This is a genomic window from Rothia uropygialis (assembly GCF_004137765.1).
GTDB lineage: Bacteria > Actinomycetota > Actinomycetes > Actinomycetales > Micrococcaceae > Rothia.
The window spans coordinates 230686-346028 of record NZ_NOIS01000003.1 but is presented as its reverse complement, the minus strand read 5'-3'; the positions used below and the strand labels follow the sequence as shown (position 1 = coordinate 346028).

Annotated in this window: 101 protein-coding genes, 1 tRNA gene and 1 riboswitch (2 of these 103 only partly in view); of the genes, 58 read left to right on the top strand and 44 right to left on the bottom strand. The window is 60.6% G+C overall.

What is annotated here, in order from left to right; all coding sequences use genetic code 11:
- From EWV35_RS08295 to EWV35_RS08270, 6 genes are all read left to right on the top strand, one after another.
- On the top strand, positions 1 to 990 hold the 3' portion of the coding sequence (locus tag EWV35_RS08295; RefSeq protein WP_129660444.1) for a copper resistance protein CopC. The gene continues 723 nt to the left of window position 1, outside the view; the window shows 990 of its 1713 coding nt (coding positions 724–1713); its start codon lies off the left edge, out of view; the stop codon is at positions 988 to 990.
- Between the two features lie 597 nt (positions 991 to 1587).
- Entirely contained in the window at positions 1588 to 2265 is a 678-nt protein-coding gene (locus tag EWV35_RS08290) for a FadR/GntR family transcriptional regulator (RefSeq protein ID WP_129660441.1), read from the top strand.
- 78 nt (positions 2266 to 2343) lie between these two features.
- Positions 2344 to 3132 (top strand): creatininase family protein, encoded by a 789-nt coding sequence (locus tag EWV35_RS08285; protein WP_238654304.1) that lies wholly within the window; start codon positions 2344 to 2346, stop codon positions 3130 to 3132.
- A gap of 3 nt (positions 3133 to 3135) precedes the next feature.
- Positions 3136 to 4674 carry an AbgT family transporter gene (locus EWV35_RS08280; RefSeq protein ID WP_129660435.1) on the top strand — a complete coding sequence of 513 codons (1539 nt, stop codon included), beginning with the start codon at positions 3136 to 3138 and terminating at the stop codon, positions 4672 to 4674.
- A 107-nt stretch (positions 4675 to 4781) separates the two neighbouring features.
- Positions 4782 to 6713 carry an alpha/beta hydrolase family protein gene (locus EWV35_RS08275; protein WP_129660432.1) on the top strand — a complete coding sequence of 644 codons (1932 nt, stop codon included), beginning with the start codon at positions 4782 to 4784 and terminating at the stop codon, positions 6711 to 6713.
- Between the two features lie 102 nt (positions 6714 to 6815).
- Positions 6816 to 7199, top strand: a complete 384-nt coding sequence (locus EWV35_RS08270) for a hypothetical protein (protein WP_129660430.1) — start codon at positions 6816 to 6818, stop codon at positions 7197 to 7199.
- A gap of 137 nt (positions 7200 to 7336) precedes the next feature.
- Here the strand turns inward: EWV35_RS08270 and EWV35_RS08265 are convergent, their stop codons facing one another.
- The 6 genes from EWV35_RS08265 to hutC form a co-directional block, all read right to left on the bottom strand.
- Positions 7337 to 9622 carry a S8 family serine peptidase gene (locus tag EWV35_RS08265; protein WP_129660427.1) on the bottom strand — a complete coding sequence of 762 codons (2286 nt, stop codon included), beginning with the start codon at positions 9620 to 9622 and terminating at the stop codon, positions 7337 to 7339.
- Between the two features lie 246 nt (positions 9623 to 9868).
- Positions 9869 to 10864: a glycosyltransferase family 2 protein gene (locus EWV35_RS08260; protein WP_238654302.1), complete on the bottom strand. Its 996-nt coding sequence runs from the start codon at positions 10862 to 10864 to the stop codon at positions 9869 to 9871.
- 97 nt (positions 10865 to 10961) lie between these two features.
- Complete coding sequence (locus EWV35_RS08255) at positions 10962 to 11837, bottom strand: PRD domain-containing protein (protein ID WP_129660424.1); 876 nt, start codon at positions 11835 to 11837, stop codon at positions 10962 to 10964.
- Between the two features lie 88 nt (positions 11838 to 11925).
- Positions 11926 to 12513 carry a hypothetical protein gene (locus EWV35_RS08250; RefSeq protein WP_129660421.1) on the bottom strand — a complete coding sequence of 196 codons (588 nt, stop codon included), beginning with the start codon at positions 12511 to 12513 and terminating at the stop codon, positions 11926 to 11928.
- Positions 12514 to 13080: 567 nt separating this feature from the next.
- Entirely contained in the window at positions 13081 to 13524 is a 444-nt protein-coding gene (locus EWV35_RS08245; protein ID WP_165168456.1) for a hypothetical protein, read from the bottom strand.
- A 493-nt stretch (positions 13525 to 14017) separates the two neighbouring features.
- Complete coding sequence (gene hutC / locus EWV35_RS08240; protein WP_238654300.1) at positions 14018 to 14767, bottom strand: histidine utilization repressor; 750 nt, start codon at positions 14765 to 14767, stop codon at positions 14018 to 14020.
- A 167-nt stretch (positions 14768 to 14934) separates the two neighbouring features.
- Here hutC and hutU point away from each other — a divergent pair, with 167 nt between their 5' ends.
- The 4 genes from hutU to hutH are packed head-to-tail and all read left to right on the top strand — an operon-like array spanning position 14935 to position 20372.
- Positions 14935 to 16617 carry a urocanate hydratase gene (gene hutU, locus EWV35_RS08235; RefSeq protein WP_129660415.1) on the top strand — a complete coding sequence of 561 codons (1683 nt, stop codon included), beginning with the start codon at positions 14935 to 14937 and terminating at the stop codon, positions 16615 to 16617.
- The gene (gene hutI, locus EWV35_RS08230) at positions 16614 to 17807 is read left to right on the top strand and encodes an imidazolonepropionase (protein WP_129660412.1); all 1194 of its coding nucleotides are present in this window, start codon (positions 16614 to 16616) and stop codon (positions 17805 to 17807) included. Before hutU ends, hutI begins: the two co-directional genes overlap by 4 nt.
- Complete coding sequence (hutG, locus tag EWV35_RS08225) at positions 17800 to 18801, top strand: formimidoylglutamase (RefSeq protein ID WP_129660409.1); 1002 nt, start codon at positions 17800 to 17802, stop codon at positions 18799 to 18801. Before hutI ends, hutG begins: the two co-directional genes overlap by 8 nt.
- Entirely contained in the window at positions 18798 to 20372 is a 1575-nt protein-coding gene (gene hutH / locus EWV35_RS08220; protein WP_129660406.1) for a histidine ammonia-lyase, read from the top strand. Before hutG ends, hutH begins: the two co-directional genes overlap by 4 nt.
- Positions 20373 to 20483: 111 nt before the next feature.
- Here the strand turns inward: hutH and EWV35_RS08215 are convergent, their stop codons facing one another.
- From EWV35_RS08215 to EWV35_RS08205, 3 genes are read right to left on the bottom strand one after another with little or no spacing between them, the layout of a single operon-like run.
- Entirely contained in the window at positions 20484 to 20885 is a 402-nt protein-coding gene (locus tag EWV35_RS08215; protein WP_129660403.1) for a hypothetical protein, read from the bottom strand.
- Positions 20878 to 21429: an Asp23/Gls24 family envelope stress response protein gene (locus tag EWV35_RS08210; protein ID WP_129660400.1), complete on the bottom strand. Its 552-nt coding sequence runs from the start codon at positions 21427 to 21429 to the stop codon at positions 20878 to 20880. The genes EWV35_RS08215 and EWV35_RS08210 overlap by 8 nt, the downstream gene beginning before the upstream one ends.
- Positions 21426 to 22007 (bottom strand): RNA polymerase sigma factor, encoded by a 582-nt coding sequence (locus EWV35_RS08205; protein WP_129660397.1) that lies wholly within the window; start codon positions 22005 to 22007, stop codon positions 21426 to 21428. The genes EWV35_RS08210 and EWV35_RS08205 overlap by 4 nt, the downstream gene beginning before the upstream one ends.
- A gap of 177 nt (positions 22008 to 22184) precedes the next feature.
- On the opposite strand from EWV35_RS08205, the gene EWV35_RS08200 reads away from it, so the two are divergent.
- The 6 genes from EWV35_RS08200 (at position 22185) to EWV35_RS08175 (ending at position 25228) form a co-directional block, all read left to right on the top strand.
- Positions 22185 to 22649, top strand: a complete 465-nt coding sequence (locus EWV35_RS08200) for an Asp23/Gls24 family envelope stress response protein (RefSeq protein ID WP_129660394.1) — start codon at positions 22185 to 22187, stop codon at positions 22647 to 22649.
- A 64-nt stretch (positions 22650 to 22713) separates the two neighbouring features.
- Positions 22714 to 22896 carry a hypothetical protein gene (locus tag EWV35_RS08195; protein ID WP_129660391.1) on the top strand — a complete coding sequence of 61 codons (183 nt, stop codon included), beginning with the start codon at positions 22714 to 22716 and terminating at the stop codon, positions 22894 to 22896.
- Between the two features lie 2 nt (positions 22897 to 22898).
- Positions 22899 to 23327 carry an Asp23/Gls24 family envelope stress response protein gene (locus tag EWV35_RS08190; protein WP_238654298.1) on the top strand — a complete coding sequence of 143 codons (429 nt, stop codon included), beginning with the start codon at positions 22899 to 22901 and terminating at the stop codon, positions 23325 to 23327.
- Positions 23324 to 23887: a DUF6286 domain-containing protein gene (locus EWV35_RS08185; RefSeq protein ID WP_129660388.1), complete on the top strand. Its 564-nt coding sequence runs from the start codon at positions 23324 to 23326 to the stop codon at positions 23885 to 23887. The genes EWV35_RS08190 and EWV35_RS08185 overlap by 4 nt, the downstream gene beginning before the upstream one ends.
- Positions 23884 to 24480 carry an alkaline shock response membrane anchor protein AmaP gene (gene amaP, locus EWV35_RS08180; RefSeq protein ID WP_129660386.1) on the top strand — a complete coding sequence of 199 codons (597 nt, stop codon included), beginning with the start codon at positions 23884 to 23886 and terminating at the stop codon, positions 24478 to 24480. The genes EWV35_RS08185 and amaP overlap by 4 nt, the downstream gene beginning before the upstream one ends.
- A 475-nt stretch (positions 24481 to 24955) precedes the next feature.
- Complete coding sequence (locus tag EWV35_RS08175) at positions 24956 to 25228, top strand: GlsB/YeaQ/YmgE family stress response membrane protein (RefSeq protein WP_129358373.1); 273 nt, start codon at positions 24956 to 24958, stop codon at positions 25226 to 25228.
- A 421-nt stretch (positions 25229 to 25649) separates the two neighbouring features.
- Here the strand turns inward: EWV35_RS08175 and EWV35_RS08170 are convergent, their stop codons facing one another.
- A complete protein-coding gene (locus EWV35_RS08170) occupies positions 25650 to 26711 on the bottom strand; it encodes a hypothetical protein (protein WP_129660383.1) in 1062 nt (353 codons plus the stop codon).
- 443 nt (positions 26712 to 27154) lie between these two features.
- On the opposite strand from EWV35_RS08170, the gene EWV35_RS08165 reads away from it, so the two are divergent.
- Positions 27155 to 27670, top strand: a complete 516-nt coding sequence (locus tag EWV35_RS08165; RefSeq protein ID WP_129661015.1) for a mycothiol transferase — start codon at positions 27155 to 27157, stop codon at positions 27668 to 27670.
- Here EWV35_RS08165 and EWV35_RS08160 read toward each other — a convergent pair.
- The gene (locus EWV35_RS08160) at positions 27639 to 29177 is read right to left on the bottom strand and encodes a sensor histidine kinase (RefSeq protein WP_129660380.1); all 1539 of its coding nucleotides are present in this window, start codon (positions 29175 to 29177) and stop codon (positions 27639 to 27641) included. The two genes, EWV35_RS08165 and EWV35_RS08160, sit on opposite strands and share 32 nt — an antisense overlap.
- Positions 29174 to 29935 carry a response regulator transcription factor gene (locus EWV35_RS08155; RefSeq protein WP_129660377.1) on the bottom strand — a complete coding sequence of 254 codons (762 nt, stop codon included), beginning with the start codon at positions 29933 to 29935 and terminating at the stop codon, positions 29174 to 29176. The genes EWV35_RS08160 and EWV35_RS08155 overlap by 4 nt, the downstream gene beginning before the upstream one ends.
- A 199-nt stretch (positions 29936 to 30134) precedes the next feature.
- On the opposite strand from EWV35_RS08155, the gene EWV35_RS08150 reads away from it, so the two are divergent.
- Positions 30135 to 30479 carry a hypothetical protein gene (locus EWV35_RS08150; RefSeq protein WP_129660373.1) on the top strand — a complete coding sequence of 115 codons (345 nt, stop codon included), beginning with the start codon at positions 30135 to 30137 and terminating at the stop codon, positions 30477 to 30479.
- A 442-nt stretch (positions 30480 to 30921) separates the two neighbouring features.
- On the opposite strand, the gene EWV35_RS08145 is transcribed toward EWV35_RS08150, so the two are convergent.
- The 5 genes from EWV35_RS08145 to EWV35_RS08125 all read right to left on the bottom strand — a co-directional run bounded on the left by EWV35_RS08145 (position 30922) and on the right by EWV35_RS08125 (position 36222).
- On the bottom strand, positions 30922 to 31518 hold the full coding sequence (locus EWV35_RS08145) for a TetR/AcrR family transcriptional regulator (protein WP_129660370.1): 597 nt from the start codon (positions 31516 to 31518) through the stop codon (positions 30922 to 30924).
- 104 nt (positions 31519 to 31622) lie between these two features.
- Positions 31623 to 32894 carry an acetylornithine deacetylase gene (gene argE / locus EWV35_RS08140; RefSeq protein WP_129660367.1) on the bottom strand — a complete coding sequence of 424 codons (1272 nt, stop codon included), beginning with the start codon at positions 32892 to 32894 and terminating at the stop codon, positions 31623 to 31625.
- Between the two features lie 315 nt (positions 32895 to 33209).
- Positions 33210 to 33731 carry a flavin reductase family protein gene (locus EWV35_RS08135; RefSeq protein WP_129660363.1) on the bottom strand — a complete coding sequence of 174 codons (522 nt, stop codon included), beginning with the start codon at positions 33729 to 33731 and terminating at the stop codon, positions 33210 to 33212.
- 175 nt (positions 33732 to 33906) lie between these two features.
- Positions 33907 to 35295: a UDP-glucose dehydrogenase family protein gene (locus EWV35_RS08130; protein WP_129660360.1), complete on the bottom strand. Its 1389-nt coding sequence runs from the start codon at positions 35293 to 35295 to the stop codon at positions 33907 to 33909.
- A gap of 168 nt (positions 35296 to 35463) precedes the next feature.
- Positions 35464 to 36222 carry a LysE/ArgO family amino acid transporter gene (locus tag EWV35_RS08125; RefSeq protein WP_129660357.1) on the bottom strand — a complete coding sequence of 253 codons (759 nt, stop codon included), beginning with the start codon at positions 36220 to 36222 and terminating at the stop codon, positions 35464 to 35466.
- Positions 36223 to 36301: 79 nt separating this feature from the next.
- Here EWV35_RS08125 and EWV35_RS08120 point away from each other — a divergent pair, with 79 nt between their 5' ends.
- The gene (locus tag EWV35_RS08120; protein WP_129660354.1) at positions 36302 to 37219 is read left to right on the top strand and encodes an ArgP/LysG family DNA-binding transcriptional regulator; all 918 of its coding nucleotides are present in this window, start codon (positions 36302 to 36304) and stop codon (positions 37217 to 37219) included.
- Positions 37220 to 37231: 12 nt separating this feature from the next.
- On the opposite strand, the gene EWV35_RS08115 is transcribed toward EWV35_RS08120, so the two are convergent.
- Positions 37232 to 38671, bottom strand: a complete 1440-nt coding sequence (locus EWV35_RS08115; protein ID WP_129660351.1) for an aminotransferase-like domain-containing protein — start codon at positions 38669 to 38671, stop codon at positions 37232 to 37234.
- Between EWV35_RS08115 and EWV35_RS08110 the strand changes: the two genes are divergently transcribed.
- Positions 38670 to 39572 carry a DMT family transporter gene (locus EWV35_RS08110; RefSeq protein ID WP_129660348.1) on the top strand — a complete coding sequence of 301 codons (903 nt, stop codon included), beginning with the start codon at positions 38670 to 38672 and terminating at the stop codon, positions 39570 to 39572. The genes EWV35_RS08115 and EWV35_RS08110 overlap by 2 nt on opposite strands.
- Positions 39573 to 39600: 28 nt before the next feature.
- On the opposite strand, the gene EWV35_RS08105 is transcribed toward EWV35_RS08110, so the two are convergent.
- Positions 39601 to 41214: an FAD-dependent oxidoreductase gene (locus EWV35_RS08105; protein ID WP_129660345.1), complete on the bottom strand. Its 1614-nt coding sequence runs from the start codon at positions 41212 to 41214 to the stop codon at positions 39601 to 39603.
- A 280-nt stretch (positions 41215 to 41494) separates the two neighbouring features.
- Between EWV35_RS08105 and EWV35_RS08100 the strand changes: the two genes are divergently transcribed.
- Both EWV35_RS08100 and EWV35_RS08095 read left to right on the top strand, forming a co-directional pair.
- Positions 41495 to 42034 carry a YceI family protein gene (locus EWV35_RS08100; RefSeq protein WP_129660342.1) on the top strand — a complete coding sequence of 180 codons (540 nt, stop codon included), beginning with the start codon at positions 41495 to 41497 and terminating at the stop codon, positions 42032 to 42034.
- Between the two features lie 151 nt (positions 42035 to 42185).
- The gene (locus tag EWV35_RS08095; RefSeq protein ID WP_129660339.1) at positions 42186 to 42935 is read left to right on the top strand and encodes a hypothetical protein; all 750 of its coding nucleotides are present in this window, start codon (positions 42186 to 42188) and stop codon (positions 42933 to 42935) included.
- A 56-nt stretch (positions 42936 to 42991) separates the two neighbouring features.
- Here the strand turns inward: EWV35_RS08095 and EWV35_RS08090 are convergent, their stop codons facing one another.
- Together EWV35_RS08090 and EWV35_RS08085 are read right to left on the bottom strand one after the other, a co-directional pair.
- Positions 42992 to 43237 (bottom strand): hypothetical protein, encoded by a 246-nt coding sequence (locus EWV35_RS08090; RefSeq protein ID WP_129660336.1) that lies wholly within the window; start codon positions 43235 to 43237, stop codon positions 42992 to 42994.
- Positions 43238 to 43729, bottom strand: a complete 492-nt coding sequence (locus EWV35_RS08085) for a cell division protein CrgA (protein ID WP_129660333.1) — start codon at positions 43727 to 43729, stop codon at positions 43238 to 43240.
- A gap of 261 nt (positions 43730 to 43990) precedes the next feature.
- Between EWV35_RS08085 and EWV35_RS08080 the strand changes: the two genes are divergently transcribed.
- The 3 genes from EWV35_RS08080 to EWV35_RS08075 are packed head-to-tail and all read left to right on the top strand — an operon-like array spanning position 43991 to position 45496.
- The gene (locus tag EWV35_RS08080) at positions 43991 to 44680 is read left to right on the top strand and encodes a class E sortase (protein WP_342210829.1); all 690 of its coding nucleotides are present in this window, start codon (positions 43991 to 43993) and stop codon (positions 44678 to 44680) included.
- 6 nt (positions 44681 to 44686) lie between these two features.
- The gene (locus tag EWV35_RS13185; RefSeq protein ID WP_165168454.1) at positions 44687 to 44848 is read left to right on the top strand and encodes a hypothetical protein; all 162 of its coding nucleotides are present in this window, start codon (positions 44687 to 44689) and stop codon (positions 44846 to 44848) included.
- A gap of 9 nt (positions 44849 to 44857) precedes the next feature.
- Positions 44858 to 45496 (top strand): anthranilate synthase component II, encoded by a 639-nt coding sequence (locus EWV35_RS08075; protein ID WP_129660327.1) that lies wholly within the window; start codon positions 44858 to 44860, stop codon positions 45494 to 45496.
- A gap of 74 nt (positions 45497 to 45570) precedes the next feature.
- On the opposite strand, the gene pknB is transcribed toward EWV35_RS08075, so the two are convergent.
- Genes pknB through EWV35_RS13270 form a run of 7 tightly spaced genes read right to left on the bottom strand, consistent with a single transcriptional unit; the run spans position 45571 to position 56042 of the window.
- A complete protein-coding gene (gene pknB / locus EWV35_RS08070) occupies positions 45571 to 47784 on the bottom strand; it encodes a Stk1 family PASTA domain-containing Ser/Thr kinase (protein WP_129660324.1) in 2214 nt (737 codons plus the stop codon).
- A 10-nt stretch (positions 47785 to 47794) separates the two neighbouring features.
- Positions 47795 to 49627, bottom strand: a complete 1833-nt coding sequence (locus tag EWV35_RS08065) for a protein kinase domain-containing protein (protein ID WP_129660321.1) — start codon at positions 49625 to 49627, stop codon at positions 47795 to 47797.
- The gene (locus tag EWV35_RS08060) at positions 49624 to 51066 is read right to left on the bottom strand and encodes a peptidoglycan D,D-transpeptidase FtsI family protein (protein WP_129660318.1); all 1443 of its coding nucleotides are present in this window, start codon (positions 51064 to 51066) and stop codon (positions 49624 to 49626) included. The genes EWV35_RS08065 and EWV35_RS08060 overlap by 4 nt, the downstream gene beginning before the upstream one ends.
- Positions 51063 to 52562 (bottom strand): FtsW/RodA/SpoVE family cell cycle protein, encoded by a 1500-nt coding sequence (locus EWV35_RS08055; protein ID WP_193554093.1) that lies wholly within the window; start codon positions 52560 to 52562, stop codon positions 51063 to 51065. The genes EWV35_RS08060 and EWV35_RS08055 overlap by 4 nt, the downstream gene beginning before the upstream one ends.
- The gene (locus EWV35_RS08050) at positions 52559 to 54457 is read right to left on the bottom strand and encodes a PP2C family protein-serine/threonine phosphatase (RefSeq protein ID WP_129660315.1); all 1899 of its coding nucleotides are present in this window, start codon (positions 54455 to 54457) and stop codon (positions 52559 to 52561) included. The genes EWV35_RS08055 and EWV35_RS08050 overlap by 4 nt, the downstream gene beginning before the upstream one ends.
- Positions 54458 to 54462: 5 nt before the next feature.
- Entirely contained in the window at positions 54463 to 54966 is a 504-nt protein-coding gene (locus tag EWV35_RS08045; RefSeq protein ID WP_129660312.1) for an FHA domain-containing protein FhaB/FipA, read from the bottom strand.
- On the bottom strand, positions 54966 to 56042 hold the full coding sequence (locus tag EWV35_RS13270; protein ID WP_238654296.1) for an FhaA domain-containing protein: 1077 nt from the start codon (positions 56040 to 56042) through the stop codon (positions 54966 to 54968). Before EWV35_RS13270 ends, EWV35_RS08045 begins: the two co-directional genes overlap by 1 nt.
- Positions 56043 to 56373: 331 nt before the next feature.
- On the opposite strand from EWV35_RS13270, the gene EWV35_RS08030 reads away from it, so the two are divergent.
- A tRNA-Leu gene (locus EWV35_RS08030) sits at positions 56374 to 56460 on the top strand.
- A 161-nt stretch (positions 56461 to 56621) separates the two neighbouring features.
- Here EWV35_RS08030 and EWV35_RS08025 read toward each other — a convergent pair.
- Positions 56622 to 58244, bottom strand: a complete 1623-nt coding sequence (locus EWV35_RS08025) for a thiamine pyrophosphate-dependent enzyme (RefSeq protein WP_129660309.1) — start codon at positions 58242 to 58244, stop codon at positions 56622 to 56624.
- A gap of 730 nt (positions 58245 to 58974) precedes the next feature.
- Here EWV35_RS08025 and betT point away from each other — a divergent pair.
- The 6 genes from betT (at position 58975) to EWV35_RS13530 (ending at position 65297) form a co-directional block, all read left to right on the top strand.
- On the top strand, positions 58975 to 61164 hold the full coding sequence (betT, locus tag EWV35_RS08020) for a choline BCCT transporter BetT (protein ID WP_129660306.1): 2190 nt from the start codon (positions 58975 to 58977) through the stop codon (positions 61162 to 61164).
- Positions 61165 to 61445: 281 nt separating this feature from the next.
- Positions 61446 to 62489: an acyl-CoA dehydrogenase family protein gene (locus tag EWV35_RS08015; RefSeq protein ID WP_129660303.1), complete on the top strand. Its 1044-nt coding sequence runs from the start codon at positions 61446 to 61448 to the stop codon at positions 62487 to 62489.
- Positions 62486 to 63850 carry a bifunctional PIG-L family deacetylase/class I SAM-dependent methyltransferase gene (locus EWV35_RS08010; RefSeq protein ID WP_129660299.1) on the top strand — a complete coding sequence of 455 codons (1365 nt, stop codon included), beginning with the start codon at positions 62486 to 62488 and terminating at the stop codon, positions 63848 to 63850. The genes EWV35_RS08015 and EWV35_RS08010 overlap by 4 nt, the downstream gene beginning before the upstream one ends.
- Positions 63847 to 64563, top strand: a complete 717-nt coding sequence (locus tag EWV35_RS08005) for a glycosyltransferase (RefSeq protein ID WP_165168452.1) — start codon at positions 63847 to 63849, stop codon at positions 64561 to 64563. Before EWV35_RS08010 ends, EWV35_RS08005 begins: the two co-directional genes overlap by 4 nt.
- Before the next feature lie 259 nt (positions 64564 to 64822).
- Positions 64823 to 65182, top strand: coding sequence for a hypothetical protein (locus EWV35_RS08000; RefSeq protein WP_129660293.1), 360 nt, complete (start codon positions 64823 to 64825; stop codon positions 65180 to 65182).
- On the top strand, positions 65175 to 65297 hold the full coding sequence (locus EWV35_RS13530; RefSeq protein ID WP_274542952.1) for a hypothetical protein: 123 nt from the start codon (positions 65175 to 65177) through the stop codon (positions 65295 to 65297). Before EWV35_RS08000 ends, EWV35_RS13530 begins: the two co-directional genes overlap by 8 nt.
- A gap of 121 nt (positions 65298 to 65418) precedes the next feature.
- Here EWV35_RS13530 and EWV35_RS07995 read toward each other — a convergent pair whose 3' ends face one another.
- The 3 genes from EWV35_RS07995 to EWV35_RS07985 all read right to left on the bottom strand — a co-directional run bounded on the left by EWV35_RS07995 (position 65419) and on the right by EWV35_RS07985 (position 67494).
- Positions 65419 to 65934, bottom strand: a complete 516-nt coding sequence (locus EWV35_RS07995) for a ferritin (protein WP_129660290.1) — start codon at positions 65932 to 65934, stop codon at positions 65419 to 65421.
- Between the two features lie 203 nt (positions 65935 to 66137).
- Positions 66138 to 66341: a cold-shock protein gene (locus EWV35_RS07990; RefSeq protein ID WP_129358403.1), complete on the bottom strand. Its 204-nt coding sequence runs from the start codon at positions 66339 to 66341 to the stop codon at positions 66138 to 66140.
- A gap of 382 nt (positions 66342 to 66723) precedes the next feature.
- A complete protein-coding gene (locus EWV35_RS07985) occupies positions 66724 to 67494 on the bottom strand; it encodes an SDR family oxidoreductase (RefSeq protein ID WP_129660287.1) in 771 nt (256 codons plus the stop codon).
- A 717-nt stretch (positions 67495 to 68211) separates the two neighbouring features.
- On the opposite strand from EWV35_RS07985, the gene EWV35_RS07980 reads away from it, so the two are divergent.
- The 7 genes from EWV35_RS07980 to EWV35_RS07950 all read left to right on the top strand — a co-directional run bounded on the left by EWV35_RS07980 (position 68212) and on the right by EWV35_RS07950 (position 75560).
- Complete coding sequence (locus EWV35_RS07980) at positions 68212 to 69444, top strand: glycosyltransferase family 4 protein (protein ID WP_129660284.1); 1233 nt, start codon at positions 68212 to 68214, stop codon at positions 69442 to 69444.
- Positions 69445 to 69492: 48 nt separating this feature from the next.
- A complete protein-coding gene (locus EWV35_RS07975; RefSeq protein ID WP_238654350.1) occupies positions 69493 to 71208 on the top strand; it encodes a glycosyltransferase family 4 protein in 1716 nt (571 codons plus the stop codon).
- Entirely contained in the window at positions 71205 to 72137 is a 933-nt protein-coding gene (locus EWV35_RS07970; protein WP_129660278.1) for an ABC transporter permease, read from the top strand. The genes EWV35_RS07975 and EWV35_RS07970 overlap by 4 nt, the downstream gene beginning before the upstream one ends.
- Positions 72124 to 72927, top strand: a complete 804-nt coding sequence (locus EWV35_RS07965; RefSeq protein ID WP_129660275.1) for an ABC transporter ATP-binding protein — start codon at positions 72124 to 72126, stop codon at positions 72925 to 72927. The genes EWV35_RS07970 and EWV35_RS07965 overlap by 14 nt, the downstream gene beginning before the upstream one ends.
- 49 nt (positions 72928 to 72976) lie before the next feature.
- Positions 72977 to 74128: a non-hydrolyzing UDP-N-acetylglucosamine 2-epimerase gene (gene wecB, locus EWV35_RS07960; RefSeq protein ID WP_129660272.1), complete on the top strand. Its 1152-nt coding sequence runs from the start codon at positions 72977 to 72979 to the stop codon at positions 74126 to 74128.
- An 11-nt stretch (positions 74129 to 74139) separates the two neighbouring features.
- A complete protein-coding gene (locus EWV35_RS07955) occupies positions 74140 to 74541 on the top strand; it encodes a hypothetical protein (protein WP_129660269.1) in 402 nt (133 codons plus the stop codon).
- Between the two features lie 176 nt (positions 74542 to 74717).
- Positions 74718 to 75560: a hypothetical protein gene (locus EWV35_RS07950; protein ID WP_129660266.1), complete on the top strand. Its 843-nt coding sequence runs from the start codon at positions 74718 to 74720 to the stop codon at positions 75558 to 75560.
- A 10-nt stretch (positions 75561 to 75570) separates the two neighbouring features.
- Here EWV35_RS07950 and EWV35_RS07945 read toward each other — a convergent pair whose 3' ends face one another.
- From EWV35_RS07945 to EWV35_RS07930, 4 genes are all read right to left on the bottom strand, one after another.
- Entirely contained in the window at positions 75571 to 78456 is a 2886-nt protein-coding gene (locus tag EWV35_RS07945) for a heparinase II/III domain-containing protein (protein ID WP_129660264.1), read from the bottom strand.
- 30 nt (positions 78457 to 78486) lie between these two features.
- Positions 78487 to 80478, bottom strand: coding sequence for a glycosyltransferase family 4 protein (locus EWV35_RS07940; protein WP_165168448.1), 1992 nt, complete (start codon positions 80476 to 80478; stop codon positions 78487 to 78489).
- 83 nt (positions 80479 to 80561) lie between these two features.
- Positions 80562 to 81815 (bottom strand): UDP-N-acetyl-D-mannosamine dehydrogenase, encoded by a 1254-nt coding sequence (gene wecC, locus EWV35_RS07935; RefSeq protein WP_129660258.1) that lies wholly within the window; start codon positions 81813 to 81815, stop codon positions 80562 to 80564.
- Between the two features lie 194 nt (positions 81816 to 82009).
- A complete protein-coding gene (locus EWV35_RS07930; protein ID WP_129660255.1) occupies positions 82010 to 83992 on the bottom strand; it encodes a glycosyltransferase family protein in 1983 nt (660 codons plus the stop codon).
- Positions 83993 to 84090: 98 nt separating this feature from the next.
- Between EWV35_RS07930 and EWV35_RS07925 the strand changes: the two genes are divergently transcribed.
- The 3 genes from EWV35_RS07925 to EWV35_RS07915 all read left to right on the top strand — a co-directional run bounded on the left by EWV35_RS07925 (position 84091) and on the right by EWV35_RS07915 (position 87636).
- Positions 84091 to 84849 (top strand): DUF6270 domain-containing protein, encoded by a 759-nt coding sequence (locus tag EWV35_RS07925; RefSeq protein WP_129660252.1) that lies wholly within the window; start codon positions 84091 to 84093, stop codon positions 84847 to 84849.
- A gap of 965 nt (positions 84850 to 85814) precedes the next feature.
- A complete protein-coding gene (locus EWV35_RS07920) occupies positions 85815 to 86732 on the top strand; it encodes a type IV toxin-antitoxin system AbiEi family antitoxin domain-containing protein (RefSeq protein WP_129660250.1) in 918 nt (305 codons plus the stop codon).
- 505 nt (positions 86733 to 87237) lie between these two features.
- Entirely contained in the window at positions 87238 to 87636 is a 399-nt protein-coding gene (locus tag EWV35_RS07915; protein WP_129660247.1) for an RNA-binding S4 domain-containing protein, read from the top strand.
- A 156-nt stretch (positions 87637 to 87792) separates the two neighbouring features.
- Here the strand turns inward: EWV35_RS07915 and EWV35_RS07910 are convergent, their stop codons facing one another.
- Positions 87793 to 88311 (bottom strand): hypothetical protein, encoded by a 519-nt coding sequence (locus EWV35_RS07910; protein WP_129660244.1) that lies wholly within the window; start codon positions 88309 to 88311, stop codon positions 87793 to 87795.
- Positions 88308 to 90692, bottom strand: a complete 2385-nt coding sequence (locus tag EWV35_RS07905; protein ID WP_129660241.1) for an ATP-binding cassette domain-containing protein — start codon at positions 90690 to 90692, stop codon at positions 88308 to 88310. Before EWV35_RS07905 ends, EWV35_RS07910 begins: the two co-directional genes overlap by 4 nt.
- Positions 90693 to 90793: 101 nt before the next feature.
- Here EWV35_RS07905 and EWV35_RS07900 point away from each other — a divergent pair, with 101 nt between their 5' ends.
- From EWV35_RS07900 to EWV35_RS07855, 11 genes are all read left to right on the top strand, one after another.
- Positions 90794 to 92221 carry an MATE family efflux transporter gene (locus tag EWV35_RS07900; protein WP_129660238.1) on the top strand — a complete coding sequence of 476 codons (1428 nt, stop codon included), beginning with the start codon at positions 90794 to 90796 and terminating at the stop codon, positions 92219 to 92221.
- A gap of 153 nt (positions 92222 to 92374) precedes the next feature.
- A complete protein-coding gene (gene efeU / locus EWV35_RS07895) occupies positions 92375 to 93235 on the top strand; it encodes an iron uptake transporter permease EfeU (protein ID WP_129660236.1) in 861 nt (286 codons plus the stop codon).
- A gap of 65 nt (positions 93236 to 93300) precedes the next feature.
- Positions 93301 to 94626, top strand: a complete 1326-nt coding sequence (efeO, locus tag EWV35_RS07890; RefSeq protein WP_129660233.1) for an iron uptake system protein EfeO — start codon at positions 93301 to 93303, stop codon at positions 94624 to 94626.
- Positions 94627 to 94641: 15 nt separating this feature from the next.
- The gene (gene efeB, locus EWV35_RS07885; RefSeq protein ID WP_129660230.1) at positions 94642 to 96063 is read left to right on the top strand and encodes an iron uptake transporter deferrochelatase/peroxidase subunit; all 1422 of its coding nucleotides are present in this window, start codon (positions 94642 to 94644) and stop codon (positions 96061 to 96063) included.
- A gap of 15 nt (positions 96064 to 96078) precedes the next feature.
- A riboswitch (TPP riboswitch) is annotated at positions 96079 to 96175 on the top strand.
- Positions 96176 to 96251: 76 nt separating this feature from the next.
- Positions 96252 to 97046, top strand: a complete 795-nt coding sequence (locus tag EWV35_RS07880; protein ID WP_129660227.1) for a 3-oxoacyl-ACP reductase — start codon at positions 96252 to 96254, stop codon at positions 97044 to 97046.
- An 8-nt stretch (positions 97047 to 97054) separates the two neighbouring features.
- Positions 97055 to 98347 carry an LLM class flavin-dependent oxidoreductase gene (locus tag EWV35_RS07875; protein WP_394342446.1) on the top strand — a complete coding sequence of 431 codons (1293 nt, stop codon included), beginning with the start codon at positions 97055 to 97057 and terminating at the stop codon, positions 98345 to 98347.
- A 177-nt stretch (positions 98348 to 98524) separates the two neighbouring features.
- Entirely contained in the window at positions 98525 to 98905 is a 381-nt protein-coding gene (locus EWV35_RS13630; RefSeq protein ID WP_366150674.1) for a peptidase inhibitor family I36 protein, read from the top strand.
- Positions 98906 to 98964: 59 nt separating this feature from the next.
- Positions 98965 to 99843, top strand: a complete 879-nt coding sequence (locus tag EWV35_RS07870; protein ID WP_129660221.1) for a hypothetical protein — start codon at positions 98965 to 98967, stop codon at positions 99841 to 99843.
- A gap of 14 nt (positions 99844 to 99857) precedes the next feature.
- On the top strand, positions 99858 to 101039 hold the full coding sequence (locus EWV35_RS07865) for an efflux RND transporter periplasmic adaptor subunit (protein WP_129660218.1): 1182 nt from the start codon (positions 99858 to 99860) through the stop codon (positions 101037 to 101039).
- Positions 101040 to 101068: 29 nt separating this feature from the next.
- The gene (locus EWV35_RS07860) at positions 101069 to 103087 is read left to right on the top strand and encodes an ABC transporter ATP-binding protein/permease (protein WP_129660215.1); all 2019 of its coding nucleotides are present in this window, start codon (positions 101069 to 101071) and stop codon (positions 103085 to 103087) included.
- A 136-nt stretch (positions 103088 to 103223) separates the two neighbouring features.
- A complete protein-coding gene (locus EWV35_RS07855) occupies positions 103224 to 103679 on the top strand; it encodes an HD domain-containing protein (RefSeq protein WP_129660212.1) in 456 nt (151 codons plus the stop codon).
- Between the two features lie 57 nt (positions 103680 to 103736).
- Here EWV35_RS07855 and EWV35_RS07850 read toward each other — a convergent pair whose 3' ends face one another.
- Positions 103737 to 106160 carry an FdhF/YdeP family oxidoreductase gene (locus EWV35_RS07850; RefSeq protein ID WP_129660209.1) on the bottom strand — a complete coding sequence of 808 codons (2424 nt, stop codon included), beginning with the start codon at positions 106158 to 106160 and terminating at the stop codon, positions 103737 to 103739.
- 389 nt (positions 106161 to 106549) lie between these two features.
- On the opposite strand from EWV35_RS07850, the gene EWV35_RS07845 reads away from it, so the two are divergent.
- The gene (locus EWV35_RS07845) at positions 106550 to 107623 is read left to right on the top strand and encodes a 2,3-butanediol dehydrogenase (RefSeq protein ID WP_129660206.1); all 1074 of its coding nucleotides are present in this window, start codon (positions 106550 to 106552) and stop codon (positions 107621 to 107623) included.
- Here EWV35_RS07845 and pdxT read toward each other — a convergent pair.
- The 4 genes from pdxT to EWV35_RS07825 all read right to left on the bottom strand — a co-directional run bounded on the left by pdxT (position 107620) and on the right by EWV35_RS07825 (position 109954).
- Positions 107620 to 108201, bottom strand: a complete 582-nt coding sequence (gene pdxT, locus EWV35_RS07840) for a pyridoxal 5'-phosphate synthase glutaminase subunit PdxT (protein ID WP_129660203.1) — start codon at positions 108199 to 108201, stop codon at positions 107620 to 107622. The two genes, EWV35_RS07845 and pdxT, sit on opposite strands and share 4 nt — an antisense overlap.
- 7 nt (positions 108202 to 108208) lie before the next feature.
- Positions 108209 to 109126, bottom strand: coding sequence for a pyridoxal 5'-phosphate synthase lyase subunit PdxS (gene pdxS / locus EWV35_RS07835; protein ID WP_129660199.1), 918 nt, complete (start codon positions 109124 to 109126; stop codon positions 108209 to 108211).
- A gap of 148 nt (positions 109127 to 109274) precedes the next feature.
- Positions 109275 to 109481 carry a helix-turn-helix transcriptional regulator gene (locus tag EWV35_RS07830; RefSeq protein WP_129660196.1) on the bottom strand — a complete coding sequence of 69 codons (207 nt, stop codon included), beginning with the start codon at positions 109479 to 109481 and terminating at the stop codon, positions 109275 to 109277.
- A 2-nt stretch (positions 109482 to 109483) separates the two neighbouring features.
- On the bottom strand, positions 109484 to 109954 hold the full coding sequence (locus tag EWV35_RS07825; protein ID WP_129660193.1) for a hypothetical protein: 471 nt from the start codon (positions 109952 to 109954) through the stop codon (positions 109484 to 109486).
- Between the two features lie 127 nt (positions 109955 to 110081).
- Between EWV35_RS07825 and pdxR the strand changes: the two genes are divergently transcribed.
- From pdxR to EWV35_RS07810, 3 genes are all read left to right on the top strand, one after another.
- Positions 110082 to 111587 (top strand): MocR-like pyridoxine biosynthesis transcription factor PdxR, encoded by a 1506-nt coding sequence (gene pdxR, locus EWV35_RS07820; protein WP_129660191.1) that lies wholly within the window; start codon positions 110082 to 110084, stop codon positions 111585 to 111587.
- A 108-nt stretch (positions 111588 to 111695) separates the two neighbouring features.
- Positions 111696 to 112295 (top strand): DUF308 domain-containing protein, encoded by a 600-nt coding sequence (locus EWV35_RS07815; protein ID WP_129660188.1) that lies wholly within the window; start codon positions 111696 to 111698, stop codon positions 112293 to 112295.
- A gap of 95 nt (positions 112296 to 112390) precedes the next feature.
- A complete protein-coding gene (locus EWV35_RS07810) occupies positions 112391 to 112819 on the top strand; it encodes a hypothetical protein (protein ID WP_129660186.1) in 429 nt (142 codons plus the stop codon).
- Here the strand turns inward: EWV35_RS07810 and EWV35_RS07805 are convergent.
- Positions 112816 to 114207: an amino acid permease gene (locus tag EWV35_RS07805; RefSeq protein WP_129660183.1), complete on the bottom strand. Its 1392-nt coding sequence runs from the start codon at positions 114205 to 114207 to the stop codon at positions 112816 to 112818. The two genes, EWV35_RS07810 and EWV35_RS07805, sit on opposite strands and share 4 nt — an antisense overlap.
- Before the next feature lie 372 nt (positions 114208 to 114579).
- Here EWV35_RS07805 and EWV35_RS07800 point away from each other — a divergent pair, with 372 nt between their 5' ends.
- Positions 114580 to 115343, top strand: partial view of a DUF418 domain-containing protein gene (locus EWV35_RS07800; protein ID WP_129660181.1) — the 5' portion only. The gene runs 274 nt beyond the window's last position; 764 of the gene's 1038 nt are visible here — the first part of the coding sequence; the start codon lies at positions 114580 to 114582; the stop codon falls past the right edge of the window.

Genomic DNA, 115343 nt, shown 5'->3' with positions numbered 1-115343 from the left:
CCGATGCTCTTAGCGATCGTCGCGTTACTGGCCGGGTCCTTGGCGCTGCTTCTGTTCTGCCGGCGAAGACGCTCAAAAGTATCGCAACGTGCAGCTGTCATTGCCGCAGCTGTCACAGTCGCCTCGCCGGTGCTCGTCGGACACTCCCAGACGATGGAACCGGTCTGGCTCATGAGTGTCGCCGACATCGGGCATCTGCTTGCCGGATCCTTCTGGATCGGCGGGGTTCTCGGATTGGTCCTGACACTCAGGTCTATGAGTCCGTACCGACGAGGTGCCACAGGCGACGTTGATGCAGCGCTTGCGGTAGTGGAGCGCTTCTCCCGATTTGCGCTATACAGCGTGGTTCTATTGGCCGCGAGTGGAACGCTCATGGCTCTCCTCATTTTTAGCGAGCCCAACGACATCATTACCACAGGCTACGGACGCACTCTGCTGATCAAACTCATCATTGTGGCAGTGACCATCGCCGTGGCGGCGTGGAACCGCAAACGTATCCTCCCATCCATCGCTGCCGAACCACGATCGCATGAGCGATGGCGGCACTTGCGTCAAACACTCAGCTACGAAGCCGCTCTGCTAGTTGCGGTGATCGCTGTCACCGGGTTCCTCTCCAACTCCAGCCCGGGTCAACAACATCAAGACCAGACTCGGCACGAAGTAGCGGCCGGCGAAGCACATGTCCATACCGAATCCCAGGGGCTTATCGTCGACGGGAAGATAGAACCGAGTGTCTCAGGAACAAACACCTTCACATTCCAACTCACTTATAAAGGCGATGTGATCTCAGGCGAGGGCGTCGAGGTCTCTGCTCGGCTGCCTAAACATCAACTCGGTCCGTTGCTCACAAAGCCCACGCTCGATTCCGGGACAGGCAAATACACGGCGCAGATGACTCTGCCGACGAGTGGTGATTGGGAGGTCCAGGTCAGTGCCCGAGTATCGGAATTCGAGCAGCCGATCGTCCTCGTGCCCGTCCATATCAGCTGACCACGTCCCTGGGTTAGCGGCTCAGACGCTTAAACTTCGGTATTTGGCCGAGCTTAAGCCTCCGGTGCTTCCGTGACGATCCAATTATTCGTCCAGGATCAGGAGAACATCCATCTAGAGAAAGCGGCAAACATCCCGGCCTCAGACAGAGAGAAACCGTATTGGTGCTTAGTCAGTGCCGGATTCCTCCGAGCCGGGGCAGCTGTTGTTCTCGTCCATACCCTGTAGCGGGGTAGGGGTGCTGGTGTGGTTGCCGTGGACTTCCACCGAAGAACCGGTCAGATCAATGCAGAGCATCCCATCTTCGGTGAGTGGTTCGGACACCATCGTGACCCAGGAGGCTCGAGTTGGGTGAGGTTGACTCCAGAAAACTGCCAGCACCGAACGCAACTCGTCACGGAGCACTGCTCGGGGCCTGGCTGGCTTCCCATAGCTCGGAGGACACCCGGGGCGCCTATCGTCGGGACGCGATCGCCAGCCTCGCCTCGCCGCCAGCCCGGACTGGTGGCATGGAGTTTTGCGTGCGTCCCCTAAGGGCTCGCCGGATCGAGCTGTGAGTGACTTGACCCACACTCAGACAAGTGATTTATTGACTAAATGACTCAAAATACCTTGTCCCTGTCGGAGAAGATCGCTGACGGGATCGTCGAGATGATCACACGAGAAGGCAAATGTCGAGGCGACTCGATCCCTTCGGCCCGCGCACTGGCCGAACATTTCGAGGTCACCACACCGACCGTCCGTGAAGCCCTTCGACGTCTGGAGGCCATCGGCGTCATTATTTTTCGCCATGGTGCGGGAACATTCGTTGGCCCGGGGTTCGGCCGCGGCCTCGTCGCCAATCCCCACGTCGTCGCATCCGCGAGCTCGGTTCTGGACCTGATCGAAGCGCGTTTGGTCATCGAGCCCAATATTGCGGCCGCGGCGGCCTCATACCGCACTGAGGAAGATCTCAAGGCGCTGCGCGCCGCGTGTAACAACGCCAAGGAGCCCCACGTCGTTGAAGACGTCTTCTCCCATTTCCACGCAACCATGGCTCGGGCCACGGGAAACCCTGTACTGACTGACACCATCGAGGCGATGCTGGTTTTCACCAGGCGTCAGCGCCAGGAACTCCGGCAGGCCTTCATCGTTCCAGAGCACGACCACGCCGAACACCTGGGGTTGGTCGAGGCCATCGAGGCCCAGGACCCCGAAACCGCCCGGTTCCTGGCCGAAGCACACCTGCGTTCGTTGCGCGACGCAGTGCGCCAGCAACTCCGCCCGAACGCCTGACCCCTGGTCGGCAACTGCTTCACGAGATCGAGCGCTAGCTCGACCACTCTTCACTGCACCCTTCGAAGGAGCCTTATCGTGCCCTCACAGCACCGCGTCCACCTTTGCGACATGACCAGTCGTGAAACCGCCGAAATCGACAAGTCCCGCGCGGTCGTACTCATACCCGTTGGAGCCTTCGAGCAGCACGGGCCGGCCATGCCCATGGCGACCGACCAGATCCGTGCCCGTGCCCTGTGCCACCTAGTCGCCGAACGACTCGGCGGCTCCGCGTTCGTCGGTCCCGAGCTCCCGGTGGGCATTTCGGTGCATCACACCACCTTTGCCGGGACCATGACACTAAAACCCGAAACCTTCATCCAGGTCGTCGCCGAATATGCGGTGAGTCTGCACCGTAATGGGTGGCAACGGGTCCTGGTGGTCACCGGTCACGGGGGCAACAACTCGGCTCTGGGCGTCGTTGCCCAGCGTCTGCTGGACGAAGCACCGGATCTCGAGTTCGCGTGGACCCCGATTACCGGCCTCGCTGCTGAGCGAATCCGAGCGTTCGGAACTGCGGAGGTCACTGGACACTGCGGCGAGGCCGAAACCGCCCAGATGCTGCACGTTGCCCCCGATTTAGTACGCGAGGACTTGCTCCAGCCCGGAACGACACAGCTGGAGCAGATGCAGCCCTTACCACGGCTTTCCCGCCAGGCCCGGCCTGGCCTTGTCGTGACGTGGGACCGGCTGAGCGCCAACGGAGTGCTCGGTGACCCCACGCGGGCAACCGCCGAACTCGGATCGGAGATCATCGAGATCGCAACGGAGGTTATCTGCGACTACATCCGGACCTGGATCGGGTCTGATCACGGAATCGATGGGTGAACCATGAGCTCAACAACCGCACCTGAGAAGACCGAACGCCTGCCGTGGATGATCCGAGTCCTCTCGGTCGTCGAACGGGTAGGCAACGCTCTGCCGCATCCCTTCTGGCTGTTCTGGATCCTCGCTGGCATCCTCGCGGTGATCAGCGCGATCCTCGACGGGGCCGATACGGCCGTCGTCTCCCCGAAGTCGGGCAAGGAAGTCCACGTCCAGAACCTGCTCTCGGGAGAGGGCGTCGCGATGGCGATGTCCACGATGGTCAAGAACTTCGCATCGTTTCCGCCGATGGCCACGATCGTCGTCGTCATCATGGGTGTCGCCGTCGCGGAACGGACCGGGTTCCTGTCAGCGGTCATGCGGGTCTCGATCTCGCGCGTTCCCGCTGGTCTCGTGGTGTTCTCCGTGGCCTTCGCCGGAACCGTGTCTCACCTGGCCTCCGCCGCCGCCTACGCGATCCTCGTGCCACTGGGCGGAATGGCGTTCAAGGCCGTCGGCAGGTCACCGATCCTCGGTATCGTGGTCGCCTACACCTCGATCGCGTCCGGTTACGACGCCAGTCCCATCCCGACGCCGAACGACACGATCTTCGCCGGCATCACCACGGCCGCGGCCCACATCGTCGACGAGAACGCCTCCGTCAGCCCCGTCAGCAACTGGTACTTCAACATTGCCTCCTCACTGTTGCTGGCCTTGGTGATCACGCTCGTAACCAACACGATCCTGGCCAGACGGGACGATGTCGAGGAGGATGACGCCACCTCCGGAGATCACTCATCACTGCACGTGAACCGTTTGGAAGCGCGCGGTCTGGCTCTCGCTTCGGGGGTCGTCGTGGTTCTTCTGGCCGTGGTGATCGCCGCTGTCATTCCCGCCGGCTCGCCGCTGCGAGGGGACGGCGGGTCGCTGGCCGACTCGCCCTTTCTGGACGGCATCGCCGCGCTGGTGGGTTTCCTGTTCATGGTCGGCGGCATGGTCTACGGGCGGGTCCTGGGGATGATCAAAGCCCCAAAGGACGTGCCGCCGATGATGGCCGAGGGGATCCGGCAGTTCGCGCCGACCCTGGTCATGTTCTTCGCGATAGCCCAATTCCTCCAATACTTCGAGTGGACACACATCGGGGACGTGGTCGCCGTGGGTGCCTCGCAGCTGCTGGACCAGAGCAACATTCCCGTCAGTCTGATCTTCTTGCTCGTCTTCGCCCTGCTATCTGTGGTCAACGTGATCATCACCAGCGGCTCAGCCATGTGGTCGATCATGGCGCCGGTACTGGTGCCCATGCTGATGCTGCTCAATGTTCCCGCAGACACCACGCAGGCGATCTTCCGCATCGCCGATTCCGGATCGACGTCGATCTCACCCATGAGCCCGTACTTCGTCATGGCTCTAGGGTTTTTGCAGCAGTACCGGAAGAAGGCAGGCATCGGGACGCTGGCGGCCTACACGCTGCCGCTGGCGATCTGCATGACCTTCGCCTGGGTCGTCTTGTTCTTCCTGTGGTGGTGGCTCGGTATTCCGCTGGGTCCCGGGGCCCCGGTCAAGTAGCCGGGCCCGCCGGGAACGGCGTCGCCCTTTCCTGGGGTGGGCGAGGCCGGCTCCTGTACATAGCATCACTCATCAATTGCGATCATCCAGAAGGGATCAACCGAACCATGCCCCATTCATCGATACACGCCGCACCGGCGCCGTCCCCCCGACGCGACGTCGTCAAATTCCTCATCTGCCTCGCAATGGTGCTTGTCGGAGGGCTGGGCTCCTACATCGTGCAGACCAATGCCGGAACGCTCCAGGTCCAGACCCTCAAGATCCCCGGACCCAACGGCCAAGAGATCTCGGCCGATCTGTACAAACCGGTCAACGCGACCCAGAGCCACAAGGTACCGATGGTTGTGGTGACCCCGGGATTCCAACGCACCAAGGAGACCCAGGTCAGCAACTCCCTGGAACTCGCCCGACGCGGCATGGCCACACTCGTGGTGGACCCCTACAACCAGGGTGAGTCGACATCGCAGGCCCCCGGATCGAAGGAATCCGCGTTGATCCCGGCGATCGACTACCTCACCAAAACCTCGACCTTCAACTACGTCGATCAGGACAAGATCGGCATCACGGGGCATTCAGCCGGCGGCAGCCAGGTCCGAAGCGCGGCCGCCCACTACGGCAAACTGGAAAAGAACGCCTTGAAAAAGGCCGCTGACCCAGATTCACCCGGCGGCACCGCTGTTACCGCCGAGGAACGCTCTCACGCCGCGTCCCTCAACAAGATCCGCTCGGCGTACATCTCCGGGTGGTTACGCAATTTCGACGACAAGTCTTTCAAGAACATCCATTCGAATTTGGGCCTCGGCTACGCCCGTTACGACGAGGGCGGGTACCGAAACGTCAACGGCGACGGCGACCTGAGCGAGGCGCCGGAGGCCATATCCTTCGTCAACTCCGGCCTGCCCAAGGACCAGAAGGTATCCTCCGTCAAGACCGAATCCGCCTACGGCGATCCCTCGGACCGCACCTACCGCATCGCCAACAACGACCGAACCATCCACCCATTCCAGCCTATGTCCCCCGGCGCCGTCGGCGGACTCATGGACTTCTTCACGACCACATTGGACTGGCACACCGATGTCTCCAGCGGCAACCAGACATGGTTCCTGAAGGAAGTGTTCAACCTGGTCTCCCTGGTCGGTGGCCTGGTGATGCTCCTGCCTCTGAGTCGCTTGCTGCTGCGTATCCCGGCGCTCCGCTCCGCCGCCCAACCGGTCCCCGCTCCTCAGCCCCGGCAGACCGGTGTGGGAAAGGCGATTTTCTGGGGCACCCTCCTGGTCAGCGCCGCGGTCGCCTGCGTGACCTTCATACCCTTGTCCAACGCCACCAAATACGTCTTCCCTGACGCGACCAACTCGGTCAACACATGGTTCTTCCCGGCCCGCATGGTCAATGGCGTGTTGCTGTGGTCCTTGTTCAACGGTCTGTTCGGACTCGCGCTGTTCTTCGGCACGCACTGGTTCCATGGGCGACGCCGGGGCGCATCCTCGCACGCCTGGGGCCTCAGGATCCGCGGCAAGGACTTCGGCAAGACGATGTTGCTCGGATTCCTGCTGGTCACCTGCTTCTACCTGATTCTGTCGGTGACCTACGGACTGTTCCACTCCGACTTCCGCTTCCTGGTGGTCGCGGCCCGCCCTCTCTCGGCCCGGTGGTTCTGGGTCTCTCTGATGTACATCGTGCTGCTGTTTATTTTCTTCTTCAGCAATTCTTTGCGGGTCAACGGGTCGATGCGCATTGAAGGCCAGAAAAAGTGGATCGGCTACCTGCTCGCGGCCCTGGCGAACTCGGTCGGACTGGCCGCGATCTTCGTCATTCAGTACATCACGTTCTTCACCACCGGGACGGTTTTTTGGACCGATGACTGGTTGTACGTGAACATGCTCCAGTCCGTGTTGCCGATGATGGTGATCCTGCCGCTGTTCAACAGAGCGTTCTTCACGATCACCGGGCGTGTATGGCTCGGTCCTATCGTCACCGTCTCAATCTTCGCGCTCATGGCCCTGGGAGGAAGCGTCATCTACGTGCCACTGTCACACTAGAACCAGGCGATGGATGGGGCATCTACGGTTGGATAGCGGCTGGCCGGCGTCGGAACCGCTCAGGAACGCACTGCAACACCGGGGCCTCGGGCCGACTCAGCTGTGCGGGATGTCGCAGACACCTTCAACGCGTTCTACAACACGGTGGATGTCCACATCAACGGCGATGCCGAACCGGAGAAGCCGGATACCGAAGCCCCTTCCGCCCCATCTGGACTCATCGCGAACAACGTGACCTCCACGGGCGTCCAACTCACGTGGAAGGAGTCCATGGATAACGTCGGCATTTATCACTACGAGATCCAGCGCGCCATCAGCGGGGGAGAATTTGCGGCGATCGAGAAGCTCTTCGACTTCGATGCTCACGCCGATATGTTCGAAGAGTTCATTCAGAAGGTCGAGGCCAACGACGCTATCGGAGCCGAACTCGTCGTGGAGCTGATCCATCTTCTTCAAGCAAACAAAGAAGGCTCTGTTTCTTCCTAAAACCTCCCGGGTAAGGGATGTGAGAACCGGAACCGGTGAAGAACCGTCGGGATGAAGCACGTCGCCCGGCCACACCTCAAGGTATGGCCGGGCGACGTGCTTCAGAGGTCGAAGTGTTGGGGCGGACTAGGAGACCCTTACCGAAGCACCCGGATTCCTTCTGTGGCCGTCCACGTCACTTCGACCCCCTTGCTGAACTTCTGGTGGACCTTGCCATCCGAACCGCGGAACTCATCCGTTGTGGGTACGCCCCAGCCGGATTCCCGGCCGTTCTGAGACCACACATTTCCGATCGCACCGGACTCGATGATGGTATGTGCTCCCGATGACGGGGTCCACATGTAGAGCTTCACCACGGCCCCGCGTCTGAAGGTCTGGTAGGCAAAGTTGTTCTGTGCCGACGTCACCTCGTCGCCGACCGGAAAGCCAGAACCTTGCTCTCGGCCATCTGCGATCCATTTCTGGCCGATGGCGTTGTTCTCCACGATGGCGTTCGCTCCGGTTTGCGGCGTCCACATCATCAGGGTCGATCGTCCCGAGGCCGTCTTGAACCATTGGTATGCATAACCGTTGGCACTGAACTCGTCCGAGCTGGGGAATCCGGCGCCTCGTTCGCGTCCGCTCGCGATCCATTTCTGGCCGATGGCGTTGTTCTCCACGATAGCTTTTGCTCCGGTTTGCGGCGTCCACATCATCAGGGTCGATCGTCCCGAGGCCGTCTTAAACCATTGGTATGCATAACCGTTGGCACTGATTTCCTCCGAACTCGGGTACCCATAGGCATTTTCATATCCGGCTGCCTTGAACTTGGCACCGATTGCTCCCGAGAAATTCACGGAATGAGTACCGGTAAAGGGCGTCCAATAGATCGTGTAGTTCTTGCTGAACTCTTGGAAAACGCCGCCGTTGACCAGACCTCCACTTTCATTATTCCGAGGGGTGCCGAACTTGGCGGCTCCGCCCTGGGAATCGTAAAGATTCTTGATCCCGTTGACCACGACCGGCCCGTTGTTGACCGGGGCGACCGCAGCGACCGCTGCGCGAGCGTCGATGCGGGAGTAACCGTTCACATTGACGCCGGTGCTCACCAGAATATTTCGGATCCGCTCAATGCTGATCTGCGGGTTCCGTTGCTTCATGAGCGCGATGACGCCCGCTACGTGAGGTGCCGCCATTGAGGTCCCGTTGAGCGGACCGTAGGTGGCCTGGGCCGGAGACTCGTACCCGGTGTTGTACGTCGAGTAGATGTCCGCTCCGGTTGTTCCGCCGGGAGCCAGGACGTCCAGCATCGGGCCGTAATTCGAGTATCCGGTCATAACATCGGAAGAGGCCGACGCCCCAACGACCATCGCACCGAGGCAATTGGCAGGGGTCACGTTGTTGGCATTGACACCCGAATTGCCCGCGGCAACAACCACGGGCACATTCCGGGAATATGCGCCGTCGATCGCCGACTTGAGGGTCGCCGAACACTGGTCGTTCCACGCAGCAGAGAAATTGATGACCGTTGAAGGCCGGGGATTCGCGGGGGCTCCGGCTACCTGACCGCCTGAAGCCCAGGTTATTGCGTCGGCAAAGTCCGATACGTACCCGGAGGCCCCGATGCCGAAGGCGCGGACGGGCTCGATGGTGGCATCCGGGGCGGCCCCGGCGACACCAATCCCGTTATTGGTTGACGCCGCCGCTATGCCCGCAACATGCGTTCCATGCCAATTCTCCGAAGGGTTGAGCACCCCCGGGTCGGTAGGGTCGGAATCGCGTCCTGGCGTGCCGTCTCTGTCATAGCCGGGGGAGACGAAGTCGTACCCGCCGGTGACCTTGGAACTGAGATCCGGATGGTTTGTGATTCCGGTGTCGACGACGCCGATGGTCTGACCGGCGCCCGTGGCGTATTGCCAGGCTCCGGACGCGTTGATGGTTCGCATGTTCCACTGTCTGCTCGAGTACAGGGAATCATTGGGTGTGGTCGGGTAGGCCGCCGTCGCATTCTTGACGATCTTGTCAGCCTCCGCATATTCCACGGAGGGGTCGGCCTCGAGCTGCTTCACGACCTCCGACTGTTCGGCGTTATTCAGTTTTTTCGATGTCTGAACGACATCCGAATCGTTGTTCGTGGACTTCAGGATTTTGGACTCGTTGGAGGGGGCAGTGGTGTCGGCTTTCTGAAGAACCTGAGATTTGGTCTCTGCAGGGGTGCTTTCCTTGAACTTCACCACTAGGCGGTCGGTCGCCGGTTCGACGGAGGCTGGCGTTTCCGGGGCTTGCCCCGTGGCCTCGGCGAGTGAAGAGTCACCGGACGCCTTGCTCTGCGACTGCTGCTGGCCGGTCGGCCCGCTCGGAGGAGCGGCAACGGCCGGGGGTGTTGCCGATATAACGGTCCCGGCCACGAGACAGATTCCGATGAGGGTACGAGATATACGCATGGGTAACCTTAACTAAAGGTGCGAGAAAGTGAGCGGTGATTGGAGCCTGGGTGGCGCTGTTCACCTTCAAAACATGAACAGTGTCTCTCGCGAAATCTTCTTCTAGGTCACCCTGTTTGTCAAGAATATTTCGAATGAACTATTTTCCGCTCGTGATGTTTCACGATGAAACCGCTGTGGGTGCGGTTTCGTATCCTGGGCCCGCGCAACGGCGTGGATAATTTCCTTCGGAATTCAGGGTCAGGCCTAGATCCCGTACATCTGCCGGATGTACATTCCGTACAGGCGGCGGTAAAACGCCGGCGACGCTTTCAGGAGGACCCCGGCCATGCCGAATACGGGCTTGATCCGAAGCGCAGTAATAATTTGGTTCCACGAAATTCTGCGCCGGCACTGGGAAATGATTTCTCGACCGCGCTCATTGTCAAGACCGATGGCTTGCTGGGCGTTGTTCAGATAGGTCAAGATGCACGAGATCTTGAACGCCCGTAGGCCTTCGGGCGTATCGAGCAAGGAGCCAGCTTCCTGGCTCATATGCTCCAGGAGCCGATCACTTTCTTCGACCGAAACGACCTTCCCCCACGTCGCGGAATTTGCGTCAACGGTGTATTCGTACAACGAGGGGTCGATCACGGCGACTCGCCTGGACCCCGTATAGGCCCCCAGGCAGAAGACTGCATCCTCGGCCCGGTGAATGTCCATCGGGAATCGGACCTCCCCAACGGCTCCCATGGAGATCAGTTTGTCCCAAACATAAGGGGTGAGGTTGTCCGTCAAGAGTTCGAGGCCCGCCTCTTTTCCGGATCGGCCCCCGGGCGCGCCAATGGAACGGTCCCGATGTGAACCGTCCGTGCTCACTAGCGTGTGGCTGCAGACGACCAAGTCGGCTTTCTGGGAGGCCGCAAAAGAATGCATCGTCGAGAGAAAATTGGGTCGATACCTATCATCCGAATCGATGAAAGAGACCCAACGTCCTTTCGCCTCGTCCAGCCCTTGGTTGCGTACCCCGGACACCCCGACGTTGGTTGGGTTGTCGAAGACCCGCACGCGTTCGTCCGGATGGCTCCGCAAGAACTCATGGATAACGCGGGATGAGTCGTCGGGCGAAGCGTCGATCATGACCAACAATTCGAAATCCGGATCAGTCTGCTCCAAGACGGATCGGATCGACGAGACAACACGCTCTGCCGTGTTGTAGACCGGCATGATGATTGATGTTCGGGGGCCCTGGCTAAGAGTCACGGTCTTCTTTCGTTGTGGAAACAATACATATCCGAAGTTGCCATCATATTGAATGTTTCCTAGTGGCGCCCGGATGGATTGCCGCCTTGACAAGCATTCACTGAATCGCAGACACCGTTGAGCTCTCGCCCCACAGATCCGTCGCGAGCCGGGCGATGTGCATCGTCAGGTACGTGTGTTCGTCTTCTGACATGTCCTGGTGCAAATGCATTTGCAGGAGCAGCACGACCTTGTACGCGCAATCGTAGGCGCGGGGGTAACTGGCCCGGACCGCGTCGTGAATTGCCGGAAAGGCCGGGTCCTGGCTCCTCGGGTTCTTGCCTTGCTCCGCACGAACGAAGAGATACCGGAGATGGGTCACGAACCGTGCCACGGACATGTTGGATTGGTTGATTTCCTGCCCGTAGGCTGAGGAAATGACGTCGAAGATCTGCGAGAAGACCTCGGTCATTTTGAAGGTTTTGACGAGGTCCTCGGTGGCAAATTGCGAGTTGACGAGGTGCAGCGCGAGAGGTGTCGCCTCGTCTTCGGGCAGATCCGCGTCAAAACGCTCATTGATCAGCAATATCGCCCGACGGCCGAAGGCAACCTCCTTGGGATACAACTGGCCGACCTCGATGCTGAGGGGATATTCGATTCGGAGCTTCTCCTGGGCGCGGATCAACGCGTAATTGATGTGATCCGCAAGGGGAACAATGAAGGAATGCGAGATGTTGGCGCCCATTTCGTCACGGGCTATGGTCTCCAGCTCTGTCGCGAGGGCCAAAACCTCCGCTGGTATCTCGGACAACATGGCAGTGAGCTGTTCTTCGCCCTGGCTTTCCGGTACGAAGGTTTGTTCCACCTTGCCGGGATCGAGCTGCTGGCCCTTCTTCTTGCCGAAGGCGAGCCCTCGGCCGATCATGACCATTTGCTCACCGGATTCACCGGATGCGAGCACCACATTGTTATTGAAGATACGGAGGATGCGCATGTCTGCTTGTCCTTCCTCCCGGCAACGTGGTGGACGGTGAGGTAACCCCGCCATCTCTTGGGAACATCTTACGGCGGGCCCAGATGATCTAGAGCTCGAGTATCGGGAAGCCGATCAGGGCCACCAAGACCGTAATGAGCAGTGCACACCCGATTACGATCAGTCCGGTCAACACGATCTTATTGCCCAGACTTCCGGGATATTTGGGACGCTCGGGCCGCGTCTTTGGGCTCGGACTTGGCGTCTTGGGAGTGGTTTTGCGGGCCTCGGCCCCGGCGTGTTCGGTTTCTTCGGCAGCCGTGGCCGCAGCGTTCGGAGACGTCCCAGGGCCTTTGGGCCCTGGGGGTCGAGTCTGCGACGGTCGCTGACTGGACCCTCCTCCCGGAGAGGCAGGTTCTCCCTTGGCCGGGCGAGTACCGGCGTCCGAGGAAGGAGGCCCCGTTGAGGGGCCGGGACTATGCGGACTTTTATTGGTCGTCGTGTCGCCAGCTTTGGTCTGCTCCTTGGCCGTCCGGGGCGGGCGGCCCAGGCCGGACTGCTGAGGCTTGTCCTCGCCGTCGGAACCGGGATTCGCGGAACTCTGAGGACCAGGCGAGGTCGGACGCTGCTGATTCGTCTGATCAGCCTTGGTCGTGGACTTCTTCTTTTTCTTGTTCGGCTCGCGGAAATTGACCATGGCTCTCCTTCCAGAAGTGTGCTCCACACTACACATTCGAACCACCCTGAAGACACTTTTCCCCTGCCATGGCGCGCCTCGTCAGGGGGAAGTTTGGGTGTCTTGAGCAAGATGTACGGGTCGCCGAAAGCCATTCGAATCGGACGGAACGGTACCGTCCGGCCTGAAACATGGTGGATACCAAACGTTTACCCGGCTGTAGCCACGAGCGATCTCGAGTCGTCCAGAGTTGTTCTCAGACCGTTGACAGGCGGTCAAAGCGATAAGAACGAAAGAGGAAAACACATGCTGTCCCACACCGTAGAATTCCTGCTCGACTCCGTTTCGGGTATCACAGGCCCGATCCTCGACCTATTGACTGCGCTGGGCCTTTAGTCCACTGGCCGTTGTGAGAGTTTGATGATCTATTCTTGATCATTTTTCACGGCGACGACCACGGGTTCTGCCGGCGACGGTGCGCTCATGTGCCGGACTTCTTTTCGACGTGATGTCCTCCGCCCCCGCAAGGCCCGTGGTCGGTCGCGTTAATCCGAATGCAGCGGCTTAATACCGGCCCTTTTGCGGTGCCTATTTCTCGTAGATAACGCTGGCCGATATGCCGTCGTCCATGGCTGATACGGCGGAAACATGACCTGGTTTCTTTGCATCCAGCTTCGCCTCGGCGACGACCCTGCCCGTGTCATCCGTGACCCGCAGGTTCTGGCCCGGCGCAAGTTCCGAGGACTCCGCTTTGTACGTCCGTTCCGCACCGCCAACCTTTGCCCGGTCTGTGAATGAACCGTCGGCGTTGGTGATCGGAGTCGCGTCCGATTCGGGATACGGGAGTGAAACCAAGTCTTCGATCTTGTCGTGGTCATTGTCCGTAACGTTGCTCAGAATGATGGTCTCCTTGGAAGCTCCTTCAGCGGGTTTCATCTTCACGTATACCGTCGATTTCAGATCCATGGCCTGGTACATGAGGTGCGGTCTGCCATGAACGTCTATTTCCTCTGCTCTGTTCTGATGAGTCAAGGTCGAAATTGCAGTTCTCGCTGATTCCTGTCGAGCGTGCATAGCCTGTTTGTCCCAAACAAGAGCCGCCGTGGCCAAGGCAACAACAATTATGGAAAACAGCACAGTCGGAATGACTAATTTTTTCATGGAGCTCTCTGTCTCGATTCCCGGTGGTTTTGAAGTCCGAGCAAAATTTTGTCATGGGCCGAGAATCGGACCGATAGAACTGAGTGTATTTCTCGGTACAGCCACCTCTACCGTGAACGGTGCAGATGCAGATGGGGAACGGAGTCACCCTCCCCGGCCGGTGGTCGGCGGCCGGCCCTGACGCCTCTGCCCTTTGCCTGTTTCTTCATTCCGGAGGAAAAGGGTGTGGAGCTCGAGGAAGCGGGTGCGATGACGATCCCATGATTAGAAGGCCCCTGCCCCCAGACTGTAGCGTCTATGGGCCTTTCGTAGCCTTGGGCCTGGCGCACGGGAGCGAGGAGCTGTCGGTGACATGGCCGGGGGCCTAAGGCTGCCCGAATTCGCCTTCCAGGCGTCCCCGGGACCCGGGTTGGATGAGTCGGGCAAGGCTCACTAGGCCGTTTTGCGACCACGTGTGTCGTCGTACGAGCAGGCATGGTTCGGTGGTTTGAATGCCCAGCAGATGACATTCCTCGTCGGTTGCCAGGATTGCCTCCACGACGTGTTTTCCGCGGGTCAGTGGGGCGACGCGGGTCAGGTAGTCATTGGGCGTCGTCCTCGTGAAATCCTGGCCCAGATAATCAGGCGCTTCGCTGGGCGCGACGTAACGGTCTTCGAGCTGGAAGGGGACATCGTTGTCATAATGAACCACCAGCGAATGGAAGATTTGACCGGTCAGGCCTTCTGCGGTGAGCCAGCGAGCATTTTCGTCCACCGTCTCCTCGCGTGCGAAAAGCACCTTCGTCCGGTGCGAGTGGCCGCGTTCATGGATTTCGTCGGCGATGTTGCGGATTTCGACCAGGGATGTCGGCATCTTGAAGTCGGCGATGAAAGTTCCGACTCCGCGAACGCGTTTCAACACCCCTTCAGTGGCGAGTTCGCGGTAGGCGCGATTGATGGTCATGCGGGAGAGACCGAGACCCTCGACAAGCTCGTTTTCTGAGGGGATCTGCTCGCCCGCTGTCCACTCGCCGGATTCGATTCCTGACAGGATGGCCCGCATGATTCGCCGGTAGGCGGGGCCACTATGGACGGCTTGAGTGAGGTACGACCTCGTGAGCTGTTGCGTGTCCACAGATCTCCTCGACTGTTTGACATCAGGTTGTATATACAGGATTATACGACGTATCGGACTTTGTGATCCACATTGCTTTTACAAGGCTTGCGAGAACACTTCGATCACTGGCATTCGGGGCGCACGGGCCCGGAATGCTCCATCCTAGCCATGAAGGAGAGAACGAAATGCACGAGGTTTCTTCACCGGGGCATCAGCCGCGTCCGGTTTCCGCACCACGAGGAACCGAACTCAACACCTTGGGTTGGCAGCAGGAGGGTGCTCTGCGCATGCTCATGAACAACCTTGACCCCGAGGTCGCCGAGCACCCGGATGCACTCGTGGTGTACGGAGGGACGGGACAGGCCGCCCGGAACTGGGAAGCCTTCGATGCCATCGTTCGCACCTTGAAGACCTTGAAGTCGGACGAGACGATGTTGGTCCAGTCAGGCAAGCCCGTCGGGGTTTTCCGGACCAACGAGTGGGCGCCTCGCGTCCTGATCGCCAATTCCAACCTCGTGGGTGACTGGGCCAATTGGGAGGATTTCCGCAAACTCGAGGCAGAAGGCCTCATGATGTACGGCCAGATGACGGCCGGATCATGGATCTACATCGGCACACAGGGCATTCTCCAGGGAACCTTCGAGACCTTCGGCGCCGTGGCCCGCAAGCGCTACGGCGGAACCCTGGCCGGAACCATCACCCTGACCGCTGGGTTGGGCGGAATGGGCGGCGCGCAGCCCTTGGCCGTAACCATGAACGAAGGCGTGGCAATTTGCGTGGATTGCGACGTCACCCGAATCGATCGACGCATCGAGCACAGGTACTTGGACGTCAAGGCCGACAACCTGGAACACGCTCTGGAATTGGCGGTCGAGGCCCGAGACGCCAAGAAGCCCCTGTCGATCGGTCTTGAGGGCAACGCGGCGGAGATCTTCCCCGAGATGCTCCGGCGTGACGCCCCCATCGACATCGTGACCGATCAGACCTCCGCCCACGATCCCCTGGCGTACCTGCCCGTGGAGGTGCCCTTCGCGGAAATGAAGCAGGAAGCTCAGCGCGACCCCGAGTTGTTCACCAAGAAGTCTCGCGAATCCATGGCCGCCCAGGTCCAGGCCATGGTCGAGTTCAAGGACCGCGGAGCCGAAGTCTTCGACTACGGAAACTCGATCCGGGACGAGGCTCGCAAAGCCGGTTACGATCGCGCCTTCGAATTCCCAGGCTTCGTTCCGGCCTACATCCGTCCGCTCTTCGAAGAAGGGTTGGGGCCGTTCCGTTGGGCTGCTCTTTCGGGAGACCCCAAGGACATCGAAGCCACGGACCGTGCATTGCTCGAGCTGTTCCCTGACAATGATCATCTTCGTCGCTGGATCACCATGGCCGAGGAGAAGGTATCGTACGAGGGCCTCCCGGCCCGCATCTGTTGGCTCGGGTACGGAGAACGCCACCGTGCCGGGTTGAAATTCAATGAGATGGTGGCCAACGGCGAGCTGTCAGCACCCATCGCCATCGGACGCGACCACCTCGACTCCGGTTCCGTGGCCTCTCCCTACCGCGAGACGGAATCCATGAAGGACGGTTCGGACGCGGTCGCTGACTGGCCGCTGCTGAACGCCCTTCTCAATACCTCATCCGGTGCTTCGTGGGTTTCTATTCATCACGGTGGTGGTGTTGGTATGGGTCGGTCCATACACGCGGGCCAGGTCTGCATCGCGGACGGCAGCGACATGGCAGCGCAAAAACTTGAGCGCGTCCTGACCAACGATCCCGGAATGGGCGTCATCCGTCACGTGGATGCCGGTTACGACCACGCGGCCGACATCGCCCGGGAACGCGGCGTGCGGGTTCCGATGACGGAAGGTGATGCATGAGATCGACCCTGCTGACAGGAATCACCGAACTCGTCACCAACGATCCGGAGCTGGGCCAGGGAAAATTGGGCCTCATCGATGACGCAGCACTCGTCATCGAGGACGACACCATCTCCTGGGTGGGGTCGGCCGCGAAAGCTCCCGCAACCGACGCCAAGCACGACTTCCACGGACGGGCGGTCCTGCCGGGTTTCGTGGAATCGCACTCCCACATGGTCTTTTCAGGGGACCGTTCAGAAGAGTTCGCGGCGCGGATGGCGGGGCAGAAGTATACGGCCGGAGGAATTCGCGGCACCGTCAAACACACTCGTGAAGCATCGGAGGAAGAGCTCCGCAGCAACATGAGCAGGTTGCTGGACGAATCCCTGCGGTCCGGAACCACCACGGTCGAGTGCAAATCCGGTTACGGTCAGTCCGTCGAATCGGAACTGAGGAGCTTGCAGGTAGCCGGCTCACTGACCGACGAAATCACGCTCCTCGCAGCCCATGTGGTCCCACCGGAATACGAAGGGAACACGGACGAATACGTCCGGGTGGCGTGCGAAGAAATCATTCCGCGGTGTGCTCCGCTCGCCCGCTGGATCGACGTGTTCTGCGAACAAGGCGCATTCGACGAGGAGCAGTCCCGTCGCGTCCTGAAAGCCGGGATGGAACATGGACTCACCCCGCGTGTGCATGGGAACCAATTGCACCAAGGGCCTGGCGTCCAGCTCGCGGTTGAACTCGGCGCGGCCTCGGTGGACCACGTGGTCCACATCAACGAGAAAGACATCGCGGCCCTGGCCGGGAGCCAGACCGTCGCTACTCTTCTTCCAGGTGCAGACTTCTCGACTCGGAACGAGTACCCGAACGCACGCGCCCTGATTGATGCCGGAGTCACAGTCGCTCTGGGGGCCGACTGCAATCCCGGAACCAGTTACACCACCAGCATGCCGTTCTGCATAGCCATAGCCGTGCGGGACCTGCACATGACCGCCGACGAAGCCGTGTGGGCGGCGACTGCCGGTGGTGCACGTGCTCTGAGACGAGACGACGTCGGCGTGCTGCGCCCCGGGGCCAGAGCAGACCTGATGGCTCTCGACGCACCGAACCACCTTCACCTGGCCTACCGGCCGGGAGTCCAGCTGGTTTCGTCGGTATGGAAGGCGGGCGAACTCAAGTATTCGGCATCGGAGGTCAAGCATGACTGACCAGAAAGAACACCGAGACATCGACGTGGACGTTCCCGCCGTCGCATGGACCGGAAGAACGGACGGGGCAGGCCGCGAGCACCTCCGATGGCACCAGGTGGTCCGCCCTTACGAGTCCGAGGACTCCGATCACCGCGAGGGCGGCGTCGTATTCCTGGGCTTTTCGAGTGACGAAGGAGTCGAACGGAACAAGGGGCGTCGGGGAGCCGCAGAAGGACCGGCAGCCCTACGCGGAGCGCTGGGAGGACTCGCGCTCTCCGATCGGGACGCCGGTATCCGCGCGTGGGACGCCGGCACCGTGGCCGTGACCGACGAACGGATGGAGGATGGCCAGGCACGCTTGGGCGCTGCCGTGTCCGCGCTCCTCGATGCGGGTCATCTCCCCGTCGTGCTGGGCGGCGGACACGAAATAGCCTTCGGAACCTACCAAGGCATTGCCCAATCGGCAGTTCGACAAGGCAAGAAACTCGGCGTCCTCAATCTCGATGCCCACTTCGATCTTCGGCCGGATCCCATTCCCAGCTCGGGCACCCCGTTCCGGCAGATGCTCGAGGCCGAAGAAGCCGCCGAGACCGAGATGCAGTACACAGTGATCGGCATCAGCCAGCCCAGCAACACCCAAGTGCTCTTCGACACCGCACAAAAATATGGCGTCACCTACATGCTGGACGAGGACTGCTCCGCCGTGGACCGAGAAAAAGTCCGGGCCTTCGTCGCCGAATTCCTCGACGAGGTCGATCTGGTCTATCTGACCATCGATCTCGACGGTTTGCCCGCCTCAACGGCGCCCGGAGTCAGCGCGCCCGCCGCGTATGGGGTGCCGCTCGAAATTGTTCAATTGGTGTGCGACCTCGTTGCCACGAGCGGAAAGCTCGCGGTATGCGACGTGGCCGAACTCAACCCCCAGTACGACGTCGATAGCCGCACCGCGCGCACCGCCGCGCGCCTGGTGCACCGTATCGCGACGACTTCGCAGGATCAGGAGAATTCATGAGTCAGAATCGAGACAACAGCCAACAAACCGGGCAACGCGAGGTGGTCGTCGGTACCGGTCCGGTCAGTTTCCAAGACGTCGTCGACGTAGCTCGGCACGATGCGACAGTTCGCATTTCCGACGAGGCGCTCGAGGCCATCGGGGATTCGAGCGACCGAATCCGCGAATTGGCTGATTTCGAACGCCCCGTATACGGCGTATCGACCGGGTTCGGCGCGCTCGCAAGCCGACACATCCCCCAGGATATGCGCCGTCAGCTTCAAAGGAGCCTGATCCGTTCACATGCCGCCGGCTCCGGGCCGGAGGTGGAGCGCGAGGTCATTCGGGCTCTCATGGTTTTGCGCCTCTCCACATTGGCCACGGGCCGAACGGGTGTCCGACCGGAGGTCGCCAAGGCCTACGCCGATATGCTCTCGGCCGGCATCACCCCGGTGGTTCACGAATACGGTTCCCTAGGCTGTTCCGGAGACCTGGCGCCTTTGGCCCACTGCGCGCTCGCGATCATCGGCGAAGGTCCGGTCAGGACCCGCGATGGCGAACTGACCACCTCGGAAGAAGCCCTTTCCGCTGCTGGTCTGAAGCCCGTTGAGCTCGCGGAAAAAGAAGGGCTCGCCCTGATCAATGGCACCGACGGAATGTTGGGCCAGTTGGTTCTCGCGATTTCCGACCTGGACCGTTTGATGCGGTTGGCGGATCTCGCCGCGGCAATGTCGGTCGAGGGCCAGCTCGGAACGGATCGGGTCTTCCAGCCTGATCTCCAGGCCCTCCGGCCGCACCCGGGGCAGGCGGCTTCGGCCGCCAACATGACCTCGATCCTCGCGGATTCCGGAATCGTCTTCAGCCACAAGGGGGAAGACTGCACCTACGTCCAGGACGCGTATTCGCTGAGGTGCTCTCCCCAGGTCGCCGGGGCAGCAAGAGACACCATCGAGCACGCCCGTATGGTCGCGACGCGCGAGCTGGCTTCGGCCGTCGACAACCCCGTGGTTACTCTGGACGGCCGTGTGGAATCCAACGGAAACTTCCACGGCGCCCCGGTTGCCTACGTGCTCGATTTCCTCGCGATCGCCGTCGCGGACGCTGCCTCCATCTCGGAACGGCGTACCGACCGCTTCTTGGACGTCGCACGCAACCGCGGCTTGCCGCCCTTCCTGGCCGATGACGCCGGCGTCGACTCCGGGCATATGATCGCCCAGTACACCCAGGCAGCCATCGTCTCGGAACTCAAACGGCTGGCGAATCCGGCTTCGGTTGATTCGATTCCTTCCTCGGCCATGCAGGAAGACCACGTATCGATGGGTTGGTCCGCGGCGCGCAAGCTTCGCAAGGCGATCGACGGATTGACGCGAGTTCTGGCCGTCGAGATCCTCACCGCGGCCCGCGGGATCGAATTGCGGACGCCCGAACCTGCCCCGGCAACGGCCCGAGTGATCGAGACGATCCGTGAAGCCGGCGTGCAAGGTCCCGGACCGGATCGATTCCTTGCCCCGGAAATCGAGTCGGTTGTGCGACTCGTGTCCTCCGGCGATTTGCTGGATGCCGTGCAAACGGTAACCGGGAAGCTTCAGTAGCCGAGGAGCCCGAACTTTATCCTGGCAACGAAAACGGCCCGAAGAACCCCATGCGGAGTCCTTCAGGCCGTTTTCGTTGCTCAGGTCGGCGGGTACGGGCTGCCGGGATAACTATTCGACTTCACGCACGCTGACCTGGTGCTTTCCCGGTTTGAAGCCGTGTTCGGTGATCGTCCGGTTGATCCGCGACGTAACCTCCTGGGCGATCGCCAACGCAGTCCCCGGGGTGCTGCCAGCGACCCATACCGCGACGGTGAGGGAAGCTATTTCCTCTTCAACATCCAGACGCATTCCCTTGGTGTCCGGGCTGCCCTGATCCCCCGTTACAGGCTTCTTCCAGAGGGTTCGCAAAAAATCACCCACGTTGGGTTCCCGTCGCGTCACTCCGGGAACTTCATCGACGGCTCTTGCCAAGTCCGCGATCAACGCGGTCGTGCCAGTGTCGTTCGGCTCGGCCCGCGAGGATCCGACAGGGTTTCCCTCGGCGGGTGCTTCTGGGCGGTGACTAGTCATAGTGCACATCCTCTACCGTGAAATCGACTTCTTCGACGCGAGCCCCGAGCTTCTGGGAGACGGCGGTGATGACGGCCTCACGCACCGCGTCGTCGAGAACTCGAATATTCGTGGTCGGCGTGATGACCACGCCGACGCTCAGCGCTAGCGTTTGGTGCCCTTGCTCAGGTGTCTGGAGATTTCTGACCGCGCACCGGCGCGCCGTGAGCCCAGGGAAGGAATCAATGGCTTCCCTGGCGGTGCGAGCGATGAGCATCTGACTGAAGGATACGGTCGCGGTCGGTTCCCGATGGATGGGAATATCAGCACCGCGTCGGAGATTGGTTCGCGCGAAGTCGAGGACCCGAATTCGGGTGTGCGCCTCGATTTCGAGGGAGTCGTCTGCCCGCTGGGCCTCCCGCGTGAGCTCATTCAGGTGAATGAGGCGTTCCCGGACTTCGGTGCAGTAGGGGCAGTCGCGCTGGTGGGAATCTGGTTCGGAATCTACGGTGTCCCACACCGACTCAACGGTGCGCCCGCATTCGAGGGACTCGTCGTCGGTCATTGCCATTCCTTCATCTCGTTGGCCAAGGTCTTGCGTGCTCGCGAGAGTCGCCCTCGAACCGTGGCTTCGGGCAGCGCAAGGGTTCGAGAGATCTCGGCGTAAGAAAGGTCCATCTGCTCCCGAAGCACCCAGCATTCCCGTTGTTCGCGGGGCAGCCTCTGCAACAGGATCGACAGGGCATCCATGCTGGATTGGTTCTCTGCCTGTCTTTGAGGATCTGCCGACGCGTTCGTATCGGTCCACGCGGGGTTGCCGTCATTCGTGTCGTCGATCGGGACCGTGGATCCGTGCCGGGGCGACCTCAGGATGTCCTTGCAACGGTTCACCGCTTGACGGTACAACCACGTTGAGAACGCTTCCGGCGTTTCCAAGTACTCAAGTTTGAGCCACGCATTCATGAGTGATTCTTGAGCCACATCTTCGGCGTCGGCTCTGTTTCCGAGCATTCTGAACGCCAGGCGCAACAGAGGTGCCTGATACTTGTCCACCAGTCGTTCAAAAGAATTGACATCGCCATCTTGAGCACGAAGAACGAGTGTGGCTATTCGCGCGGAAGAGTCGTTTTCATCTTGGCTCATAAGCCCCCTCAATTCTCTTCGTCTTCCGGCGAGTGGAATCCGCTATACCCATCCTTGCAGAACGGACCCTCAAAAGGCACCCCAAAAAATTCTTTGAGAATTTCCGTGACGAATCCTCGGCTCGAGCGTCAGTATTAGTACAAGCCCGTTTCGACCAAAGACAAGGGAGTAGAAATCATGGCTACTGAGAACAACGTCAAGACCGCACAGCAAGGCAGTGACGCCGAGCGCAACAGCCCTCTCCAGACACCCCAGGGCAACACCACCATCAACGACACCGTCGTGCAGAAACTTGCTGGTATCTCCGCACGCGAGGTTCCTGGCGTGTACTCGATGGGCAATGCAGCCCGCCGTGCTTTCGATTCCATTTCCGAGCGCATCCCGGGTTCGCAGACCAACGTCTCCGGTGGAGTGTCCGTTGAGAAGGGGGAGAAGCAGGCCGCTATCGACCTGAGCATCGTCATCGAATACGGAAGCTCCGTGGTCGAGATTGCCAATGGCATTCGTCGCAACGTGATCCGCACTGTTGAGCAGGCCACCGGCCTACAGGTCATCGAGGTCAACATCGATGTCACCGATGTTCACCTCCCGAATGAGGAGAACGACGAGGGCAATAACTCGAACGACCGCGAACTCCAGTAATGAGCGCGGGCCCCGAGCAACACGCCTCGGGGCCTGATCTCGCACTATGGAAAGGTACATCAGCATGAAACCGAGCCAATTGGGACTCATCGTCGGCCTTGTGCTGGGCGTAGTCGCCTTCTTCGGCGGATTCTTCGCATTCCTTATTGCAGCGGTATTCGCCGTCATTGGTGCAGCCGTCGGACTCTTCATGGAGGGTCGCTTGGACCTTCGCTCCATGACGGGCCGAGGCTCTGACAGGAGGTAACGATGATGGCTAGCGCACATCGGCCGGGATCGACGCAAAGCGGGGAATCGGGACGGCCTGACGGCCCCGAATCCACCGCCCAGCGCGGCAGCCTCGTTATCGCCGACCGAGTGGTAGAGAAAATCGCCGCGCAATGCGCCTCGGAACTGTCCGGGGTTGGAGGTCGCGAACGGGGTTTCCTCGGCGTGGGAGGCCACGCGGATCTGGATTCCCGCCCGCAGGTCAAGGTCGAGCTCACCGGTTCGATCGCAGTGCTCAGCGTGGATTTGGGTATCGAATATCCGCTTCCCATCGAGGAGACGACCGAACGAGTCCGTGAGACTCTCGTGCGCACCGTGTCCGACATGGCTGGCGTCGAAGTCCGCCAAGTCGACATCCGAGTCAAATACCTCGTACCTCAGCAGGGCCGACAAGAAAGGGTATTGCTGTGAAGTCACTTCGACGGCGCCCCTCTCGCGCCATACCGTCCGCGATAGTTTTGCTTCTGGCGCTGATCATAGGTCTCGGCTTTGTCTGGGCCGGTGTTCAGAAACTGTCCACAGGGCAATGGTGGCCCCAGCTGAGCAGCGCGGCTGACTCCGCGTCATCGGCATCATGGGATTCGCCGTGGGGGTGGGTTGCGGCAATCGTGGCCGCGGTCCTAGGTCTCATCTTGTTGCTGTGTGCATTCTTGCCGGGTGGTTTCAACGCCGCCCAGCTGAAGAGACAGCAAGCGGCAAGTGGGCACTCTCGCGGTCCGGTTGACGCAGTCGTCAGCAACCGCGGGCTCGCGACTTTGGCATCTTCTGCGGCCTCGCAGGTCGACGGTGTGTCGGGGGTCAAATCCTCCGCGACCGCCAAGCGTGTGCTCGTCAACGTGACGACGCCGCTGCACGAGACCACGAGCCTCGAGGAAGAAGTCAGGGCCACGGTCGAGGAACGACTGGCTTCTGCTGACCTTGTGCGTTTCCCCAAGGTGCGGGTCAGTGCACAGAGCAAGGACGTGTCATGAAGAAAACCGCTGGATCTACCAACCGGACGTGGCTCGCGATCATAGGATTTGTCCTTCTCGCGGCCGGGGCCCTCTGGGCTGTTACGGCCGGAGGGCTGCTGGCCGGAGCGGGAGAGCAATGGGAGTCATCAAGCCGCCCCTTGCAGAACGCTTCGACCGTCCTCGACGCCCCATGGCTGGCATCGGCACTGATCGTGGTCGGTGTGATCCTGATGCTCTTTGGTCTCTGGTGGCTTATCCGTCAGATACCGCGGAGCAGTGGATCATCGACTTTCCGTTTCCAGAAGGATCCCAAGCGTGGGTTCACGCTTGTGGAGCCCAAGGTCATCACCGCGGCCGTAGCCGAGCACATCGAAGAACTCACGTACGTCACGGACGCCAAGGCAGGCCTCAAGGGCCAACGAACCAATGCCGAACTCGTCCTGGACGTCACCGTGAACGAGCGTGCTGACCTTAAGGAAGTCACGAGGGAGATCCGAGAAGAGGTTCTTCCTTCAGTGGCCCGAGTGCTGGGCAATCCCCTGGGAAGCGTGGGAGTCGTATACACGGTTTCGCGGCAGTCCCGCTCCAAGAGACAGGTCACGTTGCAGTAACGCAAAAGGTTTGGCCGTGGAGTTGTCCGGATTGGTTGCCGTCACATGATGGTGGCCAATCCGGATTTCATTGGGGGAACTCCACGTCCGCTGCCGCCCTCTGCGAAGGGCGGACGGTGAGGCCTGCACGTGAAAACGGGCAGGCCTCATTTAACCCTGCTTGGGCCCGGCATTGGGTGTTTCTTTTGGAAGTACATTCGCGGGGAAGATGGCTGGGGCACACCACATTACAAGGGTTGTGCACATCTGAGAGGATCTTGGGAGAAGTTACCGAACCGTAGATTCGCTATATTTTCAAATCCAAAAATTTATTCAGGTGCTTGGGTATTCGGAAAAATCCCTTGACTCGGTTCCGGGAATCTAAAATTTCAAGAAGAGTCCTAAAACCTGGCTATGGCAACCCGGGTCTTAGCGGGTATCCTAAAAACAGAGCCAACACCAGGACATACGTAATTACTCGCGAAAGGTAAATATCATGGGACTAGGTTTTATTGGCTGGATCGTCATCGGAATCATCGTCGGTGCGCTTGCTAAACTCATTATGCCGGGGCGCCAGGGCGGAGGAATCATTGTCACGATGATCCTCGGCATCGTGGGCGGCCTCTTGGGCGGTTGGATCGGCGGAGCGATCTTCGGAGTTCACGGAAACGGGTTCTTCTCGTTGACCACGTGGCTCCTCGCGCTCGTCGGTTCGTTGATCGTGCTCTTCATCTGGGGCCTGATCTTCGGCCGCAAGAACCGCGCATAGCGGCGAATAAACTCAACAAAAGCGGGGGCGGACCGGCAACGGTCCGCCCCCGCTTTCTTGTGCTGTTACGGACGAGCTCTCTCGCGTGCCCTCATGCCCTGGTACGGCCCACGACGCCGTCGGCGACCTCCTATTAGGTGATGGTTATCCGATTCGGTGTCGGTTTCCGGCGTTGGGAGGCGGTTTATCCCCCACCTAAGGCGGGGAAACGCCGCTCAATCCGGTATCCGGCACCCAACAGCCCCTGAGGCGGCGCACGAGCTCAACCCTCAACCTCGCACCCCTGAACTTTTACTTCTCGCCCTTCGCCTCAGGGGAAGGGCACCGTCGGACAGCGGAAGACATCCGGGCAAACCCGCCGTGACGGCTTGACGAAAACCATAGAAGTACCCCCAATGCCAGGGGGCCTCCGGGCCGGGCGCTAGTCCTCGTCCTTGTCCTTGCTCAAAACCCGTTGGCGTTCGCGCTGTCCATGGGTCAAGCGTTGCAGATCCGTCTCGGAGTCGAATCCGGAGCCCAGGCCGCCCGCGATGACGCCCATTGAAGCGCTCAGCCACGCAATATTGAGGTAGTTGCTCAAGTGCGTGGGCATACCCAGCGTCTCTTGCATGAAGTCGGGATCGATCACGACCAAGCCGCCGAGCAGGATGAGGACGAATAGCATGAGATAGAGGCTGGCTATGGAAATGAGCAGGGTGACAACCGTCGAAATGTTGTACAACGCGACCACTCGCGCAAGTCGTTCTTGCACGGGAGCATCCCACAGGCGGTTGCGCAGGATGAGCCAGGCCGTCATCACCAAGATCGAGACCAGGGTGATGATGGCCAACCGCAGGCCTGACAGCGATTCTGCCATTTCCCAGATAGAGCTGTAGAAGATGCCGAATGCTCCCGCGGCGGAGGCTGCCGTGAGAGCGCTGGAAAGCCGGGGAATCGTCTTCCACGGTTGGTTGGACATGACCATTCCCGCAACGGTGCGCGGGCCACCGGTCCACGTGTGGGAGTAGAGCCGGGATATCTGATCCTGGTCCTGGCCGCCCCATTCATTCCAGCCCTGAACGTGGTTTCCTTCGGACGAGGAGTTCTTCACGAGGGATTCGACGCCGCGCCCGATGATGTCGACGAGCCGCCGTTTGGGGTACAAGACGCCCATGGTGGGACACGAAATGATCAGGATTCCACGGGAGAAGTCCATCTGCGCGACCACAGGCCGTCCGCTGTGACGGAGCGGCATTTCAGTGAGCAGCACGCGGACGGCGTAGTCGACATCGCGGGCTTCCTCCGGAAGATCCAGCTCGCTGGTGACCTCGTTCTCGGGAGTCACCGGAATGAGGTGTTTGATGTGGTTGACCTCGGTCTGATGCCCGAGGATGTCTCCCAAGCTGGTCTTGATGCTCGGCAGTGAATGTTCGATTCTTTTGGTCGGCAATCCGGGGTCGGAAACCAAAAGGATTTTCGGGGTCGAATCTGACGTTGTGTGCACAGTGGTGGTCCTATACGCCGAGGTGCCCACGCACGGGTGGGCTGGATGTTCGCAATAGATTTTCTTTGCCGTGCGTGACCAGGCAACTCTCGCACGAGATATGGTCTGCACGTGAAGCCGCACCACGCGGCAAAGAACGGCCGTGAGAAAGCGATGGCCTCGCAGCGCAGCGATACAGTGGTGGTCGACGGCGAAGAGCGCTCAGATGAGGGGCCGGTACCAGAACATCAGTTCCGGTGCCGGCCCGGTGCCTGGGCAGGTGAAGCGTACAAGAAAGCTGCCCGGGGTCACCCCCGAACGGTTCTTGAGCCAACACACCGCTCGAGCAACAATAACCTTACTCAAACCGCGCTGACTTGGGCAAATAGCCATTCGAGAGGTCGTGGGGCTCCGGAGATGGGACGGGGTTACGGCGTCTCGAGGCGGAGCGTATGGTCGAGGCTATGGATGCGATCACAATATTGAAAGACTTGGCCAACCGTCCTTCCGAAGTTGCAGCGCGACTCAAGGACAGAGTCAGCCCCGAAATGCTCAACGCTCACCCCGGCGACCACGACAACTCGATCGCGTGGCTACTGTGGCACACCGCGCGAGAGATCGATGAACAGGTCAGCGAACTTTCCCAACAGGAGGCCGTCTGGGTTTCCCAGGGTTTCGCCGATCGATTCGGCTTGGACTTGGAACCACACGAACTCGGTTTCGGCCAGTCCGGTGACAGGGCCCGGTCCATTCAAGCGCAGGACGTGGATCTGCTCTTCGAACATCTCGACGCCGTGGTCAAAGCTGAGCTCGACTACATCGATACCTTGAGCGAGGAGGACTTGGGGGTGGTCATCGACGACAACTGGGATCCGCCAGTGACCCGAAGCGCTCGTTTGGTCAGCGTTTCCGAAGACGCCCTTCAACACCTGGGGCAGGCCACCTATATCACGGGGATGGACGCGTCCGTCTTCCAGTAGTCGGTGACTCGGTGGCCGCGAGCAACGGCAACCTCACCTCGAACTCGGTGTGTCCGGGCCGGGAAGTCAGCGAAATGCCGCCATTGTGCGCTTCGACGATCGCTTTGACGATGGCCAGGCCCAAGCCGGTCGTACCGACTTCACCCGAGCGGGCCTGGTCGGTACGTGCGAAGCGGGCGAAAATCTTTTCCTGAAATTCGGGTTTGATTCCCGGGCCGTTGTCGGTCACGGCCAATACCGCGTCCTGCCGATCCGCCGATGTACCGAGCCGCGTGGAGACCCATGTCCCGGGATCGGTATGCTTCCGGGCGTTGGAGAGAAGGTTGAGCAGGACCCGCTGAAGCTGCTGGGGGTCCCCTTGTACGATCACGGGATCCTCCGGAAGTTTCAGCTCCCATTCGTGGTCGGGGGCCGCGACCTGGAGATCGGAAACGTTTTCGATGACGAGTTCCGTGAGATCTACGTTTTCCCGTTCCGGCTCGCGGCCCTCGTCGAGTCGAGCCAGAAGCAAGAGGTCCTCGACCAATCCGGCCATCCGCTGGGATTGAGAGTCGATACGCCCCAAGGACTTTTCACCTTCCGGCGTGAAGTCCTCGGTCCATTTGAGGAGATCGGAATAACCACGGATCGCTGCGAGAGGGGTCCTCAGCTCGTGGGACGCATCTGCAACGAACGCCCGCATCTTGTCATCGGACTTCTGGCGGGCCGTCAGCGCCGACCCCACGTTATCGAGCATCTGGTTCAAGGCATGCCCGACAGCGCCCACCTCCGTGTCCTGATGTGCATCCGCTGCGGCCACCCGGTTCGCGGCGGGCAACTGCCCCGATTCCAGATCAAGCCGCGAGACACTCGTTGCCACGGAAGATACCCGTTCGAGGGGCTTCATGGTTCGGCGGATAGCGATTGATCCGAGCAGGCCCGCGAGGAGCAGAGCGGCGACGGATACCCCCAACATGATGGCCACCAACGTGCTCAGAGTCCGGTGGACCCCTTTGAGGGGCAGACCGGTCACGACGATCTGACCCGAATGGTCCAGTTCCGAGACCACCAAGTAGTCGCCCTGGGAAAGATCGACCTTTTGTGACGCGTTCCCCGGCCGGATATTCTTCAAGGTCTGCCGGTCCGACTCCGTGAGCTTCACGGCTGATCCGCCCGAATCCAGAAAGCCCCCGGCGACGAATTGTCCATCGTCGATCCGCGCATTCAGGGTGCCCGCCGCCTGACCGGGCGCGTTGAGCGGATTCGGCGCTGCTTCTTGCGCCCCGCCCGCCTGATCAGGGCCCACCCCGGAGAAATTGGTCGCGCGGCTCGAGGCCTCTGACAATTGTGAGTCCAGTTGGCCGGTGAGGGTCGCGTTCATGGCACCGTAACTGACGAGCCCGATGACCAAACAGGCCAAACCCAGGAGAAGCATGAGGATCACGATGAGCCGGGTGCGCAACCGCCAGGAACCGGGGCTGAGCGCAGGGGACCTCCGCGGAAGGCTGGAAGCGTGAGACCCCGTCATCGGACCGCAGGTTTGATGACGTAGCCTGCGCCGCGCACCGTGTGGATCATGGGTTCCCGATCAAGATCTATTTTCTTGCGCAGGTAGGAAATATACAGCTCGACGATGTTGGCCTGGCCGCCGAAGTCGTATTTCCACACGTTGTCCAGGATCTGGGATTTCGAGACCACTCGCCGCGGATTCTCCATGAGGTAACGCAGCAACTCGAATTGAGTCGCGGTCAACTGGATCTCCTCGCCTCCTCGCGTCACCTCCCGAGTGTCCTGATTCAGGACGAGGTCTCCGACGACCAGTTCTGCGTCGTCGATCGCGGCGACGCCGGAGCGCTGGACTAATCGGTGAAGACGAATCATGACTTCCTCCATCGAGAAGGGTTTGGTCACGTAATCATCGGCGCCCGCAGCCAAGCCCTCGATGCGATCGTTCACGGCGTCTTTCGCGGTAAGGAACAGGCAGGGCACTTCCGGCTGGGCCTGCCGGATCCTGGAGAGCAGCTCGATTCCGTCATAGCCGGGCATCATGATGTCCAAAACCAAAACGTCCGGGAGGAAGCGCCGTGCCGCGTCGAGGGCCGCCGGGCCGTCACCCGCATGCCGGACGTCCCAGCCGATCATCTTGAGGCCGACGCTGATGAGTTCGGCAAGCATTGCCTCGTCGTCGACGACGAGCGCGCGGATGGGGCTCCCGTCCGGGTGTTCCAGGGCCGGTAGATTCTTGGCGATGTGTGCAGCCGAAGAGGATGCGGGGTTATGGCTCATGATTCACAGAATAGTGGCCCTCAGGCAGCATCTGGGGGTCGAATCCGTCAAAATCTCAATGTCACAGACACGCCTTCGTCCTGTCACAGCTGGCTCATAAGTTGACCCCCCAGAGTCGAGACGTACCGGGCTGTTGACCGGCTGGTCCAGCCATCGCGGTAACTCGGCCGGGGCCTGCCTCGGCCGGTAGAAAGGACGAATGATGATTTCGAATAAACCCCGCGGTTCATGGGACAACAACCAGCAGAACGTGCCAGCGGACGTGGAGATGCACCGAAGGACAGGGTCCAGCGCCTCTGGTCGACACACCGTGCCGTCTGCTCGGATCACGTCCCGCACCACGTATCCGTCGACGAGTAACGCCGACATGCCGACTTGGGGATCGCCGGCCTCCGAGTGGAACGAGCATCGGGGCAATGGCGACTCAAAATGGTTCACGAGAAGAACGATGGCGGCCGCGGCCCTTGATCTTTCCGGGAAAAACACGCGCATCGGCGGCGCACAATCTGAGGAACCCCCGACCTCTGGGCAGTTGGGAGCATGAGCGTGTAGTTTTTAAGTCGCGGGAACAAGGCATGCGCGCAAACGATGCGTTGATCGATTTCATGCGATAAAGTAGTTCATCGTAGATAAAACTTGTACCGTCCGGTAACCGGATGGTGCGTCAAGCGCCCCGAGCCCTCTCCCTAGGGCCTGAGGAGTTTTCGAGCTTCTTAAGGTACGCTCGGGGTCGAAGAGGCCCGTGTTTGTGGTTGTGGTTCCCCCAAACACGGGCCTCTTCTCTATCTGCGGCTGGCTTGCCGACTGCTTTGGGGGCCCATAACGACGGTCGGCAATCCGCGTATCAAGCCGATCCTATGTGACTCCGGAGTCACGGCTGAAGCACAGTACATCGCTAGAGCCGACCTCACGGGGGCGACACATGTTGGGGCACGGGACCGCGACCGATCGGGCACCTTGGGTGGGTCGGCTTTTGAAAGAGCTCGTCAGTCGTCCATGTGGTGTATGCCGCCCCATGCGAATCGAATCAGTACCTTGCTCAGCTCGTTCTGCTCCTCGGGGGTTTCGGCCGCTGCGATGACCTTGGAAGAAGTCAGCGCGGCGCTGATGATGGCCTCGGCGCAAAGCCGGCAGGCCGCCTCCTCCGTAAACTTGGATTCTTTGAGGAGAACTTGAGTCAAGGTGTCGACGAGCCCTTCACGGAGCCTGCTCACACGCTCGTCCACGGCCGAGGTGTTCAGCATGTCCGACTCGAACAGAATCTTGTAGCGATCCGGTTCCCGAATTACGAAATCGGTGAGGACCTGGATGGAGCTCTCGGTGCGTTCTTCCGAGGACAGTTCAGCATGCAGTGGGGTATGGATCATGGAGAGGAACTTCTCGACGCAGTCATCAACGACTGCCAAGTACAAGTCGTCCTTGCTTTTGAAATACCGGTACAGGAACGGTTTCGAAAGGTTCGAGATCTCCCCAATTTCATCCATGGTGGTGCTGTAGAAACCGTTGTGAGCAAAGGTGGTCAGCGCGGTCCCTAGAATGAGTTCGCGGGCTTGCTCATGTTCCATACGCCGCTTCCGGGGCATGTCATCTCCTTCAAGTATGTGTGATGTTTGCACCTACCCCGGCCAATAATTCTTGGATAAAAACTACTCGCGCGGCATGCACTGAACGGTTGGTTCCGGTCGGTTTACGCCTTGGATTTATTCAGAATTTCTATCATAAATCGTTCACATGCTTCGATTTGGGACAGTTCAACCCATTCATTCTCGGTATGAGCCTGAGAAATAGAACCTGGACCGCACACAATGGCCGGTATGCCGGCCTCGTAGTACTGTCCGCCCTCGGTGCCGTAGGAGACGTGTGTTGACTCGCCGCCGCCGTCGAGCACTGCCCCGAGCTCTTCCGCAAACTTTACGATGGGCGCGTCCGTGGACGTGTTGAGGGCCGGGACTCGTGCCAGAACCTCGAAGTCGACCCCTACCTTGCCGAGGGCTTTCTCGTCCGCGCCACCGAGGGACCGAACTCTGGCCACCTCGTCCTTGAGCGCCGGTTCGATGTCTTCGCGGAGGAATGTGCGGATCCTCTCGGCGAGTTCCTCGGGCTCGGTTCCGGGGACGATCCGGAAGTCATATTCGAGAACGCACTGGTCGGCCACGATGTTGTAGGCCGAACCGCCTTGGGCGAAGTTGACTCCGCCGGTGGTGTACGTGATGTTGAAGCCCTCGACCCTGGGCCCGTTGTCCCGGAGGTCGTCAACCAGGCCGTTGAAGAAGTGAATGAACTCGCCCGCGTAGCGGACGGCGTTGATCCCGAATGGAGCAAGAGAAGAGTGCTTGGGCACTCCGCGGAAGGTCAAACGACCGCGTTGCGGTGCCTTGTGGGCGACGACGATGTTCATCAATGTCGGTTCGCCCACGATCGCGTACCGCGGCTTGATGCCCCGTTGCCCGAATTCCTCAATCATTCGAGGGGCGCCCAAGCAGCCGAGTTCTTCGTCGTAGGTGAAGGCGAAATGAATCGGTTCGGCAAGTTTGGCCTCGATGACCTGGGGCAGGAGCCACAATGCGACCCCGATGAACGACTTCATGTCCGCACCACCGCGGGCATAGACCTTGCCGTCCTTGATCGTCGGTGTGAAGGGATCCGTGTCCCACGGTTGCCCCTCTACGGGCACGACGTCGGTGTGGCCCGATAGGAGGACTCCGCCGCTCATTTCGCCGTCCTCGGCGGGGACCGTTGCGAAGAGGTTGGCTCGCTGCCCATCGTCGGAGTAAGTGCGATGCGTCGCGATTCCATGGCGCTGGAATTGGGACTCGATGAATTCGATCAACTCCAGGTTGGAGGTTTCGCTCATCGTGGGAAACCGAAGGAGGCGGTCGATCAACTCGTACGAACAAGGAAGGCCGGCCGAATTCTTGACCTGCGTGTGCTGTTCCGTGGATTGCTTGATATCGCCCATAGGATCAGCTTAGTCGGTGGTCTTCGCTCATGAAGAAGCCAGTGTTTTCAGGACCTGCAGGTTCGTTCAGCAATGAGAAGTGCTGGGTTGCCGCGTGCAGACCGGCATCAAAATTGGGGGATCAGATGCCGTAGTGAATTCCGGTGATTAAATGATGCGATCGGTCTATGGGGGTCTGATCGCGTCTCACCGGATTGCCGCACTGTGCACGCCAGCAACCCAGCCCACCAAAGTTAACTCGTTACTTTCGGGTACGAATAATTATTTCCACACATTACGCAAAAAATACTGATCTGAATATCTGCTGGGTGGGAACTAAATCATGTATGAATGATCGCCGAGAGTATGGAATGCGCGGCGGTGGTAAACCAAGGGAGTTCCCGGGTCATTGTTTCGTGTGGCTTCGATGACTTCGGCCGTGAAGACCAGGGCGGGGCCGGCCTGTGCCTGAGTCAGGGTTCGGCACCGAAGCACCCTACTGACGTCAGTCAACAACGGCTCGCCGGTGGGGAGGGTTTCCCAATTCATCACATCGCCGAAACGGGGTGCCCCGTGGGTTGCGAAGGTCTTGGCGAGCTCGACATTCTCGGCGTCGAGCAAGTGCACCAGGTACGTTTCAGCGTCGGCGATATGAGCCGCTGAACCACGTCGGGCAGCGAGGGAAAAGCCCAGAATGGCCGGGTCCGCCGAGATGGACGAGACGGAGGAGGCCGTGAGGCCTACGGGGCCGTCCTCGTCGGTGCTCGTGATGATCGCGACGCCGGCCGGGTGGTGTCCGAAGATCTCCTTGAAGATCTCGCTGATAGATTCCCTGTTTTCTGGACTCGCGTCAGTCATCGATCATCCTTTCAGCGGGCTATACCGAATGTCCGCTAGGCCTACCTTTCTCCTCACGATAGAGCGAGCACTCCCACTGACGCAGGGGAAGACGGAATCTTACGTCGCGTCTCCCAATGTGACCGGAGTGTGAAAAGACGCGTGACCGTGATCGGTCCGACTGGGATTCTGGCCCTCACTGGCGCGAGACAGTCATTGGCCGATCGGCTCGGAGAAGGGGCGGGTTTTCGGCCGGCTCGGAAACCCCGCGGCCGATCGATGCATAGCGGAAGCCCGCCTCGGCGACCCGGAAGGGATCGTAGAGATTCCGCCCGTCCACGATCACACGACCGCGCATTCTGGAGGCAAGAAGATCGGCATCGAAAACGCGGAATTCTTCCCACTCCGTGCAGATGACGAGCGCGTCGGCGCCCGCGAGGGCATCAAAGCTGTTGTCCGTGAAGACCACTTGGCCTGCATCGGCCCCGAGCGCGGTGCCGAAGGTTCCGACTGCCACCGGATCGTAGGCGCGAACGGCCGCGCCGGCACCGAGGAGCGAGCGAACTAGGACCAAGGAAGGCGCCTCGCGCACGTCATCGGTTTTGGGCTTGAACGAAAGACCCCAGACGGCGACGGTCGCACCATCCAGCGAGGGCATAAGGCTCTCCAGCTTGCGGAACATCGACGTCTTCTGATGCGTGTTGACGCCATCGACGGCCTCGAGTATCCGGGGTCGGCACCCGACCGTTCGGGCGGTGTGCGCCAAAGCCGCAACGTCCTTGGGAAAGCACGAGCCACCGTACCCTGCGCCCGCGTAGAGAAATTGATAGCCGATGCGCGAGTCCGAACCGATGCCGACGCGGATCTTTTCGACGTCGGCTCCCGTGGCTTCTGCAACGGCTGCGATCTCGTTCATGAAGCTGATTTTGGTTGCGAGCATGGCATTGGCGGCGTACTTGGTCATTTCGGCCGACGCGATGTCCATAGACAGGATCTTCTCGTGCTGCCTGTTGAAGGGTTCGTAGACATCGCGCATCGTCCTCTCGTCGAGGGCGCAGGATGTGCCGATGACGATCCGCTCGCTGTGCTTGAAGTCCTGGATCGCGGCCCCTTCTTTGAGGAACTCGGGGTTGGAGCACACCGTAACCCGGTGCTGGGCGCCGCGCCGACCGATGGCCCCGTCGATGATCGATTGGATCCTTCCGGCCGTGCCCACCGGAGCAGTGGACTTGTTGACCACCAGCAAGCGGTCGTCCGCGAGATCTCCGATGTCTCGGGCGACGGCGTCGATGGAGCGCAGGTCCGCGGAGCCGTCGGAATTCTGTGGCGTTCCCACCGCGATGAAAGCGACCTTCGCCTCGAAGAGGCCTTCGGACGCGTCGTCCGTGAAGTCGAGCCGTCCTTGTTCTGCGTTGGTGCGGATCATATCGTCCAGACCAGGCTCCCAGATGGGACAGATCCCGGATCGAAGCAGCTCGACGCGTTGAGTGTCCACGTCGATGCACGTGACGTGGTGACCTGCATCGGCCAAGCACGCGCCCGTAACCAGTCCAACGTACCCTGACCCAAATATTGCGATTCTCATGTCTGCGTCCTCTGAGCGGGGAATCCCGTACCGCGGGCGATCGGGTCTTTCGACGCTTCACGGTAGGCTCGGCCACAAGAACACCGCGTGAACTTCGGGTGACCTCTCGCAAAATGTCACGGGACAAATCCGGCCGCAGGCGTGAGCGAGCGCCCTCTGCCGGTTTCCCTATCCGATGATCAGGTGGGCTGCGAGGGTGAACATGATCAGTGCAATGATGCCGTCCAGAATCCGCCACGTCCCGGGACGAGCAAAGACAGGGCGGAGGAGGCGGGCGCCGAATCCCAGTGCGAAGAACCAGATCGTGGAGCCCAGAACGGCTCCGAAGAAGAATAACCATCGCCCTGGATCGCCCTGCTGGTTGGCGACCGAGCCGATGAGCACCATGGTGTCCAGATACGTATGCGGATTGAGGAAAGTCATGGCCGCACACGTCAGGAGCAGAGAGAAGACCGTGGGTTCTGGGGATGCTGTCGCCGTCTTGCGTTGAGTGCGCGTGGCCCCTCGATTCTTGAGCCTGACAGCGCCACCGGGCGTGGAGGCGCTCGATTCGCTCGATTCATCGGCGTTTTGCTCCGGGAAGTGCGCCCCGGGCCCCACCGCATCCTGCGGGGTCACGACGAGGGCCTCGCCGCTGGGCCGGATGGCCCTTTTGGCGGCCATCGCACCGTAGCTGACCATGAATATCACGCCACCCCACAGGAGGACGGTCTGGATCCAGGGGAGCTTCTCGACCAGGTAGCCCATTCCGCCGATCCCCGCGGTATACAGCAGGGCATCCGAAACGATACAGAAAATGATGATGGGCATCATCGGGCGCCCCATGATGCCTTGCTTGAGGATGAAAGCGTTCTGGGCACCGATGGCCGTGATGAGAGCGAGGGTGGTTCCCACGCCCAGAAGAATCAGGGAGAAATCGATGGTCATGAGACCAAGCTATGGTTACAAAGCAGATCAGTACAGCTAAAGTTTTTTAGGATACCTAAGAAAAGCTTATGATAATGGCGTGAAGAGATTTACCGCGGAGCAGCTCAGGACGTTCGCGACCGTCGTCGAGGAGAAGACTTTTGAAGAAGCCGCGCCTGTTCTGCGGGTTTCTGCCTCGGCGATTTCGCAACGGATCAAGGCCATGGAGGAGGCCTGTGGGCAGATTCTCCTGCGGCGATCCAACCCTGTGGAACCCACCGAGCCCGGGCGTGCGGTCCTGAGGCTCGCGAAACAAATCGAGTTGCTGACCCTTGAATCCGAGCGTGAACTCACCGGAGGAGACCAAGCCCGGCGGTTGGCGATTGCCTCCAACTCGGATTCCCTGGCGACCTGGCTCCTGGACGCACTGGCGTCCATACCGAGACACGAGCGACTTTACTGCGAGGTTCACCGCGAAGACGAAAGACACTCCTCGGCATTGTTGCGTTCCGGTGGTGTGATGGGCGCACTGACCGTGGACCCGCAACCGGTTCAGGGGTGTTCGGTCGAGTTGCTCGGTTCAACGCGATACTTCATAGCGGCATCACCGGATTTCGTGAACCACTTCTTTCCGGCTTTCTTCAAGAGTCCTTCCCTGCTGACCGAAGACCAGCTGCGCGAGGCCCCGGTGATTCAGTTCGAACGCAAGGACATCATGCTCGACGATATGGTTCAGCTGCTCGCCGAGAGCCACGGGCTGAGGCCCCAGACCCAGGCGCCTCGCGTCTATATTCCCTCGTCGACGCAGTACTACAGGGCAGTCAGTCTGGGAATGGGCTGGGGTGCCGTGCCAGATCTCCAGGCTGAGGGAGCGTTGGCTTCCGGGGAGCTCGTCAGGCTCGTGGATCGGCCCATCGACATCCCCATCTACTGGCAACGATGGACCATCGATTCCCCTGCGCTCCAGACACTCACGGAAGCGATCCGGGCAACGGCGCGCCAACGGCTCAGGCAATGAGCAACCGGCGCTTCACTCGAGCGCCTCGCTCAGCCCGTCCAGCTTGCGGATCGAGGAGGCAACGTCGTCCGCCGTCGGTGCGGCGACGTAGCTGATCCGGATGTGGGATGCCTGACGATCGGTCGGTTGATAGTTCCCGCCCGCGGTCACCGCGACGCCGCGCGCCAGCGCCCCGGCCGCGAAAGCGCTGGACGAGGTCATGGAGGGCAGCTCGACCCAGAGATGGTAGCCGCCGTGCGGAATCGACGTCAGAGCCTCGGCGCCAAAGGTCTCGTATATCGCGCCGACGGCCGTTTCACGCCGTTGCCTCAGTTGCTCCGCCAAGTCGATCAGACTCCGCTTCCATGCGGGAGCCGTGACGACTTCCAAGGCCATATGTTGCAGAGGTGCCGCAACCGACATGAGGTCGATCGCCTGACCGGAGCGCAGCATCGACATGACAGGCCCTTTGGCCGCCAAGGCCGCAACACGGAGGTTGGGTGAGGTGACTTTTGTCAGCGAACGGATGTGAATGACGGTCCCGTCCGGATCATCCGCGATCATGGGGGGTGGCACGTCGGGGGAATCGGAGTGGATCATATGGCGAGCGAAATCGTCCTCGACGATAAACGCTTCGTGCTCGCGGGCCACCTTTCGCAACTGGTCGCGGCGGTCGCGACTCAAACTGGTCCCCGTGGGATTCTGGAAAAGCGGCTGAACCACGATGACTCGTGCTCGCGTTCTCGTCAGGGCATCCTCCAGGTAATCCGGTCTCATCCCGTGCCGATCCGACGGCACGGATACCGGGCGCAGGCTCTCGGATTGCGCCGCCGCTATCGAGCCGGGGTATGTGGGGGACTCCAGCAGAATGGGGTCCCCGGGTTGGGTGAGAACCCGCATCGTGGTTGAGAGAGCGCTCTGACCGCCCGATGAGATGAGGACATCGTCTCTGGTCAGTCCCCCGCCGATGTCCTGGGCGAACCAGGTTCGAAGCTCGGGCAGACCGCTTGCGGGAACCCTGTCCCAAGCGTCCGGGCGGCGTGCAGCTCGGGACAACGCCGATCTCAGGGAAAACAGCGGCTGAAGATTCGGATGCAGATAGCCGCCGTTGAGATCGATGACGTCCGGCCCGTGCAGGCTCAAGGTGCTCAACAGACCGTCCGCCAGGAATGAGCGCTGGGGGTCTGTGGATTCGCTGAGACCCGCCGACAGTTCGAGCGCTGCCTGTTGCCACGAGGTATCTCCGTGAATGGGCTCCGGACGTTCACGCGATCGAAAAGTGCCCGCCCCGGGGCGGGTCGTGATGAGCCCGCGTTGCGCGAGGATCGATAGCGCTTGGCTGACCGTGGTAGCGCTGACTTCGAACCGCCGAATGAGCTCCCGATTTGAAGGAATGCGGGTACCCGCCGACATGGGCTCAATTTCGGTCGCGAGAACTTCAGCCACGGAAAGGGAACTGCTACTGTTGTTCATGAGTAACAATAGTAGCGCTATTATCATTGAGCCAGTATCGCAACGCGCCACAGGAACACTTTTCGCCTCGTTGGGCGTTCTTGCCTTTTCCTTCAGCCTGCCCGGTACCGCCCTTGCGCTGGAGGGATTCGGCCCGTGGAGCTCCACGGGCCTCCGCGGTGTTCTCGCCGCAGTTCTGGCCATTGTTGCTTTGGGTGCGACCCGTTCCAAGCTGCCCAGCGGGGATCAGTGGGCTCCGCTGGCCGTCGTGGCGCTTGGCTGCGGTTTGGGGTTCCCGCTCCTGACGGCGTTGGCTCTGGAGACCTCGTCGACGGCGCATTCGGCCGTAGTGATCGGGGCACTTCCCATGGCGACCGCCGTGATCTCGACGCTGCGCACTCGCCGGTACCCCTCGCTCTTGTTCTGGGTGGCCGGTGGCGCGGGCGCCGTCATCGTGATCGCATTCGCGCTCGCCCAGAACCACGGACTGCCGACGCTGGGCGACCTCTTCCTCTTCGGTGCACTGATCCTCTGTGCCGCCGGATACGCCGAGGGCGGGAGCCTGTCGGCGAGGATGCCCGGGTGGAAGGTCATCGCGTGGGGCGTCGTGCTGTCCTTACCGGTGAACCTGCTCGTCGTGGCCGTTGCCCTGCCTCAAGAGCCGATCCACTTCAGCGGCCGGGCGATCTTTGGGCTCCTCTATATCGCCGCGATTTCCCAATTCGGCGGATTCGCGGTTTGGTACAAGGGAATGAGCATGATCGGGGTCAGCAAAGCGAGCCAAATTCAGCTTGCCCAACCGCTTCTCACGCTCATTTGGGCTGCACTCTTCCTGGGCGAGCATTTCACGCTGGCCGTGCCGCTGACGGCGGTACTGGTTCTGGCTTGCATTGTGGTCACCCAACGCACGAAGGACGCCTGATCGACCGGGGTCATGCCCCCTGCACCCTCTATTTTCCGAGGAACTCCGCGGCGGATTCGCCGGCGATGCGTCCGGAGTTGAAGGCAAAGGCGAGCGTCAGACCGTCAATCTGTGGGTACGTGCCCCCGTAGAATCCCGTGGTCTCGTTGCCCCCAGCAAACAAGCCGGGAATCGGAACGCTGTGTGGGTCGAGTACGCGGGCTCGCTCGTCGATGCTGATGCCGCCCAAGGTTCCGCGGACCGTGTTGACGACTTTGACCGCGTAGAAGGGGCCGTCGCTGATCAGGTGCTGGAGCACAGAAGCGGGAGTGAAGAATTCCTCGTCGTGCCCCTCTCGAACTGCTTGGTTGTATCGGTCCACCGTGTCCGCGAACTCCTGGGCCTGGAAGCCGACGGCGCCCGCCAGCTCCTCGACCGAAGTTCCCATGTAGGCCGAGCCGCAGTCCACGGCTTCGCCGAGCGCTTCCACAAGCTGGGGTTGCGCGGGAGTGCCGACCGTGCCGGGAGGGAGTGGCGCACTGTGGTCCTCGCCGGGGGAGAGGGCGAGGCCGTCGGCGGAGAGCTTCTCGACCGTGGAAGAATCCAGGATCATCCAGAAGTGTCCGCCCTGTTGATAGACGGCGGGTCCGCGCTGTCCGAAACGGTACGTCACGGCTTCGTCGATGAAGCGCTTCCCTGCAGTGTTGACCCACAGGAGCGGCAAGTTGGCCAACATGGCCAGGGCTCTGGAAGAAAAGCGCCCCGGCACCGTGAAACTCGGGATGTCCAGGGTGCGGTCCGCATCCGCGACTCCGCCCGCTGCCGCAGCGATCTGCCGGCCGGTTCCCACGGCCTTGCGTTCTCCGGTGAAGTGCAGGGTCGAAGCGTCGATGGGCCCCAATTCTCGTTGCACCAACTCCATGTTCCCGACGAAACCGCCGGTCCCGATCACCACGGCGTTGGCGCTGATGTCCACGTGAATCGGGGCCGTGTTCTCATCCGATTCGAGATCCTCGGAAGCATCCTTGCTGAGGGCGGTCGGAGTCGAGATGGGCTTGCCCGCATCCGTCTTCTCTGCTCGGATACCCAGGATTTCGCCTTCGGCGCCTATTTCGATCGCCGTGGCGGCGGTTTCGGTCAGCAGAACACCGTCCATCTCTTGAAAGGCCTTCAGCATCTTCTTGAATCCACCGAACTTGGATGCGTAACGGTGGTAAGTCCGGGCGTTGCGGTGCGCGGTCAGAATTCCGGTTTCGGCCTGGACAGGGGCCGAGTGGGCATCGTCATGTTCGGCCAAAGTGGTTTTCAGGCCGTGACCGGCAAGCCATGAAACCGTCTCCCCGGAGCGGCCGACGACCGCGCGCACCAACTTCTCGTTGCACCGGTGGCGGTTGTATTCGGTGATGGCGTGAAACGCGTCCTGGATGCTGAAGGTCTCTCCCGCTTCCCTCTGGGCCTCGGACTCGTAGGCGGCGAATCCGGTGGCGCCGAACATGGCGGCGCCGCCAGGGCGGTTGCCCTTTTCGAGCAATACGACCTTGACGCCTCGCTCGGCGGCGGCCAGTGCTGCTGCTATACCGGTGCCGCCCGCGCCGAGCACGACGAGCTCGGCATCGTAATGCTCTGAGTCTTCTCGGGGCTCAAACACGGGTGCGGTAGTCACATGTCCTCCATTGGTTTAGGTGTACCTAACAGCGTAAAGGGAAATCTCTTGGGGTTACAGGTGTGAGGCCGATCTGAGTCGCGAGCGTCATTGAATGCAAATTTCCGTCATCTCTTGCGGTTGTGGGGGTCGGCGTGGAGCCGCGCGAATCCGGTTTGGGCCGTCGGTGTCGGGGTGGGGCTTCGCGCGCCGGGAATAGACTGACCGATCGCGGGGTTGTGGTGGAAAAGGTTTACTCGTAAAGTAAATCTCGAACTCAGATCAACGAAAGGATCTCACCATGACCACCTTCAACGAACTCTCCGCAGGCACCTGGACCCTTGACCCCGCTCACTCGGAGGTCGAGTTCACCGTGCGTCACGCCGGTATCTCCAAGGTTCGCGGCACTTTTCAGGAAGTCTCGGCCGAGCTGAACGTCGGCGAGCAGTCTTCCGTGACCGCCTCGGCGAATATTGCTTCCTTGGACTCCGGCAATGCCGACCGCGACGGTCACGTCAAGGGTGCAGATTTCTTCGATGCAGAGAACTACCCGACCATGACCTTCACCTCGACCTCGATTGAGTCCGACGGTGAGGATTTCACGCTGAACGGTGACCTCACCATCAAGGACGAGACCCGCCCCGTTTCCTTCAAGGGCGAATTCGGCGGTGTTGCCGTGGACCCCTTCGGTGCCACCCGCGCAGGGTTCTCGGCTTCCACCTCGATTTCCCGCAAGGATTTCGGCATGACCTGGAATGCTGCACTCGAAACCGGCGGCGTCCTGGTCTCTGACAAGGTCAACATCTCGCTCGAGGTCTCCTTCATCGCGCCTCAGGCATAAGGGCGCGACGCCAGACCCCACATAGGTTCCTGCTCAGGGCCCCTCTGCCTCCCCATCGAGGCGGAGGGGCCCTGGGCCGTGAATATCGATGGCCACCGTGCGCTACGGTCAAAGGAGGAAATATCTTCCGACACGCGAACGGAGGCTCGTCATGACCACTCTCAAGGACTGGACTCAAGCGCACCGAATGTGGGTGGACGACTTCGTTCTGACTCTCAGGCTCTCCGAGGCCACGGGGGAGGAGATCGCCGACCGCCTCGCCTCCGCGCATACCCAGTGCGACCAGACGGATCGCTCTCCGGAGGACGAATTCGGCGATCCTGCAGAGTACGCGAAATCCTTGGGGTTCGAGCCCAAGCCTTCGGAGAAGCGAGATGTCCTGCGGACGGCTTTGCCCGTCGTCGTGCAGGTCCTGTTGCTCCTGGTGGGCTCCTACGCGATCCGTGACTGGATCACGGGTACCGAACTCGTGATCAATTTGGGAACTCTGATCTGTTGGGTCGTGCTGGTGGCCATTATCGGTGTCGTCACGGCGACGACGGCTTGGGGAAGCACCGCGATTTACAACGTTTGGGTTTTCAGCGTTGTTTTCGGTCTCGCGATCCTCCTGGGAGCGGCCGGCGCACTGATCTCCCGAGCGGACCTGCCCGTCGTGTTCTCTGGGACGCCCGTGTTCCTGGCCGCGGTCGGGATCTTGGGGGTGCTCGCAATAGCAGTCCTCTCTACCCTCAGGGTCGTGAGAACCTCGCGTCGGATGCCCGATCCCGGTGCGAGACGCGGCGAACCAGAGCAGCACCGGGCGGAGGGGGCGTCCAGAAGCTTGGCTGTTACCCTGCCGATCTTCTGGATCATCCCGCTTTTCATGGCCTTCGATGCCGGCTTTACGGCGATGACCTCGTAGGCTACTACGATCGGCTCCGCGTCAGACCTCCGTACCCCGCATCGGTCGGGTTGCAGTTACGAGATCAGCTTCTGGACCACGAAGTAGACCACGGGGACCAGCACGAGCAGCAAGAGGGCCCAGCGGCGCACGCGCGTTTCGGTCTTCGCGGCCCTGATGTCGGGGCGGTCCTCGCGGGGCTGCGTCGGACGGGACTCAGGCCTTTCCGCCGAGGAACCCGTAGCCTGGTCCTCGGCCGCGGAGTCGGGATGCCGGCCGGCCTCGCCGTTGAGGGGGCCCTGAGGATCCCGAGCTTCGGCCACCTAGCGCCACCTGGTTGTCATGATCAAGCCGACCATCATCAGTCCGATGCCGATAGCGATGTTCCAGAAACTGAGATCGGGAATCGGCAACGCCTGGTCGGAGATGTAGAAAGTCATGATCCACAGGAGACCGATGATCATGAAACCGAGCATGATCGCGATGTACCACGTGGGGGTCGGGGAGGATTGACGAATGTTGGACGTCATTTCGTCCGCGATTTTGCGCAGGCGCTCGTCTTCGGCGCTCTCGTGGGACCGCTTCGCCTTGGTCTCCGACGGGGCGGTCTTGCTCGTGTCTTCGTCGGCGATGAGGGAAGTCGCCCGGTCCGTCTGGCCTACGGCGTCGCCGCCTTCCGAAGCGGTCGCCTTCGAGTCAGAGTCCGCAACGCTAGATCCAGCGCGGCGTGACCCGAAAAGTCCCCGACGGGGTTTCTTCTCGGTCGACGTTCCGGTGGCGAGGTTGCCCCCGCCTGTCTTCTTGTCCTCGGCCATTCTTGGTCCTCCTGGAATTCCGCGTCCGACTTCTGCGGTGACCACATAAGGTATGATTCTGGGCGAGAACGGCCTGTATTTGGTGGCCGATCGCCTGAATGTCGAGTCTAACCAATCTGCCAAGCTCTTGCCGATACGCGCCTGTGGATTCACGGTTCGTACAAATGATATTGGCAGTATCTTTTTCGTCAGGGGGTGCCGTTGGCCACGCGGAGAGCACCTTCACGGGCTGGTCGACGGCCCCGCAGCATCGTAGGTGGTGTGATTCAGGTCCTGGGTGAGTTGCTCATCACTGTGGGTCTCATTCTGATCTTGTTCGTCGTATGGCAACTGTGGTGGACCAATCTAGAATCCGACAAGGCGCAGGCCGACGCCGTCAACCAAATGAAGCAGAATTTCCGGGACACCGGAAGCCCCGATGATTCCGGCAAGGACCCAGGTGACCCCGTGATCGGGGAAGCCCCGGCTCATGGTCAGGGTATCGGGATCATGTATATTCCTCGGTTCGGCGAAGCCTATGAGCGCCCCATTATTCAGGGTACGGGCCGCGACGTACTGGACACGCTCGGTGTCGGTCACTACGAATCCACTGCGATGCCGGGAGACATCGGGAATTTTGCGGTAGCGGGCCACCGACAGACCAACGGCAAGGTCTTTGACCAGATCGACAAGCTGGTTACCGGTGACCGCATCTACGTTCGCACTGCTCAGGGCTATTACACTTACGTCTTTCGAAATAACGAGATCGTCCTGCCCTCGCAGACGGATGTCATCGCACCTGTGCCCGGATATCCTGGAGAAGAGCCTCAGGATCGCATCATGACATTGACCAGCTGCAACCCTCGGTTCGGATCTACCGAACGCATCATCGCCTACGCGGTTTTCGAAGGATGGCAACCGAATTCGGCGGGGCCGCCTCCGCCCATCGCCGACCTTGTGGGGAAGGACTAGTAACGGATGTACGGATGGGTCTTCGCTCATTTGCCGGGCCCCTTGTGGCTTCGGATCATCATTGCGATAGTTCTGATTGTCGCGGTTGCTTATCTCCTCATGGAATTCTTGTTTCCGTGGCTTGAAGAGTACAGCCCGTTGAGCCCCGACGTGACCGTGGACGAGTAGGAGAATTTCATGACCATCAAGATTCTCGTGGTGGACAACTACGACAGTTTCGTTTTCACCCTGGTCGGGTACGTTCAGCAATTCGGCGCGGAGACCACCGTGATCCGCAACGATGATCTCAGCGCCCAGGAAGCTAGGCGTCTCGCCGAGCAGCACGACGGCGTGCTGATTTCGCCAGGGCCGGGAGCGCCCGCTGAGGCAGGGGTCTGCATCGATCTCATTCACTGGGCAACCGAGCATCAGAAGCCGCTCTTCGGCGTGTGCCTTGGTCACCAGGCCATCGCCGAGGCCTTCGGCGGCACAGTGACCCACTCTCCCGAGCTGATGCACGGAAAGACCTCTCGACTGACCCATAATTCGCTCTCCGTTTTTTCCGGCGTGCGAACGCCGTTCACCGCTACCAGATACCACTCGCTGGCGATCGCGGACGGGACCCTTCCGGAAGAGCTGGAGGCCACTGCGTGGACCGAATCGGGGATCATCATGGGTGTGCGTCACCGTACTGCGCCCCTGCACGGGGTTCAGTTTCACCCGGAGTCCGTGCTGACCGAGGACGGTTATCTCATGGTCGGCAATTGGCTCGAGTCCCTAGGCCTTGCCGGAGCGGTGAGGAAAGCCCGTGACCTCTCCCCTCTGATTGAGGCTTAGAGACACTCAGGAAATAAGTGAGCGGGCGACCCCGTGCTCAATGGGCATGAGGCCGCCCGCTCACTACGTCTCGCTCATCGTCCCGAGCTGGGGCTGGAAGAAGGCGAAGGGGAGGATGAGGGCGACGGGCTGCTGCTGGGTGACGGGTTGCCGCCGGAATTCCCATTGGAGTTATTTCCCCCGTTCGCGGCCGAGTCGCCGGAATTCCCACTAGGACTGCTCGATGGGCTGGGCGAGGGAGAGGGGGTCGCACGTGGCCCGGAGGAGACAGCGATGGTCACCGTGGAGCCTTGCGCAATGGACGTCCCGGCCTGTGCGGACTGGCGCAGAACTGTTCCCGCGGGCTGGCTCGACTCCTCATCGGTGATTTCCGTCGAGAGCAGGGTGTCCTTGCCGGTCAAGGTCGCAATCGCCTCGTCACGTGTGAGCCCGACGACTTGGGGAACCTGGACCTTGCCGGTCGAGAGGACCAAGTTAATGGTGCTGTCTGCGCTGACCCGTTCGCCTAATTTGGGGTTGGTGTCAACGACCAGGCCTGCCTGAACGGTCGGACTGTTGGCCGTTTCCACTCGCCCGGCCTTGAGGCCTAGCTCCTCGAGACGGGAGCGCACATAGGCTTCCGACTGGCCCGAGAGATCCTCCGGGAGTTGTACATTCGCGGGACCCTTGGATATTCGAAGTGTTACCGTCGAGTCCTTCTCGACCTCGGTTCCGTCGGCGGGGTCCGTATTGATCGCATTTCCGTGCTGGATATTGTCCGAGAACTCTTCCTCGACCTTGACCTTGAGGCCTTCATTGCGCAGGTGCTCTTCGGCGTCCGACTCCGACTGGTTCGCAACGGCCGGAACATTCACGTAGACGGGCTTGTTGAGCTCGTTCTGGTAGTACAGCCACGCGCCAAGTGCGGTTGCAGCGAGCAGGAATATGATGAGCCCGAGGATCACGTTCTTCCAAGCGGCACGACGCCGTTTCTTGGCCGCGAGGGCCTTGTTGCGCTCGTAATCGTAGAGCTCGTCCTCGGAGTACTCGTCTTGCGCTGACGGGAAGAAACCGGAGACGTTCGCGTCTTCCATCTGGGGCTGGTCGCCCTCGTTCGTGGTGTACGCGTCGTACTCTGTCGAGTCCGAGGCCTCCGGGGAGTTCAGCGATGATTCGTAGGCTTCGTCGTCGCCATGGTGGGCCCTGCCGTCAGCGGCCCGGGACGCTGCGGCTCCCGCGCCAACAGCCGTGGCACCCGCCGCGATTCCGGTGACACCGCCGATGGCTTGCGTCGGATCTTCGTCGGGGGCGCCAGCATGGCCGACGCTGATGCCGTGGGAGGCATTCTGGAGCGCAAAAGCGAAATCTTCCGCGGATTGAAACCGGTCGATACGGTTCTTTTCGAGCGCCCGCAGGATCAAAGCGTCCAGAGCGGGTGAAATTTCAGACCTGAAGGTACTGGGCACCTCCGGGGCCTCCCGGAGGTGCTGTTCCACAACTTCGATGCTCGTCGAACCGTCGAAGGGCGGCCTTCCGGCGAGCATCTGGTAGAGCAGGCACCCTACGGCGTAAAGATCGGAGCGTGCGTCGACCGTTTCACCTCTGGCTTGTTCCGGAGAGATGTAACGGGCGGTACCCATGATCGTCTGGGCTTCGGTCAACGGACGAGCCGTTTCGGTCATGGCCCGGGCAATGCCGAAGTCCATGACCTTGATCCGGGCTGGCCGACCCAGAGCCTCGTCCTCTTCGGTGCGGTTGAGCACCATGACGTTTCCGGGCTTGATGTCCCGGTGAACGATGCCGCGCTCATGGCTGTATTCCAGTGCGTCGAGGATGCCCTCGGTATAGCTCAGAGCGTCTTCGATCGCGAACTGCCCCCGGTCGGCCATGACGTCTTTGAGGGTTTCTCCGTGCAGTCGTTCCATCACGATGTAGGGAACGGAGTCGGCGTCTGCCTCTTCGTCGGGTTCGATGTCGTCGTCGCCGGGGTGCTCCAACTCCACTTTTGGCATGGGAGCCGTGGCATCCGGATCCGCTATCGCGTTTTCTTCGGTCATCGGACGGAACGTTCCGGTATCAAAAACCGCGATGACGGTTGGATGGTTCAACGATGCGATGGCCTCGGCCTCGCGGCGAAAACGGGTTCGAAAAACACTGTTCTCGGCGTGCTCGGGGCGCAGAACTTTGATGGCGACCTGACGGCCCAGGCGGTTGTCTTCGGCCGCATAGACGGTGGCCATGCCGCCTGAACCCAGGATCCCACCCAGTTCGTATCGGTTATCGAGAATACGTGGAACGCGCAGATTCATAAGGTCTCAGTCATCCGTTGGAGCCTGGGGTGCCGCCGTCGGACGATTCACCCGGTTGTTGGTTCTCGTTGGTCGCCGGTCTTGTGGAGGCCGCCGAAGGCGAGGGTGAGCTCGGCTGGGAAGGAGCGGATGACGTAGGCGCCGGGCTCTCGGGAGCGGGGCTCGAACTGCTCCCAGATCCAGTGGACACGTAAACGTCCACATACGAGCCGACCGTCACCTTGCTTCCTTCATTGGGGGAGGTTCGGACGACTTTGCCGGAGGCCTGATCGCTTGAGGTCTGATCGTGACGGGTCACGTTCACGCCCATTTGAGTGATCTCATCTATGACGGACTGGGCATCCTGGTCGACCATCTTGCTCGGCAGGTTAACGGACTCGGGTCCGGTGGAGTACACCACGGTCACGTTGGAGCCGGCCGCAACCTGCCCCTCAGGGGAGACCTCGAGGACATTGTTCTCGGGCTCGCTGGAATTCTTCCCTTCCGAACGGACGGTCAGACCCATACTCGCCAGCTGGGAAACGACGTCGTCCAACTTCTTGCCTTTGTACGCCGAAGAGTCGATGTCAATCATCTTGGCCGAGCTCGAGCTTGCCGACGGTTGCGAGGAACTCGAGGAGGGAGACGCCGAAGAAACGGATCCGCTCGCTCCAGGGGACGCCGAGGCGTCCGTCCCCGAACCCGACTGCACGATCCACCAGATGCCGAGGCCAACAGCCAGTAACAGCACCAACACAGGGACAAGCCATTTCCAAACGGCAGCGCCCTTGGACGACTTCTCCGCACCGTTGTCCGAGTAATCGCCCTGGTACTTCAACGAGCGAGGCTCGCCCACGGCAGGCAGCTGCGATGTGGTGGGGTGGGCCTGGTATCCGGCGGCCGAGGCCCCCGAACCGAACTGGCGGGTAGCGTCCGGCCCGCCCAAGGACTCGGTAGGCGTGGTAACGGGCTGTGTTTGACTCGTGTCGGTACTGATCGGCAGGTACGTCGAGAGCCCGGGAACAGCCTTGACAGCGGCCTTGAGGTCATTGCGTCGGATGGCGTCGACGGCGCTCGCGAGCGTCGTCGCATTCGCCGGGCGTTGGGCCGGGTCCTTGGACAGCAGACACATGATCATGGCCTGCGCGGGCACCGGCACGGACTTCGGCAACGGTGGCGGCGGATCATTGACCTGGGCCAATGCAATCGCGATCTGAGATTCCCCGGTGAACGGACGCTTCCCCGCAAGGCACTCGTAGCCGATGATTCCGAGCGAATAGAGGTCGGATGAGGCCGTTGCGGTCTGCCCGGTGGCTTGCTCGGGTGCGAGGTACTGGGCGGTTCCCATCACCTGACCGGTTGCCGTCAGCGGCACCTGATCCGCCAGACGGGCAATGCCGAAGTCGGTCACCTTCACGCGGTTGTCGGGCGTGATCATGATGTTTCCGGGCTTGACGTCGCGGTGCACAAGCCCCTGGGCGTGAGCGGCGGCCAATGCCCGTGCCGTCTGGGCGATGATGTTGAGGGTCCGGTCGGCCGGAAGCGTTTTCTCGCGCTCGATGATGTTCGACAGCGGCTCGCCGGGGACGAGCTCCATGACCAGGTACGCCGAGCCTTCTTCCTCGCCGTAGTCGAAGACGTTGGCGACGCCGGGATGGTTCAGAAGTGCCGTATGGCGAGCTTCAGCGCGGAAGCGTTCGAGGAAACCGGGGTCCCCCGTGTACTCCTCTTTCAAGATCTTGACGGCGACGATGCGACCGAGGACTTTGTCCTTGGCTTTCCAGACCTCGCCCATACCGCCGATAGCGATGCGCTCGGTCAGGCCGTAGCGACCGCCAAGGGTCATCGATGATGAGGGCCTCACTGATTCAACACCGCCTCGAAAAGTTGCTTGGCACCAGGGCTCGTGAGCTGAGCTCCTGTGACCGCATCTACATCTTCATAGACAATAGCAACAGCTAGTTCCGGGTCGTCCGCCGGTGCGAAACCGGTGAACCACGCTTCGTTGTTTCCGTCCACGCCGGTCTCGGCGGTTCCGGTCTTCCCAGCGACCTTGGTCCCATCGACCTTCGCGCCGGACGCGATTCCGTCGTCGACGTCGTTGACCATCCAGTCGCGCACTTGATGAGCGACATCCGGCGAGGTTGATTCCCGCAATTGCTCCGCCGAAAAATCGTAGAGCGTACTCAGACTGTTGGACCGAACTGTCTTGACTATGTTCGGTTTCATCTGGACGCCGTTATTGGCGATTGCGGAAGACATCATGGCCACCTGCAATGGGGTGGTTTTGACGTCGTATTGACCGATCGAAGACAACGCGAGCTCGCTCTTGGACATGCCACTGGGGAAGTTTGAAGGGGTGACGCTCATCGGGATGTCCAGATCCTGGCCGTACCCGAAGTTCTTTGCCGTCTTGGCAATCTTATCCTCACCGAGGTCCATTGCGATCTGTGCGAAGGGAGTGTTGCACGATTGTGCGAGCGCCCATTGCAAGTCCGTCTTGGACTGGGAGGAACAGTTGCCATTGACATAATTCGGCAAGGTCGAAGAGGAGCCTGGAAGAGGCAGGTTCTGGGGGTTATCCAGAACCGAATCCTTGTTGTATTTGCCCGACTCCAAGGCGGCCACCGCATCCATGATCTTGAACGTGGAACCCGGTGAGTAGAGATCGCCGGATATGGCTCGGTTGTAGAGCGGACGATCCTGGTCCTGGTTCAGTTCGGAGTACGCCTGGATGACCGATTTCGAGTCGTGTGACGCGAGTTGATTGGGGTCGTAGCTGGGCGTGGAGACCATGGCTTTGATCTCGCCCGTTTTCGGATTCATCGCAACGATCGAGCCCTTGTGGCCGGCCATTAATTCCGTGGCCTTCTTCTGCAACGTCGGATCGATGGTCAGCTCGACCGACGCACCGTGAGTGTCCTGGTTGGAGAAGATTTGCGCGATGCGATCGTAGAACTGTGAGTCCGATTTTCCGGAGAGCTCATCGCTCATGGCGGATTCGAGGCCGGTCGACCCGTAAACCATCGAGAAGTACCCGGTCAGGGCGGCGTACTCGTCGGTCTGCGAGTACTGGCGCTGATAGCCGAAGCTGTCATTGGACGGAACGGACTGTGCGATCGCGGATCCGTTGACGAGTATGGACCCGCGTGCTGATCCGTACTGATCGTAAAGCTGGCGGCTGTTCCAGGGATTTTCCGCCAGCGCGCCGGCATGCACGTATTGGACGTACGTCAGGGAGCCGATGAGCAAAATGAAGACGCCCGCCGCGGCGAGCCATGTTCTTCGGATGGCCTGGTTCACGAGTGACCTCCTGCTGAATGTGGGGAAGAAGCAGTTTCCTCATGAGAGTTCGAGCCGAGTCGGGAAATCGCCGCAGTAGCCCCCAACTGACCTGTATCCGCAGTGGTCTCGGCATCGGCTGCCTCCTCATTGACCACGCGAGGCGAACGAGCCGAGTGAGAGATTGCGAGCAACAACCCGACGATGAACCAGTTCGCGAGGAGGGACGAGCCTCCCGCGGACATAAATGGCGTCGTCAGGCCGGTCAGCGGAATAAGGCGTGTTACTCCGCCGACTACCACGAAAAGTTGCAGAACCATGGCGGCCGATAGCCCGGCCGCCAGGAGCTTGCCGAAGGCGTCGGGTGTCCCCAACGCCGCGCGGAATCCTCGGGAGACCAATAACAAGAACAGCATCAGGATCGCTCCGAGGCCCAAGAGCCCGAGCTCCTCTCCGATGGCCGTAATGATCATGTCCGAATTCGAGAATGAGACGAGGTCGGGTCTGCCGTTACCGAGACCACGTCCGAAGAGGCCACCCGAAGCGAGGCCGAAGAGCCCCTGGACGACCTGCCCCGAACCGCCGCTTTGTTGGTTGTAGACCTCAGGATCAAAAGCGTGGACCCAAGAATCTATGCGGAGGGTCACGTGGCTGATGGTCTTGTACGCGAAGAAGCCGCCGACGACGACCAGCACCAGTCCGAGAGCAACCCACGTGAACCGGTTTGTGGCCAGATACAGCATCGCCAGGAACAGCCCGAAGAACAGGATCGCGGAGCCCAGGTCGTGCTGAACGACGAGGACTCCGATGCTCACGAGCCATGCTACGAACATCGGTGCGAAGTCCTTGAAGCGCGGAAGCCGAATCTTCCCGATCTTCTTGCCCGCGAGCAAGATCAAATCGCGATTAGTGGACAGATAACCAGCGAAGAATATAGCCAAGGTGATCTTTGCGATTTCGCCGGGCTGGAAAGTCCTGCCGCCGATCGCGATCCAAATGCGAGCGCCATTGATCTCGGTCCCGAGGCCAGGAACCAATGGAAGGAGCAGCAATAGGATCGAGGCGACGAGGCTGATGTACGTGACGTGCAAAAGCACCCTGTGATTCGTGAGGAACCACAGGGCAGCGGCGCAAGCAATCATTGCAACGGCGGTCCACGCCGTCTGGGAACTGACCGAGGACGTCGGCGTGGTGAGATCGATGCGATAGATCATCGTCAGACCAATGCCGTTGAGAACCACCACGATCGGGAGGATGAATGGATCCGCGTACCGTGCCTTGAGGTGGAGAATCACGTGAATGATGAGGGAACCGAGAACAAGGACAGCCGCGGCGGCGACGACGCGATGATCGAAGGTGGCCGTGTTGTCCAGGTCCACGAGGCAGAGCGAGCCGACAGCGATGACCCACGAGATGGCCAGCAATAGAAGCTCGAAGAAGCGACGAGGCTTGGGGATGTGCTGCTCTTCGTCCGGAGTATAGGAATACTCCTGAGCAGGTTGAGCCTGGGTTGTCACTGGTCGTCACCTCCTTGCCCGTCTGAGCTGGGTTTTTGACTATCATTGCTTGAATTCGATGATTTATCACTTGATGGTGGAGCACTCGATACTGTGCCGTGGGGCGCTGGGGAGGCGGACTCCCCTCCGCCTTGGGAACCCAAGTCCAGATCCGACACCACACGCTCGGCATCTGCCACGGATGATGCGTGAATGCCCTCGTGGACGCGCGATTTGGAATAGTCCGGAAGATCGGAGACCTTCACGTCGGTCTCTCTCTCCAGGTTGTTGAGGTGTATCGGTCCGAGTGATTGGTCGACGCCGCGGTAAATTGCGACCTTGCCGTTATTCTCGCCGACGTAGTACTGGCTGTTGACCCACGCCAACCCGGCCCAAACAGCACCCGCGATGAGCACCAGAATGAATGCCCAGATGAAGGCGGCCAGACCCCAGCGTCGCTTCCGGCGTCGGGGGCTGTCCATCTCCTCGAGGAGTTCGTCCGGAATCTCCTCGCCCTCGTCGGTGTCCATTGACGGTGTCCGTGCCAAAGTCGCCCTGCGCTGAACGGTCGCATCGGTTACCGTGGGTATCTGGCCGGTGTGGGTCGCGGAGGCAGCCGCTCCTACCAGCAGGTGGGGTCGTTCCTCCAGCTCTCGACGCAAGATCGAGGCGGAGCTTTCTTCTTGCTGACTGGCCTCTTCGAGGTCGATTCCGGACCGGTGCATCATCGCATTGAGCACGGAGTCCGAGAAGGAATCACCGCGCCACCGGCCGTGCCGAAGGGTGTGGCGGACCTTTTCGCCACGTTCTCGGGGGAGTCGCCGCCGCCACGGGGCCTTCAACTCGTTGGAGTCCTCGTCTGCCGGGGCGCGGTCCCGAGTCGAGGAGCCGGCATCAACGCCTGCGACATCCTCGGGTGCAACGTCCGATGCCCCAGTCTCCGGAGAGTCTTCTTCCCAGGGTGCCAGGGATGAGTCGTCCTCTATATCCAGGAATTTGGGCCACTCTTGATCCGGATCGTTGGAGCGGTGCGAGGACTCTTCGGACGATGAACCAGCCGGCACGAGCCCGGAGCTCGACGTGGTTCCGACGGCCGCTTGCGGCTCCTCGGAAACGCGCTCGGGATGTTCGTCGGCCCGGCTGTCCCGGCCCACGGCGTCAAGGCGGCTGGTGACGGCATTGGCCAAGTTCGCCTCGTCATTGACCTCGACCACGGCGACGGTCACGTTGTCCGGTGCGCCTCCGTCGAGGGTCAACTCAACGAGGGACTCGCAGATTTCTTGCAGATCGTTGGTCGATCCGAGAATCGATTCGATCGTGTGATCCGAGACCACGCCGGAGAGTCCGTCCGAGCACAAGAGCCACCGATCGCCGACTTGCGCGTCTACGCGCTTGAGCTCAAGTTCCGGTGATGCGTCGGTATCCCCGAGAACACGCATGATGACGTTCTTGTGCGGGTGGTGCTCTGCTTCCTCGGGGCGCAATCGGCCTTCTTCGACCAGGCGTTGGACGAATGTGTGGTCGGTGGTCATCTGCTCGAATTTTTTGCCGCGCAATCGATAGGCGCGTGAGTCACCGATGTGGGCCAGCTCGAGTTCGTCGCCGTCGACCAGAAGGGCCGTACATGTGGTTCCCATGCCGGCCAGCAGGGGATTCATCTCGACCAATTGGTTGAGGATGATGTTGGCCGTCTGAATTTCATCCGCAAGAATCGTGCCCGCTGAGCCGTCATATTCCGAATGATCCAGGGGAGTCAGGTCGAGAACGGTCGAGGCGGATGCGACGTTGCCGCCTACATGGCCTCCCATGCCGTCGGCGACGACGGCCAGGTAGCGGCCGGCATACGCGGAATCGTCGTTTTTGCCACGTACGCGTCCGGTATCTGAGCGTGCCGCGTACCGAAAAGCAATATTCATGGGGGTTACGCCCTCAACTCAATGACAGTTCGTCCCACGGTAAAGGGCACACCCGGTTCGACGAGCGTCGCTCGCGTCAGGCGTTGATCGTTCACGAACGTCCCGTTGGTCGACCCGAGGTCCTCGAGGAACCAGCGGGATCCCTGCGGGAAAAGGCGGGCATGGTGCCCGGAGCAATAGTCGTCGTCCAAGGGGAGGGTGCAGTCCTGTGCCCTGCCGAGGAGCACCGGGGAGTCGCCCAATCGGGCGATGCTTCCGGACCCGGGACCACCGATGATCGCAAGCTGGCTGGGCCGTTGAGGCGTCTGTTGCTTTTGGGAGCCGGTCGAGGTCGCAGCTTGGGCGTCGCCTTTTTTCTTGTTCTTCTTGCGGCCGGGCAATGACGTGAAACGGAGGGTCTGCCCTATCCCGAGGTCACGCCGCTGCCCGGCGAGGATCACGAAGACGAATACCCACAGCAAAGCCAGGAAGCCGAAACGGAGCAACGTGACGGTCAGCTCTGAGGCCATTATCGACTACTCCTCGGGGCGAGCAAGCGGAAAGTTATCTTGGTTCGACCCATTGTAATGACAGTCCCATCCACGAGCTCTCGTCGACCATTGAGCCGGGTTCCATCCACCGATGACCCATTGGTCGAGCCTAGGTCCACGGCCAGGAAGACACCGTCCTGATTGAGAATCTCCAGGTGGCGCCGGGATACACCCGTATCTTCGATGGTTATGTCTGCTTCCGAAGAACGGCCCAGTACGATCGAGCTCGCCTGGATGGAAAACCGTTGACCGTTGATATCCAGGACAGGCTTGTAGCTCGGGGTGGCGCGGTGGGGCTGTTCGTACCTCTGCGGAGACGGTATGGCTTGCGTTGCGTTCGGGTCCGCACCGGCCTGGCGGCCGCCCGCAGATCCCCGCCGGCTGGGAGTTCGGGGCGCGATGCGGGACGAGCCGCTGGGCAGGGTTCTGCTTGACGCGGCCGCCGCCGCGGCAGGGGCGGCCGTGGCGGCGGCATCGGCCGGGTCTGCCTCGTATTCCGGCGCGTACCCGGGAGCATAAGTCGGTTCAGGCTCGGCCGGCGCGTTGGTCGCCTGCCGCCCTACGGGTGATCCTGCTTGCTGGGCATGGGCCTGGCTCGCGTTGTAGCGCTCCCCGGCAGCAGCGGCGGAAGTTTTCGGGGCCGTTCGGGTGGGGCGTCCGCGCGATGCCGAGCGTCCGGCGCGTTCTTGGGTGGACAGGACGAGGAATTCGCCCTTTTGAAGTTCTTCGGTATGAGCGCGCGTAAAAGTGACGCGAACTGCGCCGCGCAATGTGTAACCCTGTGACCGTGCATGTCGGATGGCGACGTCGCAGAGCTCCTCGGCCAGGTCATGGCCCCAGTCTTGGGCGCGAGTGAAGTCGGCATCCGAGAATTCGATGGTGAAGACGTTCGGGGCGATGGTTCGACCCTCAGCGATTGCGTAGGATTTCTTGTCCATTTCTGAACGCAGGCGGCTCGCGACGTCGACCGGTTCGATACGGTTCTTCGAGCCGGCGGTGAAAACCCCTCGCACAGCCTTTTCGAGACTCCGCTCAACATTTTCTATGAGTCCCATGGTTGCCTCCTGGTTCTGCGGTTACGGTCTCCGGCAACCCTCGCTTTAGGGTACGGGGTACCGCCACCGCGTACGGCCTCGGACACAAGGATAGTAGAGACCTATCCTGAATAGAGCGTGAATGGTCGGTATCGAACCAATTCGATGGGGCAATTCCTGGATGTGATGGCGAAGCAGCGCGGTTTTTTCTGAACTGTGGGCAATTTCCGACGGTCTGGCGGCTCGTGGCGAAGGGCACCTCGTCTTCGATTAGACAGTCCCTCGTGGATCTGGGTACGATAGTCAGCGTTGCTTTTGGCCCGTTATCCTTCGGATCGCGGGCGAGTCACTTGCGCGAGTGGCGGAATAGGCAGACGCGCACGGTTCAGGTCCGTGTGCCCGAGAGGGCGTGGGGGTTCAACTCCCCCCTCGCGCACCAGTAAAACCGGCTTGTTGCCAGGCGAGACGCTTGGCGGCGAGCCGGTTTTTTGTATCCGAGGAGTCTTCCCGTGGTTGTGGTGCTTGCCGTCCGGATGCGGGGCTTTGACTCCCCATCCGGACGGCAGGCATCCCTGCCACCGAGTGCTCCCTGATAGCGGGTCAGTACGCTTTCTGCCGTTGCGGCACGACCAGATGAATCAGGGCGAACTGTCCCGATTCGACGGCGCTCAGGGCGGCGTCCAGCGCGTTTGGCAGCTCCTCGTTGTTCTCGACCCGCACGCCGGATCCGCCATAGGCGCGGGCCAGCCCGGCGAAATCGGGATTGTGCAACTGGGTTCCGCTGACCCGCCCCGGATACTGGTGTTCCTGATGCGTCCGAATGGTCCCGTATTCACGATTGTCGGCCACTATGACGAGCGGTGTTGCACCGTATTGAGCGGCCGTGGCCAACTCCTGCCCATTCATCAGGAATTCGCCGTCCCCGGCTATCGAGACGACCAGGCGTTCGGGATGGCGCAAGGACGCGGCAACCGCCGAAGGAACCGAATATCCCATGGATCCGTTACGGGCCGAAATCATACGGGCGTAACCGTGAGTCGGGAAATACCGATGGGCCCAATTCGTGTGTTCACCGGCCCCGAAGGTGACCATGCAATCCTCCGGTAGCCGGGGCACCAGATGACTCATCAGCGAATCCATGCTGGCCTGACCGCTGGTTCGCGCCTCGGGCAGGGTCGAGAATTCGATCTGTTGACTGCGCAATTTCTCCCGCCAGTCGCGCCACGAATCCTTGACTGGAAGATCCATCCGCAACAGGTCTCGGACGAACACGTCCGGCTTGGCGACGATCTGGTGCGTGACCGGGCCCGAACGGCCGCGCAGACCGGGGTCGATGGTCACGAGGAAGTTCCGCTTGTCCCAATCCTGTCGCGACGTGAACCCGTCCGTGATGACATCGCCGGGCACGGTCCCCACGAACACGATGAGGTCCGCTTCGTCCAGGGTCTGACGCGAGTGCTCCGGTCTGCCGTACCCCAAAGGGCCGATATAGCTCTTGGACGTGAACGGTACAGTGCCCTCACAGCGCCATTCCGCACCGGCTGGCAACTCGTGCGCCTCCATCCACGAGGTGAAGTCCGCTGCGGCTTTTTGCGTCCAGTCGTTGCCGCCGAAAACGAAGAGAGGCTTCTCCGAGTCCAACAGTGCATTGTGCAGTTCCTTCCAATCGCTGACCGTCATGCCGCCGGTCGCGATGGGGATCTGAGGGTGCAGCTCGGGGCTGATTTCCCGCTGGATGATGTCCTCGGGCAAACCCACCACCACGGGTCCCGGACGGCCCGACCGAGCGGCGAAGATCGCCTCGGCCACGAGCTCGCTCGCGCGGTCCGGGTGGTCCAGAATCATGACTCTCTTGGCTCCGGTCGCGAACCAAGCCTTAGGGTCGAATTCCTGGAACGCTTCTTTTTCCCTGTGCTCGAAAGGGATCAATCCGACGAACAAGACCATTGCGGTCGAATCCTGCCATGCGGTGTGGAGACCGACGTGCGCATTGGCTGCCCCGGGGCCCCGAGTAACCATGGCGACGCCGGGCACGTCGGTCAGTTTCCCTTCGGCTTCGGCCATATAGGCCGCTCCGCCTTCATGTCGGCAGACGACGGTATCGATGGTTGAGTCGTGGAGCCCGTCGAGGACATCGAGAAAGCTCTCTCCGGGCACGGTGTAGATCCGGTCGATGCTGTGATGTTCGAGCGATCGAATGATCGCGTGTCCGGCTGAGGTCATGTGGTGAATTCTTTCAGAAAAGTAGGGGCAAAAGACGGTCGAATGAGCCCGGGCCCGAAGGCCTGGACATGGGCAGGAAAGAAGTGCCACAACAACGAATGCATGAATAGTGCCAAAGCGACTCGTGTGCTGCGTCACCGAGTGCCACATTATCGCCACCGCACCGAAGCGACACCGTTCTTACTTAATAATTACCTGCACAACCGGTGCGAAACATACCTTCGGACGAGGTCGTGGGTAGCCGGGCCGGTAGCCGGTCTCGAGTCTTCTTGCCTTCTTTTGATTCTGCGCAAGGCCTTTGTGAAAAAGAGGTGAGTTATGATCTGGTTTCACAGAAAAACAACAGGGTCAAGATGTACATTGCCGGTTTAACGCCAGGGCCCGGTAATTCTTGCGGATTTCGTGTCAAGTATCGGACCGCCTCCACCTTTTGCCACCGCACCAACTCGGCGCAATTGCCAGGAAAATCCCAGCCAACTATGTTGAATAGGGTGCCCATGGAATCCGCTGGACGCAGCGAAGAGTCAGCGACGCGCGAAAAATCAGCGCGCTACCCCTGCTGACCAGGCCGTCCCAACGTTGAGAGCCCCGCGCCGGTGTGGCTCCGCGTCTTCAAGGATCCAACGAGTAGCCGCAGGGCGTTTGCGAATGCGTAATCGATGCCCTGGACCAGTGTGTGCTGGTGCGACCCACCGGCACGAGAAGAGTGCAGTCGAGAAGAGGAGAGTGCGTGTCAGAACCGCAGGAATTCAGTTCGCCAAGGAACCAGACGTCCGCGGGGGTCGAGCGCGAGCGCTTCGGCGGCTCCCAACGGTCACTCGCCGACGTGGTGGAACGCCAGGAGAATCGCCCTCCCAGCTCCAGCGCGGAGTTGAGCCGCGGCCCCGCTGAGTTGCGCAAGGACGTCGGCCCCAAGGTCAACTGGAGAGTCCTGCTGATTTCATCGGTGGTTGTCGTCGCATTCTCCGTATGGGCCATCCTTGTGCCGAATTCCGCTGAATCGACCATGAGCAACGTCGTGGCATGGATTGCTGAGAACCTCGGGTGGTTCTACGTCATCACGGTCACCTGCGTGATTCTCTTCGTCCTGTGGGTTGCTTCCTCGAAGCTGGGTGGAGTGCGGCTCGGGCCGGATCATTCCCGTCCCCAATACAAGTTGTTCACTTGGGTCTCGATGCTCTTTGCCGCAGGCGTGGGTATCGACATGCTGTTCTACTCCGTGACCGGGCCCGTTACTCAGTACATGCAGCCGATCAATGCCGACCCGGAGAGCACCGAGGCCGCGCACGAGGCCGTGGTCTGGACGATGTTCCATTATGGCGTCGCAGGGTGGTCGATGTATTCCTTGCTCGGCATGGCCATGGGCTATTTTGCGTACCGGTGGGGCATGCCGTTGTCGATTCGTGCGGTGCTGTACCCACTGCTCGGAAAACGTGTTCGCGGGGCGACCGGGGACGTGATCGACATCTTCGCCTTGGTGGGCACCGTCTTCGGCGTTGCGACGTCGATGGGTATCGGCGTCGTGCTTCTCAACGTCGGTTTCTCCTGGCTCTTTGGGCTCCCCGAGGGTCTGGCTCTTCAGATTGCTCTGGTCCTCGTTGCCGTGGTCATGACCATCGCCGCCTGCACGTCGGGTGTGGACAAGGGTATTCGTCTGATTTCGGAGCTGAACCTGTGGTCGGCGGCCGCGATGATGATCTACATCCTCGTGACGGGCAAAACCGCTTTTCTGCTTAACGCGATGGTCGAGAACATTGGGCGGTTCATCTGGTCCTTGCCGGATCGCACGATGCAAACCATGGCCTACGAAGACGGCGGATCAGCCTGGATGTCAACGTGGACCTTGTTCTTCTGGGCTTTTTGGCTCGCGTGGGGACCGTTCGTGGGCTTGTTCCTCGCGCGCATCTCCCGCGGGCGTACCCTTCGGGAATTCGTTATCGCCGCTATCACTGCGCCTGTACTGTGCGATTTCTTCATCGTCACGATCTTCGGCAACAGTGCCTTGTCACGAGTCATGAGTGGGGACCATGAATTCGCCCAGCTCGCGATGGATTCGCCGGAGGCAGGGTGGTACGCCCTGCTCGAGAGTTTCCCGGGTGCGGCTTTCCTCATCGGGTTGGCTACTCTTTCTGGTCTGTTGTTCTACCTGACGAGCGCCAATTCCGGCGCCATGGTGATGTCCAATTTCTCCTCGACCATTCCGGACCCTTCTCAGGACGGCGCGAAATGGCTGCGTATTTTCTGGGCCGTTCTCACTGCCCTGTTGACGATAGCGATGCTGGTGGCGGGCGGCGTCACGACCATGGAATATGCGACGCTGATCTTCGCGCTGCCCGTGACCGTGGTGGCCTATCTCGTCATGGCGTCGTTCTCCAAGGTTCTGCGCATGGAGCGTGCCGAACAGGAAGGGCGGCGTCTGAGTCGAGCGGCATTCGCATCCGACGGCGGGGTCAAACCGGAGAAAACCTGGAGGCAGCGCTTGGCGCGGATGCGTTCCTACCCCTCCAAGAAAATGATCAAGGAATTCGCGGACGAGACCGTCTCCCCAGCTCTGGACGCGGTGGCCGCGGAATTTGTGGAGCAGGGGTATGTCGCAACCCTTGATACGTTGCCCAATGAGGAAATGGGCGTCGACGAGCGCACCCTCTTGGTCGACATTCCGGAGCATCGCACGTTCCGGTACCAGACGGGGGTTGTGGAGGCCCCCGTGCCGATGTTCGGTGGCAGGATGTCCCGAGAAACGGATGTGTACTATCGGCTCGAAGTCTTCACGCAAACGGGTTCCGAAGGGTACGACCTCATGGGGTTGACCCAGCAGCAAGTGATCGACGACGTCCTGGATCGCTTCGAGGCTCACCTCGGGTTCTTGAGCTATTCGGCGGCTCACGACGCCGTCTCGGTGGTGACGCCCGCGGAGTGATAACGATGCGGTCGCTGCATCGGCGCGGGTCTGACCCCAGAGAATCTGCGAGTCGCTGATAACCTGAACTTGGCTAGGGGAAACGTAGCTTTCGTCCGGTCTTCCGAGCCCCATGGGAGGTTTGCGGGCGGTCTGAAAGACGACCCTTGGAACTCCTCGCGTTGGGAAGGAAGTGCCTTCGATCCACAGCCCGGCCATCCGCCGTGGAGGCCCGGGTTCGCGGTGCTATCTTTTTCTTGGACAGCTCGTAGCCTGAGCACTGAACCACGCCCGAGGTGAACATGACTCTTCAAACTGTGACGTATCGCGCCAGACTTCCGCATGAGCTCGAGGAGAAGGCGCGCGAGGCGGCAGGCGACCCGGAGCTCGCCTTGCGCATCGCCCCCGATATTGCGCGGGAACTGGGGTCGCCGGGAAACGGAAATACGCTATCTCACTGGCAAGGTCTCGCGGCATTGGGGGCGATCGACTTGACGGTTGCGCGTACCGTCGAGCCTCATCTGGATGCTCTCGCGATCCTGGACCAGGCAACTGAACCACGAATCGAGATTCCCGAGGGCTCGACGTGGGGCGTCTACGCCGCCGAGTCTGCCAACGACCGGCTGGAAGCGACGCAAATGGGCCACGGCCAATGGAGAATCACCGGAAGCAAGCCGTGGTGCTCCCTGGCTCGATACGTTTCTCACGCGCTCGTCACGGCATGGACTTCAAAGACCGAACGGCGACTCTTTGCGGTCTCCCTGGCAGGCGACGGCGTAGTCGTCACGGACGGACATTGGGTTGCCAGGGGGCTGAGGGCAATCCAGACGTCGTCGATCGAGTTCGACAACGTCCCGGCTGAACCTGTCGGCGCAGATCAGTGGTACTTCTCCCGGCCAGGTTTCGCGCTCGGAGGCATTGGTGTCGCTGCCGTGTGGTGGGGTGCTGCATGTGCACTGGCACATCAGCTGGAGACCTCGTGCCGTTCTCGTACCCCCGACCAAATTGCGCTGTACCACCTCGGCCAATGCTCGACGGAACTCGAAGCCGCGGGCAACGTGCTGGCCTCCGCCGCAATCCACGGCGACGACGCCCTCGGTGCTGAAGCCAAGGATCTATGGCCGCTTGCCCTCCGCGTACGCGGCACGGTGCACAAGGCATGCGAGACGGTGCTCTCGGCGGTAGGACACACTCTGGGGCCAGGCCCGTTGACCCAGGACGAGGAATACGCCCGAAGGGTCACTGACCTGCAAGTCTATGTGCAGCAGTACAAGCCCGAAAGGGACGTGGCCGGTGTCGGTCAGGCGATTCTCGACGGGGCCACGGCCATCTGGGCACGAGCGTGAGCCCGGAACAGGCGCCCCGGTTCCGCCACGACGACTCCGGCACACCCGAATCCGTATGGAGTTCCGAGCCGCTGCTGGCAACCGCAGAGAAACTGAGCCTCGAGCCATTTGACCGGCTTGTCGCCGTCGCGGCTCACCCCGATGACGAAACGCTGACGGCAGCTGGCCTCATCACGGCCGCCGGCGCTCGGGGGATGGAGATTGACATCGTGGTCGCGACGGCCGGCGAAGCATCACACCCGAATTCCCCGACGCATGATCCGGCAGATCTGCGGAGTATCCGGGAACGTGAAATCCGGGAGGCCGCGTCGACGCTGGCTCCGCACGCGAGAGTCCATTTGCTGGATCTGGGAGACAGTCGCCTCGTGAAGAGCCAGACGGAGCTGGTCAATGTGCTCGTGGACCTCCTCGGCCTTTCGGCGAGCCGTACCCTCGTCGTTTCGACGTGGCGTGGGGACGGACATACGGATCACGAGGCTGCGGCTCGGGCGGCCTCGATCGCGGCGTGGCGAACCGATGCGACTCACCTGGAGGCGCCCTTGTGGCTGTGGCACTGGGGGACGCCATCCGATGTGGCTTCCTGCGCCGCGCAACAACCCTTCGTCCGTTTCGACCTCGACGAGGCCATGCGTGAGGCCAAGCAGGCCGCCCTGAGCAAGCATCGTTCCCAAACCGAACCGCTCGGCCCCGAAGAAGGCAATGAGGCCTTGTTGTCCGCCGAGGTCCTGGCCCATTTTGATCGCGGTTTCGAGGTCTTCCTGGCCCCGGAGCGCGGCGAAGTGAGCCCCTTCGATGAGCTCCACCGGATCTCCGAGGACCCGTGGGCGACCAAGAGCAGCTGGTACGAACAGCGCAAAAGGGCCTTGACCCTGGCGGCGTTGCCGCGGCCCCAATACGGAACAGTTCTCGAGTTGGGGTGCTCCGTAGGAACTTTGGCGCGTGATCTTCTCACTCGATGCAACAGTGTCCTCGCGGTCGACGAGAGCGCCGACGCACTGGCCCGCGCCCGAGAGGAGACCGTATCCGATCGCATCGAATGGGTTCGTGCGTCCGTCCCCGAAGAATGGGGTGAGGCCGTGTGCGGTCGACACTTCGATCTGGTGGTGCTTTCCGAAATCGGTTACTTTCTCAGCCCGGGGCGGTTGTCGAGGCTCGGGGAGCTCATCGCTGCCTCCGGAGCCAGTACAGTCCTTGCATGCCATTGGACCCACCCCATCGTGGGCTGGCCGATGCGGGCCGCTGGCGTTCACCGAATCCTCGACGAAAAGCTCGACCTTCCGCGGGCGGTGACCATAGCGGATCCCGATTTCGAGCTCGCTCTCTGGGCCGCGGAGAAGTCGAGCAGGGAGGTCGCGTCGTGAACGGGCGCTCACTCCAGGCCATGGGCGTCGTCGTCCCCGCCCACAACGAAGAGGGCTATCTGGAACATTGTTTGGCCTCGATCAGAGATGCCGCTCAGCAGGTGAACGTGCCGACGTATATCGTCGTCGTGTTGGACCGTTGCACGGATGGCAGTGCTCGCGTGGTCTCGGAAGCGGCCCGACACACTGGTGAAGAGGTCTTGACGCTGATTGAGGGAAATTTCGCGAGCGTCGGCTCCGTCCGTGCCGCCGGGACTCTTCGACTCGCGGAATTCTTTCAGCGAATACCTTCCGAGAACATTTGGACCGCGCACACCGACGCCGATTCGCGTGTGCCCCAAGATTGGCTCGCCAAGCATATTTCCCTGGCCAATGAGGGGACGGACCTCGTGATCGGCAGCGTCATGCCCGACGAGCCCCCTCATACTCCGACGTGCCGACTCTGGCTCGAACAGCACCCCTTGGGCGAAGGTCATTCGGCCATTCACGGGGCAAATATGGGTATTCGCCTGAGCTGTCTCGAGGGGATTGGCGGCTTCCGCAACCTGCAGGTCGGGGAAGATCTTGACGTCGTCGCGCGGCTCAAGGAGACGGGCGCGCGCTGGGTGGCCACCGATTCCATGCGAGTCGTGACTTCGGCACGGAGGACGGGGCGTGTGCCCCAAGGGTTCTCCGCATACTTGAGGGACCTGGACAACCAGCTGGGCCGATAATTTCCCCCGCAAAGCACGGCAAAAGCACTTGAACTCCGGGCTGACTCGGGGTTGAGTGGGCAGTGAAGCGTACAGCCGTAAAAAACAAGAAGGTAAGGATTATGGCTGACCACTACACCAATGGACGGTTTGCTCGCCGGAAGGCAGGCGCTGCGGACACCGGAGGTTTTGGAGCGACCTTTTGCGTCGGGCATCGTTGCTGATGCACCGGGCAAAGGAGCTCACCATCTCGTACGATACCCAGCCGGTGTCGGTCACTATGCTCAAGATTCCCCCGCAATACGTGCGCGACGAATCCCAGTGGGCTTTGCAGATCTGCGCGAAGTACCGATGGGGACTTCAAACAAGCAGCGGCGAGGTCCGTGACACGGACGGTACTCCCATAGCAGAGGACATCGCGTCGCTGACAAGGGCGTTCATCTCCTTGGGGTGGATCATCCCCAAGGATCGCAGCGACCCCAGTGCAGGCATCGTCTGGCATCGCATACCTCAGGATCCCGAAGCCGTGCGAGAGGCAATTTGCCTCGCGGTGGCAAAACCGCGTGTGACGACGGGGCGGACCATTTTCGTCCCGAAGGTCACCGGAACATCCGATCGGAAGGAAGAGCATCATGACTGAATCGAACCATCGACCCGAAGAAGAGATCTCCGAAGAAGAACCCGGAGAAGGCGAAACGAATCAAGAGGCCGAGGAACAGCGCATCGACAAGGGCAAGAAAAACTCCAAGGACTGATTCGCATACGCTTTCGACTCATGAGGAGTCAGCTTGTGCTCGCACAGAAGATGCAAGCACAAAGGGCCCTCGAACCGTTGAGGTTCGAGGGCCCTCAGCTTGTAAAAGTGAGGATCGATTCCTAGTCGTCTTCGGTGCCCTCTTCGGGGCGCTTGCCGAGTTCTGCGTCGAGGCGGAGTATTCCGGAGCCGTCGTTCTCGGTCAGCTTGATGCGGCCGATGATCTCGGAGGCGGTGGCCTCTTCCTCGATCTGCTCATCAACGAACCAGTTGAGCAAAGGACGAGAATCGTAGTCCCCCTCGGCGTCGGCTTCGCGGTAGAGGTCGCGAATCGACTGGGAAACCTTCTCCTCGTGGGCCAGCGCGGCCTCGAAGATCTCCAACACGGACAGCCCGGTCTTGACCGAGGGGGCGCTGATCTGGCCGATTTCGGCGTGGTTGCCACGGTCCGAGAGGTGGTCGATGAACTTGTTGGCGTGCACGACTTCCTCGTCCGCCTGGTGGCGAAGCCACGCGGCAATGCCGGGAAGGTCCTGCTCATCGGCCTCGATGGCCAGCTGTCGGTAGGTGATCGAGGCTTCGAACTCGAGAGTGATTTGGTCCTGGAATTTCTTTTCAAGGTCTGTAGACATCTTCATAGCTTCGAGAATAAGCCGAATTTCCCGCGTTGTCAGCCGTGTGGAGCCTTTCCTCAAACCAACTTCAGGTATGCAATGGCTAAATTTAGGGGAGGTTTCCCACACGCAATCGCAGGGTGCAGCGACACAAAAAAAGAGCCACTGACGAACACATGTTCGCCAGCAGCCCTTTCAGCTATCCCCTCATTGCGGGGACAACGCGTTTAGAGAACGCGGATGCTCGTAGCCTGGAGACCCTTGGGACCCTGCTCGGCCTGGTACTCAACAGCCTGGCCCTCTTCGAGGCCGCGGAAACCGGAGCCCTCGATGGCGCTGTAGTGAGCGAAGAGATCGCTGGACTGGTCATCGGGAGCGATGAAGCCGTAGCCCTTTTCGACGTTGAACCATTTTACGGTGCCTGTAGCCATTATTATTCTTTCCTTCGTGTCGGCCACCTGAGGTGACCATGTACTCCGCATCGATTCTGCCGACGCGGTTCTTGAGCTACTGAATGCAGGCGTACTGCTTTAAAGAACTCAAAAAATTGGTGGGGATCAGGCGGGATAGTAAATGTCGCCGCCTTGTTTGATGATTGGCCCGCCGTGGATCAGGGGGCCTGTGTGTCTCGAATTGAAAAAGCCGATGTCGCTGACGGACCTCGTTGTGCGTCGCTGTTCGGCGTGTACGTTAATTACCCTACCAGGCAATTGGGGTCCTGTGTGAAGAGTTTGCCGTGCGGCGCGGTGATTTACGTCCTTGCGCTCCAGAAGATTGGCTGAAGGATGCGTGGGCCCCGCCGCACGGCCAGCCTCACTTGGCCTCTATGCGAGGCCTAACCCAAACCTCGGTGATCTGGGTGTCGTCGGGGGCGTCGATGACGTGGCGAATTGAGCGCGCCACGGTCGCAGGGTCGATGAACGTCGGCGGCTCGGCCTTCGGATATTCGTCGTCCCAGTGGACCATAGGCGTGTCGGTGGGTCCGGGTGCGACGGTTGCGACACGGACTCCGTCTTCGGAGACCTGTTTCCGGAAACCGTCCGCTGTCGCTTGCAGCGCGTGTTTGGTGGCCGAATAAATCACGTTGTACTGGTTGGACGCGCGGGAAGCCCCCGAACCGAGGAACACCACGGTTCCCCGAGATTCTCGCAACTGAGGAAGAACCGAGCGTGTGACTTCCGCAGGAGCGGTGACATTGGTGCGAAGGGCCGCTTCCCAGTCGGATGGCCGGGCGTCCTCGAGCGTGAAGCGGGGAGCGACCGCGGCAGCGTTGATCAATGCATCGACCCGCGGAAGGCTTCCAAGGGTTTCCGCTATGTTCTCAACGTCATCGAGGTCGAGAACCAGTGGCACGACGATGCTCTCGGAGCCGCAGTCGGCTTTGACCTGCTCCAGTCGATCCTTATTGCGCCCAATGGCGACGACGATGTGATCGTGCGACAGATCCCGTGCGACCTGCGAGCCGATGCCGCCTGAGGCCCCGGTGACCACGGCGATCGGCCGATCGGGTTCTGTGGAGGCGAGGCGTCGGATTTCTGCAAGGGGCTCCGAAATGGAGCTCGGTGAAACGGTCGAATCGTTCATGTCAGCCACTTTACGGCCTTCAGCGCATGTTGTGGGAGGGCGGGGTGCGCAACTTCCGTACTGGTGAGTAGGAAAAGTGCTACAAATCACTAATTGTCCCCCAAATTCCTCTGCATTCTTGGGGTTGATCCGTTATTATCGGTACATACAACAGATACAACATCTTGTACAAACTGGATCTGCTTCAAGGTTTCCGGCCGGCTATGGGGGTCGGAAATTGCTTCCGCGCGGAGGCTAGGTGCCGACGTCGATCGGCCCTCCTCGTTTGGGGGAATTGCGGAAGCCAACGTCCCGCTCGTGCTCGCACTCGAGCGGGACGCTTTGCTTAAAGACCGTTGCGAGGTGATGCTTCGGCGGAAACCACCTTCCACGACGGTTCCTCAAGTCGTTCCGGTTTGTAACATTGGGCCGCAGAAATGAAATGTGGAAGCCTCCGTTGACAAGGTCGTCCAAAGTACGGGAAGAGGACGCTCGAGTTGTCGTGGACTTCTGTTTCCCTCCCAGCTGGGAAGAAGGCCAGAGGGAGGACGTAATGAGGCCTGAGCGTCCTGCTCGATGAGGGGCGAGGCGGAATCCACGAAAAATACCCTGTGGCCGGGTTTTCTCCTGACCAGATAGCCATCGGTACTATGGGTTTCGAATTACTGAAGACACCCTGAGGAGAATTTTGTCGACACCACCGGATCGAGAGAGTGTCGCCGCCTCGAGGGACCCCGCGTGAAAATTCTGCTCGTCACTCATTATTATCGTCCAGAAATTGGGGCTCCTCAGCGGCGCTGGGACAGCTTTGTGAAGCATTGGCTTCGGGACGGGCATGAGGTAACGGTGATTACCGCCCTTCCTCACTACCCGCTTCCTCGCCATACGGCCAGACTTCGTCGCGGAACCAAGGCTTTCTCCCCGCAAAAAGGCGTGTACGGCGAAACCGTAATCCGTCTCCCTTATTTTTCTCATGGCTACGGGGTCGTCTCCAGAACGGTAGACCATTTCGTGGTTGCCGGCCTGAGTGTTGTGGCGGGGCTTCCTTTGGCAGGTGACCGTTATGACGCGGTGATTGTGACCGTTCCCGCGCTCGCCTCTCTGATCCCAGGACATCTGGCTTCTTGGATATTCAAGGCCCCTCTGATTATCGAGATGCGCGACGCATGGCCGGACCTGGTTACTTACACGGGTGGGGCCAAGAATTCGAATGGCTTGGTGGCCAAGGCTCGAGCTGCCACTCACAACCTCGTCACACGCTCCCAGATCAGATCCAAGCACGTGGTTACTACGAGTTTTCGGTTCGCCGAGGTGCTGAGGTCCAGGGGGGCCGAACACGTATCCGTGATTCGCAATGGGGCGGATCTGGAATCGATACCGGTCACGGGCCGCCCGCACTTCCGCAGGGGAAGTCTCAAGGTCCTGTACCTGGGTACCCTCGGTCGCAGTCAGGGTCTGGGCGCCGTGATAGATGCGGCCGGCATGGCTGCCGCTGGGGGCGTGGATATCGAATTGAGGCTCGTGGGCGACGGCGTTGCCAGAGAACAACTGATCGAAAGGGCCAGAGAGTCTCAAGCATCCATCAGCATCCTGGACATGGTCCCGCCTGAAGAAGTGTGGCGGCACTACGAATGGGCGGATACCGTCGTCGTCTCACTCAGGGGATGGGCGCCCTTCGAGTGGACCGTACCGTCTAAGCTCTATGAAGTCTTGGCCACCAACCGACATGTATCGGCGATGCTCGCGGGAGAAGCGGCTCAAATCGTTCGAGAGTCCGGTGCGGGATTCGTTTGCGAGCCCGGAGACTCGAAGGCGCTGGGTTGGCACTGGGTCGATATGGCTCAAGATCCTTCCCAAATGGACCACGGTGATGCGGGGCGGGAGTGGGTTCGCGACCAATCCAATTCCCTGCAGCTCAGCGACAAGTATTTGGGCGTGGTCCGCGCGACGACATGCCGGTCCTCCGGATAGGGCGCCGTGACAAATTTTCGTTATGTGTTGAGGAACCTCGCCTTGTTGGTGCGAACCGCGGTGCAACATGCCTGGGACGACCCGGTTCACCTGACGGTTCAAGGGTCCCGGAGGCTACCGCGCAGACCGGCACAGGTTTTTCGCATCCTCATGGGAGCGCTGCCCATTGCCGGTTTACGGGCGTTGTCTGCCTATTCCCGCGGCGACGTGGAGAAAGCTCGGATCCTGGCCGCAGCGAGTTTGTCAGGATCGAAGCGGGGTTTCGCGTACCGGATCGCAACAGAGGTAGCTCTCGAGGTCGGCGCTGTTGCGGTGAACCTGGCGACACTGCCCTCGACAACTCGTGCTCGCGCCGCCTGGAAACAAGGGAACATGTCGGATGCCATACGTATTCTCGAGGCTGATTCGCGGGGAAGCGGCCGAATGTCCGACAGGCTGCGCAGCGAAGCGGAAACCATGGGTCCCGAATTTCTCCTGCAGGCCCCTAGCGTGGAGGCGAATCCGCGAGCCAGCTGGCCGACGGGTACGCCGCCTCGGGCGTTTCACGTGTTGACTAGCTCCCTTCCACATACACAGTCCGGCTACACTCTGCGAACTCATCGCCTTCTGCGCGCATTGTTCCAACGAGGACTGGCCATCCAGGCCGTTACCCGAATGGGTTATCCCGCGATGATTGGAATTCCGCAGGGTCGGGACGATCAAGACATCGATGGCGTCCGGTATCGCCGGATACTTCGGTCTCGTTTGGATCATGGACTGGCTGCCCGTCTGCAACAACAGGTCGACATCATGGCACCGATGGTCGATAGCTTTCGTCCAACCCTGCTTCACTGCACTACCAACTACACCAATGCGCTCATGACGGACGCGTTGGCCAGAGGATTCGACCTCCCATGGATTTATGAGGTGCGGGGGCTGTTGGAAGAGACTTGGGCAGCTGGCCGAGAAAGCATCGACGCTCGGGCCGAAGCGCGATGGTCGGAGCGGTTCCTCGCTTTGCGGTTGCAAGAAACTCGGATGATGCACCGGGCCGATCACGTGGTGACCCTTTCCGAGGTCATGAAGACAGAGATCGTGAAGCGCGGTGTGCCTCCGGAGAAGGTGACGGTGGTGCCAAACGGTGTTGCGCCCGAATATTTCGACGAGAGAAGGAACTCTTCCAAGGTCCGGGAGTCAAATGGTCTGCCCGAAGGCGGCTTCTGGGTGGGTTCGGTCTCTTCCTTGATCGACTACGAAGGATTCGACGTTTTGCTGAAGGCTGTCGCGATTGCCCGCCAGCAGGGGGCCGATCTACGGGTTCTGTTGGCCGGGGATGGCGCGTCTCGTCCTTCGCTGGAGAGACTCGCGGAAGACTTGGGGATCTCCGCATGGGTCACTTTCACGGGAAGGGTGGGTTCAGACGCCGCCCGTGCGTATCATCGCTGTTTGGATCTTTTTTGCGTTCCCCGGACGAATGCTGAGGTCTGCCGGAGGGTCACACCGCTCAAACCGATCGAGGCATTTGCGGCGGGGACTCCTGTTCTCATGTCCGACGTGCCACCTTTGCGGGAGCTCGCAGAGGGGGCCTACGGAGCGCAGGCGAACCGGGCTCTGTATACTCCCGGAGCGACGGGAGAACTGGCCGCGAAGCTCAAGGCGGCTTCAGCCGGTACTGTCTGGAACAAGGAACTGCGCGATGCGGGCCGGAATTTTGCCCGTGACAGAACCTGGGCCAGGAACGCGGCAACAATCGAAATGGTGTACACAGCGATGAGCAGGGCATGATGGCCAGGGAATTCCAGAAAAAGCTTCACAGCGGCGAAATTTCCGCGCCATGGGACCACACCCCGCCGGCCGAGGAATCACCGTACAAGGAGCTCATTGTTTCCAAGAAAGTGACTCAGGTCGGCAGGAGACCACCTCTGCCGCGATACGTGGCCGACATCTGGCGGCGTCGGGACTTCTTGCTGTACGACGCACGCGCGAGAGTTCGTACCCAGAACAGCCATCATCGGTTGGGGTCATTCTGGCTCATTGGCAAGCCGATACTTGATGTCGCCTTTTATTTCATCGTCTTCGGTCTCTTGCTGAAGGTTGACCGCGGAATCGACAATTATGTGGCCTACGTTACGGTGGGTGTGCTGATGTTCCGGTACTCCTCCGTGGCGCTGACTCAGTCGGTCGGTATTTTGCGAGCCAACCGGGCCATGATCCACGCTTTCAGTTTTCCGCGAGCCAGCCTGGTCCTATCCTTTGTTCTCCGGGAGGTCCTGGCGGCCGGACCATTGGTGCTGGCGATGGTGGTGATGGTCCTCGTCGTCCCACCACACGTTTTTCCGGCCTGGCCCTGGCTTCTGGTCTTTCCCCTGCTTGCTATCCAGACCATGTTCAATCTCGGCTTAGCGTTCATTGTGTCCAGGCTGGCTTTTGGGCTTCCGGATGTTTCGCAGGCTATGTCCTTTCTGTCGAGGATATTGATGTATGGCTCGGGGGTAATATTCCCGGTCGAAAGGTTCATCAACCACCCCGTGGTCTATGACGTCATGACAAGTAATCCAGTTTTCATCCTGCTGAGGATGTATAGAACTATCTTGTTGGACCACTCTGTTCCGTCCGGATTGGATTGGCTGACTGTGCTGTTATGGGGTGCCGGATTGACCGTCTTCGGCCTTGTTTTCTTTTGGGGATCGGAGGAAAAGTATGGCCGCCCCTGAAATGCATCACGCATCGGATACCAGCGTCCTCGTCAGCAAGGTATCGCTCGAGTATTCGACAAAGCGCAAGCGTCGATTCGGCAAGGGTCCCCGGCCCGTAGTACAAGCACTGACCGGGGTCAGCTTCAGCGCCAAATCTGGCGAATTCATCGGGCTCGTGGGGCGCAACGGATCCGGTAAGAGCTCCCTCCTGAGGACTATCGCTGGGGTCGAACCACCCACGAGCGGGTCGGTGTACGCCAGTTCCCAGCCCACGCTGATAGGCGTGCATGCAGCGTTGATCGGCGACCTGACAGGTTTGGAGAATATTCTCCTCGGCTGCATGGCCATGGGGATGACCAAACAAGAAGCCACAGAAGCGCGCCCCTCGATCGAAAATTTGGCAGGTTTGGGACCGGCGATTTCTCGCCCGATGAATACCTATTCGTCCGGCATGCAGGCCCGGTTGCGGTTCGCCATTTCTCGGGCAGGCAACCCAGAAATCTTGCTGATCGACGAGGCCCTCTCCACTGGAGATGCGTCCTTCGAAGAGCGGTCCAGGCGCTCCATGGACGCGATGCTTGAACGGGCGGGAACAATTTTTCTGGTGAGCCACGCCGCCCAAACCATCGAGGAGTTGTGCTCGCGAGCCATCTGGCTCGAGGAGGGAACCCTGGTCATGGACGGGCCAGCCGAAGAAGTGGCTCGGAGATACAGGTGGTTCGCCCATGTCCTCGCCCAAGGGGACAGGAGCAAGGCCATCGAGGTTTTGGCCAACGCATATCAAGAACAACGCCGGCAGTTCCGGTGAATCCGAACAACTTTTTATCATTCAGTCGCAAGCACTCAGAGGGGCACGTATGAAACGCATCATGACCATTTATGGGACACGTCCGGAGGCCATTAAGGTCGCCCCGGTAATCAAGGCTTTGGAGCAGTCCGAGCAGTTCGAGAGCCTGGCGGTGGTGACAGGACAGCACAAAGAAATGCTTCAGCAGGTCAACGAGCTGTTCGGCATCAATCCCGTCGCCGATTTGGAAGTCATGACCCAGAATCAGTCGCTCAATGAGATTGTTGCGAAGGTCGTTTCGGGAATCGATCAGCAGCTGGCAGACCATGCTCCTGACGCCGTTATTATTCAGGGTGATACTTCCACGGTAATGGGTGCGGCCATTGCGGCTTTCAACCGGCAGATACCCGTTGTGCACGTCGAGGCCGGCTTGCGGTCCGGAGATATCGATTCACCGTTCCCCGAAGAGGCCAACCGCAAGCTCACGACTCAGGTAGCTCGGCTTCATCTGGCGCCGACTGCGCAGTCAAAAGCGAACCTTCTGAACGAGGGAGTCTCCGAAGCGAACATCGCGGTCACCGGCAACTCTGTGATCGATGCGTTGATGAAAGCCGTCGAGAATTCTGAGCCGTTTACCGATCCCCACCTGGAAGAATTTGCACGGTCCAAGCGTCGCCTGGTTCTGGTAACGACGCATCGGCGGGAGAATTTGGGCGAGAACATGGTCAGTATCGGTCGTGCACTCAATTATTTGGCCACGGAGAACCCTGACTACCAGTTTGTGCTCCCGATCCACAAGAACCCGAAAGTTCGGGAAGCGGTTTTGCCGCAAATTGAGGGCCTGGAGAATGTTCTGGCCATTGAGCCATTGAATTATGGGGAATTCACTCGCCTGATCGCTTCAGCGCACTTCATCCTCACCGACTCGGGAGGGGTGCAGGAAGAAGCTCCGAGCCTGGGCAAGCCAGTGCTCGTTCTCCGTGAGAACACGGAACGGCCTGAAGCCGTTGACGCCGGTACAGTGAGACTCATCGGTTCCAGCTATGAACGAATCGTTGAAGAGGCCTCCCGTTTGATCCGAGATCAGGCGCATTACGATTCGATGGCCAACGCAGTCAACCCCTATGGGGACGGCAAAGCTGCTGAGCGCACTGTTGCGGCGCTGGAGTCGTTCTTCGGCTTGGGTGCCCGCCTGCCGGATTTCCAGCCCAACGCGTCGTGAAAGGACAAATAGTGACTGAAAATCGAACTATTCTCGTGCTCTCAGCGGTGGGATCGGTCCTTATGATTGCGGGCATCATTCTGATGTCCGCTTTCAGCTTGGCCTGGACGGGGTCGGTCATGCTGTTCGTAGGCCTCATCGTCCTGGGACTGGGGTGGTACCGTTTCGTGGAGAACCAGCGCCGCGGCCTCTGGCGATTGCAGACCGAAATCAGGAACCTCAAGGAGCGTCAAAGCGGATTGGCTGGAGATCTATTGGAAGTAGCTCAAGGGGTTCGTCACCAGGATCCCGAATCAACGGACGTGGTGTTGGATGCCTTGCGGAGTGAAAGCACCCGGCACGAGGCCAAGATACGGGAGCTGGAGAGGGTTCTCCTGAAAATTTCCGCGGGTACGGAAGAACCGGAAAGCTGACACCTCACAGGCCACCTTTAGAACTGGTTCCCTACCCGAGGCTTGCGATTCTCGGTGTTGTGCTACTGCTCGTAGCAGGCGTCACGATCCCTTTGCTCGTCATGGGAGGTGACGGATCTTCTCGGGGCAAACCGAGGAACCCCGGTGACGTTTCCGCCGTGGAGGACAGCGGGACGATGAAAGTTCCGGGTAAGTTCACCTCCAAGGACCTCCGGTTCAAGGCACAGCCCCATAAGCAGTATTGGGTTTCCACCGAGATGAAGACCGAAATGCCGCGCAGCAAAGCGAAAGCAGCATTTTTGAAAGGTACGGCAACGTGTCAGGACGATGCCGGGCATCAAGTTTTTCGGAAGCAGGCCACCGAGAATATTCTGCAGAATGACAGTGCAGTCTTTGATCTGGATGGGGTCGCAAACACCGGAGACTATGCCGGAACGATTTCATGCGAACTTAAGGTAGAAGCCCCGTCCGGCGAGGCGGCTGCCCGAGGTGTAGAAATTTCTGCGTCCGCGTACCTCGCTGTCAGTGACCCTGTCGCCCAGGCTAAGGATGTACCCAGCGCCAAGGCATTGCCGCAAACCCTGGGATCGGGGAAATCAACGACCCTTTACCAAGAAACGGAACCGATTCCACAAGGATCCCGCCACATGCAGGTTTCGCTAGTTCTGCAGACGACGAGTTGCACTATTGTCAACGGCTCGCGGGACCCCAATGCTGCGCGGCCTTTATGCAACAGAAGCCTGTTGGACAAAAACGGAAGCCAGCTGAGCACCGTCATCAATGGGCAAGTGCTCGATGCCCAAGGACGCGTCTGCTCGCAACTAAAATCGATATCTGCCACCCATAAGGTCACTTACGATCAGCACCATTTTGTATTATCCCTAGGTAGCTCGGATATCGATGTCCCTTCGTGCGGGCAGTCGGTACGCTTTTCGGCCGAGGTAGCCAACGAAGGCCCGGCTGGAGTGGTCATCCACTCGGAAGGCACTTCTATGAGCCTCGCTCTTCGCAACGATTAGAAGGCTTTTCTTATATGGCGATTCCTCGGTCTGAATAAACTCTGGACATCAACTCTGAATATTGTTCATTGCTGGGGGACCGGTGGCCCGGTCCCAGATCGTACAAGATAGTCGTATGCGATTTCGCAACGGGCTGGCTGTCCAGAAAATGACTCAGCGGTTGTTCGTGGTGTTGTGTGTGGAAAGTGTCTCCTGGGTTGGACACAAGATACACGTGGCCCAGAGAACCCCCGTGTGACAGGCGCTCAATAACGCTTATTCGGCGAATGAGGTCCGGATCAGTCGGGGCTTCCCGAGTTCCGAAGGACGCTTCGAAAGCCGCTGCGGCCGAGTGGGCATGGTACATACGGACATCGGTCTGGGCGTTGAAAGCGATAACGCTGGCTTCCGGTAGGAAGGAACCAACTTGCAGGGCCGCGAAACCTCCTCCGGAGCCCCCTTGCAGCACGACTTGGTCCACTCCGAGAGCATGAGCCGCAATACGGATTTGGCGGGCGATAGCTTCATGCAGGTCTAGCTCGGAGACACCCATATACCAGCCCAATCGCAGAGTGGAGGAAAGGTCCAAAGTCGGGTCGGCGAGATTCAGTGTCGGGCCGGTCGACAACCCACGTTGGAATTCCATGCGTTGAAAAATCGGGACTTGAGTTTTGTTGCGATCGATCGCGCCGTGGAATTGGACAGTGAGCACGGGCCCGGGATCTGGAGCCAATGCCATGGGCAAGACCAGGGGACCCAGATCGACGGTGTGCAGCTGAGGTTTCTTTCCGAGTTTTCTCGGTCGCAGAGTGCCCGGGTGGCTCACGACAGGTAGATCGTAGAACGTCGGTCGCCAACGGGGGTTACGGGTCCAATTAATAAGCGGGCCTCGGCTACCGCGGGGACCGTACTGGCCAGGTTTTGATCGAGGGTTGAGATCAGCAGCCGTAGTCGCCAGGCCGAAGTCCAAGTCAGCGGGAAGGTTCAAAGCTTTGGCCTCGACGCCAAAATTCTGGAGAATTTCTTGGCGATCCTTGGCCGCCGCTTTCCACGCCGACTCTCGGGCCCGGGATGCGAGCTCAAGAGCGGATTTCCGCATGGCCTGGGTCGTCGGCGCATTGTCACCTGCTGGCTCGTCGGAGGCGTCCGCCTCCGAGGCGGGCTCGTCGGACTTGTCCAGGGCTCTGCGAATTGTCTCCACATCAGTGCCCTCATCGAATGTGTGGCGTGTATTTTCCCCGATGACAATATTTTCGGTGACCGCACCGTTACTGACTTTCAGCCCGAAATATCCGCGTGGGAGGTCCGCGAGGTTCTCGACCGAGGCCATATTTCGGTGACTTGCTGCAACGACAGTTATGAACCTGAATACTTCACCGGTCTTGGAGAATTCGACGACCGGCGCTGTGGCCAAAGTCTTCCACGCGGTCGCGATGTGTCCCGTGTAGTCGTCGTCCTCGTCCGGGGATTCGTGGATTGTGCACTCCGGGGCGATTCCGGACGGCGCCAGGACGGCGGTCTTCTCGCCCTTCATGAGCCGGACGGACGCCCCATTGTCATGAGCCTGTACGTCTGGGCCGAGCTGCCACCGTTGAACTGCAGTGACGGAACGGTTGCTGCGTACCGTATCGACGATGACAAGGTACTCACCGATGGTGGAAAAGACGACGCGACGGCGAATATTGACGTTCTCGTACGCATCGTCCTCAACGGTCGCCTCCCATACTGGGCCGGTGAGATGAGCAGAGACCAGAGAGACCGGTTCTCTCTTCTTCCGTTTTTCGTCTTTGAGGTATACCAGGCTGTGATGGTCGTGATCTGTGACATACAAGCGCATCGGGTGTGTATGTGTGTACGAGTACTTTCCTGGATCCGTGATCCAATTGACTCCCTGGGCCGAGAAAGTCATCGACCCGCCGTCTTCATGTCCGTGTACTTTGAATCGGCCGAAGACCATAGAGAAGAAGGTTTCCTCGGCCATATCTCTCTCGAACTCTCCCCAGCCACTCCGGCCGAATAAGTATCCGTCGTGATAGAGCTTGACCTTCTCCTGAGGGGGAGACCCTTGAGCGCCCTGGGACGTGACGTATAGGCACGCGGGATGGTCGATCTGCGTTGCCGCGGCGTTGTCGGTATCTCCGATGGGAGACAACAGGCCGTCCGGCCGAGTTGCATGGGATAGCTCTTCGGGTACTTTATCGAGAGAGCCCATGGCGTCCGGAATCTTAATCCCCGCTTGCGCCATGCGCCAGATCAGTCGATTCCACCAAATGTAATTATTCCGGTGATAAGCGATTGCTCCCTCAGCATTGACGCCTTCGTCATCCCACTGCTGTTCGTAGAGCTCGACCAATCGATCGAGGGCCAGTCTGAGATGATCCTGATCTTCCAGGACCAGGGCACACACCATGAGAGCTTCATGCTGGTGCAAGGCATGATTGGCTCGGCCGATGTGCGATTCGTCGGCTAGCCAGGCGAGATGCTCCTCTAGCGATTGGACAAGCCACGGAAGCTCGTCCGGATAGAGATCGTGAAGCATGGGGACCGCTTGGGCGAGATGCACGGCGCGGATAGCCTCGATCATGTCCACCCAAGAATCAGGAGTTGGCTCGTCTTCGGTCAAACGAGGTGGGCGGTTATTGATGAACCAGTCGTGAGCCAATGTGAGCCACTTGCCGGCAGCTACACTGTCGCCCTGAGTCCCTGCCGCACGTAGCGGCTCGAGCCACCGCAGCATATGCAACTGGCAACGCCAGTTCTTGTCCTGGAACGGATCTGCTGTCCAGTCCACGGGCTCGCTGAGGCGCCACATGGGGTGTGGTTTCAGCAGCACTTCGCCGTTCATGACCTCAGCAAGCGTCTTGGTGTTCGGCTTCTTGCGGACTATCTGCTTCCGTGCGGCTTCCACATTGACCATCGAAAGGCCTTCCTTACTTTTGGTCTGAGGCTAGTCCACGAGGGACTGATATATCTCTGAAGCTTTGCTGGCCAATTTTCGCCAATCACGGTTTTCGACGACCCATTCTCGTGCCTGGGAGCCAAGTACCTGTATCTCATTTGGATTGTCCAGGAGTCTTTCCAACTGAATCCGCAGGTCACCGGCGTCCCCTTTTCGATGGAGGAGCCCGTTGTGACCGGGCGTGACGATCTCGGCCAAAGCCGCGACATCCGAGGCCACCACCGCCTTGCCCATGGCCATGGCCTCAAACGGTTTGAGAGGAGAAACCATCTCACACACGGGCAAAGGCAAACGTGGGAATGGCGCGATGTCGATCAATGAGTAGTGGCCTTCGACCTCGGCGTGGGGCACTCGTCCGGTGAACGTGACCATGTTCTCCAGTCCCTCGTCTCGGGTGTACGCCTCGAGCTTATGCCTTTCAGGTCCGTCACCGACGATCAACACATGGAAGTCGTTCCGTACGGAAGCCAGTTCCCGGGCTGCCTCAAGGATCAAACCGATGCCCTCGTAATCGAGGATTGAGCCGATGTAGCCAATGACTGTTTTGTGCTGAATTTCCAACCTATCCGCAAGTGCTTCGTCTCGCGGGACCGGACGGAACCGATCTGTGTTCACGCCATTAGGGAGAACCGATATTTTTTCCGGGTCCACACCTCGTCCGATCATTTCATCGCGCAAGGCATTCGTGATGGTCAGTACTTTTGTGGCCTGCTGGGCGGCGTCAGTCTCCATCCGCACCATATGCCTGAACAAATCGCTACTGCCCCAAGCAGGTTCCCGCGAGACTCTTGTGATTTCCCACAGTCCGCGGATTTCATAGATCGACGGAAGGCCCAGCTTTTGAGCTGTTTGAATACCCGTCACACCGTTGACGTAGTTGGAGGCGGCGTGAATGAGGCCAACCTTTTCCTGGCGGGCGAGGGCTTCCAATGACTCTGCATATTTCTGTGTATACGGGTACACCGGGTTCTTCCGCATGATTTCACGCTCCGGAAGCAGAAGCCGGTGATAGCTGACTCCATCGACGGTCTCAAGCTCCGGGACATCAGGAATGTCCTTGTACCCCGGCATGTCATATGGATAAGCCAAGCGGGTGACGCCGTCTACATCCCATCCTCGCTCGTTGAGCTCGTGGATGAGGCCCTGAGATCTTGTGGCGTATCCCGCTGAGTGAAACGGCAAGGAGTTGTAGAGGAGATACAAAACCTTGTTGCGCTGCACTTCGTAAGCAGGTTTTGCCCCGGGTACGGGGAAGGGGAACCCCTTGAGGGACAGCTGATAATTGGAAGTGTGCTCCTGGGAGACCTTTTCCAACTGCTGTTTTCCCCAGCGATCATGGGGATAGACCTTGCGGTACGCGCGTATATAGACCTCTGTCTGCTCCGGCTTGCGCGCTTGCTGGCTGCGACGAATCGCGCGTCTTGCGGAATCGGCTGGAATCGCCGTGACCGCACAGTGTTGAATGATGCTCTCGGTTAGCCCCGATCTTCCTCTCGCCATGGAGACGATTAACAGCGTGCGATCCGTGTCCTCCTGGCTGAGCCCCTCGACCGCAGTTTCGAGGGTTTCCTCCTTGGACCCAGTGCCCGTCATGACGGCGTTGACTCGTATGGCTGCTCGCACAACGGGATCCGGGGAATGCTCCAAAATGCGGAGTCCTCGTTCCAACTTATGAGGAATCATGTAATCGAGACCGGCGCGGTGGGACTCAGGCGCTGAGAGTATGTCTTCTTCCAAGCGCTTCAGCGCCCATCGCTGTCGCGAGGAATGAGCTTTGATTTCTCCCTGGACAGCCATGAACAACTCCAGAGCGTCCACATTGGCGCCGTTGGCCTCCAGCGCCAGAGCGAGAATCTCTTCAGCGGCCCGCGCTTCGGTGGATTCGACGAGGAATCTTCCATACTCGGTGAGAACCTCGGTATTCGCACCCGTCAAGATCAGTAATTCCCGGTATGCAATCCGAGCCTGATTGGGCCTCATCTTTTTTATACGGGCGAGACGGGTCTGAACGGACGGCGTTTCGTCGGGGCGGCGATGCGCGGCACTGTGATCGTTTGGGCTCATTACCGCCAGATGCCTTTGGTGTCTATAACAGTCTTGCCCTTAAGTGTCGTAGCCGGAAGATCCTTGAACTCTCGGTGGTCGACCAGCAACAACACCACGTCGGCTTCATCCATTGCTTCGTGCAAATCCGCCAACCGTACATTCTCCATGGCCCCGAGCGAAGTGGGCAAAGACTCCACATTGGGCTCGACCGCGAGGACGTCGGTCTCGGGCAGGGAAGCGGCCAAGCGTTTGGTGATGTTCAAAGCCGGCGACTCGCGAAGGTCGTCGATATCCGCTTTGAAGGCCAGGCCTAGCACGGCCACCTTCGGATTCTCCAGGTGCTGGACCGCGTGGGTCACCTTGCTGACCACCCAGTCCGGTTTGCCGTCGTTGACCTCACGAGCCGTGCGGATCAGATTCGAGTTCTCCTTGTCCGCAGCGACGATGAACCACGGATCGACGGCAATGCAGTGGCCGCCCACGCCCGGGCCGGGCTGAAGAATGTTGACACGCGGATGGTGATTGGACAGCTCGATGAGCTCCCAGACATTGATACCCAAGTTGTCCGCAATCAGCGACAGCTCGTTGGCGAACGCGATATTGACATCCCGAAACGAGTTTTCGGTGAGTTTCGCCATTTCCGCAGTCGTGTCGTCGGTCGGCAGGAGCTCGCCAGTGCAGAAAGTTGCGTAGATTTCCGTTGCGCGACGGGTGGCCTCAGGGGTTTGCCCACCGATGATTCGATCGTTGGTGATCAACTCTTCCATGGCTCGGCCAGGGAGAATGCGCTCCGGGCAGTGGGCGAAGTGAATCACGGGCTTGTCATCCGGGTTCGGAGAGCCGTCGGCCACCAGATCGGGCCGAAGCGCCAGAATCTTTTCCGCCATTTTTTGGGTAGACAGCGGCGGTGATGTGGACTCGAGAATGATCAACTCATCACCGACGAGCAAGGGCGCGATGGACTCGGCTGCGGCGAATACGTAGGAAAGATCGCCCTCGTGATTCTCTTTGAAAGGTGTGGGTACCGCCAGGACGTAGGTATCCGCGTGGGGCATGAGAGTGGTCGCCGTGAGGTTCCCGGAATCGACCGCTTTTTTCAGCAACTCTTCGAGACCCGGCTCGACGATAGTTACTTCTCCACGGTTGATGCGAGCCACGTTGTCTTCATTGATATCGACACCCGTCACGGTAAGGCCGTGATTGGCCATCGTGACTGAGGTGGGAAGGCCGATGTATCCGAGACCGACGAAAGCGACAGATTGCTGAGTCATAAAGGCTGAATTCCTCTGAGGGGATCGGCGGTCATGTGCGCCGACCAATATTGGAAGCGATGTGATGAAGATGTTGGCTACTGATCCTGGCGCGCGCCTGATCGCCAAATATTCGTATTGCCTCGCGAAATTATCCCAGCCTGACTAGGTAAAATCCAATTTTTGGGAAAGATTTGTACATGTGACTCGACGTGTTAGGCGAAGAGATGCTCCAAGGGCAGACCGAAGAATTTGACCTCACCGGTTGCCAACAACTCAACGTCCTCGACGTCCCATGCATGCCCTGTCGCCACCTCTTGACGCACCTGGCAAAAATTGAAGCGGTCCGAGGAATAGATGCTGCCGCCAGCACGTACTGCCCGCTTGAGGAAGTCCGAGTCCTCGCCGCGAGACAGCTCACTGAATCCGATGTCCCGGAACAGTTCTGTCTTGCCGGTCATGGTCGGCCCCATGACAAAGTCGGTCCATCTGTGTTCCCGTTCAGGGAACCGCAACATGGTGGCGTCTCTACCCACTAGGTGCATGTAATGAGCTTGTTTCCCCACGATGTCGGCACCTGAGAAGCGCAGCGCACGCAACAGGTCCGCGAGGTATTGCGGACCGTAGAGGTCGTCGTCGTCGATCTTGGTGAGTATTTCGCCCGATGCGGCAGTGGCCGCTTCGTTCAGACATCTGCCCAAGGACCAGGATTGCGGGGCATCGAACGTTTCCAGATGTTCGATGCCGGCGGCCGCGGCCCTTGTCCGCAACACGGAGTCCTTGACTTCGAACCCGTGGGTCACGAGGACCACCTCGAGGTCCACATCCTCGAATCCTCCTAGGGTTTCGAGGACATGGTCCAGTTGGTGAGGCCGGTTGGTGCTGACAACCGCACTCACTGAGGGAAGAGACAGCCGACTCCGGAAACTCTCCTTTTGGGCATCCTGGAAGAGCCCTGCTCCCTCCAGAACTTGCACCATGCGGTGCGCATAAGTGTGTTTTCGCCAAATCTCTCGTTGGCCCAGGTGTGCAGTGCGGTCGTTGAGCTCGGGGGACCTGACGAGTGCTCGAATAGTGTGTTGGGCATTCTGCGCTGAATCCACCACCGGGACCTGTTCAGGGGTAAAGAACCTCGGTATTGCCTCGGATGCCGTGGTAATCACAGGGGTTCCGGATGCCGTGATCTCGAAAAGACGACGAGCACACATGGATGGCGATTCCGTCACCGAATTGACGTTCAGAAACACCTTGAACGCTTTGTACGCGGTCAGCATCCGATCGTAGCCCAGGCCACCGACAACTCGCTTCGAAAAAGGTGCCGGGAACTGATAGCGCTCGTCGTCTCCTACGAAACGGGAGAAGATCTCCAGACCGTATTTCATTTTCCCGGAGACGGCCAGCGCGGCGTGGAGCAGCAACTCCATCTGCTCGCGTCGTTCCCGAAACTTGTGAGAAAAATACATCCCCGCAAAAGCGACGTCGCGTTGATGGAAGCCGTGTTGGGGCCGAATGGGGTTGTGAACGGCCGGCTGGGCGGCGAAGGAGAGGGGGAAGACCCTCTCATGGCCGACCTTCCGTTGGTATTCAGGAACCAGTCGGGAATCGGAGGTCAGGACGACGTCGAAAAGCCGTGCTGTATCCAAGAAGTCTTCGAAATGTGGCGGATCTTCCTTATTCCAGAAAACCGAGGGTACGCCGATCTCGCGGCAGTGTGCCACGAGTTCGCGCAATGCGGCCGAGGGCGCTTTTGAGCCCGTGAGCTGGTATTGCCAGGCCCCGTCGTTGCCAGCCCATGCCGACTCGACCAGAAGGAGATCCGGTGGAGTCTCCTCGAGCTCTCGGCGCCAGGATTCTGGCGTCACAGGAAGGGTCGGGAATTCATGACTCCAAGCGGTCTGGGAGAATTTGTCCAGGATTGTCGCCACGGTGAGGTCCGGGAACGTGGGTTTCTTGCGTGAAGGCTGTGCTGGAAGGAAGTCCAGAGTGTAACCGGCTGGGGTTGCGCTTTCAGACCGTCCTGCCAGACCACTTCGGGCGGGAACGTTCTGAGAGTATGAAACGGCGGGCGGCATCAGGGTGTCGTTCAGTCCGAGGCGCCTTCGGTGAATATAGGTCCGGACCTGCGTGATTCCGCCTTTCCTCAGGTGCCAGGCTATTCGGCGAAAATGCTGAATGCTCAGGAGCCGCTCCGCGGACATAAAGACTCCTAGCGCGATAGGAAATGGGCCATTGGCACGGACGCCATTAGTCTAACCACTAAGTCGAAATTAACAGCGGTTGGTTGGGAGACACACTTATGACGGAGCCACAGAAGGATCGGGTCCCTCGGCTCTTCGTATTCGGATCCTGCGTGTCTCGAGATGCGGTTGAGCAACTCGGGCCAGGCTCGTACGAGCTCCGGCGTTACATAGCGCGGCAATCGGTGATTTCCGTCGGGCATGACGCCTCAGAATTCCTGCCCACCGAGTTGGGACTTCAACATGCTTTCCAGGAGCGAATGGTCGTCGGCGACTGGCGCGGCGACCTGTGGGAGCAGATTGACGCAGCCGGTGAGTTCGACTTGCTGCTGTGGGATCTCGTCGACGAACGGCATGGTGTCTATTGGTTCATGAACGGCGGGGTCGCCACCAGGTCAGTGGACGCGCTCTCGGCAGAGCCTGTTGCGGAGGTGCTGCCCGGGGAACAATGGGTGCCCTTTGGCGATGAGATGCATTTTGAAGCGTGGAAGGAAGCCGTCGGCGAATTCGGCGAGGGTCTGCGAAAACGCGGCCTTTGGGAAAAAGTCGTGGTCATCAAAGTGCCGTGGGCCGTCGAAGGACGCAACGGTGAATCCGTTCCGCCCAGCCTGGGGTTGTCCGCGAGCCAGGCCAACCAGCTCTTCGAGCCCTACTACAGTCATTTGGAAGCCCTGGGGTTCGATGTGCTGTCCGTGGCAGGAGATGTCTTGGGTGATTCCGAACACCGTTGGGGCCTCGCTCCGTTCCACTACACCCCAGAGGTCTACGACGAAATCGATGCGGGGATACTGCAACGCTTCAGGGCCCTGGCGAGCTGAATCTGCCTGCAAGACTGGAATCTTGGGCCTCTCGGTCGGGCGCTGAGAGGCCCGAGCGCAGGAGCTTGTCCAAGTCGTGACCTGATTAACAGGAGGCTCTCAGCTGGTGTGAGGTTGCAACTCAGTCGGGGTGGTTAGGTTAATTAGTACCTCATAAGGTGCGAGTGATTGATGAGAGGCGGACCGCGAATCCGTCTCGAACCACCGGCCGGGGGTGGAGCGTTTTCCCTATAGCTCCACTTCCCGGTCGGTGGTTTTTTAACGGGGCGGCTTCGGGATGGGGGTTTCGGGTCGTGGGCGGCGCGGTTGGATGCGGTTTCCTCGACGCCGGCGCGGTCTCGCTTCGAGTCCAGGTCGGCGGCGGCCCACGGTTCTGCTGCGGCCCACGCTCCGGCACCGCCCCAACGTTCGACCGTAGCTCACGCGTTTTTGGGCGCCGCGCACCTGCGTCGTCCCACGGTTCTTCTGGGGGCCACGCTTCTTTGCGCGCCGCAGGTTCGGTTTGGTGGCGGTTACCCGATTGCGAGGCGTTCGCCGTCGTTAGGTGGCGGCCAAAACCCCGCCTAACGACGAAGAACGCCACTTTTGCGGGCAACCGCCTCCCAACGCGGGGCCAAACTCGGGTCCGGAACCGCGGTTGGGGACGGAAGCCGCCACCGGATTGGGGAACCGCCTCCAGCGTGGGGTCGGGTCCTCGGTCCGTCCGCCGATTGACGCCGAAAACCGCCACCTGAGCGGGGAACCACCACCTCACGGAGGTCGGGGCGGAGCCGCGAACCGGCTGTTGACGCCGGAAACCGCCACCGGATCGGGCGAACGCCACCAAATTGGGCAACTGATCCTCGAAGGAGCCTCCGCCCGACGCGTGTCGACGTCCAACTTTGCGGCGGCGTCCTCCCAACGCCGTTTTCCACAGATTGCCGGATCGGGCGCCAGGGGCAGTCAACGGCGTCGATAGTGGTCGTATGAACGACAAATGCCCTCCGATAACCTCCTCGGACGTCATAACAACCAGATCTCTGCTGGCTCAGGGCGAGACGGAGAAGACACTGAGCCACAAGATTCGCTCAGGGGAGTTCACCCGGATCTCGCGTGGGGTCTATGTCCGCGCCGACCGGTGGCATCAGGCGAATGAGCGTGAAAGAACAATCGCCCGGCACCTCGCGGTATGGAAGACAACTCAGCTCTCGTTCGTCTTTTCTCATGCGTCGGCGGCGCTGTTTCACAGCATCAGCCTTCTTCGTCTTCCGGACCGCATCCACATCACGACGCCGCAGCGCACCTTCCCGAGCAACCCTCTGGTGAGGGCGCATGCTCGCCCGCATGCACTGGATGACTGGGTCAGATACAGGGAAGGGCCACACGTGACACCGCTGGCGAGGACGGCCTTCGAGTGCTCGCTGACCCTTCCGGTGAGCGAGGGGCTGATCGTTATGGACCAGATCCTGGCGCGTGGAGTGGAGAAGTCCGAGGTCGAGTCGTTGGTCGTACGTGGGCGAGGTCGTCACGGCATCGGAAGGGCGCGCAAGGTTCTTGAGCTCGCCGACCCACGGTGCCAGTCCGTCGCCGAAACAATGACCAGATTCGTTCTGTGCCTGCCCGGCCTGCCTCCTCCCGTCTCGCAGCAACCCGTTCGTACGAGAGAGGGGACCAAGCATCTGGATTTCGGGTGGCCCCGCTTCAAGCTGGGGTTGGAGGTCGACGGAAAGTCCAAGTACTTCGACTTCGCGCCCACGGATCAGGTGGTCTTCAAGGAGAGGCATCGGGAGAAACTGATCGTCGCTGAGGGCTGGACGATCCTGCGGACGAACTGGAACGAAGTTGCCCGGGATCCGGCAGGCTTGCGTTTGCGAGTGGCCGCCGCGATGGACAAGCTCCGATGACAGCGGATCCGGTCGGTGAGTTTGGTCGACCGCGGGTTGGGTGGCGGTTACCCGCATAAGTGGCCTTCTCCGTCGTTAGGTGGCGGCTAAAGCCCCACCTAACGACGGAGAACGCCACCGAATTGGGCAACCGCCTCCCAACGGTGCGGCCAACGGCGTCAAAAATCGGTGGTTGAGGGCGGGAACTGCCTCCGGATCGGGCAACCGCCTCCCAATGTGTGGATCAACGAGGTAAAGAACCGTGGGTCGACGCCGGCGACCGCCTCCGAAGTGGGCAACCGCCGCCTAACGGGGAGCACACGAGAGTAGGAAGCGTGGGCCGGCGTCGGGAACCGCCTTCGAATTCGGTAACCGCCACCAGAGCTGGCCGTCCCAACCGCCGCCTCAACGGCCACCCAAACCAACCGTCCCCCCACCCGTATGTCCTGCCACCCCGACCCCGCGTCCCGGCCCCCGACCCCAGGCCGCTGGGGTGGTCTCGACCGCGCGATTTAGAATGGTGCCCATGACTTTCCAGAACCAGGCTCCGCAGGAAGGGCCGTCGAGCGTCCGGCTCGACGCGTGGCTCTGGTCGGTCCGGCTCTACAAGACCCGGTCCTCGGCCACGACAGCGTGTCGGGCGGGGCACGTGAGGCTGAACGACCAGCCCGTCAAGGCTTCGCAGGCGATTCGGGTGGGCGACGTCGTCAAGGTCAGGACTCCCGGCTGGGAACGGGTCTTCGAGGTCACCAAATTGCTGACCAAGCGGGTTGGGGCGCCGATCGCTCGCACGTGCTACGTCGACCACTCGCCGCCGAAGCCGAGCGCCTTGTCGGCACCGGTGCCACGTCGTGAACCGGGCGCAGGTCGTCCGACGAAGAAGGAACGGCGCGAGCTCGAAAAGCTCTGGGGCCACCGAGGCTGAAGGCCGCCGGCGCCGCCAAGAGCGTGCCTCGGGCCGGCCCGAAAGCGCCGCGGAGCGCGCGAAGCGGCGTGGGTCTCGCGACGCCGCCGGCCGATGACGCCGGCCGACAACGACGGCCATGGCGTCGGCCGTCGACCCGACGGCACGAGCCCGGATCTACGCCGCCAACCCCAGCGTGACCACGAAGGCCGATACCGAAACCAGCAGTCCTACGGGTCCCAGAACGGCGGCAATCCACACCCACGTGCGGCGATAGCCACGGGCGAAGCCGATGACCAAGAGGATGAAACCCACGAACACGAGCGCGACCCAGAAGATCTGCGACGCCGCGCAGACCACCGACGGGGCGTAGGCGGCTCCGTCGCCATGGTCCAGGGCTTCCTTGATGGTGCGGTAGGGCAGCGTCCTTTCGGCGTGCTCCAGGAGCAGTCCGGTCAGGATAGAAGCGACGATCGAGAGGGCGACGCCGATAGCCGTCAGTGCCCCGCCGACGCGAGACGTCCCGCGGCCGCGCTCATGCGCAGGTTTGTGCGCTGCCGGCCCGGGCGCTGCCGGCCCGGACGCCGCCCAAGAGCCCGCCGCTCCGGGGACCTCCGCCCCAGAAGCCTCGGCCCCGGACCCCTCGATCGCGCCAGCTGTTGGCCCGTGTTCCGAAGTTCCGTGGCGGGTGCTCATGATTCGACGTATTCCTTCAGGTGGCGGCCGGTTGTCGTCGATCCGGATCTTATCAACTCGGCCGGTGTCCCTTCGAAGACCACACGCCCGCCGTCGTGACCGGCACCGGGACCCAGATCAACAATCCAGTCGGCATGTGCCATGACCGCCTGGTGGTGTTCGATGACGATCACCGACTTGCCCGAATCCACGAGTTGATCCAGCAGCCCCAGAAGCTGTTCCACATCGGCCAGGTGGAGCCCAGTGGTCGGCTCGTCGAGGATATAGACCCCGCCTTTTTCTCCCATCCGGGTAGCCAATTTGAGTCGCTGGCGCTCGCCACCCGAGAGAGTGGTCAGAGGCTGCCCCAGGCTCAGATACCCGAGTCCGACATCGTCCAAACGCTTCAGGATCTTGTGTGCAGCGGGAAGTTTGTTCTCGCCCGGACCGAAGAATTTCTCAGCTTGGACGACAGACATGGCCAGAACTTCGCTGATGTTCTTGCCACCGTATTTGTGTTCCAGGACCTCGGGTTGGAAACGTTTGCCTTCGCAGTCCTCGCACACGGTGGAGAGCCCCGCCATCATTCCCAGGTCGGTGAATATGACTCCCGCGCCATTGCACGCGGGGCATGCTCCTTCCGAATTGGAGCTGAACAGTCCAGCCTTCACGTTGTTGGTCTTGGCGAATGCCTTGCGGATCGGCTCGAGGAGTCCGGTGTACGTGGCGGGATTGCTCCGGCGCGACCCCTTGATGGGAGCCTGATCGATGGAAACGATGCCTTCCTCTGCGCCCCGCGTTCCCTTGAGCAAAGAACCGTGGAGCAGCGAAGACTTCCCGGATCCGGCGACGCCGGTAACCACGGTCAGGACCCCCAAAGGAATGTCGACGTCCACGTTCCGCAGGTTGTTGCGTTTGGCACCGCGAATCTTGAGTTTTCCGGTGGCCTTGCGAACCGAGTCCTTGAGGCGCACACGGTCGTCGATGTGCTGGCCCGTCACGGTAGCGGAAGTACGCAAGCCGGCTACGTCGCCCTCATAGCAAACTTCACCGCCGGCTTTGCCCGCACCGGGGCCGAGATCCACCACGTGGTCGGCGATCTCGATCATTTCCGGTTTGTGCTCGACCACCAGAACCGTATTGCCTTTGTCCCGCAGCTGAAGCAGCAGTCGGTTCATTCTCTCGATGTCGTGGGGATGCAGTCCGATAGACGGCTCATCAAATACGTAGGTCACGTCGGTCAACGAGGAGCCCAGGTGGCGGATCATCTTGACCCGCTGGGCCTCGCCTCCTGAAAGCGTGCCGGAAGCCCGATCCAGGGACAGGTAACCCAGACCGATCTCCACGAATGAATCGAGGAGATGACGCAGTGCCGTGAGCAAAGGACCCACGGTGCGGATGTCGAGGTTTCTGACCCACTCGGCCAGATCGCTGATCTGCATTTGGCACAACTCGGCAATGTTTTTGCCGTCGACCTTGGAGGACAGCGCACCCTGGGTCAGGCGAGTGCCGTGACAATCCGGGCAGGTCACGTAGGTCACTGCGCGATCCACGAACGCTCGTATGTGAGGCTGCATCGACTCCTTGTCCTTGGCCAGCATCGACTTCTGGATGCGAGGTATCAGACCCTCGTAGGTCATGTTGATTCCGTCGACTTTGATTCGTGCGGGTTCCTTGTACAGAAAATCGTGCATTTCCCGCTTCGTGAAGTTTTTGATGGGCTTGTCCGGATCCACAAAACCCGAACCGCTGAAGAGCCGGACGTTCCAGCCGCCGCCCGAATATCCGGGAACTTTGATCGCGCCCTCGGACAAGGACTTGGTTTCGTCGAAGACCTCCTCCAGGTCTAGATCCGTCACCGAGCCCATGCCTTCACAGCGAGGGCACATTCCACCGGTCACGGAGAACGTCGTCTTGACCGCCTTGCGGTGGCCTCGCTCGACCTTCATCGCTCCGGACGCGGTCACGGAGGGCGTGTTGAAGGAGTATGCCTTGGGGCCGCCGATCTTGGGTTCAGCTACGCGGCTGAACAGCGTCCGCAGCAGTGCATTGGCATCCGTAACGGTCCCGACGGTCGAGCGCGCATTGCTCCCGATACGCTCCTGGTCCACGATGATCGCCGTGGTGAGGCCGTCCAGAAAGTCCACTTCCGGTCGCGCCTGGGTGGGCAGGAACCCTTGGACGAACGCACTGTAGGTCTCGTTGATGAGTCTTTGCGAATCGGCCGCGATGGTTCCGAAGACCAAGGAACTCTTGCCCGAGCCGGAGACGCCGGTGAATACCGTCAAGCGCCTCTTGGGCAACTCGACGCTGATGTCCTTGAGGTTGTTCTCTCGTGCGCCGTGCACGCGGATCAGCTCATGGGAGTCGGCGGGGTGCACGGTCTCGAGAGTGTTGGCCATGACTCGATCTAACCAGAAGTCCTGACCCGTCGGAACGGTCGCCAAACAGATTGTGGACAACAACGACGTCTACGAGGCTGGGGAACAGTGTTCGGGTATTAATGTCTGCCCGTGGCTCCGCGAACCGTTCACCTCCTAGACTTGGCCGGGTGAATAACGCTCCTGAACACACTTCATCGGAGGCCTCGGCGAAGAGTCTCAACCGGCAGATCCTCGCCCTGGCCCTACCGGCCTTCGGCGCGTTGATCTCGGAACCGCTTTTCATCCTTGCCGACACCGCAATTGTCGGTCACCTCGGCACGCCACAGCTGGCGGGCCTTTCGGTCGCTTCCACGGTAGTTCAGACGGTCATCGGCCTCATGATTTTCCTCTCGTACTCGACCACCCCGGCCGTTGCCAGATTCTTTGGTGCCAGGAACCTCAAGGCGGCCTATGAGAAAGGCCGCGATGGCTTGTGGGTCGCCTTCGGTTTGGGTCTTGTCCTGGCCGTCGCCGGTTGGATTCTGGCCCCCGCCGTTCTGGGCATGATGGGTGCCCAGGGGGAAACCCTCGAACACGCCGTCGCCTACATGCGCTGGTCCATGCCGGGTTTGCCGGGCATGCTCATCGTCCTCGCGGCCCTCGGGATTCTCCGAGGGCTCCAGGACACCAAGACGCCGCTGTATGTTGCGGCAACCGGTGCAGCGGTCAACGTCGTCCTCAATATGATCCTGGTCTTCCCGTTGCATCTCGGAGTCGCAGGCTCCGCCATGGGCACGTCACTTGTTCAATGGGGCATGGCCGCCGTCTACCTGGTCATGATCGTCGGAGGCTCCCGGGACCATGAGGTCCGGTGGATGACGTCGCCGAGCCGTGTGGGTGCGATACTTTCCGTCGGTTCGTGGCTGATGCTGCGCACCGCGTCGATGCGAGCCGCGATGCTCCTCACTGTTTTGGTCGTCACTCACCAGGGGGCGGTCAACTTGGCGGCCTATCAACTGACGATGTCCCTCTTCGGGTTCATGGCGTTTGGGCTCGACGCGCTCGCTATCGCGGCCCAAGCCCTACTTGGGAAGGAGATGGGAAGCCGGAACCTGAGTCTGGTGTCCGAGAAGGAGCACGTCAGAAGGCTCATGAACCGCCTGATTCGATGGTCCGTGGGCTTCGGCGTGATAACCGGCCTGATCTGTCCCGTCATCGGATACGGATTCGGCTGGGCCTTCACTCCCGATCCGCACGTTCAGCAACTCTTCGGTGCCGCGATGATCGTGGTTGCGGTCGGACAGCCATTGGCGTCCTATGTCTTCATCCTCGACGGCGTGCTCATCGGCGCCGAGGACGTGAAGTATCTGGCCCTCGCCTCATTCATCTCGTTGGTGATTTACGCACCGATGCTCTGGGGAATTTTTGCTTTCAGCGCGGACCGCGGAGGCGACGTCGATCCCTGGGGCTTCGTCTGGGTCTGGATCGCGTATGCAATGGGCTTCATGGGGCTTCGCGGGATCACGCTCGGGTGGCGCTCGCGCTCGAACGTATGGATCAGGACCTGACACGGAAAATCCAGGGAAGCCATATTGGAAAGCAAAGTGTATCTTTCCTGAACAGAAGCATTAACTTTGTTAAAGGTTAGGTTATACTTCTCTTGAGTCCAGCTGTCGAGCCCGTCATAGGGCCTCCGGTAGCTGATCGTCTTGGGAGGCTGTGTGTTCGTTGCCAATTTGTTGATCGCTCTCCGGGAGGGTTTCGAGGCTTCCCTCATTATTGGGATCCTTGTTGCATATCTAGTCAAGGCAGGACGCTGCGACATCCTGCCCAAGATGTGGCTGGGCGTCGGCATTGCGGTTCTATTACCCCTCGCCCTCGGCGCACTTCTCACATGGGGGCCTAAGACACTTTCATTCCAGGCTCAAGAGATCATCGGGGGGACACTTTCCCTGGTTGCTGTTGCCCTTGTGACCTGGATGATCTTCTGGATGGGACGTCACTCCCGAGAGCTCAAGCACAACCTTGAATCTTCAGTCGAGCGCTCCTTGGTGGGTGGCTCAGGCGGATGGGGCCTGGTATGGCTTGCCGTGCTGGCGGTCGGCCGGGAAGGCGTGGAAACCGCGCTTTTCGTCTGGGCAACGGTTCGATCTTCCGTCCAAACCAATGTCCTCGCGACCACCGCGGGTGTACTGACTGGTCTGGTACTTTCAGTCGCCCTCGGGTGGGTCGTCTACCGAGGAGCTCGTCGGATCAATATGCGCCTCTTCTTCTCCGTGACCGGATATTTCCTGATAATGGTGACGGCCGGGATCTGTGCTTACGGAATCGGCGACCTGCAAGAGGCAGGCGTGCTGCCCGGCATCATGAGCCACGCTTGGGACCTCAGCAGTCGCCTGCCTGAGGCCACATCGCCCCTCTTCTGGATCTACACGCTTGGACAGGCTGTTTTCCAGGTCAATCTCCAGCCGACGGTGTTGCAAGTCCTCGCATGGGTCGTCTACTTGGTTCCCACAGTCTTCCTCTTCACGCGCCGAATGTCCTCTGGCAAGCGGTCCGCGCCGCTTGCTCAGGCGCACTGACCCCTCAATCCTTTCCCCGAACCGGGCGCGGTTGTCCGCGCCATCACCGCACTCAAGAGGAAAACATGAAAAACAAAAGGTACCTTGCTGTTCCTGCCGCTATAGCTATAGCCATCTCCCTGTCGGCGTGCACCGACAACCCTGCAAATTCGTCGGTTTCATCCAACGAGTCCAAAAACGGGGAAACTGTTCAGACCGTCAAGGTCAACATCACCGACGACACGTGCACGACAGATCCGGCCAAGATCCCGGCCGGCAAAGTCGCTTTCGATATCGCCAACACTGGGACCTCGCCGAATGAATTCGAGGTTCTGACCGAGAACAAGCTGCAGATCGTTTCCGAGAAGGAAAACATCGGGCCGGGCACCACGGCACACATGACAACGGCGCTTAAGGAAGGCACGTATTACACCGGGTGCAAGCCGAATATGGTCGGCAACTTTGTGGGGCTCGCCCAATTCGACGTGACCCACGGCGAGACCGTGGAAGTAGCAAAAGACGTCCAGGCCGCCGAGGACCAAGCGATCTCGAACTACACCTCGTACGTCAAGGACCAGACTGGCCAGCTGGTAGGTGCGACCCAAGAGTTCACGAAGGCTTACGTCACGGGCGATGACGAAAAAGCGAAGGCACTGTACCCGTTGGCTCGTCAGCATTACGAGCGCATCGAGCCGACCGCGGAGTCCTTCGGCATCAAGGAAGGAGGCGACCTCGACGCTGCGTTGGACGCCCGGATCCAGGACCTCTCGACAGATGCACACAAGAAGCCCACGGACCCGGAGGTGCTCAAGGACTGGACCGGCTGGCACCGCATTGAGGCGGACCTGTTCACCGATGAATCCGCCGGGTACAAGTTCGACACGGACGACGACCGGAAACGAGCCGCGGACGAACTGAACGAAAACACCCAGAAGCTCTACGACTTGGTCTACGGCAAGATCGACGGCGCCAAGGGCAAGTTCAAACTCGAATTGTCCGATGTCGCAACCGGCGCTTCCTCGCTCCTGGAAGAAGTTGCCACGTCCAAGATCGTGGGCGAGGAAGAGACTTTCTCGCACACGGATACCTATGACTTCAAGGCCAACGTGGAGGGAGCCGAGGTTGCCTATGGGAACGTTGCAGATTTGGTGAAAGACAAAGATCCCAAGCTGGCCGAGAAGATCGAGTCAAACTTCGAATCGGTGAAGTCACTGATCAACGAGCAATCGACCGGTAAGGACGAAGGCGGAAACACCCTGTTCAAGGACTACTCCCAGATCGCTTCCGTTCAGAAGGAAGCCGGGGAAGTGCCCAAAGACTCGGCTTACACCGACCTCCAGCGAAAATTCTCCGACGCGGTCAACGCCCTCAGCGAGCCGCTGTCCAAGATCGCGGGAACGATCCTTCACTAGCTCACGGAAGAATCGATGTCACCTCACAAATCATTCGGTGATGAATCGCATACTGCCTCGTCGCCTGCCACAAACTCTTACGGGGCAGAGGCGCGCCCCACGGACTCCATGGCCGGCGACGACGCGGCAGCAATCCAAGGGAAAACTCGAGGTTTCTCGCGTCGTCGGCTCGTGGGGGCCGCGGGAGCGGCCGGTCTGCTGGGCATTGCGGGCTTCGGCGGTGGAGTAATCGGTCACCGCATGGGCAGCGATGAAGCCACGGCATCCAATCCGGCTGAACTCAGGTACCCCTTTCGCGGGGAAAAGCAACAGGGAATCCTGACTCCCGTGCAAAACAATATGTACACCGCCGCCTATAACGTGACTGCTCAGGATGTCGAGGGGCTCAAAGATCTGCTCTCCGAATGGACGGCCGCCGCGGAGCAGATGTGCACGGGGGAACTCATCGGCGGCGCTCCTGAGGACAATCACCAGATGCCGCCCCCGGACACCGGGGAAGCCTGGGGATACCCGCCGAGCGGACTGACCATCACCTTCGGTTTCGGACGTTCGTTCTTCGCCGATGAGCGCGGAAATGATCGTTTTGGACTCAAGGGCAAGATGCCCAAGATCCTGAGCGACGGGGTTCCGAAATTTGCGAACGAAGCCCTGCGGGTGGGATCCAGCGACGGGGACATTCTGATCCAGACGTGCTCCAATGACGCCCAAATCTGCGTCCACGCGATCAGAAACCTGACCCGCATCGCCTTCGGTTTGGCGACGCTCAAGTGGGGTCAGATCGGTTACGGGCGCAGCTCGTCGACGTCGAGGGGTCAGCAGACACCCCGGAATCTCTTCGGATTCAAGGACGGTACGGCCAACCTTAAGGCGGAAGACGGCGATGAACTGTTCAACGACAACGTTTGGGTTCAGCCCGAGGATGATTCCAACGCACAGTGGATGAACGGCGGAACGTATTTTGTGGCACGAAAGATTCACATGTACCTCGAGATCTGGGATCGGGTACGGCTCTCCGAACAGCAGGAGGTGATCGGACGGGACAAGCAGTACGGTGCCCCGCTGTCGATCGCCTCACCTCGGGCTTCGGACGAGTTCGAACCGCTGGACTTCACGGCTCAGGACGACCACGGGCAACCCGCGATTCCCACGGACTCGCACGTGGCCGTCGTCGCCCCTGAGAACAATGGGGGCCATAGGATGCTCCGGCGTAGTTACAACTACACGGACGGCAACGATTCCCTCGGGCGTCTGGATGCGGGTCTGTTCTTCATCGCCTACGTGCGAGATCCCCGGAAGGGCTTCTACCCGACCCTCAAGAAAATGACGGAGCAGGATGCCCTGACGGAGTATCTCCAGCACCAGGCATCGGCTCTCTTCGCCGTGCCCGCGGGCATTCGTGACGGTGACGAGATGGTCGGACAGCGCCTGTTCGAATAGCAGTGCTAATATGAGACGCGCGACACGGGGTGCCTCCGGAGGGAGGCTGAGATGAAACCCGTAGAACCTGATTCAGCTAGTACTGGCGAAGGGAATGTCCGCAGAGCGCACTTGCATCCGCGTGCCGCAGCCGCGGTTGCGAGAACCGCTCTTTCGGGTGCCTTCGCCTCGATCGAGAGGCAAAGACCATGACCGAAAATCCCACCACCGTATCGAGCGTTCTGCCCATCGGCGAGCAGATCGTGGTTGTGACCGGCGGTGCGAGGGGCCTGGGAGAGAGCATCAGCCGCGCTTTCCTCCGCGAAGGGGCACGAGTGGTGATCGGCTACCACCGCAGCAAGGACGACGCCATGTGCATCGTCGACGAGTTCCCGGACCGAGCCCGTTGCGCGGCCCTTGACGTTCGAGACGGGGAGAGCATTCGCAAGTTCGCGGCTTCAGCCTCCGAGTTCTTCGACGCCGCACCCACCACGCTGGTCAACAACGCCCTGGTGGACTTCAGCTTCAACGGCGAGGCCCGGTCGAAAGCCGCCGACATCACCGCAGAGGAATTCCAGAAACAGATCGACGGGTCGCTCCACGGGCCGGTCGCGATGATCCAGGCGCTCCGGCCTGGCATGGCCAAGCGGGGTTTCGGACGCATCGTGAACATCGGCACGAACCTGTTCCAGAACCCCGTGGTCCCGTACCATGACTACACGGCCGCCAAGGCCGCCCTGCTGTCCCTGACCAGGACCTTCTCCCACGACCTGGGGCAGGAGGGCATCACGGTCAACATGGTCTCCGGCGGTCTGCTGCGGGAGACGGACGCCAGCTCCGCAACACCGGATGAGGTCTTCGACATGATCGCTGCGGGAACGCCGCTGCGTTCGGTGACCACCCCGGACGAAATGGCCGACGCGATTCTCTTGTTCGCCTCGCCGTGGGCCCGGTCTGTGACCGGGCAGAACTTGATCGTCGACGGTGGCTTGGTCAAGGGATGAGCGCCGTGATGAAAAAACAAGCACACATCAACCTGTTCATCTTCGGCTGTGGGCACCACAACGCCGCGTGGCGGTCTGCCGGCTCGTCAGTCGAGCGGCTCGGCGAGATCGGTTATTACGAAGAACTCGCGCAGATCGCCGAGCGTGGAAAACTCGACGCTGTTTTCTTTGCCGACGGCCAGTCCCTGAGCCCCGGTGGGATCGAGGATTCTCCCGCGTGGTTCCTCGAGCCGTTGACTGCTTTGGCCGCAATGGCGCGGGCGACCTCGAAGATCGGCCTGGTCAGCACGGTATCCAGCTCTTTCTACGCGCCCTACCATGCGGCCCGGATGCTCGCGAGTCTGGACCACATCAGTTCCGGGCGGGCCGGTTGGAACGTCGTGACGTCCATGTTCGACGGCGAGGCCCGCAACCACGGAATGGCTACTCTGCCTCCTCATGAGGAGCGATACGCCAGGGCCGAGGAGTTCATCGATGCGGTTCAGGCCCTGTGGGATTCGTGGCCTCGTTCCTCGATATGTGCGGACCGAGAGGGGCGCTACGCGGATAGGACCCAGATCCGGAGCGTGGACCACGAGGGCGAACACTTCTCGGTCGCCGGTCCGCTCAACGTGCCCGAACCGCCGCAGGGACGGCCCGTGCTGTTCCAGGCGGGTGCGTCCGAACCCGGACGAAGCCTCGCATCGCGTCGCGCGGAAGGTATCTACGCCGTCGCCTATGACCTCGAACAGGGCGAGGAATACCGCACCGACATTCGGCGTCGGGTCGCGGCCGCGGGCCGGAACCCGGACGACGTCGTCGTGATGCCTGGGCTCGTGACCTACGTGGGCTCGACCGTCGAGGAAGCCGAACGGAAGCGAAGGGAGCTGGACGAGCTCCTGCCCGTCGAGGCCTCCCTGCGCCAGCTGGGAAAATTCGTGCAGCGCGACTGCAGCGACTGGGAGCTCGACGCGCCCGTCCCGGAGCTCGAACCGCTCGAGCAGTTCACCGGGCCCAAAGGGCGGTACGCGACGATTCTGCGCATCATCGAAGCCGAGCGCCCCACGGTGCGCGAGCTCCTGGGGCGGCTCGCGGCCGGTGGCGGACACTGCACCATGGTCGGGACCCCGGAGACCATTGCCGATCAGATCGAGCACTGGCTGGACGACGGGGGAGCGGACGGCTTCAACCTGATGCTCCCGACCCTGCCGGGCGGCATCGAGGACTTCGTGGACCAGGTGATTCCGGAACTTCAGAAACGTGGCCGCTTCCGCACGGACTACGACGCCGCGACCCTCCGGGGGCATCTGGCTAGCGGGTGAACCAAGGGGGTGATGTACGGACATGACGACATTTCCGCAGGTCACGGGGAATAAGTATAGATTTTATATCTATACTTAAAATTTCTAGACTTTTCGTGCCGAATCCCTTGCCCGGGTGCCCTAAGTCACTTAAGATACTTCTTGCCATTATTCGTGATTCATCCGTAACGGGCAAACATGAAATTGTTAATATCGATGAAACTTCTGGCTGGCTCGCTAGTAGCTTGTGGTCTGGCATCGAGTCTGGTGATCGCGGCACCACCCGCTTCCGCTACCGTACTTGGATGCCCCACCTCCAATGTGTGCGTCTATGAGCATGCTCGTCGTGGCGGTTCGTCGCAGGTCATTAACGGTTACAACGGGTATACGGACCTGAGTCGATCCCTTCACGATCGCGCGAGTTCGTGGACCAACGCGAACGTTAGGGCTTCCGAAGGTATTGGTCAGTGGCGTCGGGGTAGGCAGTTTATTGGCCAAACCCTGCCGCCCGGCTGGTATGAGGACAATTTGAAAAGCGTCAGATTTAATGACATGGCAGATTTCGTGGAACAAGTCTGACGTATTAGGTTTTGGCGATGGCGGCCTGACGGTCGCCATCGCCGGGCTGAAAGAGAATAATGAAAAATATTACTTTTTTCTCTGTTCTGGTATTTTTCCTTGTGGGGTGCGGGGCCGCCGAGGGCGGGGCGAAGAGCGAGCCTAATGCGAGCGAGTCTACCGAGAGTCTCGCCATCGAAAGCGTCGCTGCCGCGACGTCGCCCGATCCCCAAGCTATCGAAAAAGTGGATGAACTCTTCCGTCAGACCCCGGCGATGCATGACGCGGTCGAGAAAGAAATCGGACAGTGTGTCAGTAACCATGGCGCGCGGTGGGTCGCCCGATCGCATAAGACCCCGTCGGTGCGTAGTTTGGCGAGTCCGTCGGAACTCAACGTCGAAGATGCTCGGGTTCAGGGATATGTGACTGACGCCGGGCTGGAAGATCCTGAATCTCTACCTTCAGACATGGAAAAGAAGGCGATCTCCGTATTTATCGGGGACCCCGAGAATGGTTCGGTGAGTGTGGAGGGGGTGCCTGGTGGCATTTCCAAGGATGGTTGCCTGGCTTTCGCTTATGAAAAAGTTTTCGGTTCCGCGGAATCTGGTGTTGTCTTCGAAGGCGCCGCAGGGAACCTGCCGCTCCCTTACGTCAATGCGGCTATGGACTCGGAGGGGACTCGAGGCCTCGAAAAGAAGTGGTCCGAATGCATGAAAAACGATGAGAACCTCGAATTCGAGACTCCGGACATTATTCACGCGAAAATAAAGAACCCCGGTATCGATATCGCCGTGGCTGATGCGAAGTGCCGGGACAAGGTCGACTTCGAGAACCAACTCCGGAAGCAGCTCAACGCGTACCTGACGACGTTCCTCAACGACAAACAGGGGCTGATAGCCCAGGTCACCGAGGCCAAGAGGGCCGCCGAGGCCAACGCGCCCACAATCCTTGCCGGGTAGGAGCGAGGTAGTCAGTGAAGAAGATCTGGTTGCTCGTCGGAACCGTTGGGCTCGTCCTGGCCACGAGTCTCACGTGGTTCATGGCCTCGTCCTTCAAGACGACCGCCCAAAAAGCGGCCGAAGCCGAAGCTCCCCCGCCCTCTCTTGTCACCGCTTCGGTGGTTCGGGACACATTGCGCAGTACGGTCCCAGTGACGTGCGCCGTGGGCTACGAATCCAGCGTGGCCCTCCAGGCCCCGGGATCTGCCGGTACGGATCAGTACACTCGGATTGCCCTTGGGGCCAAAGAGCGGATCGACCAAGGGACCTTGATCGCGGAGGTCAATGGAAAGCCAGTATTCGCTCTGATCGGCGGCTTCTCAATGTACAGGGACCTCCGGCTCGACGACCGTGGCCCCGATGCCGCTTTGTTGAACAAATCCTTGAGCGCCATGGGGTATCAAGCGCCTCGTCCCTCGGAGGCTCGCGACATTGTCGACGAACGTACTTACAAGGCACTCAGCGAACTGTACAAACACTTCGGATACAAGCCGCTCGAGGCCAAAGAGAGCATTCCGGCATCGTCGTTCCTGGTCCTGGAGCGTCCCAGCGCCGTGGTGGGTGAGCCGCGGAAAACCGGCTCGGTTTCGCTAGGCCCTATCGCAAAAGTATCCGCCGACGGTGTGCGCCTGCGCTGCACAGGGCCCTCGGGGCAACTCGCCCCGGAAGCAACAGTCGGCAAACGCGTCACCGTGCCGTCGCTCGGAACCACAGAATATCCCGTGACGTCCATTGTGGAGAAGCTCTCTACCAGTCAGGGAAGCAACAGCGAACAACTCCGGGGCGGTTCTGCCCAGAACAAGAGCGAGGGAGGAGAATCGGGTACCCAGGTCAGGCCCGATGGAACGCACGAAGACCAAACCGAACGGGAAGCCTTCGTGGATCTCGGAGCTGACGCGGACAAGGTCCGAGGGACCGTGAACGGCCAAATCATCCTCGAAGAGTCCGAACCCCGTCAGCTCGTGGTCCCCAGCTCAGCGCTCTGGACCAAGAACGGCGAAACACGGGTAACCGTGGTCGATGGGAACGAGTCCAGTGAAATCCCGGTCAAGGTCACGTTCTCATCCGCAGGCATGAACGCCGTGGAACCCCTCTCGGGGGACCTGAAGGAAGGAGACGCCGTGCGTCTCGGAACCACGGGCGGTGAGGGCAGGTGACCGCTGCCGTCGGGCAAGGGACTGACGGTGTGGCCGGCCAATCAGTCGTCGCGCGCGGTCTGGGACAGGTCTTCGATGAGGGAGGCTCTCGGACCAGGGTGCTCGGCGGCGTGGACGTCGAACTCCGGCCGGGCGAGATGGTCGCGGTAGTCGGACCATCCGGATCAGGCAAGAGCACTCTCCTCCATATCCTGGGTCTCCTCGCGCCACCCACCGAGGGAAGCTACCTCCTCGACGGTCGGGACACGGCCGCCCTGACCCGTGCGGAGCGCGCCGCCACGAGGCTTGAGAAGATCTCCTTCGTTTTCCAAGCCTTCCACCTGGTGGAGCACAAGACCGTCATGGCCAATGTCGAGCTCCCCCTCAAATACCTAGGGGTCAAAAAGCACGAACGCCGGGCTTTGGCGGAACGCATGCTCAACAGGCTGGGCCTGAGTCATCGCCGGGACGCGATGCCGAGAACCCTCTCGGGCGGAGAGAAACAACGAGTAGCGATTGCCCGTGCGCTCGTCACGAACCCGAAGCTTCTGCTGTGCGACGAGCCGACGGGATCCTTGGATTCGCGGCGGTCAGGCGAGGTCATGCACATGCTCCGGGCGATGACGGGGCCTCAACAGACAACGGTGATCGTCACCCATGATCCGTGGGTGGCCTCCCAATGCGACCGCTCACTCACGCTTGACGACGGCCGTCTTTTCGAGTCGTCACCCCCGACCGATGCTGAAGCAAATCCCGTGGAGAGCGGAACGCGGACATTCGAGGGGTCCGAGCGGGGCAGCCATGAACCTGACACGGTAGGTGCTGGAGCCGGCATACAAACGCCAATCCGGGAACCGAACGCCAAGAATCTGTCGACGTTCCGCTCGGGGGTGGTCGAAGCCGCTGAAGCCGTGATCCGGCGAGCTCGCCGCAACCTGCTGACCACGTTGGGAGTGACGCTGGGGGTCGCCACCTTGGTCCTGACCACCGGGCTCACCTCGACCATTGCCGGACAGCTCTCCGACGCGTTCAACGTCTTCAAAGCACAACGGATTGTCCTCAACCAAACGGCACAGGCACCGCTCACCTCCGAGGAAGCCGTGGACCTCGCCCGTGGAGAAGGGATCAAAAGGCTCGGGAAACTGAACGGCGTCACATCCACTGCCGTGATTCGTCCGTTGACCACCAGTGTCGAGACGGTCACCCCTGCTCCGGAAACCCGGCAGGATTTTGAAGGGCGGGTGCAGGCTCCCGTTCTGGCCGCGACCCCCAGTATTTTCGTGGCCCAAGGACAAGAGGTTACTGACGGGCGAACATTCGACGAGGGCCACATGGATCGCAAAGACCGTGTGGCCGTGGTCGGGCGCTCCCTCTTGGAGAACCTAGGTATCCCGTGGACGTCCGGTCTGACGCTGTTCGTCGGGGGACAACCTCTCACGGTGGTGGGGGTGACCACCGAGAACCCGTCCTTGTCCGACTACCACGGAGCGGTATACGTTCCGTTGGGTGTGAGCCTGGATGGTCACGACGGCGGTCGAACCAGCGTCGTCCTGGCTACGGCTCCCGGGGCGGCGCCTCAGGTCGGCCGCGAGGCACCCATGGCGCTCAGCCCTCACCAGCCTGTGCTCTTCGCGGCCAGCGTCCCCGCTGAGCCGGAAACCCTGCGTCGAGCGGTGGACCAGCAACAGCGTTCTCTCTTGTTGACCCTCTCGGCAGTGACATTGCTGATCGGAACCGTCGGGATCATGAACACGTTCCTGGTCGCAGTGCTGGAAAGGCGCAAGGAAATCGGTCTCCGTCTGGCTCTCGGGAACCGGGCGAGAGGGATCATGGTCCAGTTCGCGGCCGAGGCGATGCTGACGAGTGCTGTCGGCGCGGTGGCTGGGGTGGTCGTTGCGCTGGACGCAATTGCAACCATCAGCGTGGTGAACCATTGGCAGCCCATAGTCAGTGCCGGAACGGTTGCGTGGGGACTCGCCGCGGGGCTCGTCGTGGGCCTCGTGGCCGGGGCCTACCCGGCCTGGAAAGCGGGGCGGATCGACCCCGTGGAGACCCTGATGCATTCATAGAAACAACCTAGATCCCTTAAGTTGTCGGTCGGGGTGCCTAAGCTGTTGTGTGTCTCCCAAGATCATCTGAATTGAGGACCTGACCATGATGAGCCAAAGGCACTTGGACGAATCAATCTGGGCAAGAATCGAAGATATGACCCTGCTTCCGCGAGCCGAGGCCCTCGCCACCGCCGCGCACGAAGGGCAAAAAGACAAGTCTGGGGAGGCTTACATTGGTCACCCCGCTCGCGTTGCCTCGCATGCGGCGCGTCGTTGCGATGACCGGGGTGTCTACGGGTACGAAGCAAACCTGGTCATCGCGGCCGCATGGTTGCATGACGTTTTGGAAGACACGTCAGTCAGCGAGGCTCAACTGAGAGAAGCATTCCCGGAGACAGTCGTGGATGCAGTTGTTGCTGTGACCAAACGACCCGACGAGACGACCGAGGCCTATTTCGAGAAAGTCCGTGCGGTACCCGCCGCTGTGCTGGTCAAGAAGTCCGATCTGGACGACAACACGGACCCGCAGCGGACGGCGCGTCTCGGCAAAGAGACCCGGGAGCGCTTGGCCGTGAAATACAGCCGCGCCAAAGAACTCCTCAGCCTATGAAAACGGCGCGGTTCGCCAACAACTGGCCAGCCGCGCCGCACACTCTGGAAGTCGGGGCTACTCGCTCCGAGTGATCGTGACCCGGATGCTCTTCATTAGGGGCTGCTCGGACTGCGTGCTGTAGTCCTCGATTCCGATCAGCACGTTCATCTCCGGCATGTAACCGGCCGCGCTTCCCTGAGGGATGTCCTTCGCGAAGGCTCGATACTTGTTCAGCCGGCGCATAATGCCCAGCTTCGAGGTCGACGTGATGGACACGAAATCCCCCTCCTGGATTCCGCGGGCGCGCATGTCGTCGGGATTCATGAACACCAGGGTGCGGATGTTCTTGATTCCCCGGTAACGATCATTGTTGGAATAGATCGTCGTGTTCCACTGGTCGTGGGAGCGCATCGTCTGCAGAACTAGTTTGCCGTCGCCCGGGTCCACTTGCGGCAATTCGGCGGTCGAGAAATTCGCCTTGCCGCTCGCGGTCTTAGAGAAATCCAGTTCGCGTGCCGCCTGGTAGATGCGGAATCCCGCAGGCCGGCGCACACGTTCGTTGAAATTCTCGAACCCGGGCAGAACCTCGGCCATCATGTCGCGGATCTCGTCGTAATTGTCCACGTACTTCTCGAACGGCGTCGTCGATTCGGGCAGGGTCGCACGAGCCATGCCGCCCAGGATCGCCATTTCCGACAGCAGGTGCGGGGACGCCGGCTTCTTCATGCCGAAGGAGGCATGGACCATCGACATCGCGTCCTCGGCCGAGACGCACTGTTCACCCGAGGCCTGGATATCCTTCTCGGAGCGGCCCAGGCACGGCAGAATCAGCGATTTTTTGCCGTGGACAATGTGGCTTCGGTTCAGCTTCGTGCTGACCTGCACATTCAGATCCAGCTTCCGCATTGCGGTCTCGGTGTACTCCGGATCCGGAACCGCGCGAACGAAGTTGCCGCCCAGCGAGACGAACACCTTGACCGATCCCTCGTGCATGGCCTCGATCGAGCTGACCGTGTCCAGGCCGTGCTCGGTCGGCGCATCCACATTGAAAGCGCGGTTGAGCTTCTCGATGAACTCCTTGCTCGGGCGATGGTCGATGCCGCAGGTCCGGTTTCCCTGGACGTTCGAGTGCCCGCGCACGGGGGAGGGGCCGACGCCATTCTTGCCCAGGTTGCCCCGCAGCATCAGAAGGTTGACGATCTCTCGGACAGTGTCCACACCGTGCTCGTGCTGGGAGACACCGAGGCACCAGGAGATCAGCGTCTTGTCCGACTCGCGGTACAGGTTCGCGAGCTGCATGATCTGGCCCTTGGAAACACCCGACTGCTCCTCGAGCTCCTCCCAGGAGGTCTGCTCGACGAGGTTGCGGTACGCCTCGAAATCGTGGGTGTACTTTTCGAGGAACGCGTGGTCGATGGCCTCCGGGTCGTTGCCGGCGAGCTCGATCAGGCGCTTGCCGATGCCCCGCATCAGTGCCATATCGCCCCCAGGACGGACCTGGAGGTTGAGGGAAGAAGTTCGGGTGACCTTGGCCATCATCATCTGATCGATCTCGTGCGGCACGATCGTTCCGTTGGTCGCGGCCTCAATGATCGGATTGATGTGAACGATCTTGGTGCCCTTGCGCTCGGCCTCGGCCAGTGCTGTGAGCATGCGCGGCGCATTGGAGCCAGCATTCACGCCCATCACGAACAAGAGATCTGCCTCGAGCCAGTCATTCAGGTCGGCCGTTCCCTTGCCCGTGCCGAGGGAGGCCGTCAATGCGCGCCCGGACGCCTCGTGGCACATGTTGGAACAATCGGGCAGATTGTTCGTGCCGAACTCGCGCGCCCAGAGCTGGTACATGAACGTCGCCTCATTGCTCAGCCGGCCTGAGGTGTAGAACGTGGCTTCGTGCGGGCTGTCCAGGCTGCGGAGGGTATCTCCGACCATCGCGAAAGCATCATCCCACGTGATCGGGATGTAGTGATCGGAATCGGCATCGTAGGACATCGGCTCGGTCAAACGTCCGACCTTCTCCAGATCGTGGTCGCTCCAAGACTCGAGTTCGGACACAGAATGCTGGGCAAAGAACTCGCGCGTCGTCCGCTTCGGCGTCATCTCCCACGTGACGTGTTTGATGCCGTTTTCGCAAATATCCATCGAGACGTTGGGGTCGTCCGGCCAGGCGCATCCGGGGCAGTCGAAACCGCCGTCAGTTTGGTTCATGGTGAACACCGAACGGGCGCCGAGGACTGGTTCACGTTCCTTGGCCAAGACCTCGGTCACGGACAACGCGGCGCCGTAACCGGCGGCGGGGTGATGGTAATCCTTCTGAGAAAACGGGCGGCGAGTGCGCGGGCCATAACCGCCCTGGCCCTGTTCGCCCTCCACGTTCCACTCGGTGACGAGCTGACCTGCAAGCCCCTGGAGGTACGAATTATTGAGAGGCCCTTTGTTTTTGCCGGGGGCGCTGGCGGTCTCGTCGGACTGTCCTTTGATATGCGGATGGACGGTCATGGTTTCTCCTCGCCCGGTGTATGGTTCGAATGCCCGACCGGTCCGGGAACGATCAGGGGCAAGTCTGGTGCCAGGATACCCCCGGCGTGAGATGCCTTGCCAAGCGAAATTTTTCTCGGTTCCCGCGACGTGGGCTTCGCCGGTGACACGGTTGACCCTCGAAAAGGTCCACAGCGCCGACGTCCCGAGCCCGCTGACACGGGCCACCCCAGCGCCGGGGCCTGGAGATGCACTTATGCGGAAATGCCTCGGAAACCCCATATTTGTCCCGGCCCCGGCGGCCCCTGGGCGCCAGATCCTGTTCTTGAGACCTGGGCTTCACAACTGTCAAAGCGGTGATCTCGATCACTAGACTGAGGGTGTACTGACTCCGAACGGAAGAAGAGATCATGCGTGCCGCCCGTTATTACCAGAACCACGACATCCGCATTGACGACATCGAACCGCCGGTCGCCGGAGCCGGGGACGTTCTCATCAACGTCGCATGGTGCGGGATCTGCGGAACCGACCTCCACGAGTACTTGGACGGGCCGATCTTCGTTCCGCCCAAGGGCCAGCCCCACCCGATTTCCGGTGAAGAGGCGCCCATCACGCTGGGGCACGAGATGAGCGGTACCGTCGCCGCACTGGGCGAAGGCGTTGACGACCTCGAAGTCGGGCAGAAGGTCGTCGTCGAGCCCTACCTGATCCGTGAAGAGGATTGGGAGGATCCTCATTACCAACTTAGCCCGGACATGAACTTTATTGGCCTGGGCGGTGGAGGAGGCGGCCTCGGCGAACAGATTGCCGTCAACCGTCACTGGGTCCACCCCATCGCCGACTCGGTGAATCTCGACGAAGCGGCCCTGATCGAGCCTCTCTCCGTCGCTCACCACGGTTTTGTACGATCCGGAGCCAAGAAAGGGGACACAGCCGTCATCGGGGGCGCTGGTCCCATCGGAGTACTCACAGCGGCGGTGGCCAAAGCCGAAGGGCTGACTGTTGTCATCTCCGAACTCTCGGAACTGCGTCGTCAGAAAGCATTGGACGCGGGGGTAGCCGACTATGCTTTCGATCCCCGGGAAGTCGACGTGGCCGAAGAGGTCCGCGGGCTCACCGACGGAAAGGGCGCGGACGTCGGCTTCGAATGCAGTTCGGTCGACGCCGTGTTGGACATGCTTCTGGATGCCGTTCGTCCGGCAGGGGTGATCGTCAATGTCTCCATCTGGGGGCACGAGCCGAAGGTTGCTCTGCACAAACTGGTGATGAAGGAAATCGACCTCCGGGGCACCATCGGGTATTCCTACGACCATCCGGCAACCATCAAGCTCGTCGAAGAAGGTCTGGTGGATCTTCGCCCGTTCATCACCGGCAAGATCGGTCTGGATGACCTGATCGACAAAGGCTTCGATACGCTGATCAACCACAATGAGACCGCCGTGAAGATTCTGGTTTCCCCGACTGGCCAAGGGCTCGAGAATTAAAGCGTGATCTCCAGAAGTTCCTCGTGGACGGTGGTGTCGCCGGTGAGCTCCGGGTGGAAGGAAATGCCCAGAATGTTTCCCTGACGCACCGCAACCACCTCGTCCTCGTGTCTGGCCAGCGTCCGGACCCCTTCGCCCAGCGCCGTGACGATCGGCGCTCGGATGAAGGCGGCTCGGACGGACCGCGATGCCGAGCCCATCCAATCGAGCGTGGCTTCCGTCGAGGCGACCTGCGAGCCGAAAGCGTTCCGGGAGACGCCGACGTCGAGCACCGCCAATGACTGTTGCCCGGGGGCCGGGTCGTCGATATGGGACGACAGCATGATGAGGCCCGCGCAGGTACCCAGTACCGGCAACCCGCCGCGAATCGCCTCGATCAGAGGCCCGCGGAGCCCGAAAATCCTGGTCAGGCGGTCAATGGTTGAAGATTCACCACCGGGAAGCACCAAGGCGTCAAGCTGCTTCAACTCTTCGGGGCGCCGGACGAGTACGGTTTGGGCGCCGAGCTGGCCGAGCATACGGACATGCTCGGCCACCCCACCCTGAAGCGCGAGCACCCCAACAGTAGGGTTGCTCATGGACTGCCTACCAGCCGCGTTCTGCCAGGCGATGCGGGGCCGCAAGATCGCCCACGTTGATCCCGACCATGGCTTCACCGAGTCCGCGTGAGGCTTCGGCGACCGCGTGGGCGTCGTCGTAGTAGGCCGTTGCCTTGACGATTGCGGCCGCGCGCTGTGCAGGGTTGCCGGACTTGAAGATTCCGGATCCGACGAACACCCCGTCGGCACCGAGCTGCATCATCATCGCGGCATCCGCCGGAGTCGCGACGCCGCCGGCCGTGAACAGAACGACCGGCAGCTTTCCGGTGCGTGCGACCTCCACAACGATGTCGTACGGTGCTGCAAGTTCCTTGGCCTTGACGTACAGCGAATCGGGTGCGGAAGCGTAGGCGGCCTGGAGATCGGCGATCTGTGACTTGATGGTCCGAATGTGTTTGGTTGCTTCGGAAACATCCCCGGTACCGGCTTCACCCTTGGAACGGATCATTGCGGCGCCTTCGGCAATGCGGCGGAGGGCCTCGCCCAGGTTGGTTGCACCGCACACGAACGGGACGGTGAACTTCTGCTTGTCGATGTGGTTCACGTAATCGGCGGGGGAAAGAACCTCGGACTCGTCGATGTAGTCGACCTTGAGCGCCTCGAGGATCTGGGCCTCGACGAAATGCCCGATTCGAGCCTTGGCCATGACAGGGATGGAAACGGTCTCGATAATCTGCTCGATCAGGTCCGGATCGGACATACGGGCGACTCCGCCCTGAGCCCGGATATCGGCGGGCACTCGTTCCAGAGCCATGACGGCAACCGCGCCCGCGTCCTCGGCGATGCGGGCTTGTTCCGGGGTGACGACGTCCATGATGACGCCGCCCTTCAACATGTCGGCCAGGCCCCGCTTGACGAGGGGCGAGCCGGTCTGGGCAGAGTTTTCGGTAGCTGATTCAGTCATGAGACCATCATGTCCGAGCTCCTGGTACAGAGTAAGGGCCAGAATTGCGGAAAAATTTTGGTCCAGTTGGAATACATCTGCCGAAGCGAGAGTTCTGCGAGGTCAAGACCGAAGTGACGCATCCTGCCGCCTCGAATTGGATCAGCGCTCAGGGGAGGTCTTCGGGGTCCGGAACAAAGAGGTCCTCTATGGTGCAGTCGAATACGCTCGCCAGCTGAAACGCGAGAGGCAGGGAAGGATCATATTTGCCTTTTTCGATCGACAAGATGGTTTGGCGGGATACGCCCACCTGATCGGCCAGGTGCTGCTGAGACCACTGCAGGGCGATCCGGTAGTGCCGTACGTGGTTGTTCACGATCAGCTCCTAGATTTTTCGTAGGCGTACCGGGCTGCGAAATCAACCATCATCGCTACGGTCCCGCCGAGGAAAAACCAGGATATGTCAAAGGACAATTTCCACCAGCTCGTCAGGGCTGCGCCGAGGCCCATAACGATGAGGAGGTCGTGGAAGACACCTTGAGCGGCCTGGGTGTACCACGTGGATTCGATGGATTTTTCGGGGGCCTTGATTGCGCCTCGGACTGTCTCTCGATCGACCAGAATCAGCCACCACAGCATATACAGGGGAGAGAGCAGGAATGTGCAAAAGATGAAGAAAGCCAGAACGTCGAATGTGCCGTGCGTGGTGAGCAACGATGCCGGCAGGCTGGCCGCGGCGGTCGTGATGGCTCCGAGTGCCAGTGCGGGTTTCCACGCGTAAACCTTGCGGGACCCGTGGCGCACGTAACCCCAACGGGGGCGTTTCGTGACATCGGTCTTTCGAATCATGCATTCTCCTTGATTGGTATTTTTGGATGTAAAGTAACGTTTACATGTATAGGTTGCTTTACACAAGAGGGCTTTTCAAGGCCCCGAACGAGGACCTTCCGGAAGCACGTAGATGAGGTGAACGCATATGGCGCGCTACAGGGCTGACGTGGAGCTTCCGCTGGCGATCGACCGTTCTGCCGGGTCGATACCCGGTCAGATAGTCGAGCAGATCCGCGCTCTGGTGACTGAAGGGCGTCTTCTGCCGGGTGACCGTCTCCCGTCGACACGCGTGCTCGCCGACAGAACCGGAGTATCCCGGGGATCGGTCACCACGGCCTATGACCAGCTCTCCGTCGAGGGGTACGTGGTGGCCGATCGGGGTAGTACACGCATTACCCCGGAGCTTCCCGGAGTAGTGCGCCCGGGTTTCACGCGAAACACCGGTGAGCCTTCGCGACGAGGAACGCACGCGGACCTTGAGACGCGCCGTCCTCCGGGCGAGGCGAGGCCCACCCGGGGCCCGCGTCCGGCCTCGGTCACGTGCCCATTCGACCTCCGCCCGGGCACCCCGGACACCTCGACGCTGGCCAATACGACGTGGCGGGCGGCATGGCGTGCGGCCGCGGCCGAACCGTCCCTGGGCTATGCACCTCAGGGATCCCTGGCATTGCGGGACCAACTCAGCGAATACCTGCGTCTCATGCGTTCTGTGGTGCGCGGGCCCGATGACCTGTTGGTTACGGCGGGTGCCCGCGACGGGCTCCGTATTCTGCTTACGACTCTCTCTGAGAGGAACGCTCGCACGTTGGTCGTTGCGGTCGAGGATCCGGGTTATCCGTCCCTTCACCGGGTTCCCCGTGCTCTCGGCCACCGGATCGTGCCCGTCCCCCTCGACGAGCAAGGACTCAACCCGGCCGGCTTCCCTGCCGGGGGCGACCGTCCCGACGTCGTGCTGGTGACTCCGTCCCACCAATACCCCATGGGCGCTTCGATGCCGGTAGCACGACGCCTCGAGCTCATTCACTGGGCCAGGGAGAACCACGCGATCCTCGTGGAAGACGACTACGATTCGGAACTTCGTTATGTCGGTGAGCCCTTGCCGGCATTGGCCGCGCTGGATGAACCGAGCACGGGGGCGGAGCAATCCGTCGTGACCCTCGGGTCATTCGCCAAGGTTCTGACTCCGGGCCTGGGCCTGGGTTATCTCCTTATGCCTCACCACCTCGCGGAAGACCTGGTCAGTCTCAAGAACGACGCCGGACCGCCGATTTCCGGGATACTTCAGGACGCCATGACCCGGTTCATGGCCGAGGGAGGGCTGCAACGACACACCGCTCGCATGCGGCGAAGTTATCGTCGCCGACGGGATTTGATGGCGTCCGTCTTCGATGCGACAGAAGCCCTCGGTAAGGTTCAGGTTCTGCCGATGGACGGAGGACTGCATGCCGTACTGCAATTGCCCTCCCCAGAAGCGGAATCAAGGGTCATCGAAGAGGCCAGGCGCCGGGGCGTGGTCGTCTCAGGACTGGGCACGTATTGGAGTGGCGGTCGCGGACGAGCAGGTGTGGTCGTAGGTTTCGGGGGTCTCAGTGAACCCAGGTTCGAAAGGGGGCTGGTTCTGCTTCGGCAAGCCCTCGAAAACAGTATCTAGTGGACTCTCCATTTCCCGTGGCCGCGGTGGACGGTTAAGCTGAAATCCCGCCACAAACGTCGCTCGTGTGTGGTCGTGAAACCCAACTTGCGAAAGGCAAACCGCCGAATGCCCGCTCCGGAAACCCGCCAGACCGTTCGGGAGCTTCGTGCTCTGTTCGGACCGGCGCTCACACGCGCGCTCATCTACCTCGTGTACGGCCTGATCACGGTCTTTTGGCAAGAGCCGACGCTGATGATCGTGCGATGGATCCTGGGCCTCTACCTGATAGCGCAGGGCATCGCACTGATCTACATGCAGCGCAGCCTCAACGAACACGTGTACGGTCAGCGCGGCCCCAGCAGCTCGGTCATTCAGTCTTACGCGATTCTGTATTTGTTGGGTGGCGTGCTCACGGTCGCCTTCGCGGGATCCCTTCCGACCCTGGTCCTGATCGCCGGGTTGATTCTTTCGATTTGCGGCGTCACCGAATTGCTTCAAGGCATGCGAACCTCCACCACCTCGGCCATGTCCAAGGACTGGAAGATCGCCGGATTGGTGACATTCCTAACGGGTGCCGCGCTTTTCCTCATCGGGGAGATCGGTCCCAAAGCGGCTTTCGGCGTGACGGGCGGGGGAGCCATCATCGTCGGAATCTTCATGATCCTTGCCGCTTTGACGTTCCGGCACGACGCGACCGCCTTGGAACAGCAGAACGACGGCGACTAGTCTGCGGGCTCCCGAAACGCCGATGCCCAGGCCGCGCGAGTCGATTTCGGGACGTAGACTAGAGAAGCATCGCGAAGACACCAGGAGGAACACACGTGGCACAGCGCCCCAAGCGCGGAATCAAGGCCGACATTAAGGGACCGCTCATCATCGCGGCGGTCCTGGCCGTCGTCGCATTCGTGTGCATCCTGATTTTCGCCACGGGCGGGACGAACAACACACCCGAATTCCGCCTCGCATTGTCCGTGGCCGGTTGCGTATTCGTCGGAACGCTCGTTGTGTGTGCGACCTTGATCATCGTCGAGAAGCCGAATGACGAGGAACTCGGTCAGGGCACCGGTATCAATAAGCGTTCGGCGGACCTTTACGCCCAAGCCAGAGCGCGTAAGGACGCCCGTGAGCGGGAAGCCCGCGAGCGCGAAGCCCAGGAAAAGGGAAACGCGACGTCGGACGGTTCCGAGCCGAGCGGTTCAGAACAGGGCCCAGACTACGGTCAGCGCGCCCACCCGGAAGAGCACAACTAGGGGACTTTCTTACCCCGGGTTTTTCCCGAGGTGACCGGACGGCGTCGAACAATCCTGTAGGCGCCGAGGACGATCGCGAAGCTGAGGGCAGAGAGCATGAGCTGCCACCGCGTGGCCGGATAAACGGCCATGAAGGCGAGGACCCCTACGATCCACGCCATCGTGAGGTAGCTCAGCCACGGAAACCCCCACATCCGGAAGCCCGGTGTGATTCCTTGAGCAGCCAGCCGGCGTCGCACTGATACTTCTGCGAGGACCAGCAGGAAGTAATAGATCAGACACACCGCACCCGATGAATTGATGAGGAACAGGAAGACCTGTTCCGGGAAAAAGTAGTTGGCAATCACCGATAGGTAGCTGACGACCGTCGCGGCGAAGATGGCTCGTGCAGGAACCTTGCGGGAATTCAGTCTGACGAGGAATTTCGGGGCGTCACCATGTTTGGACAGTGAGAAGAGCACGCGCGAGGTCAAGTACAGGCAAGAGTTCAGGGAACTGAGGACCGCGGTGAGAACCACAACCTCCATGATGACGTCCGCATACGGGATGCCCACGGCGCTCAGTGTCAGTGCGAAAGGGCTGCGCACCTCGGACCCGGACATCGGCGTGTTCCACGGAACCACGCAGACGATGACCGAGACGGACAAGAGATAAAAGAACAAAATCCTGTACATGACTTGGCGCGTTGCCCGGGCGGCATACTTCGCCGGGTCCTTGGACTCAGCCGCGGCAATGGTGGCGATCTCTGCGCCTGCGAAGGAAAACAGCACCGTAACGGATCCCACAACGACGGCGCCCGAGCCCTTGGGGAAGAACCCACCGTGTTCGGTCAGATGAGTCGTGCCGGGAGAGTGCCCGAAGAGACCAAGCAGAAAAAGGCCGCCGACGACGAGGAAAAAGACGATCGCGACGATCTTGATCGAAGCCAACCAGAATTCCGTCTCCGCATAGACCCGAACCGAGATCAGATTCAAGACAGTCATGGCGACGATCAGACCGAGGCAGACTGCCCAGTTCGGCACAGACGGGAAGAACCCGCTGATGATTCCGGCCCCCGCGACCGCTTCGACTGCGGCGACGATGACCCAGAAGTACCAGTACATCCACCCGACCGAAAACCCTGCCCATCGGCCCAGCCCGAACCGCGGGTAGTTTTCGATACTGCGGGCTTCCGGCAGCACTACGGCCATTTCGCCGACGGCGCGCATGATCAGAGTGACCAGGACCCCGGAAACGATATAGCTGATCAGCGCCGCGGGGCCGACCGCGTTGAGCACCGCCCCTGAACTGACGAAGAGTCCGGCACCGATCACGCCGCCGAGCGCAATCATGGTCACGTGCCGGTTGGTCAGCGAATTGCGCAGTTGAGGGGCGGAATTCCGGTTCATTGGGCAGGGCCCACCAAATTTCTGGTAGTCACCCAGCAGATTATGCCCTGATCCGGACCGAAGGCGCAGCTGATTCGGCGCGTTCGAACTGGATCGGCGAGGATAATCCTCAGGACACAATTTCCCGGCACATCAGGGATTCATTTCTGATTCCATGGGAATTTCGGTTTGTGAGCGGGACTTTGCGCGGATAACGCACTTCGCGCAGGTCGGTGATGTCGGATTCGACCATGCCTCCGGGGCCGGGCGTGGTGCGGGGTAGAGCCCGGTCTACCCCCGTACCCCATAGTCAGGCATGATTTCGCGTGAGCCAGCGCTGATATCGAACAAAATGCCTGTTTCAGGTTTTGTTTAGTTGATAATTTTTCGATTATGAATTCTGGAATAAAGATCGGATCGGCCCCTGCCCGTGCGGCCTCGAGTTCCTCCGTGGACGGTCGCATCCCGGAGCTGGATGTTCTGCGAGGGGTGGCACTGGCCGGAATCATTCTCGTCAATGCCCCTCAGATTCTGCATCTGGGTGCTCTACCGAACGAAACGAGCCACTGGCTCAATGATTTTGTGCAACAACGTTTCTTCCCTATTTTCTCGCTCTTGTTCGGTACCGGATTCGGTCTGATGTGGGCGGGTGCTCGGGCAAAGACGGATTCGCCGCGCTGGGCTATGGCACGGAGGTTCCTCATGCTCGCCGTGCTCGGCGTGATCCACCAGGTCCTCCAGCCTGGTGAGGCGCTTCTGCCTTACGCCGTGGCAGGGTTGGTCTTCCTGTTGCCCTCTACCTTCGTGCCCGAGAAGGCACGCACCTGGGTCTGCCTGGTATCCGGTGTGGCATTGACGGTTGTGGGGGTCACTGTCTTCAGCGGAGGCCCCGCGGTGATCCCGGGTCTGTTCCTCCTGGGATTCTCTTTAGGAGGTTCCTCGTGGGTGCGCAAAATGACCGCTTACCCGAAACTGACCTGGGGGGTTGCCCTGATCCTGGTGATCGCCGACGCCTGCGGCTACCTGATGACATCACAGCAGGCACGATTTCTCGACAGCAATTTCGCCGCACAATTCGGACTCCTGGGCGCCCTGACGTACTGCTTCGTGGTCCTGGCGATCATGACTACACCCGTCCGTGGCTTCATGATCGCGAC

What these genes read in the sequence shown, in the direction of transcription:
- EWV35_RS08290 (WP_129660441.1), top strand. Translation starts at nt 1,588, where the DNA reads ATGACTCAAAATACCTTGTCCCTGTCGGAGAAGATCGCTGACGGGATC.
- EWV35_RS08280 (WP_129660435.1), top strand. Translation starts at nt 3,136, where the DNA reads ATGAGCTCAACAACCGCACCTGAGAAGACCGAACGCCTGCCGTGGATG.
- EWV35_RS08275 (WP_129660432.1), top strand. Translation starts at nt 4,782, where the DNA reads ATGCCCCATTCATCGATACACGCCGCACCGGCGCCGTCCCCCCGACGC.
- EWV35_RS08265 (WP_129660427.1), bottom strand. Translation starts at nt 9,622, where the DNA reads ATGCGTATATCTCGTACCCTCATCGGAATCTGTCTCGTGGCCGGGACC.
- EWV35_RS08255 (WP_129660424.1), bottom strand. Translation starts at nt 11,837, where the DNA reads ATGCGCATCCTCCGTATCTTCAATAACAATGTGGTGCTCGCATCCGGT.
- EWV35_RS08250 (WP_129660421.1), bottom strand. Translation starts at nt 12,513, where the DNA reads ATGGTCAATTTCCGCGAGCCGAACAAGAAAAAGAAGAAGTCCACGACC.
- hutU (WP_129660415.1), top strand. Translation starts at nt 14,935, where the DNA reads ATGCACGAGGTTTCTTCACCGGGGCATCAGCCGCGTCCGGTTTCCGCA.
- hutI (WP_129660412.1), top strand. Translation starts at nt 16,614, where the DNA reads ATGAGATCGACCCTGCTGACAGGAATCACCGAACTCGTCACCAACGAT.
- hutG (WP_129660409.1), top strand. Translation starts at nt 17,800, where the DNA reads ATGACTGACCAGAAAGAACACCGAGACATCGACGTGGACGTTCCCGCC.
- hutH (WP_129660406.1), top strand. Translation starts at nt 18,798, where the DNA reads ATGAGTCAGAATCGAGACAACAGCCAACAAACCGGGCAACGCGAGGTG.
- EWV35_RS08215 (WP_129660403.1), bottom strand. Translation starts at nt 20,885, where the DNA reads ATGACTAGTCACCGCCCAGAAGCACCCGCCGAGGGAAACCCTGTCGGA.
- EWV35_RS08210 (WP_129660400.1), bottom strand. Translation starts at nt 21,429, where the DNA reads ATGACCGACGACGAGTCCCTCGAATGCGGGCGCACCGTTGAGTCGGTG.
- EWV35_RS08205 (WP_129660397.1), bottom strand. Translation starts at nt 22,007, where the DNA reads ATGAGCCAAGATGAAAACGACTCTTCCGCGCGAATAGCCACACTCGTT.
- EWV35_RS08200 (WP_129660394.1), top strand. Translation starts at nt 22,185, where the DNA reads ATGGCTACTGAGAACAACGTCAAGACCGCACAGCAAGGCAGTGACGCC.
- EWV35_RS08195 (WP_129660391.1), top strand. Translation starts at nt 22,714, where the DNA reads ATGAAACCGAGCCAATTGGGACTCATCGTCGGCCTTGTGCTGGGCGTA.
- EWV35_RS08190 (WP_238654298.1), top strand. Translation starts at nt 22,899, where the DNA reads ATGATGGCTAGCGCACATCGGCCGGGATCGACGCAAAGCGGGGAATCG.
- amaP (WP_129660386.1), top strand. Translation starts at nt 23,884, where the DNA reads ATGAAGAAAACCGCTGGATCTACCAACCGGACGTGGCTCGCGATCATA.
- EWV35_RS08175 (WP_129358373.1), top strand. Translation starts at nt 24,956, where the DNA reads ATGGGACTAGGTTTTATTGGCTGGATCGTCATCGGAATCATCGTCGGT.
- EWV35_RS08165 (WP_129661015.1), top strand. Translation starts at nt 27,155, where the DNA reads ATGGATGCGATCACAATATTGAAAGACTTGGCCAACCGTCCTTCCGAA.
- EWV35_RS08160 (WP_129660380.1), bottom strand. Translation starts at nt 29,177, where the DNA reads ATGACGGGGTCTCACGCTTCCAGCCTTCCGCGGAGGTCCCCTGCGCTC.
- EWV35_RS08155 (WP_129660377.1), bottom strand. Translation starts at nt 29,935, where the DNA reads ATGAGCCATAACCCCGCATCCTCTTCGGCTGCACACATCGCCAAGAAT.
- EWV35_RS08150 (WP_129660373.1), top strand. Translation starts at nt 30,135, where the DNA reads ATGATGATTTCGAATAAACCCCGCGGTTCATGGGACAACAACCAGCAG.
- EWV35_RS08145 (WP_129660370.1), bottom strand. Translation starts at nt 31,518, where the DNA reads ATGCCCCGGAAGCGGCGTATGGAACATGAGCAAGCCCGCGAACTCATT.
- argE (WP_129660367.1), bottom strand. Translation starts at nt 32,894, where the DNA reads ATGGGCGATATCAAGCAATCCACGGAACAGCACACGCAGGTCAAGAAT.
- EWV35_RS08135 (WP_129660363.1), bottom strand. Translation starts at nt 33,731, where the DNA reads ATGACTGACGCGAGTCCAGAAAACAGGGAATCTATCAGCGAGATCTTC.
- EWV35_RS08130 (WP_129660360.1), bottom strand. Translation starts at nt 35,295, where the DNA reads ATGAGAATCGCAATATTTGGGTCAGGGTACGTTGGACTGGTTACGGGC.
- EWV35_RS08125 (WP_129660357.1), bottom strand. Translation starts at nt 36,222, where the DNA reads ATGACCATCGATTTCTCCCTGATTCTTCTGGGCGTGGGAACCACCCTC.
- EWV35_RS08110 (WP_129660348.1), top strand. Translation starts at nt 38,670, where the DNA reads ATGAGTAACAATAGTAGCGCTATTATCATTGAGCCAGTATCGCAACGC.
- EWV35_RS08115 (WP_129660351.1), bottom strand. Translation starts at nt 38,671, where the DNA reads ATGAACAACAGTAGCAGTTCCCTTTCCGTGGCTGAAGTTCTCGCGACC.
- EWV35_RS08100 (WP_129660342.1), top strand. Translation starts at nt 41,495, where the DNA reads ATGACCACCTTCAACGAACTCTCCGCAGGCACCTGGACCCTTGACCCC.
- EWV35_RS08095 (WP_129660339.1), top strand. Translation starts at nt 42,186, where the DNA reads ATGACCACTCTCAAGGACTGGACTCAAGCGCACCGAATGTGGGTGGAC.
- EWV35_RS08085 (WP_129660333.1), bottom strand. Translation starts at nt 43,729, where the DNA reads ATGGCCGAGGACAAGAAGACAGGCGGGGGCAACCTCGCCACCGGAACG.
- EWV35_RS13185 (WP_165168454.1), top strand. Translation starts at nt 44,687, where the DNA reads ATGTACGGATGGGTCTTCGCTCATTTGCCGGGCCCCTTGTGGCTTCGG.
- EWV35_RS08075 (WP_129660327.1), top strand. Translation starts at nt 44,858, where the DNA reads ATGACCATCAAGATTCTCGTGGTGGACAACTACGACAGTTTCGTTTTC.
- pknB (WP_129660324.1), bottom strand. Translation starts at nt 47,784, where the DNA reads ATGAATCTGCGCGTTCCACGTATTCTCGATAACCGATACGAACTGGGT.
- EWV35_RS08050 (WP_129660315.1), bottom strand. Translation starts at nt 54,457, where the DNA reads ATGAATATTGCTTTTCGGTACGCGGCACGCTCAGATACCGGACGCGTA.
- EWV35_RS08045 (WP_129660312.1), bottom strand. Translation starts at nt 54,966, where the DNA reads ATGGCCTCAGAGCTGACCGTCACGTTGCTCCGTTTCGGCTTCCTGGCT.
- EWV35_RS13270 (WP_238654296.1), bottom strand. Translation starts at nt 56,042, where the DNA reads ATGGGACTCATAGAAAATGTTGAGCGGAGTCTCGAAAAGGCTGTGCGA.
- EWV35_RS08025 (WP_129660309.1), bottom strand. Translation starts at nt 58,244, where the DNA reads ATGACCTCAGCCGGACACGCGATCATTCGATCGCTCGAACATCACAGC.
- EWV35_RS08015 (WP_129660303.1), top strand. Translation starts at nt 61,446, where the DNA reads ATGACTCTTCAAACTGTGACGTATCGCGCCAGACTTCCGCATGAGCTC.
- EWV35_RS08000 (WP_129660293.1), top strand. Translation starts at nt 64,823, where the DNA reads ATGCTCAAGATTCCCCCGCAATACGTGCGCGACGAATCCCAGTGGGCT.
- EWV35_RS13530 (WP_274542952.1), top strand. Translation starts at nt 65,175, where the DNA reads ATGACTGAATCGAACCATCGACCCGAAGAAGAGATCTCCGAAGAAGAA.
- EWV35_RS07995 (WP_129660290.1), bottom strand. Translation starts at nt 65,934, where the DNA reads ATGAAGATGTCTACAGACCTTGAAAAGAAATTCCAGGACCAAATCACT.
- EWV35_RS07990 (WP_129358403.1), bottom strand. Translation starts at nt 66,341, where the DNA reads ATGGCTACAGGCACCGTAAAATGGTTCAACGTCGAAAAGGGCTACGGC.
- EWV35_RS07985 (WP_129660287.1), bottom strand. Translation starts at nt 67,494, where the DNA reads ATGAACGATTCGACCGTTTCACCGAGCTCCATTTCGGAGCCCCTTGCA.
- EWV35_RS07970 (WP_129660278.1), top strand. Translation starts at nt 71,205, where the DNA reads ATGATGGCCAGGGAATTCCAGAAAAAGCTTCACAGCGGCGAAATTTCC.
- EWV35_RS07965 (WP_129660275.1), top strand. Translation starts at nt 72,124, where the DNA reads ATGGCCGCCCCTGAAATGCATCACGCATCGGATACCAGCGTCCTCGTC.
- wecB (WP_129660272.1), top strand. Translation starts at nt 72,977, where the DNA reads ATGAAACGCATCATGACCATTTATGGGACACGTCCGGAGGCCATTAAG.
- EWV35_RS07950 (WP_129660266.1), top strand. Translation starts at nt 74,718, where the DNA reads ATGAAAGTTCCGGGTAAGTTCACCTCCAAGGACCTCCGGTTCAAGGCA.
- EWV35_RS07945 (WP_129660264.1), bottom strand. Translation starts at nt 78,456, where the DNA reads ATGGTCAATGTGGAAGCCGCACGGAAGCAGATAGTCCGCAAGAAGCCG.
- EWV35_RS07940 (WP_165168448.1), bottom strand. Translation starts at nt 80,478, where the DNA reads ATGAGGCCCAATCAGGCTCGGATTGCATACCGGGAATTACTGATCTTG.
- wecC (WP_129660258.1), bottom strand. Translation starts at nt 81,815, where the DNA reads ATGACTCAGCAATCTGTCGCTTTCGTCGGTCTCGGATACATCGGCCTT.
- EWV35_RS07930 (WP_129660255.1), bottom strand. Translation starts at nt 83,992, where the DNA reads ATGTCCGCGGAGCGGCTCCTGAGCATTCAGCATTTTCGCCGAATAGCC.
- EWV35_RS07925 (WP_129660252.1), top strand. Translation starts at nt 84,091, where the DNA reads ATGACGGAGCCACAGAAGGATCGGGTCCCTCGGCTCTTCGTATTCGGA.
- EWV35_RS07920 (WP_129660250.1), top strand. Translation starts at nt 85,815, where the DNA reads ATGAACGACAAATGCCCTCCGATAACCTCCTCGGACGTCATAACAACC.
- EWV35_RS07915 (WP_129660247.1), top strand. Translation starts at nt 87,238, where the DNA reads ATGACTTTCCAGAACCAGGCTCCGCAGGAAGGGCCGTCGAGCGTCCGG.
- EWV35_RS07910 (WP_129660244.1), bottom strand. Translation starts at nt 88,311, where the DNA reads ATGAGCACCCGCCACGGAACTTCGGAACACGGGCCAACAGCTGGCGCG.
- EWV35_RS07905 (WP_129660241.1), bottom strand. Translation starts at nt 90,692, where the DNA reads ATGGCCAACACTCTCGAGACCGTGCACCCCGCCGACTCCCATGAGCTG.
- EWV35_RS07900 (WP_129660238.1), top strand. Translation starts at nt 90,794, where the DNA reads ATGTCTGCCCGTGGCTCCGCGAACCGTTCACCTCCTAGACTTGGCCGG.
- efeO (WP_129660233.1), top strand. Translation starts at nt 93,301, where the DNA reads ATGAAAAACAAAAGGTACCTTGCTGTTCCTGCCGCTATAGCTATAGCC.
- efeB (WP_129660230.1), top strand. Translation starts at nt 94,642, where the DNA reads ATGTCACCTCACAAATCATTCGGTGATGAATCGCATACTGCCTCGTCG.
- EWV35_RS07880 (WP_129660227.1), top strand. Translation starts at nt 96,252, where the DNA reads ATGACCGAAAATCCCACCACCGTATCGAGCGTTCTGCCCATCGGCGAG.
- EWV35_RS07875 (WP_394342446.1), top strand. Translation starts at nt 97,055, where the DNA reads ATGAAAAAACAAGCACACATCAACCTGTTCATCTTCGGCTGTGGGCAC.
- EWV35_RS13630 (WP_366150674.1), top strand. Translation starts at nt 98,525, where the DNA reads ATGAAATTGTTAATATCGATGAAACTTCTGGCTGGCTCGCTAGTAGCT.
- EWV35_RS07870 (WP_129660221.1), top strand. Translation starts at nt 98,965, where the DNA reads ATGAAAAATATTACTTTTTTCTCTGTTCTGGTATTTTTCCTTGTGGGG.
- EWV35_RS07855 (WP_129660212.1), top strand. Translation starts at nt 103,224, where the DNA reads ATGACCCTGCTTCCGCGAGCCGAGGCCCTCGCCACCGCCGCGCACGAA.
- EWV35_RS07850 (WP_129660209.1), bottom strand. Translation starts at nt 106,160, where the DNA reads ATGACCGTCCATCCGCATATCAAAGGACAGTCCGACGAGACCGCCAGC.
- EWV35_RS07845 (WP_129660206.1), top strand. Translation starts at nt 106,550, where the DNA reads ATGCGTGCCGCCCGTTATTACCAGAACCACGACATCCGCATTGACGAC.
- pdxT (WP_129660203.1), bottom strand. Translation starts at nt 108,201, where the DNA reads ATGAGCAACCCTACTGTTGGGGTGCTCGCGCTTCAGGGTGGGGTGGCC.
- pdxS (WP_129660199.1), bottom strand. Translation starts at nt 109,126, where the DNA reads ATGACTGAATCAGCTACCGAAAACTCTGCCCAGACCGGCTCGCCCCTC.
- EWV35_RS07825 (WP_129660193.1), bottom strand. Translation starts at nt 109,954, where the DNA reads ATGATTCGAAAGACCGATGTCACGAAACGCCCCCGTTGGGGTTACGTG.
- pdxR (WP_129660191.1), top strand. Translation starts at nt 110,082, where the DNA reads ATGGCGCGCTACAGGGCTGACGTGGAGCTTCCGCTGGCGATCGACCGT.
- EWV35_RS07815 (WP_129660188.1), top strand. Translation starts at nt 111,696, where the DNA reads ATGCCCGCTCCGGAAACCCGCCAGACCGTTCGGGAGCTTCGTGCTCTG.
- EWV35_RS07805 (WP_129660183.1), bottom strand. Translation starts at nt 114,207, where the DNA reads ATGAACCGGAATTCCGCCCCTCAACTGCGCAATTCGCTGACCAACCGG.